This window comes from Burkholderia sp. A2 (assembly GCF_001729305.1).
Taxonomy (GTDB): Bacteria; Pseudomonadota; Gammaproteobacteria; order Burkholderiales; family Burkholderiaceae; genus Burkholderia; species Burkholderia sola.
In genome coordinates, this window is record NZ_LZXX01000138.1 from 179,677 (window position 1) to 268,683 (window position 89,007).

Consider the following 89,007-nt stretch of genomic DNA (forward strand, 5'->3'; position numbering starts at 1 on the left):
TACCAGTTGACCCATCCGTCGAATTTCGTCGCGGGGCGCGTGCAGGGGCATCGCGACGGCTACGGGTTCGTGATCCGCGACGACGGCCAGGACGATCTGTTCTTGCCGAACGGCGAAATGCAGAAGGTGATGCACAACGACCGCGTGCTCGCGCGGATCGTCGGCTACGATCGCCGCGGCCGGCCGGAAGGGCATGTCGTCGAAGTCACCGAGCGCGCGAACAAGCGCGTGATCGGCCGCCTGCTGAACGAGAACGGCGCGCTGATCGTCGCGCCGGAAGACAAGCGCATCGGCCACGACATCCTGATCACGCAGAACGTGAAGAAGGCGAAGGTCGGGCAGGTCGTCGTCGTCGAGTTGACCGATTTCCCGAGCCGTCATTCGCAGCCGCTCGGCCGTGTCGTCGAAGTGCTCGGCGATATCGACGATCCGGGCATGGAAATCGAAATCGCGGTGCGCAAGTACGGCGTGCCGCACGAATTCAGCCAGCCGGCGCTCGACGAAGCCGCCGCGCTGCCCGACAAGGTGCGGCCGGCCGACCTGCGTTTCCGCGTCGACCTGCGCGACGTGCCGCTCGTGACGATCGACGGCGAGGACGCCCGCGACTTCGACGATGCCGTCTACTGCGAGCCGGTCAAGGTCGGTCGCGGCGACGGCTACCGGCTCATCGTCGCGATCGCCGACGTATCGCACTACGTGCAGCCGGGTAGCGGGCTCGATACCGACGCGCTCGAGCGCAGTACGTCGGTCTACTTCCCGCGCCGCGTGATCCCGATGCTGCCGGAGAAATTGTCGAACGGCCTCTGTTCGCTGAATCCGCAGGTCGACCGCTGCGTGCTCGCATGCGACATGGTGATCACCGCGCGCGGCGAGATCAAGGCATACCAGTTCTATCCGGCGGTGATCCACTCGGCGGCGCGCCTGACGTACACCGAAGTCGCGGCCGTGCTGTCGAACACGAAGGGGCCGGAGGCCGCGCGCCGGGCCGATCTGTTGCCGCACCTGCAGGATCTGTACGGCGTCTACAAGTCGCTGTTCGCCGCCCGCCAAAAGCGCGGCGCGATCGACTTCGACACGACCGAGACCTACATCGTCTGCAATTCGCAGGGCAAGATCGAGCAGATCGTGCCGCGTCAGCGCAACGACGCGCACAAGCTGATCGAGGAATGCATGCTGGCCGCGAACGTCTGCGCGGCCGACTTCCTGAAGCGCAACAAGCATCCGGGCCTGTACCGCGTGCACGCGGGGCCGACGCCGGAGAAGCTCGAGAACCTGCGTGCGTTCCTGCGCGGGATGGGCCTGTCGCTCGGCGGCGGCGACAAGCCGCATGCGAGCGACTACGCGGCGCTGATGGCGCAGATCCGCGACCGGCCGGACGCGCAGATGCTGCAGCCGATGCTGCTGCGCTCGATGCAGCAGGCGGTCTACAGCCCGGACAACATCGGCCACTTCGGTCTCGCGTACGAGGCGTACGCGCACTTCACGAGCCCGATCCGCCGCTATCCGGACCTGCTCACGCACCGCGCGATCTACGCGATCCTGTCCGGCAAGAAGTACGCGCCGAAGGCGCCGGAAGGCTTCGAGCTGAATACCGCGCTGTCGCCGCGCGCCCGCGCGATGCAGCAGGCCGACGACGACGCGCGCGGCCGTTCGCGCTCGAACACGGCGATCTGGGAAGAGCTGGGCCTGCATTGCTCGGCGAACGAGCGCCGTGCGGACGAGGCGTCGCGCGACGTGGAAGCGTGGCTCAAGTGCTACTTCATGCGCGACAAGCTCGGCGAGGAGTACGGCGGGATGGTGAACGGCGTGACGTCGTTCGGCATTTTCGTGCAGCTCGACACGCTGTTCATCGAAGGGCTCGTGCACGTGACGGAGCTCGGCTCGGACTATTTCCAGTACGACGAGATCAAGAACGAGCTGCGCGGCGAACGCACGGGCATCCGCTATCGCCTGTCGGACCGCGTGCGCGTGCAGGTGAGCCGCGTCGATCTCGATGCGCGCAAGATCGATTTCCGCCTCGTGCGCGATACGCCGGTGAAGGCGCCGCGTCCGTCGCCCGTGCCGGCTGCCGGCGTCGATCGCAACGGCAGCGGCCCGCGCGTGCGTGCGCTGCCGCCGGTCGAGGAGGCCGTGCCGCGTCGCAAGACGGCCGCGAGCGCGCCGAGCGTCGCGGTGAAGGAAGCGCGCGCCGCGCGTGGCGCCGCGAAGAAGAAGGGCGGCGGCGGTGGCGGCGGCTCACCCGCGAAGCCGACCGCGAAGAAGGCCCGCGCCCGCAAGAAGTATTGAGCGTTCGGGGCGGCGTACGCGCACGCCCCGCAGTATCGAGAGACGCCGCGTCACCGGTCATCGGCCGGCCACGCGGCGCTTTCCTTTTCCATGGATCGCGGCTGCGCACGTCGCGCGGCCGCACGTTTGATCGAAGGTTGTTCCAGTCATGTCACGTCTGAAGGTTCTTTACGGTTTTCATGCGGTGACCGCACGTTTGCGGCACGATGCATCGACGGTGGCGGAGGTGCTGTACGACCAGACGCGCCGCGACCGCCGCATGCAGGACTTCCTGCACACCGCGAAGGAAGCGGGCGTGCGGCTGATCGCGGCCGACGAAACGCGCCTGTGGGGCCTCGCGCACACCGAGCGCCACCAGGGCGTCGTCGCGCGCGTCGAGGACATGCCGCTCGCGCAGAACCTGTCCGAGCTGCTCGACGGCATCAACGGGCCCGCGCTGCTGCTCGTGCTCGACGGCGTCACCGATCCGCACAACCTCGGCGCGTGCCTGCGGGTCGCCGATTCGGCCGGCGCGCACGCGGTGATCGCGCCGCGCGACCGGGCGGTCGGCCTCAACGCGACCGCTGCCAAGGTGGCGAGCGGCGCGGCGGATACGGTGCCGTACATCACGGTGACGAACCTCGCCCGCGCGCTGCGCGAGCTGAAGGAAGCCGGCGTGTGGATCATCGGCACGTCGGACGAAGCTTCGGCGACGCTCTACGATACAAAGCTCGACGGCCCCGTCGCGCTCGTGATGGGCGCGGAAGGCGAGGGCATGCGCCGGCTCACGCGCGACACCTGCGACGAAGTGATGAGCATCCCGATGGCCGGCAGCGTGGAAAGCCTGAACGTGTCGGTCGCCAGCGGCGTGTGCCTGTACGAAGCCGTGCGCCAGCGGCGCGTGAAGGGCTGAGCCCGCGGCTGCCCCCGGCGCCGACCCGATCCGTCCCGCGCGCGACGCGCGGGCGTCGAATGACCCGAACGACGCGTGCCGCGATGCAACGCGGCACGCGGCTCTCCGGAACTCGCGACCGATGACCCTGTTTCGTGTTGGCGTTTCCTGCGCCGTGCTCGGCCTGCTCGCGGCCTGCACGTCGCCGTCGCTCGTCGAGCGCGACGCCTACTATGCCGACACGAGCCTGCACGCGCGCGGCGCAGATTCGCGGATCCGCTTTCTCGTGATGCATTACACCGAAAGCGACGAGACGAAATCGCTGCGCACGCTGACCGGCGAGTCGGTCAGCGTGCATTACGTCATCCCGCCGCAGCCGCGCACCGAGCGCGGGATGCCCGTCGTCTACCAGCTCGTTCCGGAAGCGCGGCGCGCGTGGCACGCGGGCGTCAGCGAGTGGCAGGGCACGACCGAGCTGAACGCGGTGTCGATCGGCATCGAGAACGTGAACCGCGGCCCGCTCGACGCGCAGCGGCGCACCTGGCAGCCGTATCCGCCCGAACAGGTCGACGCGCTGATCCGTCTGTCGAAGGACATCGTCGCGCGCTACGGGATTGCGCCGACGCGTGTGGTCGGGCACAGCGACATCGCGCCGCAACGCAAGATCGATCCCGGGCCGCTGTTTCCGTGGCATACGCTCGCGCAAGCCGGCGTCGGCGCATGGCCGGACGACGCGACCGTCGCCGCGCGGCTCGGCGGGCGCGACCCGCACGCGCCGGTCGACGTGCGCGAACTGCAGCTCAAGCTCGCGCGCTACGGCTACGACGTGCCGACCGACGGCGTGCTCGACACGCGCACGCAACGCGTGTTCGCGGCGTTCCAGATGCATTTCAGGCCGTCCGATTACGCGGGCAATCCGGACGCGGAAAGCGACGCGATCGCGCAGGCGCTGCTCGACAAGTACTTCCCCGGCGCGCCAGCGGCGGACCCCGCACCGGCGGCCGACACGCGCTGAATACGCGGCGCGGCGCGTGCCGAAAAACGCGGGGGCGCCCACCGACTCCGGTAAACTGGCGGTTTTTCGCCATCCCGCAGCATTACCACGCCATGACTCAAGACGAACTCAAACGCCTCGTCGGCCAGGCCGCCGCCGATTACGTGATCCAGAACGTGCCGGAAGGCGCCGTGATCGGTGTCGGCACCGGCTCGACCGCCAACTGCTTCATCGACGCGCTCGCCGCCGTCAAATCGCGCTATCGCGGCGCCGTGTCGAGCTCGGTCGCCACGACCGAACGCCTGAAATCGCACGGCATCAAGGTGTTCGACCTGAACGAGATCGAGTCGCTTCAGGTGTACGTCGACGGCGCCGACGAGATCGACGCCGGCGGCGCGATGATCAAGGGTGGCGGCGGCGCGCTGACGCGCGAGAAGATCGTCGCGTCGGTGGCCGACACGTTCGTCTGCATCGCGGACGCCAGCAAGCGCGTGCCGGTGCTCGGCGCGTTCCCGCTGCCGATCGAGGTCGTGCCGATGGCGCGCACGGCGATCGGCCGGCGCGTGACCGCGCTCGGCGGCGTGCCCGTGCTGCGCGTGACGAAGGACGGCGCGCCGTATATCACCGACAACGGCAACGAGATCATCGACGTGAAGGGCCTGCAGATCGCCGATCCGCGTGGTTTCGAAGCACAGGTGAACGCATGGCCGGGCGTCGTGACCGTCGGCCTGTTCGCCGAACGCGGCGCGAATCTGTGCTTGCTCGGCACGGAAAACGGCGTCGAAACGATCGTTTATCCGGCTGGCTGAATCTGAATGAGAAGCAGTCCGTAACGGCGCGGTATCGGCCGTCATGGATTGGATGGTTAAATCTTGTGGAAACCGGGGTCCGGCAGGCGCGGCGCGCTTCCCGGGCCTTTTTTTTAGCCGTATAAATCACCTCGTTCAAAAGAGGGATAACCCTGTCAGGTGTTTACCAGATAGCGAAATATCGTCGAACTCATCAACTTATAGATCATAAGAACAGAGTAGTAACCAGGGCCGGCGGAACTGCGGAGCAGGTGTTCGCAAATCGACGCACGGGGAGGTGTCATGGAGCAGGGCAAAGACCGGTCACTGGTCGCCAAAGTGATGGATGGGCTTGTCGCGGGTATCGTCGAAGACAAGTACGGCGGCATCTTGCCGCCACAGGACGTGCTGTCGAAAGAGTTCGACGTGAGCCGCACGGTCATGCGAGAAGCGTTGTCGATGTTGCTTGCGCGCGACATGCTCGACGTGCGTCCGAAAGTCGGTACGCGCGTGCGGCCGATGCGCGACTGGCGGATGATCGACGAGGACGTCGTGAGCTGGCGATTTCGGGCAAAGCCCGATCCGCAGTTCATGCGCGACGTCATCGAATTCCGGATGCTGATCGAGCCGCGTGCGACCGCGCAGGCGGCGGTGCGTGCGACGGCGGCCGACATCGCGGGCATTCGCGAAGCGTTCGATGCGTTCAAGGTGCTGCAGCCGGGCGACGCCGGCTACGACACGGCGGACGAGCTGCTGCACACGCGGATCGTCCAGGCGAGCGGCAACCAGTTCTTCCAGCAGATGGCGGCGATCGTGCGCGGCGCAGTGCGTCTCGTGAATCCGCGCGTCGTGCAGAAGGAAGGCGCGCACGACATCGCGGTGAAGGCGCATGCGCGCGTCGTCGATGCGATCGAGCGGCGCGACCCGCGCGAAGCCGAAGCGGCGTCGCTCGCGCTGATCGATTTCAGCGCGGACGAGATTTCGCGCGATTTCTCGGTCGACGTGCCGGTACGCGCCTGACGTCATGCGCGTCGCTCATCCGTGTGCCGCCGGGCCGTTTATCATGACGGCCGGCCGGCAGCGTGCCGGCAACCGTCATACGACCGACACGGAAGATCAGGATGAACGACAACGACCATCGCCCGGTGCGCTTCGGCATCGTCGGTGCAGGCGGCATTGCGCGCCGCTTCGCGCAAAGCCTTGCACACGTGCCGGGCGCCACGCTCGCCGGCGTCTGGGCCCGCCGCGCCGATGCAGCGGCCGCCTTCTGCGAGACATACGGCGGCACGCCCGCCGCGCGCTTCGACGCGCTCCTCGCGAGCGAGATCGACGCGGTCTACATCGCGACGCTCCATGACAGTCATGCGCAGTACTCGCTGGCCGCGCTGGCTGCCGGCAAGGCCGTGCTGTGCGAGAAACCCGCGGCGCTGAACGCCGCGCAACTCGACACGGTGCTGCACGCGGCGCGCGATGCCGGGCGGCTCTTCATGGAGGCGATGAAGCCGCCATTCTTCCCGCTGTACCGTCAACTGCGTGCGCACTTGCGTGACGATCCGATCGGCGAGATCCGGCTCGTGCGGGCGGGCTGCGCCTCGTCGTCGGTGCCGGACGATCATTCCGTCTATCGGCTCGATCGCGCGGGCGGCGCGCTGCTCGATATCGGCATCTACGAGGCGTTTCTCGCCGTCGACTGGCTTGGCGCGGCGCGCGACGTGCAGACGCTCGGCCGCGTCGGTGCGACGGGTGTCGACCTGTTCGCGAGCCTGAACAGCGTGCATGCGAACGGCGGGATCGCGCAGCTCTTTTGCGGGCTCGACGTGATGGGGCGCGGCGACGCGCTGATCGCGGCCGCCGGCGGCCACGTGACGATTCACGAGAAGTGGTGGAACCCCGAGCGTGCGACGATCCGCTATGCGGACGGGCGCACCGTCGAACTCGACGCACCGGCCGCGGGCGGCGGGCTGAACTACGAAGCCGCGCATTTCTGCGACCTGCTGCGCGCGGGCGAGACCGAAAGCCCGATCATGACGCACGACCATTCGCGGCAGATGATCGCGATGACCGATGCGGCGCGCGCCGTGCTCGGCGTGCGCTATTCGGGCGAATAGGCGGAACAGGCGGGAAGGAGGGCGCCGGGCCCGCGATCGCGGCCCGGCGTAACGGCGTGGCTCAGTGCCGCGACGGCAGCGACAGGCGCTTTTCGTACCAGCGCTGCACCCATTCGAGAATCTGGCACAGGATCCAGTACACGGCCGCGGCGGCGAGATAGAGCGGCAGCGGCTGATAGGTCGCGGCGATCACTTCCTGCGCGCTGCGCAGCAGTTCGGTCACGGTGATCACCGACACGAGCGACGTGTCCTTGATCAGGCTGATCAGGCTGTTCGACAGGCTCGGCACCGCGATGCGCAGCGCCTGCGGGCCGATCACGTAGCGCAGCGTCTGGCCCCACGACAGCCCGAGGCTGTACGCGGCGAGCCACTGGCCGCGCGCGATCCCGTTGATCGCGCCGCGCATGCTTTCCGACATGTACGCCGCGACGTTCGCGGACAGCGCGATGACGCCGGCCGGCGTCGGGTCGAGCGAGATGCCGAGGCTCGGCAGCCCGTAATAGATGACGAAGATCTGCACGAGCAGCGGCGTGCCGCGCATCAGGCTCACGTACGCGCGCGCCAGCCACGCGAGCGCATTGACCCAGATGCGCTCGAAGCCGTCGAGCGCTTCGCTCTGCCGGATGCCCATCATCGCGAGCACGACCGCGCCAAGCAGGCCGAACACCATCGACAGCACGGCGAACTTGACGGTCAGTACGGCACCCTGGGCGAGCACCGGCAGCGATTGGACGAGCAGGGACGTTGTCGACATGGAATACGAAGCGAATGCGTGCGCGAAAGCGCAATCATAAACCGGACCGATAAAACAAAGGGCGGCATCGTTGCGGATGCCGCCCTTTCCGGCCCGCCGTCAGGCGGGAAATGCAGGCGTGCTTACTTGATCGGTTTCGTCACGTCGATGCCGAACCACTTGTCGGAGATCTTCGTGAACGTGCCGTCGGCTTCGAGTTGCGCCATCGCGTCGTCGATCGCCTTCTGAAACTTCGGGTTGCCCTTCTTGAACGGGATGCCCGACGGGTTCGCCGAGCCGACGTTCGCGCCCGGGCGCAGCGACAGCTGGGAATTCTTCGTCAGGTACGCGAGCATCAGGCGGTCGTTGAGCGCCGCGTCGAGGCGACCGGCCGCGAGATCGCGCAGGTACTCGGGCGCGCCCGGGTACGTCTTCACATCGATGCCGGGCACCGACTTCGCCATGTCCATGTAGTTGGTGCCGAGCGCGACGCCGAGCTTCTTGCCCTTCAGGTCTTCCAGCGACTTGAACTCGCGCGTGTCGTCCTTGCGCTGGATCAACTGCGCGGACGAGTACGTGTACGCGGGCGAGAAGTCGAGCGTTTCCTTGCGCTTGTCGGTGATGCCGACCTGGTTGACGATCACGTCGAACTTGCCGGCCTGCAGGCCCGCGATGATGCCGCTCCATTCGGTCGTCACGAACTCGGCCTTCACGCCGAGCTTCGCGGCGACGGCCTTCGCGATGTCGACGTCGAAGCCGACGAGTTCGCCTTGCGGGTTCTTCGAGTTGAACGGCGGGAACGTGCCTTCGAGGCCGACGCGCAGCGTGCCGCGTTGTTTGACCTGGTCGAGGAGGTCGGCCGCGTGGGCGGTTGCCGCAGCGAACGACGTGCCGATCACGCCGGCAACCAGCAGCTTCTTCAACAGCGAAAATTTCATCGTGTGTGTCCTTGCCCTGTCCGGGTCAATGATTCTGATATGGGTGCGATGATAGCAAAAACGCTATCGATGGCTAAATACAGTTTGTTTATGGCTATATTACGCGCTGCGTTCGCGGGCGATCGCCTTCACGCATTCCGACACGAGCGCCGGGCCGCGATAGATGAAGCCGGTATAGAGCTGGACGAGCGCCGCGCCGGCCGCCAGCTTCGCACGGGCGTCCTCGCCCGAGAAAATGCCGCCGACACCGATGATCGGCACGTCGTTGCCGACCTCGGCGTGCAGCTTGCGGATCACTTCGTTCGACGCGTCGAACACGGGGCGGCCCGACAGGCCGCCGGCTTCGTCCGCGTGCGGCAGGCCCTGGACGGCCGCGCGCGACAGCGTCGTATTGGTGGCGATCACCGCTTCGATCTTGTGGCGCAGCAGCGTGTCGCCGATTTCCTTGACCTGCTCGTCGTCGAGATCGGGCGCGATCTTCAGCGCGAGCGGCACGAGCTTGCCGTGCAGGTCGGCGAGGCGCCGCTGCTTGTCCTTCAGCGCGGCGAGCAGCGCGTCGAGCTCGCCTGCACCCTGCAACTGGCGCAGGTTCTTCGTGTTCGGCGACGAGATGTTGATCGTCACGTAGCTCGCGAACGGGTACACGCGCTCGAGGCAGTACAGGTAATCCTCGGCCGCGCGTTCGATCGGCGTGTCGGCGTTCTTGCCGATGTTCAGGCCCAGGATGCCGCGATAGCGGGCGGCCTGCACGTTCTTCACGAACTGGTCGACGCCGTGGTTGTTGAAGCCCATCCGGTTGATCAGCGCTTCGGCCTGCGGCAGCCGGAACATCCGCGGGCGCGGGTTGCCGGGCTGCGGGCGCGGCGTGACCGTGCCGACCTCGATGAAGCCGAAGCCGAGCGCCGCGAGGCCGTCGATGGCCGCGCCGTCCTTGTCGAGGCCGGCCGCGAGGCCGACCGGGTTGCGGAACGTGAGCCCCATCACGGTGCGCGGCGCGTCGGGCACGCGGGCCGACAGCGCGCAGGCGAGGCCGGTGCGGCCGGCCGCGCCGAGCGCGCGCAGCGTAAGGTGGTGAGCGTCTTCCGCATCCATTTTGAACAGGGATGCGCGGGCCAGCGGATAGAGGGAACTGAACACGGGAATGGGGCGGACGGCCGAAATGAATGACAACCCGCTATTTTACCGGGAGTTGCGCGGCACGGGCGTGCTTCGCTTCGTAGCCGCCGCGACGCGCGTCAGCCCGAGCCGGAATGTCCGCCCGGCAATGGCGCGCGCGCCAGCGCCGCGTCGACGGGCGGCAGGTCGACCCGCTCCGGATCGAGCGTCTTCCAGCGGCCGTCGATCAGCCCCTCGAGCGGATGGAAGTTCGCCTTGTAGGCCATCTTCGGGCTCTCGCGAATCCAGTAGCCGAGGTACACGTAGGGCAGCCCGAGGCTCTTCGCCTGCTCGATCTGCCACAGGATGTTGTAGGTGCCGTAGCTCGTGTGCCGGTCGTCCGGCTCGAAGAACGTGTAGACCGACGACAGCCCGTCGCCGAGGATGTCGATCATGCTGACCATCCGCAGCTTGCCGGGTTCGCCGCCCGGTGCGTCGAGGTCGCGGAATTCGACGAGGCGCGAGTTGATCCGGCTTTGCAGCAGGAACTGTTCATACTGGTCGCGGCTGTCGCGATCCATGCCGCCGCCCGCGTGGCGCGCGGACTGGTAGCGCATGTAGAGCGCGTAGTGCTCTTCGTCGTAGTGCAGCGGCGACACCGTTGCGACCAGCGTGCGGTGCCGCTTCCACATCCTGCGCTGCGTGCGCGTCGGCGCGAACTCGCCGACCGGCACGCGCACCGGCACGCAGGCGCGGCAGCCGTCGCAGTACGGGCGGTACGTGAAGACGCCGGAGCGACGGAAGCCGGCCTTCACGAGTTCGGTGTAGATGTCGGAATTGATCAGGTGGCTCGGCGTCGCGACTTGCGAGCGTGCGATGCGGCCGTCCAGATAGCTGCACGGATAGGGCGCCGTTGCATAGAATTGCAGCGCCGAAAGCGGTGAAAGCGGCAGCTCAGTCGGGTGAGTCATGGGCAGCTCTCGATGCAGGGAAGGAGTGCCGCGCTAGCGCTCGCTCCCGGTGGGCGCCGCCGTTTCGGCGGGGCTCGTCAGCGCGGCGAGCACGCGCTTGTCGAACTGCCACGGAATCGGCGGTTCGGCTACCGCGCTGCGCACGTGAGCGACAAAGGCCTTGCGTGCGATCTCGCGGCCGCCGAGCGACGCTAGATGCGACGTGTTCTGCTGGCAGTCTATCATTTCCAGCCCCTGGTCGCGAAGGTGCGCGATGAGCGCGGCCAGCGCGATTTTCGACGCATCGGTCACGTCCGCATACATCGACTCGCCGAAAAACATCCGGCCGAACGACACGCCATAGAGGCCGCCGACGCGGCGTCCGTCGCGCCACGTTTCGATGCTGTGCGCGTTGCCGGAGCGGTAGAGCGAGGTATAGGCGTCGATGATCTCGGCGGTGATCCAGGTGCCGCGCTGCCCGCGGCGCGGCGCCTGCGCGCACGCGCGCATCACGCCGGGAAAGTCGTGATCGACGCGCACTTCCCATTCCGGCGCGCGCAGCACGCGCTTCAGCGTCTTGCGCAGCGACGGCGATACCTTGAATTCGGCCGGCACCAGAATCATGCGCGGGTCGGGGCTCCACCACAGCACCGGCTGGCCGTCCGAGTACCACGGGAAGATGCCGCGCCGGTAGGCGTCGATGAGGCGCGACGGCAGCAGGTCGGCGCTCGCGGCGAGCAGCCCGGGCGCGCCGGTCGCGGGCCCGAGCGCGCGTTCGATGGACGGAAACGGATCGTCCGGGCCGAGCCAGGGAACCATGGGCAGGGGCTCAGCCGTTGCGCAGCGAGCGGAAGATATCGCCGGTGTGCACGCCGTAGTCGCCGGCGGCCCGATCGGCGAAGAAGAAGCGCAGCGTCTGGCTGACGGTCGGAAACGCGATCTCGTCCCACGGGATGTCGGCTTCGTCGAACAGTTTCACTTCGAGGCTTTCCTCGCCGGCTTCGAAACCCGGATCGGTGAGCCGCGCAAGGTAGAACAGGTGGACCTGATGTACGTGCGGTACGTTGAGCAGCGTGAACAGGTTCTGCACCTCGACGCGCGCGCCGGCTTCCTCGAGCGTTTCGCGCGCGGCGGCTTCCGCGGTCGTCTCGCCCATTTCCATGAAACCGGCCGGCAGCGTCCAGAATCCGTAGCGCGGTTCGATCGCACGGCGGCACAGCAGGATCTGGTCGCCCCAGACCGGCACCGTGCCGACGACGTTGCGCGGATTCTGATAGTGGATCGTGCCGCAGTGATCGCAGACGAAGCGTTCGCGGTTGTCGCCCGGAGGAATGCGCGCGAGGACTTCGTGGCCGCAGACGGAGCAGAATTTCATGTCGAGTGGAAGGGACGAGGTGATGCGAGTGTATCACCGGGCCGCGGCATTCTTGAACGCCTGCGCAGGCGGCGGCGTGTCGGGCGAAACGGCGCGCGCGTGCGCGAAGCGCGCGCGGCGTCCGGGCGCGCGAAAACAAAAAGCCCGGCGCGAGGCCGGGCTTTTTGCGACATTCTGGACGGTTGGTTGCGGGGGTAGGATTTGAACCTACGACCTTCGGGTTATGAGCCCGACGAGCTGCCAGACTGCTCCACCCCGCGTCCGTCGAAGGAATGAATTATATGGGCTAACCCGGATGCGCGCAACTGTTTTCTGACGATCGCGTCGCGAGCGTGGGTGGGGCCGGTACGGAGAGGCGCGTGCGCTAGAATCGAGCGGTTTGTGTCGCCATCCCGGCAGCGGCCCTGCGCGATCGCATCGGCGCCGCTGCGATTCTCATTACTGCATCGACGGATTCATGGACATCGCTCACGATCTGCAATCGATCGGCGCGCAGGAACAGGCGCTCGTGTTTCCCCATTTCGACCCGGCCCGCGCGTGGGCGCTCGGCAACCGGATGCATGCGCTCGCGACGTCCCGCGGTCATGCGATCGCGATCGATATCGTCACGTTCGGCCAGCCGCTGTTCTACGCCGCGCTCGCCGGCGCGACGCCGGACAACGCCGACTGGGTGCGCCGCAAGCGCAACGTCGTCGCGCATTTCCGCCGCAGCTCGTACGCAATCGGCCTGCGCATGCAGCAGGCCGGCGCGACGCTCGCGGACAAGCACGGGCTGCCGGCCGCCGACTATGCGTCGCACGGCGGTTCGTTTCCGTTGACCGTCGCCGGCGCCGGCGTGATCGGCTCGATTACCGCGTCCGGGCTGCCGCAGCGCGCGGACCACGAGTTCGTCGTCGAGGCGCTGTGCGCCGAGCTCGGTCACGACTACGCGGTACTGGCCCTCGCACGGAGCTGAGCGATGCAATTGCCCGGTTACGCATGGCTCGCGATCGCGATCGTCGCGGAAGTGATCGGCACGTCCGCGCTGCGCGCGGCGGACGGCTTCACGCGCTTGTGGCCGTCGGTGCTCGTCGTCGCCGGTTACGGCGTCGCGTTCTACTGCCTGTCCCTCACGTTACGCACGATGCCCGTCGGCATCATCTATGCAGTCTGGTCGGGCGCCGGCATCGTGCTGATCACGCTCGTCGCGATGCTGCTCTATCGCCAGGTGCCGGACGTGCCGGCGGTGATCGGCCTCGGGCTGATCATCGCCGGTGTCGTGGTGCTGAACCTGTTCTCGAAAATGCAGGCGCATTGAGCGTGCGACTGCCGTTTGCCGGACGACCTTCATGACCGATTCTTCTTCCGCCGCCGCTTCCGCCGAATCCGCCCAGCCCGATGTGCTCGCGTATGTCGCGAACCGCATCGGCTTTCTCGAACTGAACCGGCCGAAGGCGCTGAATGCGCTGTCGGTCGGCATGATCCGGCTGATGCAGCAGGCGCTCGACGCGTGGCGCGACGACCCCGACGTCATCGCGGTCGTCGTGCACAGCCCGCATCCGCGCGCATTCTGCGCGGGCGGCGACGTACGCTTCTTCCACGACGCGTGGCAGCGCGGCGACCGCGACGCGGTCGACACGTTCTTCATCGACGAATACACGCTGAACCATGCGATCTTCACGTATCCGAAGCCGTACATCGCGCTGATGCACGGCGTCGTGATGGGCGGCGGCATGGGGATTTCGCAGGCGGCGCGGCATACGGGCGGCCTGCGCGTCGTGACCGACTCGACGAAGATGGCGATGCCCGAAACGCGCATCGGCCTGTTCCCGGACGTCGGGATGAGCTGGTTTCTCGCGCGCACGCCCGGCGCGATCGGCCGCTATCTCGCGGTGACCGGCGCGACGCTCGACGCGGCCGGTGCGCTGTACGCGCAACTCGCCGACGTCTATCTGCCCGATGCCGCACTGCCGGCGCTGCTCGACACGCTGCGCACCGCGCGCATCGACAGCGGCGCGCAGGCCGTCGCGTGCGTGACCGACGCGGCTGCCGCACACAAGGTCGTGCCGACGCCCGGCACGTCGGCGCTCGCCGATGCGCGTGCCGGGATCGACCGGCATTTCGCGCAGCCGGACATCAACGCGATCCTCGCGTCGCTCGACGCCGAACAGGATTGCGCGGCGGTCGACGGGTGGGTCGAGAAGGCGACCCACGCGATGCGCGAGCAGTTGTCGCCGCTGTCGATGGCCGTGTCGCTCGAAGTCGTCGAACGCGCGCGCGGCGCGACGATGGCCGATTGCCTGCGGCGCGATCTCGATCTCACGCGCTCGACCTTCGCGCGCGGCGACGTGATCGAAGGCGTGCGCGCGCTGATCGTCGACAAGGATCACCAGCCCGTGTGGCGTTTCAAGTCGGCTGCCGACGTCCGGCGCGCCGACGTGCTCGCGATGTTCGACAGCCCGTGGACGCCCGACGCGCATCCGCTGCGCAAGCTGAAGGACTGACGTCGATCAGGCTGACGCGCGCGAGCCGATCGACGCGCAACATGGAAACGAAAAGGCCGCGTGCATCATGCACGCGGCCTTTTTCATGAACGACGTCGGGCGGGCGCGACCGAAGGGCGCGCAGCCCGCGCCGGCGTTACTCGTCGCCCGCGTCGTCGGACATGAACGCGCGCATGAACACGAGCGCGCCGAAACCCCACACCGCATTCGCCGCGAAGCCGGCCGCGAGCACGGGCATCATGTTGCCCGACGGCCAGATGCCGCGCAGCGGATCGATCGCGAACACGCGGGCGGCCGTCAGCACGATGCCGCCGAACACGAGCGCGCCGATCCACGATGCTTCGCGTTCCGGCGACACGCGCAGCAACCACGCCATCGGAATCGCGCAGCACGCGCTGATCAGCGCATTCGCGACGAATTCAGGAATGCCGAGCGGCGCGAACGGTTGTGTCGAGAAGCCGGTTGCGGCGATCAGGTCGGCCGTGTGAAGGAGGGCGAGCGTGGCCTCGCGGAAGAACAGTGCGGCCAGGAAGCCGGACAGGAAGGGCAGGATGACTTTCTGCATCGATGAGTGCACCGCAGGCGCGCACGGCGGGGGCCGGGCGCGCGGAGTTATTCGGATAGGTGCGCCATTATAGGGCCCGGCCGCGACGATATTCGCTCCAGCGTCGTGCTAATCACGAAAGCGGAAAACCTAAGCTCAAAAAAATCGTTCCAAAGCCCTGTACCGATCCCTAGACTGATTTCCCAGAAACAGCCGTGCAATCGCGTCCTCGTCCGCGGCACGGCCTGACCGGCGAGCCATCCCGATTCGAATGCACACCATGCATGCGTCGCTCATCCGCGACGCGAGCAGGGCGATGTTTTTTTCAAATTTCGGCAGTGACAGTCAAGCAGGAGCAGCAGATGAATGTGTTCTGGTTTATCCCCACGCATGGCGACAGCCGCTATCTCGGCACGGCCGAAGGCGCGCGCGCCGCGGACTACGATTACTTCAAGCAGGTCGCCGTGGCGGCGGACACGCTCGGCTACGACGGCGTGCTGCTGCCGACCGGCCGTTCCTGCGAGGATGCGTGGGTCGTCGCGTCGAGCCTGATTCCGGCGACACAGCGCCTGAAGTTCCTGGTCGCCGTGCGTCCCGGCATCGCTTCGCCGGGGCTGGCCGCGCGGATGGCCGCGACGTTCGACCGTCTGTCGGGCGGCCGCCTGCTGATCAACGTCGTCACGGGCGGCGATGCGGCCGAGCTCGAAGGCGACGGTCTGTTCGCCGATCACGACACGCGCTACGAGATCACCGACGATTTCCTGAACATCTGGCGCGGGCTGCTGACCGCGTCGCATGACAACGGCGGATTCGACTACATCGGCAAGCACCTGCAGTCGAAAGGCGGCAAGGCGCTTTATCCGCCCGTGCAACATCCGCATCCGCCGCTGTGGTTCGGCGGCTCGTCGCCGGCCGCTCACGCGATTGCCGCCGATCACATCGATACCTACCTGACGTGGGGCGAGCCGCCCGAGGCCGTCGCGAAGAAGATCGCCGACATCCGCGCCCGTGCCGACGCGCGCGGCCGCAAGATCAAGTTCGGCATCCGCCTGCACGTGATCGTGCGCGAGACCGAGGACGAGGCATGGCGTGACGCCGAGCGGTTGATCAGCCGGCTCGACGACGACACGATCGCGCGGGCGCAGAAGGCGTTCGCGAACATGGATTCGGAAGGCCAGCGCCGGATGGCCGCGCTGCACGGCGGCAAGCGCGGCGGCCGCGAGGCGCTCGAGGTCTATCCGAACCTGTGGGCCGGCGTGGGGCTCGTGCGCGGCGGCGCGGGCACGGCGCTCGTGGGCAATCCCGAGCAGGTCGCGGAACGCATGCGCGAATACGCGGATCTCGGCATCGAGACGTTCATCCTGTCCGGCTATCCGCACCTCGAGGAGTCGTATCGCTTCGCGGAACTCGTGTTCCCGCTGATCAAGGGCAAGGGTGTCGAGAAGGCGGCTGGTCCGCTGTCGGGGCCGTTCGGCGAGATCGTCGGCAACAACTATCTGCCGAAGACGAGCCAGAGCTGAGCGACGGAGGCTTGCGATGACAACGAAAACGTCGACGACGGGCGTCGCCGTGGCCGCCCGCGCGTGGCGCGGCGTTGCGCCGTGGCTCGTGCCGCTCGCATTGCTGGTGGTGTGGGAAGTCGGTGCGCGCACCGGCTGGCTGTCGACCCGCGTGCTGCCCGAGCCGGTGGCGGTCGTGCGCGCGGCCTGGTCGCTCGTGACGTCGGGCGAAATGTGGGCGAACGTGAAAGTGAGCACGTGGCGCGCGCTGTTCGGCTTCGCGATCGGCGGCGGCGTCGGTCTCGCGCTGGGGCTCGCGACCGGGCTGTCGAAGGCCGCCGAGGTCGCGCTCGACTCGACGATCCAGATGATCCGCAACATCCCGGCGCTCGCGATGATCCCGCTCGTGATCCTGTGGTTCGGCATCGACGAGAAGGCGAAGCTGTTCCTCGTCGCGCTCGGCGTGTTCTTCCCCGTCTACATCAATACGTATCACGGGATCCGCTCGGTCGACGCGAACCTGATCGAGATGGCGAAGAGCTACGGCGTGCGCGGCTTCGCGCTGTACCGCGACGTGATCCTGCCGGGCGCGTTGCCGTCGATTCTCGTCGGCGTGCGTTTCGCGCTCGGGCTGATGTGGGTGATGCTGATCGTCGCGGAAACGATCTCCGCCCAGTCGGGCATCGGCTACATGACGATGAACGCGCGTGAATTCCTGCAAACCGACGTGGTGGTGGTCGGCATCCTGCTGTACGCGGTGCTCGGCAAGCTGGCCGATGTGCTGGCGAAATCGATCGAGCGCGTGACGCTGCGCTGGCACCCCGCCTATCAATCAGGAGCAAAGGCATGAACGCGACGACTTCAGCGGCCGCCTATGGGCCGCTCGCCGGCGCAGACCTCGAGGCCGAACTGGCGCAGGCCCGCGTCGCGGACGGCGACGCGCGCGATGCGGCGATCCTCGAACGTGACGGCAGCGCATCGGTCGTGCCGCTCGCGCGGCGGCGCGGGGGCGGTCCGGCATCCGACGACGCGGTCACGCTGTCGGGCGTCAGCAAGCGCTTCGGCGCCCGCACGGTGCTCGACAACGTCGAGTTGAACATCGCGCGCGGCAGCTTCGTCGCGATCGTCGGCCGCAGCGGCTGCGGGAAATCGACGCTGCTGCGTCTCGTCGCGGGACTCGAGCAGCCGAGCAGCGGCGCGCTCGTGACGCACGGCGAGGGCGGCGGCGTGCTCGATACGCGGATCATGTACCAGGACGCGCGTCTGCTGCCGTGGAAGACCGTGCTGCAGAACGTGATGCTGGGCCTCGGCCGCGGCGCGCGCGACCAGGCCCGCGCGGTGCTCGACGAAGTCGGGCTGCTGGAACGCGCGAACGACTGGCCCGCGCAACTGTCGGGCGGGCAGCGGCAGCGCGTCGCACTGGCCCGTGCGCTCGTGCACCGGCCGCAACTGCTGCTGCTCGACGAGCCGCTCGGCGCACTCGATGCGCTGACCCGCATCGAAATGCACGCGCTGATCGAGCGCCTGTGGCGCGAGCATCGATTCACCGCGCTGCTCGTCACGCACGACGTGCAGGAAGCCGTGGCGCTCGGCGACCGCATCCTGCTGATCGAGCAGGGGCGGGTGGCGCTCGACCAGCCGGTGCCGCTCGACCGGCCGCGTGCCCGCGCGTCGGCTGCCTTCGCGGCGCTCGAGGATCGCGTGCTGAAACGCGTGCTCGCCGGCGGGCCCGGCGCGGCCGATCAAGACACGGAGCATGAAGCAGACAAGGTTCGACCGGTCGGGCAGATCCGCTGGGCCGTTTAATTCCGGGCGGCTCCGGCCGCCCGTTCTGAGACTTTTTTCTTCGGAGCGATCATCCCGATGAGCATCACCGCAATCAACGTACGTAACCAGTTCAAGGGCAAGGTCAAGGAGATCATTCGCGGGTCGGTGGTTTCCGAAGTCGACGTCGAGACGCCGTTCGGCATCGTCACGTCGGTGATCACCACCCGTTCGGTGGACGAACTCGAACTGAAGGTCGGCGCCGAAGTCGTCGCGCTCGTGAAGTCGACGGAAGTCTCGATCGCGCGTCTCTGAGCGCGGGTCGAGCCTCGGTGCGGCGCCGCCGGGCAGGCAACGTGCCCGGCGGCGCCGCATTGCATTCGCGCAGCGCGTTTGCCTCGGTATTCGACTGCCGGACGAAGTGCTAGGATGGAACGACACCGATGCCGGAGGCGAACGCATGACCCCCATCCTTTCCCCCGAAGCCATCGAGGCGCTGAAATGGATCGACCAGTTCGGCGACAGCCGGCCGGTTCCCGCCGCGTTCAATGACGTTATCTACGCGTTGCTGAACGACGGGCTGATCTATCAGGCGACGGCCGACCGGGTCGACCTGACGGCCGATGGCCGGTCCTTTTTGTCAGATGAATACGATTGAGCGCGCGGCGCCGGCCGCGCACGCGGCCCGGCGCGGCGTCGCCACGGAGGCGTGCGATGGAACCGAGAGGCAGCGACCTCGGCGATTTCAGCGAGCCGTACCGCGGCTTCGAGATCGAGGTGAAGACCGAGCAGGTCTGGGACGGCGAGCACGCGCACTACCGCGTGCTGCGGGGCGATGCCGTGCGGATCGACTGGCGGCTGGTCAAGATCGACGGGGTGCTGCTGACCGAGCGGCGCGTGATCGAGCGCGTGTTCGACGAGGCACGCCGGGCGGTCGATGCGGAGCTGGACGACCGGTAGCGCACGTGTCGGGTTGGTATGGCCGGTCTTGCGGTAAAATATGGGGTTGTTTCCGTGCCGCCTGGCCTGTACCCGAATTCCATGTCCGTTTCGCCTTCGCTTCCTCCCCGCCGCGTATCCGTCGCGCCGATGCTCGACTGGACCGACCGTCATTGCCGGTCGTTCCACCGCACGCTGACGCGCAATACGTGGCTGTATACGGAGATGATCACGACGGGCGCGCTGTTGTTCGGCGATGCCCAGCGGCATCTTGCGTTCACGCCGAGCGAATCGCCGGTCGCGCTGCAATTGGGCGGCAGCGAGCGGGGCGACCTCGCGCGCGCGGCGAAGCTCGGCGAGCAGTGGGGCTACGACGAAATCAACCTGAATTGCGGGTGCCCGTCCGAGCGCGTGCAACGCGGTGCGTTCGGTGCATGCCTGATGAACGAGCCGCAACTCGTCGCCGACTGCGTGAAGGCGATGTGCGATGCGGTGTCGGTGCCGGTGACGGTCAAGCACCGGATCGGCGTCGATGCGGTCGAGGACTACGCGTTCGTGCGCGATTTCGTCGGCACGGTGGCCGAGGCCGGTTGCGAAACGTTCGTCGTGCATGCCCGCAATGCGATCCTGAAGGGGCTGTCGCCGAAGGAGAATCGCGAGATCCCGCCGCTCAAGTACGACTATGCGTATCGGCTGAAGCGCGATTTTCCGTCGCTGGAGATCGTGATCAACGGCGGCATCACGACGCTCGATGAAGTCGCGCGGCATCTGGAGCACGTCGACGGCGTGATGCTCGGCCGCGAGGCGTATCACAACCCGTACGTGCTGGCGGAGGTCGATGCGCGCTTCTACGGATCGAGCGCAGCGGTGCCGACGCGCGAAGCGGCCGAAGCGCAACTGATCGCGTATTGCGCGGCCGAACTGAAGCGCGGCACCTACCTCGGCGCGATCGTGCGGCACGCACTCGGGCTGTATCGCGGCATGCCGGGTGCGCGTGGCTGGCGTCGTGTGCTGTCCGACAACAAGAAGCTCGCACGCGGCGATCTGGCCGTGTTCGACGAGGCACGCGCGCATCTGAACGCAGCCGAAGAAATTTTTGAAAAAAATGCTTTGCAAGATTCAAAAGTGTTCGTATAATCTTGTTCTTCGCTGCTGAAACACAACAGCGAAACGAAGCAAGCAGTATCAGTGGTGGCTGTAGCTCAGTTGGTAGAGTCCAGGATTGTGATTCCTGTCGTCGTGGGTTCGAGTCCCATCAGCCACCCCAACAAATTCAAGCAAAAAGCCCGGCTCAATGAGCCGGGCTTTTTGCTTTCTGGCGTTCTGACACAGCCAACGTGTGTCTTAGTCATGACGTCTTTAACGAAGCGAAGTAGCATCCTCGTATTCAACGAATCAACCACGATGCCATTTCGGCCTCGTGCGCGTCAAAAGAGCTCTCGCATAAATCGAGTCGCTCGGGCGATATGACGTCGATACCGAATATGAGACCTCGGACGATGCGACGAGGCCCCCGGGCCTGCTTCGTATCGCGTTTCCTTGTCGTTGTGCTGACAACGTTCGCACCTGTTCCCGCGACGTTTCTCTTCCCGCCTAAGGTTCCCGCTCGCCGTGCCGTTATCTTCTCTGGACAGCCCTCGTGCCTCGAATGCTGATCCGTTTTCTTGCCTGCTCGCGCCAAACGCGAGCAGGCTTTTTTCGTTTACGGCCGCCCGTAACCGGCTGATTGGCGGAATCGAACAGGGGCTTGGCGCAAACCGACAAAGCGCAACAGTCTTGCATGCGTGTAATGTAGGACCTTCCTCGTGCCCTCATGCTTTGCAGGGCCGTTCGATCCCGACGACCGGAGAAGGTGTCGGGATTTTTTTTGCCCGCTCGCCGCCGACCCGCCGACAAGCCCTGCGAAATATCATCCCGCAAAGCACGGTATATTTTGCGACGACACAGGCCGATCAAGAGAACCTACAGAAGGAGTGGCTACCGATGCCGGACACCCGGGTCACACTGCGCGCCGCGACGCCCCACGACGCGAACCACATCGCTCGCCTGCACACGCTGAGCTGGCAAACCGCCTATAGCCACATCCTTCCGGCCGCCTATCTGTCCGACGAGGTGCCGACTGAGCACGCGGTCCGGTGGCGCAACTATTTCGATCGCAACGAGAGTGAATGGGGCCTCGTACTGATCGCCGAGTCGAACGGCGAACCCGTCGGCTTCGTCAGCGCAGAGCGCCCCGTCGATCCGGCGCTGGGTGTGCTGCTCGACTGCCTGCACGTTCATCCTTCGCATCACGGCGGCGGCACGGGCAAGCGCATGATCGAAGCCGTTCGCGCATGGGCTCGCTCGATCGGCGTGGCCAAGGTCCATCTGCAGGTGCTGGAGGACAACGTGCGTGCGATCGGGTTCTACGAACACAACGGCTGGCAATTGGCCGGTGTCGAAACGTGTCGCATCGGCCAGACGGAAGTCACGGACCGGATTTACGCGATCCACGCTTGAATGCTTGTCGGCATCGGCGCTCGGCCGCACGCGAGTGCAGCCGCAGCCGGCCGCTATGGCATCGCGTCAGGGGAAAGCCGAACGGATTTTGCGATCACTCGCCGCAATACCGCACAAGCAAATCGGCTTCGGTCTCGTGAATTTCGACGGGCAAGATCGTCGCGCCAGCATAGGCGAGATAGCGCGCGCGATGCTGGCCGTTGCGGAACGATGCGACGCCGATTTTCGACAGGCCGGGAATGCCGAGCAACGTTCGCGTTCTCGTCTCGCGAAACGTGATGAACGGCATGTCCGGAATCCGGTCCCGGCTCGGATCGAGGAATTCGCGAATGCCCGCGGCTTTTCCAGGCGCCCAGTACTGGACGGACGGCAGCACATAGTCGGTGGTGTCGCGGTCCGCGCAGGCAAGCAGTTTCCTCAGGTCGATCGTCACGACCCGATGGCGAGAGTCGTCGGACGAGAATACCCGCTTGAGGTGTGTGTAGGCATAGGGAACGTGCCCCGGAAGCTGGACGATCCAGACATCTACGCCGCTTTGTCGTGCGTGAGCAAGCGTCATTATTTCCTCTGGTGGCGCAAGCGGTCTTCGTGATTCGAGTTTAGCAGCGCGGACGACTGCGCAGCAGGTCGAGACCAAAAATACGAAAACGGAGCGCCTTGCGGCTCGATCTGCAAAAAGGAATGGGGCGGTCATCCGTTGACGGTCCGCGTCGACAGGCCGCGACAATATCGCGATACGGCCAGCGAGAATGAAGCCCTGCGCGAAATTCACGCAAGATTCATACTGGGTGGCGAAGCACGCGTCAGGCAACGGGCATCATGAAAATTGAGAGGGCACATTGAACGGAGAGGCCAGGTCGTCGAAACTCGAGATCGACTATCTCGATTACTGCTTCACGGCAACGCTCGAAATCACGGAGTCCGGCCGTACCGCCGTTGTCGACAGGCAGCTCGAATCCGAAGTGCGCGGCAAGACGCTCGGATGGATCGTGTTCGATCGTTTTCTCGAGCGAAACGACTTCGCCGATGAGGAGGACGCGCGTGCCAATATCGTCGACTGGCTGGCGCGGCTTGCCGATCCGAGGCCCGTCCCTTCGACCGAGATTGCGAAGGCGCGCGCGGTGGCAACCGGCGTGGCGGCGGCAGATCTGTCGACCGCCGAAATCGTCGGCGACGCCGCTATTGAAATCGTCGGCAATCTGGACTGGATCGATATGGTTGCCGACTGGTTTTCCAGTGGCGCGTTGTAGCGACGAACTCGTGGTTTCGTGACGCAGATCATTGCGCGCGAGAAATTCCGTTCGAAAAATGAGGCGAGAATTGCATTGCGCAAAAAATAGAATAATCCTGCTTTGACAATATCCGCGGCTTACCGGAAACTGCGCCCGGGTCTGAAAGATCGACTTGAATTAAAACAAGATAAAACGCTGAAATGAAAAGGCGACGCTGTCGCCGGCTCCTCGTCAAAGCGGCCGGCAAACAAGGCGTCGCGCTTGAATCATGACGGTATTCGCCGGCACGCGAGCATGCCGGTTGCCGCCACATTGTCACTAAAGGGTGAGTTGCCGCACAGACCGTCGCGCGACCCGCGATCACAATTTGACCGGTTGGCCGTTCTTCCCCGGCCCGGTCAACCATTTCCCCGCTCGCTCGTGCAGGAGCGGGGGCTTTTTGCCCCCCGACGCCGGAAGGTTGCGTCGGCGGAACCGGACAGGCGTTCGGCGGGCTGCGCGACGGCACACGTTCGCACCCCGACATCCGTTCGCCCGATCCGTACGAATTGCTTTCCTCGTGCCTGAGCGAACCCTCAGGCCCATCGCCGGTCTTTGCCGGCGATGCCTTGTCCCGGCGGCGCGTCACCGCGCTGCCGGGATGTTTTTTGCGTCGCCTGCATGACGTCACATCGCGCGTCATGGGCATGGCGCTCCGCTCAGCCGGCCTGTTCGACGCTGGTTTCCCATCCGTCGTAGTCCCCGCCGAGCGCGCGCACCTCGCGATTGAGCGCGATCGTGTGGCGCGTGATGTCGGCGAGCGCCATTGTGCCCTCGTGCGAAAACCGTACCGCCGACTTGCCGTCCTCGGTCGGCGCCACCGACTCCACCGGATAGCCTTTTGCTTCGGCCCAGTCCGCGAACTGGTGCGCGTCGCTCGGGTCGGGAAAGTACGCCCAGTGCATCACGCGCCGGCTCACGTCGGGCGCGTCGCCTTGCTGCCGCAGCGCATCCAGCGTGCGCATGTCGCGCATGATCTGCCAGTCGTCGTCGGTCGGGTAGAGCGTCTGCCAGTATGTCGTCTTGTCCGGGTCGTCCTGATGCGCGTACTGAAGCGCATAGGTCGTCTGGTCGGCCAGCGAGTCGACGATCTCCGCGGCCGCCTCTTCGTCGAACGGTACGTAGAAGAGAAAATCCCGGTTGCTGTCGACGGTGATACGGCCGACCTGCACGCCGCCTTTCGCGACGATCGCGGCGTCGAGCAGATCCTCGATCTTCGCGAGATCGGCGAATTCGTCGCCAGCCGGCAGACCTTCGGGCGACGGACGCGCAAAGGGGACGCGCACGCTGAGCAGCGACGTGCGCGGATCGCCTTCGGCGATTTCCGCAAAGCCGTGGTTGAAGCTGATGAAAGCCTGATGGTCGCCCATTCTGGCAGGGAAGGTTCCCCAGGCGTCGCTCATGTGTTTCTCCCGTACACGATTGTCTGTTGACGGTTGCAAAGCGTCCCAATGTATCATCGAAAATCCCGTTGGCCGGACCCGCGCCCCTGATCGCGGGCCGTGCGCGCCGCGCACGCTGGATCCGGGCTGTTCGCAGCGCGCCGCATGCATGCGGCCGGCCGTAAAAAATTCAAAGGAGATGCCGATGTCGACGTTCGCGGTGAATGGTGTCCGAATCGATCCGCTCAGCGCGCGCGTGACGCACGTGCGCTGGGCGGCCGTGAACCCGGCCGATCGCTCGTGGGCGGCGACGCCCCGCGAGGCCCCGGTGGCGGACGTGGCGCGCGCGCTCGCATCCGGTAACGATGTCCGCGCGATCTTCTCGGCATCGGACACCACGGCGATCGGGCCCAGGCTGAAACGCGTGCTGTATCGCGATGCATCGGAAGGCATCGAGCTCGACATCGACGCAACGAGCGAGTCGCGCACGTTGCGCGATCTGCCGCAGATCTGACCGCAAGCCGTTACCCAAACCGAATCGCGCGAACGCGCCCACGACCATGTCCAGATTCGCCATCTTCCCGCCGGCATTCGCGTTTTGTCTGGCGCTTGCCGCCTGCCAGACCGCGTCCGGGCCGACGCCCGTGCAACCGTCGCCCGAGACTGCGTCGACGACCGTTCCCGCATCGTCGCCGCCGGCCGCGCCGATTCGCGGCATGGGCGTCGCGCCCCGTCTGGCCGGGCAGAGCCACTGGGCCGTCGGTCAATGCACGACCAACGGTACCGTCAACGTATGCCATTGACCGACGTCGGCGCAATGACGCCTGATGCGTGCAAACGGAATCGAAGTCCCGACATGCCGCCCGCGTCGATGGACCGGCGGCCGTCGACACGAGCCGGCGTGCAATGAACGACGAACGCGAAACGACGGATTCCGGCTGGCACGTCGATCCCGTTGCGGGAACGGTCATCGGCGCGTTGCCGGTGACGCTTGCGGTCGACAGCCGAAGCCTGAAAAGCAGGGCGGCAGGATGTGCGGGGCTGGCCGCGGCGAGCCTGTGCGGTTACGTGGCCGCCCCGACGCTCTGGCCGGTAGCGGCGATGGCCGCGTTGCTGGGGCTTGCCAGTGCCGCGTTGTTCGTCTCGTCGCGGCGCAAGCTGGCGCTGCAGGTCGACGAGACGGGCTTCCGGCTGATCGGTTCTGCCCGCGAAAAAACCGTCACGCCGTGGCGCGACGTCGCTGAATTCCGGATCGTCAGCGTCGCCGGTAATCGTTACATCGGCTACCAGTTCTCCGTACATTCTTCCCGTACGAAGGTGCCGGGCGGCGTGATGCTGCCGATCGCCCGGTTTGCCGATCTTCCGCTCGACGCGGTCGCCGCGTTGCTGGAGACTTGCCGTCGGCAGTTCGGCCCGCCGGACGAACCGGCCGACCGAACGGGCCGATGATGCCCGACGCGGCGTCCGGCGCGCCGCGTCACTTGAGCAAACAAAAAAATCCCGGGCACCGTGTCGATTTCCGCGGGAGTCGTCCGTCGTAGCATCGGAGGCGTGCGCATCGCGCGTCCGTCCCGATTTTCGATACGACAACCGACTCAAGGAGCGACACCATGCCCACGTCCGTCAAGCCGATCCCGGAAGGGATGCGTACGCTGACCCCGCATCTGATCTGTGCGGGCGCAACCGCAGCCATCGACTTCTACAAGCGTGCATTCAACGCGACTGAACAATTTCGCCTCGCGATGCCCGATGGCCGGCTCGCGCATGCGTGCCTCGCGATTGGCGATTCGACGCTGATGCTGGTCGATGAAATGCCCGAGCACGGTGCGCTGGGGCCGAAGGCGCTGAAAGGCACGCCCGTCTGCCTGCATCTGTACGTGCCGGACACCGATGCGGCGATCGAAAAGGCGGTCGCGGCCGGCGCGACGGTCACGATTCCGGCCGCCGACATGTTCTGGGGCGATCGTTACGGGCAGGTCGAGGATCCGTTCGGGCATCGCTGGTCGCTGGCGACGCATCAGCGCGATCTGACACCCGAGCAGATCGCGGACGCAATGGCCAGCGCGCCGCCCTGCGGCAGTTGAACCGACACACGAGCGCGGCCGGGCGGCGGCGCGGCGGCTTGATTGCGCCGCGTCGGCCTGGCTCGTCGACGGTCATGCGCCGGCCGTCCTGCCGCGCTGCTTGTGTTCGTACATCCTCCGATCGGCCGAGGCCAGCAGGTCCGCGACGGTGCGATGGCAGGCGGGATCATAGGCAACGTGCCCGACGCTGAAGCGGATCGCGTAGCCGCGTGCGTCGGCTGCGTTGCGCTGCGCGAGCGCCTGCGTCACGCGTTCGACGGGCTCGGCGACATCGGCCGCATCGGTGGCGCTCAACAGCACGACGAACTCGTCGCCGCCGAGTCGTGCGATGACGTCGCTGTCGCGCAGCGCGCTCGTCAACGTTTCGGCGAACGCCTTGAGTGCGCGATCGCCCTCGGCATGGCCGAAGCGGTCGTTGATCGTCTTGAAATCGTTCAGGTCGAAGAACAGCAGCACGGCGTGACGGCCGACGCGATCGCACAGGCTCAGCACATGCCGGGCCAGAATCTCGAAGCCGCGCCGGTTCGTCAGCTGCGTGAGTTCGTCGGTGGTCGCGAAATGCAGCGCGGCGATCTCGCGCTCGGTCATGTGGGCCAGATCGCCGAGCAGCGCGAGTTCGTCGGCGTCGAGCGAGCGGGGCCGCGTGTCGATCAGGCACAGCGTGCCGATGGGCGCGCCGTTCGGTGCGGCGAGCGGCCGGCCGGCATAGAAGCGGATGCCCGGCGTGCCGGTGACGAGCGGGTTATCGTGGAAGCGATCGTCGTTCCGCGCATCCTGGATCACCATCGTATCGCCCGCGAGCAGCGCGTGCGCGCAGAAGGACACGTCGCGCGGCGTCTGCGTGGCGTCGAGTCCCGCATGACTCTTGAACCACTGGCGATTCTCGTCAACGAGGCTGACGAGGGCGATCGGTACGTCGAACAGCCGTCGCGCGAGACGTGTCAGGCGATCGAAGCGCTCTTCGGGCGGCGTATCGAGGATCGAGAGCGAATGAAGCGTATCGAGCCGAGCCGCCTCGTCGGCCGGTTTCGGTGCGATTTGCATAGGCCTGGTCTCTTGTCCCGGCCATCGGGCCGGTCATCGGGCATATGTCTGACAGTATCGCGCATTCCCGGATGCATCGCCACGCTGCAAGTCCCGCCGTGGCGCTGATCGGGTTCGCGGGTGTTGGTGAAGTGCGGCAAGAGGCGGGAGGCCTCGGCGCGCGTTTCGTCCCGATGCGGAATCGGACACGCGATGCCTCAAGGGGGCGCGTCGGCCTGCCGTAAACACGACGAGTCCAATCGTTCATCCCATCTCATCCGATCGCACCATGGTTCGAATTCTGTACGCGGGCTATCTCGCGTTCGCGCTGTATCTCCTTTACCCGCTGGTTCAGAACACGCTGACGTTCAGCACCGATTGCGTGCGCACCGTGCTGCCGATGGGCGACCGCGGGCGCTCGGCGAATGCGGTCAGCGGCGCGGACGGGCGCGCGAGCCGCTGCGTGGCGAGCGCGCATGCGGGCGTCGCGACCGGGCGGGGCGCTGAAATCCATTGAACGCGGTGCGTCGGGCGTGAAGGGCGCTTCGCGACGCGGTGCGCTGGCCATTCGGCCGAATTGAACATCGCGCCATGCTCGCCGATCATCTGCAACACGGCGGCAAGAATGCGAGGGGGCGAGCGCCAGGAGGAAGCGCGTGTCGCGCGTCAATAGCTGGAGCGGTACGGCGTGCCCTGGTCGAAGCGGCTTTGCCAGTGCGTGAGGTAGCGTGACGCGAGTTGCGGATTGTTCCAGACCACGACGACGTTCTCGGAATTGCGGCTGGCCGCCGACGCACTGTAGTTGAACGAACCCGTTTCGACGTGCTCGGCGTCGATCACGAGGTACTTGTCGTGATGGATCGCATAGGCGTCGATCGTGCGCGTCGGGATGCCCGCGTTGACGAGCAGGTTCAATGCCTGCTTGCTGCTCTTCGCGCGGTTGCCCTTGTCGTCGACGACCACCGCGACGTTGACGCCGCGGCGCTTGGCGGCAAGCAGCGCGCGCGCGACGGGCGGCGACGTGAACGAGTACGCGGCGACCCGGATCGAGCTGCGCGCCGCCCCGATCGCTTTCAGCACGAGCGCCTCGGCGCCGCCGTCGGGCGAGAATGCCGATTCGACGACCTGGGTCGCGGGGGCTTCGTGAGTGGGGGCCGGTAGCCATCGCGACACGAGATCGATCGCTTGCTGGAGCAGCGATTCGCTTTGCGTCTTGCCGAACGCGGCGAAGGGTGTGGCGAGCAGGGAAGCGGCGAGACAGGCGGCGGCGAGGCGATTGCGCGACAACATCTTGGACAGCGAATAATTTCGAGACAGCGGGCCGTGAGTGTAACGCACGCGTGGCGGCCCGGTCACGCGCGGATGCGAAGCAAGGGCGCGCGCAGTGATCGGCAGGCGTGGAGAGCGTGACGCAAAGTTGCGTTGTACAGCGTGTGCGGGCGAGCGGGGCGATCAACGCATAGCGACAGCGCCGGCGATGGCATGCGATTGCGATTGCCGTTGCACCCGCGTGCGAGCAATGCGTGCGCCCGGGCGGGCTGGCTGCGACTCGACGCGTCCTGTCGCCCACGCGTATGTCCAGCGGGCGCATCGGAACGACATCCGCGCGCAACGCATCGTCAATCCGTGGATGCGGACGCCTCGGCCCCGTCGGGCGCGATCCATCCGGGCCCCGGCTCGGGCTGCACGTCGCGCGCGTCGAGCGGTTCGCCACAGGCCGAGCATACGGTCACCGCGTGCATCAGCTGGCCGCAGGCCCGGTGGCGTAATTGCACCGGCGGCCCCTGGCCGTCGTCCTTCCAGCGATCGCCCCACGCCATCAGCGCGAGCAGGGCCGGATAGAGATCGATGCCCTTTTCCGTCAGCCGGTATTCGAAGCGCGGCGGGCGCTCCTGATACGCGCGCTTGACGAGCACGCCTTCGTCGACGAGCCGCGCGAGCCGTTCGGCCAGCACGTGGCGAGTCAGGCCAAGCTGGGCCTGGAACGCGTCGAAGCGGCGGCAGCCGAGGAACGCGTTGCGCAGGATCAGCATGGTCCAGCGGTCGCCGAGCACGGCGAGCGTGCGCGCGACCGAACAGTTCAGCGTGCCGATGTCATCCCATTTCATCGTCGAGTCTCTTGCCTGTTGCGGCGGTCTTGCGGCGGTTCAGCGAAATAGCGGGTTCGATTATAGAACCCGCCTTCGGTCGCAACGGGCGCAGCCGCGTTGACAACGGCCGGCCTCGTTGACAATAATGAGTTCCAATTTAGAACTTACTCGCGCGGCGACGCGCTTTCAACCCGGAGACAACCCGATGAATCCGCTTTCCCTGTCTGGCCTCGATCTGCTGCGTGCCGCCGCGTCGGGAGACGCGCCCCTTGCGTCGATTTCCGAGACGATCCCGATGCGCCCGCTCGACGTCGAGCTCGGTTACGTGAAGTTTTCGGCGCGGGCGGACGACCGGCACCTGAACCCGTTGGGCGGCGTGCACGGCGGGTTCGCCGCGACGGTGCTCGATTCGGTCACCGGATGCGCGGTGCATTCGATGCTCGACGCGGGCGTCGGTTACGGCACCGTCGATCTGCACGTGAAGATGCTGCGGCCGGTGCCGCGCGACGTCGATCTCATCGCGGAAGGGCGCGTGATTCACCTGTCGCGTTCGCTGGGCGTGGCGGAGGGCACGCTGAAGACACCGGATGACAAGATCGTCGCGCATGCGTCGGCAACCTGCTTCATCCAGCGACCGCAGTGACGGAGCGCGGCCGCATCCGGGCGGGCGCGCGAACGCTCGGGGCAGCGCTGGAGGCCGCCTGTAAGCGTGCGCCGCGCCTGCGTGAAGCAGTTGCGTCAATGTGATAGCTTTCCTGCTTTCCACCGACGCGACAGGAACAGCATGGAATACCGCACACTCGGCGATTCGGGTATCGAGGTCAGCCTGATCGGTCTCGGCACGATGACGTGGGGCGAGCAGAATTCGGAGCGCGACGCGCACGAGCAGATCGACTACGCGCTCGGGCAGGGCGTGACGCTGATCGACGCCGCGGAGATGTATCCGGTGCCGCCGAAGCCCGACACGCAGGGCCGCACCGAGCAATACATCGGCACCTGGATCGCGCAGCATCGCGCGCAGCGCGACCGTATCGTGCTCGCGACGAAGATAGCGGGGCCGGCGCGGCAGCCGCACAATCCGCGCCATATTCGCGGCGAGGGCAACCAGTTCGACCGCAAGAACCTGACCGAAGCACTCGACGGCAGCCTCAAGCGCCTGCAGACCGACTACGTCGATCTGTACCAGCTGCACTGGCCCGATCGCAGCACGACCACGTTCGGCCGGCCCGCGTATCCATGGGTCGACGACGCGTACACGGTGCCGATCGACGAAACGCTCGGCGTGCTCGCGGAATTCGTGAAGGCCGGCAAGGTGCGTGCGATCGGCGTGTCGAACGAAACGCCATGGGGTGTCGCGCAGTTCCTGCGCGCGGCCGAGCGGCTTGGGCTGCCACGCATCGCGAGCATCCAGAACCCGTACAGCCTGCTGAACCGCACGTTCGAGAACGGGTTGTCGGAATTCACGCATCGCGATGGCGTCGGCCTGCTCGCCTATTCGCCGCTCGCGTTCGGCTGGCTGTCCGGCAAGTACGAGAACGGCGCGCGTCCGGCCGGTGCGCGCATCACGCTGTTCGAGCGCTTCCAGCGCTACAGCAAGCCGCACGCCGTCGAGGCGACGTCGCGTTACGTCGCGCTCGCGCGGCGTCACGGGCTGTCGCCCGCGCAACTGGCGCTCGCGTTCGTCAACAGCCGCCCGTTCGTGCGCAGCAACCTGATCGGCGCGACGTCGCTCGAGCAGTTGAAGGAGAACATCGGCAGCATCGACGTGACGCTGTCCGACGAGGTCCTCGCCGAGATCGACGCATTGCACGAACGGCAGCCGAATCCGGCGCCGTAAACGGCACGCGGCCCGCGCGACAGCAATGCCGCGACGGGCCAAGTCGAGCGGTTGCGGCAGCGCCGTGCCGCGCCGTCGTTTCTCGTGTCAGCGCATCTTCAGCCGCGTGCGCGCGACGAACAGCGCGGCGAGGCTCAGCAGCGCGCATCCCATCAGATAGAGCGCGGGCGACAGCCGGTTGCCGGTCGCGCTGATCAGCCAGGTGATGACGAACGGCGCGAAGCCGCCGAACAGCGTGACGCCGGTGTTGTAGCTGACCGCGAGCCCGGTGGCGCGCGTCTGCGACGGAAACAGTTCGGCCATCAGCGCCGGCAGCGCGCCGCAGTACATCGCCTTCAGCACCCCGATCCAGATCAGCGCGGCGAGCATCGTCGCGAACGACGCATGGCGCGTGAGCCACGCGAACGTCGGCCACACGGTCAGGAGCATCAGCACGGCCGCGACCGCCATCATGCGGATCCGGCCGGTGCGGTCGGACAGGTGGCCGACGACCGGCGTGACGAGCGTCAGCACGAAGCCGGTCGCGAGCGTCGCCGCGAAGCCCGTCGATGCAGGCAAGCCGAGCTGCTTGATCGCGTAGGTGGGCATGTACAGGATCATGTAGTTGATCGCGGTCGAGATCACGAGCGCGCCGATCGACAGCAGCAGCCGCAACTTCTGGTCCGCGAACAGCTCGCGCACCGGCGCCTCGGAGCGCGCCTGCGTCTTGAACTCGACGCCTTCGTCGACGTAGCGGCGGATATACAGCCCGACCGGGCCGATCGCGAGCCCGAACAGGAACGGCACGCGCCAGCCCCAGCTTTCGAGTTGCGCGGAGGTCAGCGTGGCCGTCAGCAGCGCGCCGAAGCCCGACGCGAGCAACGTCGCGAGGCCCTGGCTCGCGAACTGCCAGCTCGACATGAAACCGCGGCGCTGCGGCGCGTGTTCGACGAGAAATGCGGTCGAACTCGCGAATTCGCCGCCCGCGGAAAAGCCCTGCATCAGCCGCGACAGCATGATCCCGAGCGGCGCGAGAATGCCGATCGATGCGTAGGTCGGCATCAGCGCGATCAGCAGCGTGCCGGCCATCATCATCGCGATCGACAATAGCAGCGACGCCTTGCGGCCCGCGCGATCGGCGTACGCGCCGAGCACGAAGCCGCCGATCGGCCGGATCAGGTAGGACAGCCCGAACGTGCCGAGCGTCAGCATCAGCGACGTCGCTTCGCTCGTGGCGGGGAAGAACAGCTTGGCGATCGTGACCGCGAAGAAGCCGTAGACGATCAGGTCGAACCATTCGAGCGCGTTGCCGATCGACGCCGCGAAGATGATGCGCCGGATTTTCGCGGCGCTCGGGCGCGCGGCGTCCTGCGCGGTGAGGGTGGTCGTATTCATCATGTATGCAGGTCCCGTGAAAGGGGCGAAGCGCGTTACAGGGCGGCGCCGGCCGCGGCGGATGCCGCGCGGCGAACGGACGGCGCGTCGTCGCCGAGATCCCAGAAGAGGCCGGCCATCATCTGCAGCCCTTCGCTGACGACGCTCGCGAGCAGGTGCTCGTCGGGCGCGTGCTGCGAGCACGCCGGGTACGAGTGCGGCACCCACAGCGTCGGCAGCCCGAGCGTGTCGGCGAACACCTCGTTCGGCAGCGTGCCGCCGAGATTCGGCAGGATCGCGGGCTTCTTGCCGGTGGTGCGCGCGAGCGACGCGACGGCCCAGCGAACCCACGGATCGTCCGGGGGCACGCGCGTTGCCGGCGCGCCGCGCTCGACGTCGATCTCGATGTCGGCGAAGCCGTGCGTGTCGAGGTGCGCACGCAGGTGCGCCTTCAGCGCTTCCCAGTCGGTGCCGACGACGAAGCGCAGCTGGCAGTGCGCATACGCGGCGGGCGGGATCGCGTTGACGGGGTGCTCAGGATTGCCGGCCTTGAACGCGAGGATCTCTAACGTGTTCCAGCCGAACACGCGCTCGGCCGCGGACAGCCCGGGCTCGCCCCAGTCGGCGTCGAGCGCCGGGTCGCCGGGGCCGCCGCCGACGGAAAGATCGGCGAGCGCGTCGCGCACCGCGGCCGGGATCGGCGGCGGGCGCAGCCCCGCGACGCGAATCGCGCCGCGCGCGTCGACGAGGCTCGCGAGCGCATGCGCGAGCACGATCGCCGGATTGCGCAGCAGTCCGCCCCAGTTGCCGGAATGATGCGCGCCATCACGGGCGCGCAGGCTCAGCCTGAAGTTGACCGCGCCGCGCGAGCCGAGGAAGACCGTCGGGCGTGCGGCGGCGATGCGCGGGCCGTCGGACGCGATCAGCACGTCGGCCGCGAGCGCGTCGCGCTCCTGGCGGCACAGCGCGTCGAGGCCCGGCGAGCCGGTTTCCTCGCCCATCTCGATCAGCAGCTTCGCGTTGAAGCCGAGCCGGCCGCCGCGCGCCTCGAGCACGCTCGCCAGCGCGGCCAGGTTGATCGTGTGCTGGCCCTTGTTGTCGGCGCTGCCGCGGCCGTACCAGCGGTCGCCGTCGGCCGTCAGCGTCCACGGCGACAGCGGCGCGCGCCACTGCGCGTCGTAGCCGCGCACGACGTCGCCGTGGCCGTAGATCAGCACGGTCGGCAGCGCGTCGTGTTCGTGGCGCGATGCGAGCAGGAACGGGCCGCCGCCGTCTACGGGGTTGTCGACGATCCGCGACGTGAAACCGAGGCGGGCGGCCTCGGGCGCGATCTCGTCTGTCAGATAGGCGCGCAGCGCGGCTTCGCTGCCGCTTTCCTGGCTTTCGGTGCGCAGGCCGACGCGGCGGCTCAGGGTCGTGAAGAACGCACCGGATTCGAACTGGTTCAGCGCGTGCTGGATGGCGGCGGTACGGCTCAAATCGTGTCTCCTCGGTCGGGTTCGCCGCGCGCGGGCCGCGCAGGCAACGTGAAGTGCGATCGATTCTAGAAAGCCGGTTTTTTTGTCACAATGATCGAATTTCGAACCTTTCTTTGCCAAAAAGGCAAAGCAGCGCACCCGGATGCGGTGCGGAGACAGAGCGATGGCGGCTTTCCTGCATGGCCTGGCGTTGCGGTATTTCGTCGAGGTGGCGCGTACCGGCTCGATCAGCGACGCGTCCGCGCGGCTGCACGTGGCCGTGTCGGCGATCAGCCGCCAGATCGCGAAGCTGGAGAGCGAGCTCGGCGCGCCGCTGTTCGAGCGGCGCCCGCGCGGGATGGCGCTGTCGGAGGCGGGGGAGCGGTTGCTGGCGTTCGCGCAGCGCAGCCTGCTGGAGGCCGAGCACGTGATGAAGGACATCGGCGGGCTCGACGCGCTGCACGGCAGCCTGCTGAAGATCGCGTGCTCGGAAGGGTTCGCGATCGATTTTCTGCCCGGCGTGCTCGCGAGCTTCAAGGCGCGCCACCCGGGCGTCGATTTCACCGTATGGGTCGTATCGCCGGCGGACGCAACCCGGCGCGTGCGCGACGGCGATGCGGACATCGCATTGACGTTCAGCCTCGCGCCGGAGAAGGGCGTGCGCGTCGACCACACCGAGCGCGCGCCGGTCTTTGCGCTGGTCCGGCACGATCATCCGCTCGCGGCGCGCGACGCGGTGTCGCTTGCCGATGTCGCGCGGCACGCGCACGTGCTGCCCGAGGCCGGCACGACGGTGCGCCAGTTGATCGACATCGCGTGCGCGCTCGACGGGCTGCTGCTCGAGCCCGAACTGACGAGCAACAACACCGCGGCGATGTACGGCTACGTGCGCCGCACGGGCGCGGTGATGTTCACGGGGTTGTTGTCGGTGCGCGATCGCGCCGATGCGGACGGCTTCGTCGTCGTGCCCGTGACGAACCCGCAACTGCGCGAACGCAGCATCCAGGTGCAGACGATGGCGGGCCGCGATCTGCCTGCGTCGGTGCGCGCGTTCCGCGACCATCTGATCGACGCGATGCAGGCCGCGTCGTCGTCGCCGACTGCCGCGCGAGCCCCGGGACGCCGGCCCGTGAGATAATCGTCAATCCGCCTTCCGTGCCCATGCGGCTCCCCGAGCCGCATCGCCCCCTGTTCGACGCCAAATTGAAGAACCTGATTGTCACCCTCGATCGCGCCGGCGAGTTCGACGAGATCATCGACGTGCGTACGCCGCTCGAGTTCGCCGAGGACCATATCCCCGGCGCGCTGAACGCGCCCGTGCTCAGCAACGAAGAGCGCGTGCTCGTCGGCACGATGTACCGGCAGGTGTCGCCGTACGAGGCGACGCGCGTCGGGGCGGCCATGGTGGCGCGCAACATCGCGCGCCATCTCGACACGACGTTCGCCGACCGGCCGCGCAACTGGCGGCCGCTGATCTACTGCTGGCGCGGCGGCAAGCGTTCGGGCTCGATGACCACCTGGTTCAACCTGATCGGCTGGAAGGCGCGCCAGCTCGACGGCGGCTACAAGGCGTACCGTCGCGCGGTGTGCGCGACCCTCGATTCGCTGCCGACGCGTTTTCGCTACATCGCGCTCGTCGGCCATACGGGCTGCGGCAAGACACGCCTGCTGAACGCGCTGCGCGACGTGGGCGCGCAGACGCTCGACCTGGAAGCGCTCGCGTGCCATCGCGGCTCGCTGCTGGGCGCGCTGCCGGGCACGCCGCAGCCGGCTCAGAAGGGGTTCGATTCGGGGCTCGTCGAGACGCTTGGACGTTTCGACCCCCAATGGCCGGTGTTCGTCGAGTCGGAAAGCCGCAGGATCGGGCTCGTGCAGTTGCCGATCGCGCTGATCGAGGCATTTCACGCGGGGCCGTGGGTGCAGGTCGAGGCGGCGCACGACGAGCGGATCGCGTTCCTGCTCGACGATTACGCGCACCTGTTCGACGAACCGGACGCATTCAAGGCGCAGCTTCATCGGCTGATCGGCCTGCACAGCCGCGAAGAGGTGATGCGCTGGAAGGCACTGATCGATGCCGGCGCGCGGGTCGATCTGTTCACCGAACTGATCGACAGACATTACGATCCCGCCTACGCGCGCACGTATCGCGCGACATACGACAAGCCGAACCGCGCGCTGACGTTCACGTTCCGGCCCAACGCGGCCGACGTGCGCGATCAGGCGCGCACGCTGCTGGCCGAACTCGCGCGGGCCGGATTGCCCGCATCGGCCGCGCTTGCCGCCGGAACGACATCCGAAACCGACAAAAACCAATCGACGATCACTACACGATGACGACCACACGCACCCAACCCAATCCGGCCCTCGGCTGGATGACCTTCCTGCTGATCGCGGTCGCGGGACTGTTCTACGTAAAATGGTTCCCGTACTACAACAAGGCATTCGTTGCCGCCGAGCACCATTCGATCGGCCAGTCGATCCTGATGGGCACGTCGGCGGCCGCACCCGAGCCGTCGCTGAAGGCGGCGCTCGACTACGCATGGGCATACGGCAAGGCGATCTGGCAGGCGATGGTGCTCGGCCTGCTGCTCGGCTCGGCCGTGCAGGCGCTGCTGCCCGCGCACTGGGTGGCCCGCGTGCTCGGCCGCACGGGATTCGGCAGCGTCGCCGCGGGCGGGCTGCTGTCGCTGCCCGGGATGATGTGCACGTGCTGCGCGGCGCCGGTCGTCGCGGGCTTGCGTGCGCGCCATGCGTCGCCGGGCGGCGCGGTCGCGTTCTGGCTCGGCAATACGGTGCTGAACCCGGCCGCGCTGGTATTCATGGGCTTCGTGCTCGGCTGGCACTGGAGCGCGCTGCGCCTCGTGCTGGGCATCGCGATGGTGTTCGGGATCGGCTATCTGCTGAACCGCATCGCACGTCCCGAAGACCGCAGCATCGACGATGCGCAGCTCGCCGCGCTGGCGGCCGAACAGGCCGCGGCCGGCAATCCGTTCGTCCGCTGGATGAAGCTGCTTGCGCGCATGGCCGTGCGGCTCGTGCCCGAATACATCGTGCTCGTGCTGCTGCTCGGCGCCGCGCGCGCGTGGCTGTTTCCGCACATCGGCCCGGACATCGGCAATCACCTCGGCTGGATCGTCGCGTTCGCGGTCGCGGGCATGCTGTTCGTGATCCCGACGGCCGGCGAGGTGCCGATCATCCAGGCGATGCTGTCGCTCGGCATGGGCGTCGGTCCGGCCGCCGCGCTGCTGATGACGCTGCCGCCGATCAGCGTGCCGTCGCTCGCGATGCTCGCGCGTTCGTTCAAGCCTTACATGCTGGCGATCGTCGCGACCCTCGTCGTGGTATTCGGGATCGTGAGCGGCTTGCTCGCGATCGCGTTCGGATTCTGACAACGCGGGCAACACGCCGGCTTCGCGCAACCGTCGCATTCGTATTCATCCGGCGCCGCCGCTTCATGCGTGCGGCGCCCTTTACAAGAAGCAAACAGGAAAACGCATGACCCAACCGAAGATTCATCCTCGACTCGAAAAGGCGCTGACGCGCGGCGATCTCGCGATCCGCCAGGCCAATTCCGCGCGGGCGACTGCCGTGTTGCACGCACTCGGCACGATGATCATCGAGGCATCCGCAACGATCGGCGTCGAGGCCAGCATCGACATTCCGCAAGGCGATCGCATTTACGATCCGGTCAACGGCCTGTGGCCGCAGAAGATGCTGGTGTCGTTCGACGGCCCGGTGGACGAAGCCGACAAGGAAGAACTGCGCACGGTCTATCTGGTGGCCGACGATCCGGGCACGCAGTTCCGCGTCGAATGGCATCGCGCGGACGGCAAGCTCGGCCGCCAGGAAGGCGGCCCGCTCGCGACCGTCGCGTTCCTGACCGACGTCGAAATTCCGTGGAGCGACGACGACGAGTAACGTCGTCGCATGAAGCCGGTGCCCGGCGCGCCGGCCGTCAGCGCATCATCCGCCGCCGGAACAGCCACGCGGACAGCAGGAACCCGCCGACCGCGTAGCCGGCGAGCACCATGACGTGCAACGCGATGTCGGTCGCCGGCCGGCCGAGCATCGCGGGCCGGATCAGCTCGACCGCATTCGCGAGCGGCAGCGCCTGCGCCGCATGCCGCGCGAGCGGCGGCAGCTGCGTGATCGGGAAGAACACGCCCGACAGCAGCAGCATCGGCGTCAGCACGAGCGTCTGGTAGAACATGAAGAAATCGTAGGATGGCGCGAGCGCCGTGACGATCATCGCGAGGCTGGCGAACGCGAGGCCGGCCAGCGCGATCACGGGCAGCACCGCGAGCATCGACGGAAACGCCGCGTAGCCGAGCACGCCCGCGACGAGCATGATCGCGCTCCCCGACAGCATCGCCTTGCTGGCCGCCCAGACGATCTCGCCGAGCACGATGTCGCCGAGCGCGAGCGGCGTATGCATGATCGCTTCCCACGTGCGCTGCACGTGCATCCGCGAGAAACCCGAATACATCGACTCGAAGCTCGCGGACATCATCACGCTCGAGCCGACCGTGCCGGCCGCGAGGAACGCGATGTACGACACGCCGTCGACATGGCCGAGCATCAGGCCGAGCCCGAAACCCAGCCCGAACAGATAGATCATCGGATCGGCGAGATTGCCGAACATCGACGCGAGCGCGAGCTTGCGCCACACGAGATAGTTGCGCCGCCAGACGGCGACCCAGTTGCTTGCGTTCGCCGGCATCGCGATCGCGAAGCGCGATGCGCGCGGCGTGGCCGATGGCGTGGTGGCGGAATAGTTGCGGACGTCCATGGTCGATCAGTCCTGCATCTCGCGGCCCGTGAGCCGCAGGAACACATCCTCCAGATTGGCCGGGCGATGCAGATAGCGCAACCCCGTGCGGCCCTTGAGTCGTGCGCTGACCGGTTCGGGGTCGGTTACATAGCAGAACAGCGTTTCGCCGCTGATCTCGGTGTGCTTCGCGAATGCCGACAACTCGCCGCGCAGCGCGGCCGGATCAGGCCCGTAGATCTCGATCACGTCGCAGCCGATCTCCGATTCGATCAGGGCATGCGGCGCGCCTTCGGCGATCTTGCGGCCGTCCTCGATCACGCACAGCCGATCGCACAGGCGCTCGGCTTCTTCCATGAAATGCGTGGTGATCAGGATCGTCTTGCCGCGCGCGAGCAGCGAGCGCAGCCGCTCCCACATCAGGTGCCGCGCTTGCGGATCGAGGCCCGTCGTCGGCTCGTCGAGCACCAGCACGTCGGGATCGTTGACGAGCGCGCGGGCGAGCGTGAAGCGGCGCTTCATGCCGCCCGACAGCTCGCCGACCTTCGCGTCGGCCTTGTTCTCCAGCTTGGCGAATTCGAGCAGCGGCGGCACGAGCGCACGTGCCGCGTGCGCCGACATCCCGAAATAGCGGCTGAACACGAGCAGGTTTTCCCGGACCGTGAAGTCGGGGTCGAGGTTGTCGAACTGCGGGACGACGCCGACTCGCCGGCGTGCATGTCGCGCGCGTGATGGAACCGGTTCGCCGCACAGCGCAATCGTGCCTGCGTCGGGATGCGCGAGGCCCAGCAGCATCTTCAGCGTCGTGGTCTTGCCGGCGCCGTTCGGCCCGAGCAGACCATAGCATTCGCCGGCCTTCACGTTGAAGGACAGGCCATCGACGACGAGCTTGTCGCCATAGCGCTTTTCGACGTTGCGGAAATCGATCGGTGCGACGGACATGGGCGTGTTGTCGTTGTAAGCGGGTGCGTTCCGCTGCCCGGTGTGTGGCCGGTGTGCGAACGGATCGCGCGCAGGCAGGTCACACGGGCACGGCCGAAGCATACGATGCCGGCGCGAGGTGGCCCGCTAGATGTGGAACGGGGCCATTCTAGTGCATCGGCTGCCTCGCTTGAGGGCATGCGTGCACGGTGCGGGGCAAGCGCGCGACGATCGTGCACTGCATCATCGCGCACGCGCCGCGCGGGGCGAATCAGCGTTTTCCATCCCTTGCGTCCTGAATTGCGGCGCACCATGATGAATGCGTAGGCTCGTTGTCGCGATAGGGAGGCTTCATGGCTAGCTACAACAAGATTTTGCTGTGTTACGACGGCACGCTCGAAGGGCGCAAGGCGCTGCGTTACGGCGCCAATCTCGCAATGGACCTGAAGGCCGAAACGCATTTGCTGTCGGTCGTGGACATGCGTTCGAGCATTGCGCAAAGCGCGGGTTTGCTGACCGACGTCGCATGCGGCCGCTTCGAGGAAACCGCGCGCGAAATCCTGCAGGAAGGCGTGAACTGGCTGCGCGAGCGGGGCGTCCAGGCCGAAGGCCATTTCGCATTCGGTTATCCGATCGACGAAATCGCGAATCTCGCGTCGGAGCTGAAGGTCGACCTCGTCGTCGTCGGCCACCGGTGCCGCAGCGGACTGTCGAGATGGTGGATGGGGTCGGGCAATACGCAACTGCTCGATCGCGTGAACTGCAGCATTCTGGTCGCGTGCTCGTCGGCGGAAGAGCAGAAGGCCGAAATCGCGCGCGAACGTGAAGCGGCCACGGCGAGCGGCCAATGATCTAAAGGCCGGATGACCCGCCTGACAGCCCGACCGGCGATGCGGGCCGGTCAGGCGTCGCGCTGCAGCGGCGGTGCGCATCGAGCGCGGCCTGCTATGCGTGCAGGTCGATCCCCGACAATTTCCACGAGAACAGCCCGAAGCGGTGGAAGATCGCCGCATAGCGCGTGCCATCGGCGCTGCGCTGATACGTGACGACGAATTCATCGATATTCCGGTAGCCCGCGCTGGTTTGCTGCTGGCGCGGCGCTTGCGTTGTTTCGCTCGGGCTGGCCGGCGGCGCGGGCACGGGTGCCGGCGACGATGCCGCCGAAGCGGCCGCGTTGCCGCCCGGTAGCGCAGCACTTGCCGGCGCTGGATTGATGGGCGGTGCGGCAGGCGGGTTGCCGGACGCATTGTCTGCTGGCGGCTGATTCGCCCATTCGGGCGGGCGCTCGCCGGGATTGCCGCGCGGCGGCAATCCGCTCATCAACGCGGCGACGCCCTCCGGGGTCGCGTACGCATCGACCAGCGGGCCGATCAGTGCTGACCCGATCAGCGCGCCAATCACCGCGAACGGACTGTTTTTCTTCATTGCGTCGATCCGGCGCATCAACTCTTCCGTGACCTGCTGCTTCAGGCTGATGCGCAGCGCCGGAAAGTCGACATACTCGCTGATCGCCTGCGCATCGCGTGCATCGATCGCCGATTTCAGGCGACCGAGCGCGACATAGGGCGACGCGTACGCATAGCCGAGCGCCGCAATGAGGGCGACGACCAGCGCGACGATCAGCAGGGGCTTGATTCGCCAAGCGCGGCGCGACGATTCAGTCACGTTGCCTCCGGGTGCGGGAAGGTTCCCCAATCAGAGACCGCCCGGCGTGGCCGATCGTTCCTCCGCGATGCAGCGATCGATCATCCGGCACACGGCATCGATCGTGCCGACCATGATCAGGCGCGACCGACCGTGATAGACGCGCACCGGCGCACGGCGCGCGGGCTCCGCATGATTCAGACCGGCGTTCAGCGATACCCGGGCGAACGCGGGGAGCGCTGACGGCAGCAGGGACGCCTGCCGTTCGACTGCGATTTCTTCTTGCACAGGCGCCGCCGCGGACAGCGGTGCGCAGGGCGTGCGGCCGCGCAGATGACGCAGGCGACCGAATTGACGGAAAGGCAGCAGGCGGGAAAGGCGTTCCATGATGTTCTCCTAGCGAGACGGAATGTCAGAGTTCGCCCGAGCGGATCAGCCCGACGGCGATGCCTTCCAGCGCGAAATCTGCGCTGCCGGCCTTGACGAAGATGTTTTCGTAATCCGGGTTCTCCGCGATCAGCTCGAGGCCGCCGGGCCGACGCATCAGGCGCTTGACCGTGACGTCGTCACCGAGACGCGCGACGATGATCTGGCCGTCCTTCGCTTCCGTGCGCTTCTGCACGGCGAGGAGGTCGCCGTCGAGAATGCCGGCGTCGCGCATCGACAGGCCGCGCACCTTCAGCAGGTAGTCGGGCTTGCTGGTGAACAGCGCGGGATCGCACGCGTAGTGCTGCGAAATGTGCTCCTGCGCGAGGATCGGACTACCGGCCGCGACGCGGCCGACGAGCGGCAGCGACAGTTGCATCAGGCCGGCGTGCGGCAGCGTGAACTGGTGCGGGGCGTCGTCGATGCCGAGCAGCCGGATGCCGCGCGACGCGCCGGCCGCCAGCTCGATCACGCCCTTGCGCGCCAGCGCGCGCAGGTGCTCCTCGGCGGCATTCGGCGAGCTGAAGCCCAGCTCGGCCGCGATCTCGGCACGGGTGGGCGGGAATCCGGAGCGCTCGATCGCGCGACGGATCAAGTCGAACACTTGCTGCTGGCGGGCGGTGAGTTTGGTCATGGCTCAACTGTATGGATAGACAGTGAGCTGTATTTTTATACAGTACTTGGGGAATTTCAAGTGTTACTTGAGGTTCGACGCGATCGCGTCGGTTCCGGCGTGATTTCGCGACGTCTTGACGCCGGTTTGTCCGCCGCAACCGTCCATCCGGTATGCGTTAGCACTTTTGAGTATTAAAAAATAAGGAACGATTATTTTTAATCATGTAACCCGTTCGATAGACTGGCCCGACATCGCAACACCGACAACACTGGAGAACCAAGGATGGCGAAGCGCAATACGGGGCTGGTGGGCGGAGTGGGCCGCCTGATCGCAACACTCGCGCTGGGCGCGGCGGCGGCGCTGGGCGTCGCGACGCATGCGCAGGCCGACACGACCTTCCTGAACGTGTCGTATGACCCGACGCGCGAGCTGTATCAGGATTTCAACCAGGCGTTCGGCAAGGAGTGGAAGGCGAAGACGGGCGAAACCGTCAACTTCAAGCAGTCGCACGGCGGTTCGGGCGCGCAGGCGCGCTCGGTGCTCGACGGGCTGCAGGCCGACGTCGTCACGCTGGCGCTGGCGTACGACATCGACGCGCTCGCGAACAAGGGGCTGGTGAACAAGGATTGGCAGAAGCGCCTGCCCGACAATGCGTCGCCGTACACGTCGACGATCGTGTTCCTCGTGCGCAAGGGCAATCCGAAGGGGATCAAGGACTGGGACGACCTGACCAAGCCGGGCATCTCGATCGTCACGCCGAACCCGAAGACCTCGGGCGGCGCGCGCTGGAACTACCTGGCCGCGTGGGCGTACGCGCTGCACAAGCCGGGCGGCAACGAGCAGACGGCGAAGGAATTCGTCACGAAGCTCTACAAGAACGCGGGCGTGCTCGATTCGGGCGCGCGGGGCGCGACGACGAGCTTCGTTCAGCGCGGGATCGGCGACGTGCTGATCGCATGGGAAAACGAGGCATTCCTGTCGGTCAAGGAATTCGGCACCGACAAGTTCGAGATCGTTGTGCCGTCGGTGAGCATTCTGGCCGAGCCGCCCGTCGCGGTGGTCGACAAGGTGGTCGACAAGAAGGGCACGCGCAAGCTGGCCGAGGCGTACCTGAACTACCTGTACAGCCCGCAGGGCCAGGAAATCGCGGCGCGCAACTACTACCGGCCGCGTTCGAAGAACGTGCCGGCGGAGCTGACCAAGCAGTTCCCGAAGCTGAAGCTGTACACGGTCGACGACACGTTCGGCGGCTGGACGAATGCGCAGAAGACGCATTTCGCGGACGGCGGCGTGTTCGATTCGATCTACAAGCCGCAGTAACGCCATAACGACAAGCGGCGCGCCACGACAGCGCGCCGCGTCCCCGACGGCCCGCCGGCGCGATTCACTGCGCCGGCGTTTGCGTCGGACCCGTGAGCAGCATCGACCCAGCAAGAGCATCCGATGACGACGTACACCTTTCGCAAGCCGAGCGCGCTACCCGGCTTCGGCGTGACACTCGGCATCACGGTGGCCTATTTGAGCCTCGTGGTGCTGATTCCGCTCGCCGCTACATTCCTGAAGACCGCGACGCTGTCGTGGGACCAGTTCGTCACCGCCGTCACGTCGCCGCGCGTGCTCGCGTCGTACCGGCTGACGTTCTCGGCCGCGCTCGGCGGCGCGCTGATCAACGCCGTGTTCGGCTTCCTCGTCGCATGGGTGCTGGTGCGCTACACGTTTCCGTTCAAGCGCCTCGTCGACGCGGTCGTCGACCTGCCGTTCGCGCTGCCGACGTCGGTGGCCGGCATCTCGCTCGCGGCCGTCTACGCGACCAACGGCTGGGTCGGCCAGTATCTGGCGCCGCTCGGCATCAAGATCGCGTTCACGCCGGCCGGCGTGCTGGTCGCGCTGACCTTCATCGGGCTGCCGTTCGTCGTGCGCACCGTGCAGCCGGTGCTCGAGGATTTCGAGCGCGAGCAGGAAGAAGCCGCCGCGTGCCTCGGTGCGTCGCGCTGGCTGACGTTCCGCCGCGTCGTGCTGCCGTCGGTGCTGCCGGCGCTGCTCACCGGCTTCGCGCTCGCGTTCGCGCGCGCGCTGGGCGAATACGGATCGGTGATCTTCATCGCCGGCAACGTGCCGATGAAATCCGAGATCACGTCGCTGCTGATCATCACGAAGCTCGAGCAGTACGACTACGCGGGCGCGACGGCGCTGGCGGTCGTGATGCTGGTCGTGTCGTTCCTGATGCTGCTGCTGATCAACACGCTGCAGTGGTATCTGCAGCGCAGGACGAGCAAGGGCGCGAGCGGCCCGGCGCCCGCCACCGTCACCGCCGTCGCGGCAGGAGGCCAGCAATGAGCCAGGAGGCCACCGTCGTGTTGAAAACCCCGTCGCCGGCCGCGCGCGCCTCGAAGCGGCTCGACCCCGTCAGCGAGTCGCGCGTCGTGCGCTGGCTGCTCACCGGCATCGCGCTGGCGTTCCTCGCGTTCTTCCTCGTCGTGCCGCTCGCCGCGGTGTTCGTCGAGGCGTTGCGCAAGGGCATCGGCTTCTATCTCGAATCGTTGGCCGATCCCGATGCGTGGTCGGCGATCAAGCTGACGCTGACCGTCGCCGTGATCGCGGTGCCGCTGAACCTCGTGTTCGGCGTGTGCGCGTCGTGGGCGATCGCGAAGTTCGAATTCCGCGGCAAGGCATTGCTGACGACGCTGATCGATCTGCCGTTCTCGGTGTCGCCGGTGATCTCGGGCCTCGTCTACGTGCTGCTGTTCGGCGCGCAGGGCTGGTTCGGGCCGTGGCTGCAGGATCACGACGTGCAGATCATCTTCGCGGTGCCGGGTATCGTGCTCGCGACGATCTTCGTCACGTTCCCGTTCGTCGCGCGCGAGCTGATTCCGCTGATGCAGGCGCAAGGCACCGACGAGGAAGAAGCCGCGCGCGTGCTCGGCGCGTCGGGCTGGCAGATCTTCCGCCGCGTGACGCTGCCGAACGTGAGATGGGGCCTGCTGTACGGCGTGATCCTGTGCAATGCGCGCGCGATGGGCGAGTTCGGCGCGGTGTCGGTCGTGTCCGGCCACATCCGCGGCGTGACGGACACGATGCCGCTGCACGTGGAGATCCTTTACAACGAATACAACTTCGCGGCGGCGTTCGCGGTGGCGTCGGTGCTGGCGCTGCTCGCGCTCGTCACGCTCGCGCTGAAGCTGATCGCCGAGCGTCATCTCGCGGCCGAACTGGCCGACGCGCACGACGCCGTTCCCGCACACGCCGGCCCTGTCGGCGCCGTTTCGTCGAAATCGTAAAGAGGCAACCAGAATGGGTATCACCGTCCGTAACCTTCAGAAGCGCTTCGGCGATTTCACGGCGCTCGACAACGTATCGCTCGACTTCCCGCCCGGCGAACTGGTCGCGCTGCTCGGGCCGTCCGGCTGCGGCAAGACCACGCTGCTGCGCGTGATCGCGGGCCTCGAGCACGCGGACGCCGGCCAGGTCGTGCTGCAGGGGCTCGACGTCGCGTCGGTCGGCGCGCGCGAGCGCCAGGTCGGCTTCGTGTTCCAGCACTACGCGCTGTTCCGCCACATGACGGTGTTCGAGAACGTCGCGTTCGGGCTGCGCGTGAAGCCGCGCCGCGAGCGGCCGTCGGAAGCCGCGATTCGCGAGAAGGTGCACGAGCTGCTCAAGCTCGTGCAGCTCGACTGGCTCGCGCAGCGCTATCCGTCCGAGCTGTCGGGCGGTCAGCGCCAGCGCATCGCGCTCGCCCGCGCGCTCGCGGTCGAGCCGAAGGTGCTGCTGCTCGACGAACCGTTCGGCGCGCTCGACGCGAAGGTCCGCAAGGAGCTGCGCGGCTGGCTGCGTCGCCTGCACGACGACCTGCACATCTCGACGATCTTCGTCACGCATGATCAGGAAGAGGCGCTCGAAGTGGCCGATCGCATCGTCGTGCTGAATCGCGGTCACGTCGAGCAGGTCGGCAGCCCGCAGGACGTCTACGATCATCCGCAAAGCGCGTTCGTGTACGAGTTTCTCGGCGCGGCGAACCGGCTGCCGGGCACGGTCGCCGGCCGCGGCTTCGTCGCCGAGGGCGCGGCTGCGCCGATCGAGGTCGACGCCGATTTCGCGGGCCCCGCGAACGCGTACGTGCGGCCGCACGATCTGCAGCTGTGGCCGGTGGGCGAAGGGCACCGCGACGGTATCGCGGTGGACGTGCGGCGCGTGATTCCGCTCGGCGGTTCGGTGCGCGTGGAGCTCGAGGCGCGTGCGGGCGGCGCGCTCGAGGCGGAACTCGACCGCGACGCATGGCGCGCGCTTTCGCTGCAGGTCGGCGACGGCGCGACCGCCGTGCCGCGCGCCGTGCGGGTATTTCCCGCGCGTTGACGAGACAACGCGGGGCAGAGGGCGGGATTCGCTCCGATTCGACAATCAAACAACGACAGCCTAAGAGGCATACCCATGAATTTTCAGCAATTGCGGTTCGTGCGCGAAGCGGTGCGCCAGAACATGAACCTGACGGAAGTCGCGAACGTGCTGTACACGTCGCAGTCGGGCGTGTCGAAACAGATCAAGGATCTGGAAGATGAGCTGGGCGTCGACATCTTCATTCGGCGCGGCAAGCGGCTGACGGGGCTCACCGAGCCCGGCAAGGCGGTGCATCAGCTGATCGAGCGGATGCTGCTCGACGCCGAGAACCTGCGCCGCGTCGCGCGCCAGTTCGCCGATCAGGACAGCGGCCACCTCGTCGTCGCGACGACGCACACGCAGGCGCGCTACGCGTTGCCGAAGGTGATCCGGCAGTTCACCGAGGTGTTCCCGAAGGTGCATCTCGCGCTGCGCCAGGGCAGCCCGCAGCAGATCGCGCAGATGATCCTGAACGGCGAGGCCGATCTCGGCATCTCGACCGAGGCGCTCGACCGCTATCCGGACATCGTCACGTTCCCGTGCTATTCGTGGCACCACACGGTCGTCGTGCCGAAGGGCCACCCGCTCGTCGGCCGCGAGAACCTGACGCTCGAGGAAATCGCCGAATACCCGATCATCACGTACGACCAGGACTTCACGGGCCGCTCGCACATTGATCAGGCGTTCACGCAGGCGGGCGCCGTGCCCGACGTCGTGCTGACCGCGATCGACGCGGACGTGATCAAGACCTACGTCGAGCTCGGGATGGGGATCGGCGTGGTCGCGGCGATGGCCTACGACCCGCAGCGCGACACGGGGCTCGTCGCGCTCGACACACAGCACCTGTTCGAGGCGAGCACGACGCGGGTCGGGCTGCGCAAGGGCGCATTCCTGCGTGCATACGCGTACCGGCTGATCGAAATGTTCGCGCCGCACCTGAACGAGGCGGAAATCGCGGGGCTGTTGCGCGAAGCCGTTTGATTCGCGCGTGTCGCGCGCCGTCCGGGCAGATGCCGCGGGCGGCGCGCGGCATGCATTACGCGCACCTTGCCGTACGCCGCACCGGGCGGCGGCGGATTGTCGCCGTCATCCCGGTCGGGTGCGTCGCGTCAGCCGGCGATCGACCTGCCTTCCGGTGCCGACAGAAAAACGAGAACATCCGGCAACGCCGAACCTGCACAGCGCTTCGGCGAACTGCCGTCGGCATCGCGAGTGTCGTATTTGCGCGTCGTGAAGCGCGCTCGCGCGCTCCGAATAAACCCTTAAATATTGGTTAGACAGGTTGCGCGCCGAAGCGAATCGGTACAGCATAGCCTTCACTCCGCCGGCGTCCCGCCGGCGGTGGCGCGTCAACGCCAGCACGCGCCAGGCAGTCGGCCGTCTGCCTCGCTTCCATTCCGTGGTACCGACAGCAACATCGATGGCCATTGCCCGGGTAGTGTGGCGCAAACGTTTGCTCACATTAAAACAACAACCAAACAACAATCCGGCCTTCGGGCCAGTCGCCAGGAGATGTGTATGAATGTCCGCTTTCGCCGTCGCTTCCTGACCGCCGCGCTCGCCGCCGTCGCGGTGGCCGCCGCACCGGCTGTCCACGCGCAGTCCGCGGCCAAGCCGAAGGTCGCGCTCGTGATGAAGTCGCTCGCCAACGAGTTCTTCCTGACCATGGAAACGGGCGCGAAGGAATACCAGAAGCACAACGCGAACCAGTTCGACCTGATCACCAACGGCATCAAGGACGAGACCGACACCGCGAACCAGATCCGCATCGTCGAGCAGATGATCGTGTCGAAGGTCGACGCGATCGTGCTCGCGCCGGCCGATTCGAAGGCGCTCGTGCCGGTCGTGAAGAAGGCCGTCGACGCCGGCATCGTCGTCGTGAACATCGACAACCGGCTCGATCCCGACGTACTGAAGTCGAAGAACCTGAACGTGCCGTTCGTCGGCCCGGACAACCGCAAGGGCGCGCGCAAGATCGGCGACTACCTCGCGAAGCGGCTGAAGGCGGGCGACCAGGTCGGCATCGTCGAAGGCGTGTCGACGACGACCAACGCGCAGCAGCGCACGGCCGGCTTCCAGGACGCGATGAAGGCGGGCGGGATGAAGGTCGTGTCGGTGCAGTCGGGCGAATGGGAGATCGACAAGGGCAATGCGGTGGCTGCCGCGATGCTCAACGAGTACCCGAACCTGAAGGCGCTGCTGTGCGGCAACGACAACATGGCGATCGGCGCCGTGTCGGCCGTGCGCGCGGCCGGCAAGCAGGGCAAGGTGCTCGTGGTCGGCTACGACAACATCAACGCGATCAAGCCGATGCTGAAGGACGGCCGCGTGCTCGCGACCGCCGACCAGTACGCGGCGAAGCAGGCCGTGTTCGGCATCGACACGGCGCTCAAGGCGATCGCCGAGCATCGCAAGCAGGCCGACATGTCCGGCGTGGTCGAGACGCCGGTGGATCTCGTGACGAAGTAACGCCGCACCGGTCCGGCCGCCGCGCTCAAGAATCCGGCGCGGCGGCCGTTATCCGGTGTGAGCGCGATCACGGCCACTGCATGCACATGCACTTGTGAGCGTCATACCCGCGCGCCTCGTGCGCGCGGCCGCAACCAGGATCGCGATGGAACCGACCTTCCAACCCTCCCGTTCAGCCCACCCCGTGCTGTCCGTCTCCGGCATCGGCAAGACCTATGCCGAACCCGTGCTCGCCGACGTCACGCTGACGCTCGACGCGGGCCAGGCGCTCGCGCTGACCGGCGAGAACGGCGCCGGCAAGAGCACGCTGTCGAAGATCATCGGCGGGCTCGTCGACCCGACCACCGGCACGATGCAGCTCGGCGGCGAGGCCTATGCGCCGGCGAGCCGCACGCAGGCCGAGGCGCTCGGCGTGCGCATGGTGATGCAGGAGCTGAACCTGCTGCCCACGCTGAGCGTCGCCGAAAACCTGTTCCTGAACCGCCTGCCGCGGCGTTTCGGCATCATCGATCGCGCGCGGCTGCGCGACGACGCGCGCGCGGCGATGGCGCAGGTCGGGCTCGACGCGGTCGACCCCGATACGCCGGTCGGCGCGCTCGGCATCGGCCACCAGCAGATGGTCGAGATCGCGCGCAACCTGATCGGCGACTGCCGCGTGCTGATTCTCGACGAACCGACCGCGATGCTGACCGCGCGCGAAGTCGAGCTGCTGTTCGAGCAGATCGACCGGCTGAAGGCGCGCGGCGTCGCGATCGTCTACATCTCGCACCGGCTCGAAGAGCTCGCGCGCGTCGCCGAGCGCGTCGCGGTGCTGCGCGACGGCCGGCTCGTGCATGCGGGCGACATGGCGGCGACGACGTCCGACGGGCTCGTCACGCTGATGGTCGGACGCGAGGTCGGCGAGCACATCGATCTCGGCGAGCGCCGCTTCGGCGCGCCGCGGCTCGCCGTATCGGGCCTCACGCGCGGGACGGCGGTGCGCGACGTGTCGCTCGAGGTGCGCGCGGGCGAGATCTTCGGCATCTCGGGGCTGATCGGCGCGGGGCGCACCGAGCTGCTGCGGCTGATCTACGGCGCCGATACGCCGGATGCCGGGACGATCGCCGTCGGCCAGCCGCTGAAGCCGGCGCGGATCGCATCGCCGGTCGATGCGGTGAAGCTGGGCATCGCGCTGATCACCGAGGATCGCAAGGGCGAAGGGCTGCTGCTGTCGCAGTCGATCACCGCGAACGTGTCGCTCGGCCAGCTCGACCGGCTCGCGCGCGGCGGCATCGTCGATGCGTCACGCGAAACGGCGCTCGCCGAGCAGCAGATCGATGCGCTGCGGATTCGCACGCACGGGGCGGCGCAGCCGGTCGGCGAGCTGTCGGGCGGCAACCAGCAGAAGGTCGTGATCGGCCGCTGGCTCGCGCGCGACATGGGCGTGCTGCTGTTCGACGAGCCGACCCGCGGGATCGACGTCGGCGCCAAATTCGAGATCTACACTTTGATGGGCGCGCTCGCGCGCGAAGGCCGCGCGCTGGTGGTCGTATCGAGCGACCTGCGCGAGCTGATGCTGATTTGCGACCGGATCGGCGTGATGTCGGCCGGGCGCATGACCGCCGTGTTCGAGCGCGGCAACTGGACCCAGGACGCGCTGCTGGCCGCGGCCTTCGCCGGCTTCGGCCGCGAGACGCCGGCGGCCGCCATGCAGCATCCGGACACGGAGCGCGCGCGCGGCGCCGCTCCGGGCACTTCGACGACAGGACGACAGCAATGACCCAGCCTCCCGTATCCCCGACCGACGCAGGCGCGCAGCAGGACGTGACGGGCCGCCGCGCGCGCACGCTGTCCGGCACACGGCTCGGCCTGTCGAACTATCTCGGGCTCGCCGGCGCGCTGGCTGCAATGATCGCGCTGTTCTCGGTGCTGAGTTCGCATTTCCTGACCTACGACACGTTCAGCACGATCGCGAACCAGATTCCCGATCTCGTCGTGATGTCGGTCGGGATGACCTTCGTGCTGATCATCGCCGGGATCGACCTGTCGGTCGGCTCGGTACTCGCGCTCGCCGCGTCGATGGTCAGCGTCGCCGCGCTGAAATGGCAGTGGGGGCCGCTGCCGGCCGCGCTGATCGGGATCGCGGTCGCGACCGCGACGGGCGCGCTGACCGGCGCGGTCACGGTCGGCTGGCGGATTCCGTCGTTCATCGTGTCGCTCGGCGTGCTGGAGGCCGCGCGCGGCCTCGCGTACCAGCTGACGAATTCGCGCACCGCATATATCGGCGACGCGTTCGATTTCCTGTCGAACCCGATCTCGCTCGGCATCTCGCCGGCGTTCCTGATCGCGGTCGCGGTGATGATCGCGGCCCAGTTCGTGCTGACGCGCACGGTGTTCGGGCGCTATCTGGTGGGCATCGGCACGAACGAGGAAGCGGTGCGACTTGCAGGGGTTAACCCGCGGCCGTATAAAATCCTCGTATTCGCACTGATGGGCGCGCTCGCGGGGCTCGCGTCGCTGTTCCAGATTTCGCGGCTCGAGGCGGCCGATCCGAACGCGGGCGCGGGCCTCGAACTGCAGGTCATCGCCGCCGTCGTGATCGGCGGCACGAGCCTGATGGGCGGGCGCGGCTCGGTGATCAGCACGTTCTTCGGCGTATTGATCATCTCCGTGCTGGCCGCGGGGCTGGCGCAGATCGGCGCGAACGAGCCGACGAAACGGATCATCACGGGTGCGGTGATCGTGGTGGCGGTCGTGCTCGATACGTATCGCAGCCGGCGTACGCGTGTGCGGTAAAAAGACAGACAGAACAGACCAGAGAGAAACGGGAAATGGCGACGATCAAGGATGTGGCGGCCATGGCGGGCGTGTCGTTTACGACCGTCTCGCACGTGGTGAACAATTCGCGGCCGGTGTCCGCCGACGTGCGTGCGAAGGTCGAGGGCGCGATCCGCGAGCTGAATTACGTGCCATCGGCCGTGGCGCGCTCGCTGAAGGCGCGGGCGACGGCGACCATCGGCCTCGTTGTGCCGAACAGCACGAATCCGTACTTCGCCGAGCTGGCGCGCGGCATCGAGGATCAGTGCGCGGCCAACGGCTATTGCGTGTTCTTCTGCAATTCGGACGACGATCCCGTGAAACAGCGCAACTACCTGCGCGTGCTGCAGGAAAAGCGCATCGACGGGCTGATCGTCGCGTCGGCGGGCGAGGACGCGGTGCTCGCGCAGACGCTCGCGGATATCCATGCGCCGCTCGTCGTCGTCGACCGCAACATCGAAGGGCTCGCGGCCGATCTCGTGCAGATCGACCACGAGCGCGGCGCGTATCTCGCGACGCGCCACCTGCTCGAACTCGGGCACGCGAAGATCGGCTGCATCACCGGGCCGACCGACACCGCGGTCAGCGCGATGCGCGTGCACGGCTTCATCCGCGCGATGGCCGAGCGCGGCGTCGACATCGTGCCGGGCGCGATCGCCGAAAGCGATTTCTCGTGCCTCGGCGGCTATCACGCGGCGTCGCGGCTGTTCGAATCGGTGCGGCCGAGCGCGATCTTCGCGGGCAACGACCTGATGGGCGTCGGCGCGCTGCGCGCGGCGGCCGAGCGCGGGCTGCGCGTGCCCGACGATTGTTCGATCATCGGCTTCGACGACATCGAATTTTCCCGCTACACGTATCCGGCGCTGTCGACGGTCGGCCAGTCGGTGCGCGCGCTCGGCGAAATGGCCGCGCAGACGCTGATCGAACGGATCGGCGGCGGCTCGACCGCCGTGCCGAGCCGCCGCCGCGTCGTGTCGCCGCGCCTCGTGCTGCGCGAATCGACGGCGGTCTACCGCGAGCCGGCCGCGCCGGGTGCGCGCACATGACGGCGAGCGCAACGGGCGCCGGCCGCGTGACGGTGGTCGGCAGCCTCAACATGGATCTCGTCGTGCGCGCGCCGCGGCTGCCGCTGCCGGGCGAAACGCTCGCCGGGCACGCGTTCGCGCAGGCGGCGGGCGGCAAGGGCGGCAACCAGGCCGTCGCCGCCGCCCGGCTCGGCGCGCGGGTCGCGATGATCGGCTGCGTCGGCGCGGATGCGCATGGCGCGGCGCTGCGAGCGGGCCTCGAGGCCGAGGGAATCGACTGCACGGGGCTTGCGACGAGCGCATCGGCGTCGACCGGCGTCGCGCTGATCGTCGTCGACGATGCGAGCCAGAACGCGATCGTGATCGTCGCGGGCGGCAACGGCGAGGTCACGACCGACACGATCGCGCGGCACGAGGCCGCGCTGGCCGCCGCCGACGTGCTGATCTGCCAGCTCGAGACGCCGCCGGACGCGGTGTTCGCGGCGCTGTCGGCCGGGCGCCGGCTCGGCCGCACGGTGGTGCTCAATCCGGCCCCGGCCGTCGCGCCGCTGCCGGACGGCTGGCTGCCGCTCGTCGATTACCTGATTCCGAACGAGGTCGAGGCGGCCGCGCTGACCGGGCGGCCGGTGCGCGACCCCGCGGACGCCGAAGCCGCCGCACGGGCGCTCCAGGCCGGCGGCGCGCGCAACGTGCTGGTCACGCTCGGCGCGCGCGGCGTGCTCGCGCTGACGGCCGACGGCACCGCGCGGCACTATCCGGCGCCGGTCGTGCAGGCCGTCGACACGACGGCGGCCGGCGATACCTTCATCGGCGGTTTTTCCGCACGGCTCGCGGCCGGCGCGGACGTCGATACCGCCATCCGCTTCGCGCAACGCGCGGCGGCGCTGTCGGTCACGCGAGCGGGCGCGCAGCCGTCTATCCCCACGCGCGCCGAACTGGCCGACTAGGGCCGGATCTCAGGTTTCCCGCTTTCGGCGCCTCCGCGCGCCCGGCCCGTCGCACGAGACGGCCGGGTGCGCTGCCGGCGCTGCATTGGCGTGCCCACCGGCGTTTGCCCGTTCTCGCTTCCGACCCGAATTGCGTCGATTATTCAGTCTTATTCAATAAACAGACGAATAATGCGAAATAAACACGACAAAACCATCAAGTTATGCGCCGCGCGGTCGTAAATGCACCGAGTGAAGCAATGCTTCGAGCCAACGGGCCGGGCCCGTTCATGACGACGCAACACAGGGTGGATGATGGTGTTCAGGAACCTGACGATTCGTGCGCGCATCGGTTTGACGATGGCGTTTCTGGCGGTACTGCTGGGTGTCACCGGCGTGCTCGGTCTGCACGGGATGACGCGTTCGAACGATTCGACGCGCGAGATTTTCACGAACCAGATGCCGAGCGCGGTCGATGTGGCGATGGCGGAAATGTTCGCCGCGCGCGAGCGCCTCGCGCTCGACCGTGCGGCGCTGCTGGCCGGCACGCCCGACTCGGCGGCGGCCATCGAGCGCAGCCGTGCGATGCGCACGCAATCGGACGCGTGGTGGCAGAAATACCTTGCGCTGCCGCGCGACGCCGACGAGGACCGGCTCGCCCAGGACGTCGCCGCCCGGCGCAAGGTGCTGCAAAGCAGTTGCGACGCGTTCGCGAGTGCGGTCGCGGCCGGCGATCACGACCGGATCGGCGACGGCGCGAAGCAGCTTCAGGCGCGCTATACCGAGCTGGCCACGGCCGGCGAAGCGCTGCGCAGCGCCCAGTTCACCAATGCGCAGGCGCGCTTCGATCAGGCGGAATCGGTGTTCGAGACGATGCGCGCGCTGTCGGTCGTCGTGCTGCTGGCCGGCATCGGCGCGGCGGTGCTGTCGTGGCTGACGCTGAGCCGCGCGATCGGCCGTCCGATCGCCGACGCGCTGTCGCATTTCGACGCAATCGCCGCGGGCGACCTGCGCCGGCCGATCGTCGTGAACCGGCGCGACGAGATGGGCCAGATGCTGGAAGGCCTCGCGAGGATGCAGCGCGGGCTCGTCGACACGGTGCGCACCGTGCGCGGCGGCAGCGAGTCGATCGCGACCGCGGCCCGCCAGATCGCGGCCGGCAACATCGACCTGTCGTCGCGTACCGAGGAACAGGCCGCCGCGCTGCAGGAAACCGCGTCGAGCATGGAGCAACTGACCGGCACCGTGAAACAGAATGCGGACAATGCGCGTCAGGCAAGCTCGCTGGCCGCGAATGCGTCCGAGATTGCAAACAAGGGCAATACGGTGGTCGGCCAGGTGGTCGGCACGATGGGCGAAATCAACGACAGCTCGGCGAAAATCGCGGACATCATCGCGATCATCGAGGGAATCGCGTTCCAGACCAACATTCTTGCGCTGAATGCGGCCGTCGAAGCCGCGCGGGCGGGCGAGGAGGGCCGCGGCTTCGCGGTCGTCGCCGGCGAAGTGCGCAGCCTCGCGCAGCGTTCGTCGAGCGCGGCGAAGGAAATCAAGGCGCTGATCGACGCGTCGGTGGAGCGTATCCGGACCGGCTCGACGCTGGTCGACGAAGCAGGGCGCACGATGAGCGACGTGATCAGCGCGGTCCAGCGCGTGACGGACATCATGGGCGAGATCGCGGCGGCGTCCGAGGAGCAGAGCGGCGGGATCGACCAGGTGGCGCGCGCGGTCACGCAGATGGACGAGGTCACGCAGCAGAATGCCGCACTCGTCGAGGAAGCCGCGGCTGCCGCGCAGTCGCTCGAGGAACAGGCGGCCCGCCTGCGCGAAACGGCGGCGGTATTCCAGCTCGACGACGGAGCGGCACGCGCGGGCGCCGCCGTCGTGGTGGCGGCGCGTCATGCGCCGCGCGCGCCTTCCGCCCCGGCGGCCCCCGCACCGGCTGCCGCACGTGTCGAACGCGACGCCGCGCCGAAACGCGCGGCCGCTGCAACGACGGCGCCGGCGCGCAAGCCTGCCGCCGTATCGGCTGTGCCCGCGCCGGCGCCGGCCGCCGCGACCGCCGGCGGCGACGACTGGGAGACGTTCTGATCCGCGCGCGCCGCGTATCTATCCCCATTTGGTGACGAACGACGCCCGCGATTGCGGGCGTCGTCGTTTCCGCGACAGGCCGAATGTGACAGCGCGGACGATCGATCGTGCAACGGCACGTGCGTCGCGCGTCATGCACCGATGAATCCTCCGGAATCCGATGCGTGCGCGTCATGTTCCCGCGTTCGTCGTACGGGTATGTCCGTAAGGGGCTGCGAAAAAAATTTGTAACGGTGCGCGCGGCGTGTCATCGCACGCGGCCGCTCGAACGTATAGGGATGAAGGGGAGAGGCGGCGACGTCGGAGGTGTCCAACGCACGAGACGTTTCGATGCTCGACGAGACGCGGCGGATGCAGTTTCTGCGGCTCGGGAGGTCGATTGTAAAACGACGAAATGCGTTGTCCAAGCGGTGTTGTCGAGAATGACGAACTTCATACGAAGAGTTCGTGAAAAAAAATAAGAAAGGGTTTAGGATGAATTCGAACGCGCTTGCTTCTGCGCAGTCATACGAAGGCAGGCACGTCTTCAGACTCAGGCGAGGGAGGTAGCATGGATATTTACAGCAGCTTCGCGAACCGCTTCGAAAAAACGCGAGAGGAAGAGCTCTCGCTGGAGGAGTATCTCGCGCTCTGCAAGAACGATCCATCCGCGTACGCGACGGCTGGTGAACGCATGCTGGAAGCAATCGGGGAACCTGAACAGATCGATACCCGCAACGACCCGCGCCTGTCGCGGATCTTCGCGAACAAGGTCATCAAGGTGTATCCGGCATTCCGTGAGTTCTACGGAATGGAGGAGGTGATCGAGCAGGTGGTCGCATACTTCCGCCACGCTGCGCAAGGTCTTGAAGAGAAGAAGCAGATTCTCTATCTGCTGGGCCCGGTGGGCGGCGGCAAGTCGTCGATCGCCGAGCGCCTGAAGCAACTGATGGAGCGCGTGCCGTTCTATGCGCTGAAGGGCTCGCCCGTCAACGAATCGCCGCTCGGGCTGTTCGACTACGACGAGGATGGTCCGATCCTCGAGGAACAGTACGGCATTCCGCGCCGCTACCTGAAAAGCATCCTGAGTCCGTGGGCCGTCAAGCGCCTGCACGAATACAACGGCGACATCCGCCAGTTCCGCGTGGTGCGCCGCTTTCCGTCGATCCTGCGGCAGGTCGGCATCGCGAAGACCGAGCCGGGCGACGAGAACAACCAGGACATCTCGTCGCTGGTCGGCAAGGTCGATATCCGCAAGCTCGAACAGTACGCGCAGGACGATGCCGACGCGTACAGCTACTCGGGCGGCCTGTGCCTCGCGAACCAGGGCCTGCTCGAATTCGTCGAAATGTTCAAGGCGCCGATCAAGGTGCTGCACCCGCTGCTGACCGCCACGCAGGAAGGCAACTTCAAGGGCACCGAAGGTTTCGGCGCGATTCCATTCGACGGCGTGATTCTTGCGCACTCGAACGAGTCGGAGTGGAAGGCCTTCCGCAACAACCGCAACAACGAGGCGCTGCTCGACCGGATCTTCGTCGTGAAGGTGCCGTACTGCCTGCGCGTGTCGGAAGAGATCAAGATCTACGAGAAGCTGATCCGCAACTCGTCGCTGGCCGAGGCCGTGTGCGCGCCGGGCACGCTGAAGATGATGTCGCAGTTCTCGGTGCTGTCGCGCCTGCACGAGCCGGAGAATTCGAGCCTGTTCTCGAAGATGCAGGTGTACGACGGCGAAAACCTCAAGGACACCGATCCGAAGGCGAAGTCGTACCAGGAGTATCGCGACTACGCGGGCGTGGACGAAGGGATGACCGGCGTGTCGACCCGGTTCGCGTTCAAGATCCTGTCGCGCGTGTTCAACTTCGATACGAGCGAGGTCGCGGCGAACCCCGTGCATCTGATGTACGTGCTCGAACAGCAGATCGAACGCGAGCAGTTCCCGCCGGAAACCGAGCAGAAGTATCTGTCCTTCGTGAAGGACGTGCTCGCGTCGCGCTACGCGGAGTTCATCGGCAAGGAGATCCAGACGGCGTATCTCGAGTCGTATTCGGAATACGGCCAGAACATCTTCGATCGCTACGTCACGTATGCGGACTTCTGGATCCAGGATCAGGAATTCCGCGATCACGACACGGGCGAGAGCTTCGACCGCGCCGCGCTGAACGCGGAACTGGAGAAGATCGAGAAGCCGGCCGGGATCAGCAACCCGAAGGATTTCCGCAACGAGATCGTGAACTTCGTGTTGCGTGCACGGGCGGCGAACGCCGGCAAGAACCCCGTGTGGACGAGCTACGAGAAGTTGCGCGTCGTGATCGAGAAGAAGATGTTCTCGAACACCGAGGAACTGTTGCCGGTCATTTCATTCAACGCCAAGGGTTCGGCGGAGGAGCAGCGCAAGCATGAGGACTTTGTGAACCGGATGGTCGCGAAGGGCTATACGCCGAAGCAGGTGAGGCTGCTTTGCGACTGGTACCTGCGCGTGCGCAAGTCGTCATGACGCGCGCGGTATCGCGCCCGTCCGGCGAGTCCGTACGGGCGCTTTCAGAGGCGCCGCCCGCATGACGGCAGACGGCATGCGCGGCGAGTGCCCCGGCAGATCGATTTTCGAGCGGGAGACCGGGAGTGCTTCATCAAATCATCGACCGCAGGCTGGCCGGCAAGAACAAGAGCATCGCCAATCGCGAACGCTTTCTGCGTCGCGTCAAGAACTACATTCGTCGTGCCGTGTCCGACGCGGTGCGCGACCGTAGCATCAAGGATATCCAGAGCACGCAGAGCATCACGATCCCCCGCAAGGACATCGCGGAGCCGAATTTCCGGCACGCGCCGGGCGGGCGTCGCGAATACGTGCATCCCGGCAACGAGGACTACGTGCGCGGCGACAAGATTCCGCGTCCGCAGGGCGGCTCGGGCGGTGGTGGCAGTCAGGCGAGCAACGAGGGCGAAGGGCAGGACGACTTCGTGTTCGAACTGTCGCGCGACGAGTTCATGCAGTACTTCTTCGATGATCTCGAACTGCCGCGCCTCGTGAAGACGCACCTGCTGACGGTGCCGAGCTGGAAGAACGTGCGCGCGGGCTGGTCGGCGGAAGGCACGCCGAACAACATCGACGTCGTGCGTTCGCTGCGCAGCGCGCTCGGCCGGCGCATCGCGCTCGGCTCGCCGCTCGTCAACGAGCTGCGCGAGCTCGAGGCGCAGCTGGAAGCGCTGAAGAGCGACCCCGAAGACCGCCGCGCGGAAATCGCGACGCTCGAGGCCGAGATCCATCACCTGAAAGGGCGCATCTGGCGGATTCCGTTCATCGATCCGTTCGACCTGCGCTACATCAACCGTGTGAAGCAGCCGCAACCGTCGAGCCAGGCCGTGATGTTCTGCCTGATGGACGTGTCGGGGTCGATGGACGAGCAGCGCAAGGATCTCGCGAAGCGCTTCTTCATCCTGCTTTACCTGTTCCTCAAGCGCAACTACGAGCGCATCGAAGTCGTGTTCATCCGTCACCACACGCGCGCCGAGGAAGTCGACGAGGACACCTTCTTCCATTCGACCGAAAGCGGCGGCACGGTGGTGTCGAGCGCGCTCGAGCTGATGCGCAAGGTGATGGACGAGCGCTACTCGCCGACCGAGTGGAACATCTACGGCGCGCAGGCGTCCGACGGCGACAACTGGACTGACGATTCGCCCAAGTGTCGCAAAATCCTGGAAGAGGATATCCTCACCAAGACGCGTTACTTCGCGTATATCCAGGTCGCGCCGGAAGAGCAGAATCTGTGGCTGGAATACGCACAACTGGCCCTGTCGCAACCGCATCTCGCGATGAAAAAAGTGGAATCGGCTGCGGACATTTACCCGGTGTTTCGCGAATTGTTCGAAAAGCAGGTGGAAATGTCATGACGACCCGCCATCTGCACAACGAGTCGCGCGGCTACGAGCCGCGCCCTTCCGGCGACGACACGGCCGGCCCTGCCGCACCGCAGCAACGCGTGCAGGCCGAACCGCCGCCGCCGGCCGCCGACTTGCCCGGCTCCGGGCAAAAGGAAGCGCGTATGAACGTTGCCGAACGCAAGCCGTTGCCGTGCCCGTCCGACTGGACGTTCGAATTGCTCGAGGAATACGACACGCACATCTCGCAGGTCGCCGAACAGTACGAGCTCGACATCTACCCGATCCAGCTCGAACTGATCAGCGCCGAGCAGATGATGGATGCGTACGCGTCGGTCGGGATGCCCGTCAACTACCGTCACTGGTCGTTCGGCAAGCACTTCCTCGCGACCGAGAAGAGCTACCGTCGCGGCCAGATGGGCCTGGCCTACGAAATCGTCATCAATTCGAATCCGTGCATCGCGTATCTGATGGAAGAGAACACGATGACGATGCAGGCGCTCGTCATCGCGCACGCGGCGTACGGGCACAATTCGTTCTTCAAGGGCAACTACCTGTTCCGGCTGTGGACCGACGCGCACGCGATCATCGACTATCTCGTGTACGCGAAGAACTATGTCGCCGAATGCGAGGAGCGCTACGGCCTCGATCGCGTCGAGGAACTGCTCGACTCGTGCCATGCGCTGATGAACTACGGCGTCGACCGCTACAAGCGGCCGCAAAAGCCGTCGCTGTCGAAGGAGGCGGCGCTGCGGCGCGAGCGCGAGGCGTACCTGCAGTCGCAGGTCAACGAGCTGTGGCGCACGCTGCCGGGCAAGAAGCCCGAGCTGACGGAGGAGCAGGACGACCGCTATCCGTCCGAGCCGCAGGAGAACCTGCTGTATTTCGCGGAGAAGAATGCGCCGCTGCTCGAACCGTGGGAGCGGGAAGTGATCCGCATCGTCCGCAAGATCGGCCAGTATTTCTATCCGCAGCGGCAGACGCAGGTGATGAACGAAGGCTGGGCGACGTTCTGGCACTACACGCTGCTCAATACGCTGTACAACCAGGGGAAGCTGGAAGACGGCTTCATGATGGAGTTCCTGCATTCGCACAGCAACGTGGTCTACCAGCCGCCCGTCACGAAGCCGTACTACAGCGGGATCAACCCGTATGCGCTCGGTTTCTCGATGATGAGCGACATCCGACGGATCTGCGAAGCGCCGACGGAGGAAGACTACAAGTGGTTTCCCGAGATCGCAGGCACGCCGTGGCTGCCGGCGATGCACTACGCGATGCGCAACTTCAAGGACGAGAGCTTCATCGCGCAGTACCTGTCGCCGAACCTGATCCGCGAGATGCGGCTCTTCTCGGTGCTCGACGACGACATGCGCGATTCGCTCGAGGTATCGGCGATCCACGACGATTCCGGCTACCAGTACGTGCGGCAGGCGTTGTCGCGGCAGTACGACATCCATCACCGCGAGCCGAACATCCAGGTGTGGGCCGTCAACACGCGCGGCGACCGTAGCCTCACGCTGCGCCATTTCATGACCGACAACCGCCACCTGTCGAACGACAGCGACGAAGTGCTCAAGCACATGGCGCGGCTCTGGCAGTTCGACGTGTACCTGGAGAGCGTCGACGAGGCCGGCACCGTGCGCAAGCGCTACGAGTGCCGCTACGTGCCCCCGGAAGTGCGCGTGTGATCGTCGCCGCATTCGGAAATGTTTGCATCGAACGCCAGCCTTCGGGCTGGCGTTTTCATATGACGAACGCGTGCTGGGAGAAAAATTTTCTACATCCGGACGAACCCGGAGCGCTTGTTACTTTACATTTCGCTAAAATCTCGTAGCGCCGTGCGCCGGAACCGGTGCCACGAGCGACCGCACGCGGCGGCCCCGGCCGTCTCGCCCAGAAAGCACTAAAAGGAACAGACCAACCCATGGACGTCCAGACCGACCAAGCTGCGCTGTCCGCGCATGACACCCGGCGGCGCGTGTTCGCCATCGTCGGCGCCTCATCGGGCAACCTCGTCGAGTGGTTCGACTTCTACATCTACTCGTTCTGCGCGCTGTACTTCGCGCCGGCGTTCTTCCCGAGCGGCAACACGACGACGCAGCTCCTGAACACGGCCGGCGTGTTCGCGGCCGGCTTTCTGATGCGTCCGATCGGCGGCTGGCTGTTCGGCCGCATCGCCGACCGTCACGGCCGTCGCGCGGCGATGATGATCTCGGTGCTGATGATGTGCGGCGGATCGCTCGTGATCGCCGTGCTGCCGACCTATGCGCAGATCGGCGCGCTCGCGCCGGCGCTGCTGCTGGTCGCGCGCCTGTTCCAGGGGCTGTCGGTGGGCGGCGAGTACGGGACGAGCGCGACCTACATGAGTGAAGTCGCGCTGAAGGGGCGTCGCGGCTTCTTCGCGTCGTTCCAGTACGTGACGCTGATCGGCGGCCAGCTGTGCGCGCTGCTGGTGCTCGTGATCCTGCAGCAGACGCTGTCGGCCGGCGAACTGAAAGCATGGGGCTGGCGCATTCCGTTCGTGGTCGGCGCGGCGGCCGCGCTGATTTCGCTGTACCTGCGCAAGTCGCTCGACGAGACGTCGACGAGCGCGTCGCGCGACAAGAAGGACGCCGGCACGATCCGCGGCGTATGGCAGCACAAGGGCGCGTTCTTCACCGTGGTCGGCTTCACGGCCGGCGGCTCGCTGATCTTCTACACGTTCACGACGTACATGCAGAAGTACCTCGTGAACACGGCCGGCATGCACGCGAAGACGGCCAGCAACGTGATGACCGTCGCGCTGCTCGTCTACATGCTGATGCAGCCGGTGTTCGGCGCGCTGTCGGACAAGATCGGCCGCCGCACGTCGATGATCCTGTTCGGTTCGTTCGCGGTGATCGGCACGGTGCCGCTGATGCATGCGCTGAAGGACGTGACGAGCCCGGTGGCCGCGTTCGTGCTGGTCACGGTCGCGCTGGCGATCGTCAGCTTCTACACGTCGATCAGCGGCCTCATCAAGGCCGAGATGTTCCCGCCGGAAGTGCGCGCAATGGGCGTCGGCCTGTCGTATGCGGTCGCGAACGCGATCTTCGGCGGTTCGGCCGAGTACGTCGCGCTGTGGTTCAAGTCGATCGGCAGCGAGGAAACCTTCTACTGGTACGTGACCGTGCTGTGCGCGATCTCGCTGATCGTGTCGTGGCGGATGCGCGATCCGAGCAAGGAAGGGTACCTGCGCCACGAGCCGTGATCGGCCGCGCGTGGCGCGTACTCGCATCATGACGAACGTCCCGCCGGTTGGCGGGACGTTTTTTTTGCGGCGTGCGGTTACGCGGGCGCTGCCGGGTCGATTGCGCCCGATTCCCGGCCTTGCTCGACCAGCCAGTCGAACATCCGCTCGACGATCGGCGAGCGCGACGGACCTTCCATGCGCGACAGCCACCACGTGGTGCCGGGCAGGCGCGGGTAGTCGGCGAGAACGGTCAGCGCATGCTGGTCGAGGCCCGCCTGCGCGACGAGGCGCGGCAGGCATGCGATGCCGCGACCGCGCAGCACGGCGTCCAGCACGAGCCGCTGGTCGTCGTAGATTGCGTGCATCCGGAATGCCGACAACTGCTCGCGAAACACCGTCGCCATGCGCTCATCGGTCAGGCTCGCCTCGAGGCAGATGAGCCCCGCGTGCCGCGCGTGTTCGCCGCGCGGCACGCGGGCGAGCTGCTCCGCCAGCGGCGTCGCGCACACCGTTACCCACTCGTCGCACATGAACGGGAGATCGAGCAGGCCCGGCTGCAGCAGCGGTCGCGTGCCGATCGTGAGGTCGACGTCGATCTCGTCGACGTAGCGCGCGGTTTCGTCGGTCGACAGCAGCGGGCAGAGGTCCGGCAGCGCCTGTTGCAACTGCTCGAGGCGCGGTTGCAGCCAACCGTGCAGCAACGGGGCCGGACACACCAGCACGACGAGCCCCGGGTTCAGGTAGGTCGCGATGCGATCGAGCCCGCCGCGCAACGTGTCCATCGCGCGCTGCACGCTGCGCTGCAGGACCTCGCCGGCGATCGTCAGCTCGACGCCGCGGCCGCGCCGGCGGAACAGCGGCTGCCCGAGTTGCGCCTCGAGTTGCTGGATCTGATGGCTGACCGCCGATTGCGACAGGTGCAGCTCGTCGGCCGCGCGCGAGAAATTGCCCAGCCGGGCCGCGGCTTCGAAGCCGGTCAGTAGTTTCAGGGACGGAACGCGTTGCATCGAGGTATGAAGTAGATTGATTGATTCGGCCAAGAAATATCAATATTCATCAAGTTTAACCTGACGCACAATCGGCCATCCAATCACAACGGAGTCGGATCGATGGGTCGCTTTGATGCTCGCCAGCGCGGTTACCGGATGCCCGCCGAATGGGAATCCATGCACGCCACGTGGCTCGGATGGCCGGTGCTCGACAATCGCGAGGACCTGTGGGGCGCGCATTACGCGCAGGTCTGCCGCGAGTTCGCGCTGGTCGCACGGACGATCGCGCGTTACCAGCGCTGCGTGGTGGCGGTGCATCACGGCCAGGCCGACGCGGCGCGCGAGCTGCTGGGCGCGAGCGTCGACGTGCTGCCGGTCGCGGCCGAGGACAACTGGCTGCGCGATTGCGGGCCGATCTTCCTGGTCAGCGAGCGACACGGGCTCGGTGCGGCCGTGTTCCGCTTCAATTGCTGGGGCGAGAAGTATCAGCCGTACGACGGTTGCCAGCAGGCCGGGCAGGACATCGCGCGCGCGGCCGGTGCGGAGATCTTCAATTCGCACATGGTGCTGGAGGGCGGCGCGTTCTACGTCGACGGACAGGGCACGCTGGTCACGACCGAGAGCTGCCTGCTGCATCCGAACCGCAACCCGCACCTGAGCCGCGCCGAGATCGAGGCGGAGCTGCGCCGCATGCTGGGCGTCGAGAAGATCGTGTGGCTGCCGGGCAACCCCGACGAAGTGGAGACGAACGGGCATGTGGACGGCATCGCGTCGTTCATCGCGCCGGGCCGGATGCTGTGCCAGACCGCCCTGCCGGAGCAGGGCGACTATTTCCGCGTGATGCGCGAAAACCGCCGCGCGCTGGAGCTCGCGACCGATGCGGCGGGGCGCCGTTTCGAGCTGCTCGACCTGCCGTCGCCGATCGTCAGCGAACGCTTCGGCTCCGAGCGCTACTGCGATTGCTACGCGAACTACATTCTGGTGAACGGCGCGGTGATCGCGACCGCGTTCGGCGTCGAGCAGGACGCGGCCGCGCGCGACGCATTCGGTCGCGCGTTTCCGGCGCGCCAGATCGAGATGCTGCCGATTCCGACGCTGTCGATCGGCGGCGGCAGCATCCACTGTTCGACGCAGCAGCAGCCTTCCGTCGCGCATTGAGCGGCGTTCGATCAGCGGTTTCCCGTCTCGTCTCACCGAGGAGCAAGCGCAATGCCGTCCAAACACATCACCGTCGCCGCCGTGCAGATGGCGTCGGGCAGCTGGAATCTCGAAGACAACATGGCGAGCGCGGAGCGTTTGATCCGCGCGGCCGCCGCCCAGGGTGCGAATCTCGTGCTGTGCCCGGAATTGTTCGCGATGCCGTACTTCTGTCTCGACCAGAACGTGCGTCATCTCGAACTCGCGCAGCCGTTCGAAGGCAACGCGCAGATCGCCCGCTTTGCGGCGCTGGCCGGCGAACTCGGCATCGTGCTGCCGATCGGCTTCTTCGAGCGCGCGGGCAATGCCGCGTACAACTCGATCGCGGTGGCGGATGCCGACGGGCGCGTGCTCGGCGTCTATCGCAAGACGCACATCCCGGACGGCCCCGGCTATACGGAGAAGTTCTATTTCACGCCGGGCGACACCGGCTTCAAGGTGTGGGACACGCGCTTCGGGCGAATCGGTATCGGCATCTGCTGGGACCAGTGGTATCCGGAGACGGCGCGCAGTCTCGCGTTGATGGGTGCCGAGATCCTGTGCTTTCCTACGATCATCGGCTCGGAGCCGTTCAGCAGTGCGTTCGATTCGGCCGGCCACTGGCAGCGCACGATGCAGGGTCATGCGGCGGCCAACATGGTGCCGGTGGTGGCGGCGAACCGGATCGGCCGCGAAGTCGGCTTCGGCAACGGCAATCCGCGGCAGCAGGGGCTGACCGGGGTGTTCTACGGGTCGAGCTTCATCGCGGATCACACCGGCGAGAAGCAGGCCGAGGCGAATCGTACCGATGAAGCCGTGCTCGTGCATGCGTTCGATCTCGATGCGATCCGCGCCGACCGGCAGTCGTGGGGTTTCTTCCGCGATCGTCGCCCGGAGATGTATCGCACGTTGCTGACCAGCGACGGCGTGTCGTCCTGTCATCAATAAGGAATCCGCGATGAAACGGAAAGGATGGCTGCGTTGCGCGGCGCCGGGACTTGCGTTGTGCGTGCTGGCCGGTACCGCCCGCGCCGGCGAAGAGAAGGTGCTGAACCTGTACAACTGGAGCAACTACTTCGCGCCGGATACGGTGTCCGCGTTTGAGAAGGAAACCGGCATCAAGGTGCGCTACGACGCATACGACAGCGACGAGACGCTGCAGTCGAAATTGCTGACCGGCAACAGCGGCTACGATCTCGTGTGGCCGACCAACGATTTCATGGCCAGGCAGATCCAGGCCGGCGTGTACCGCAAGCTCGACAAGGGCCGGCTGCCGAACCTGAAGTATCTCGATCCGTCGCTGCTCGAGCAGATGGCGCAATCCGATCCCGGCAACCAGTACGGCGTGCCGTACATGTGGGGCACCGTGGGCGTGGGCTACGATCGGGCGAAGGTGAGCGCGATCCTCGGCAAGGACATGCCGGCCGACAGCCTCGATCTGCTGTTCAATCCGGCGATCGCGGCGCGCATCGCAGCGAAATGCGGGCTGGGCCTGCAGGACGCCGCGAGTACGGTGCTGCCGCTGGCGCTGCGCTACATCGGCCGCGATCCGATGCATCCGTCCGCGCAGGATTACGCGGCCGCGCAGGCGATGCTGGTGAAGATCCGGCCGTTCATCCGCCAGTTCGTCGGCTCGTCCGACGCCAACGAGCTGATCGACGGCGAGCTGTGCGTGACGGTCGGCTTCTCCGGCGCGATCAACCTGGCCGCGCAGAAGGCGAAGGCGCGCGATCCGAAGCGCGATATCGCGTACGACATCCCGCGCATCGGCAGCCTGATGTGGTTCGATGCGATGGCGATTCCGGCTTCCGCGAAGCACCCGGACAACGCGCACGCGTTCATCGACTACATCCTGCGCCCGGACGTGATCGCGAAGATCTCGAATGCAACGCGCTACGCGAACGCGAACCAGGCCGCGCTCAAGCTGATGGCCCCGGCGCTGGTGCGCGATCCCGGCGTCTATCCGGACGCGGCGACCCGACGCACACTGTTCACGCCGATCGCCGAATCGCCGGCCGTGATGCGGCTCGAAGGCCGTACGTGGCTCGCCTTCAAGGCGGCGCGACCGTGACGACGCACCCCGAAACCATTGAAGTAACCGGCAAGCGAAAGAGGAATCCCATGACCACACGACGTCAACTGTTGAAACGCGGCCTGTCCGTCTCCGGCGCGGCACTGGCCGCCAGCGCGCTGGGCGGCTTGTTCGGCCGCGCCGCGCACGCACAGCAGGGCGCAACCTGGCACATGCCGGACGAAGGCGCGCCGCACACGGCGACGTGGATGGCGTTCGGCCCGAGCGAGGACATCTGGGGCGCGCGGCTGCTGCCGGTCGTGCGCGAGAACCTCGCGGCTGTCGCGAAGGCGATCGCCGCGCACGAACCGCTCAAGATGCTGGTGCGGGAGGAGGACTATGCGATCGCATCTCGGTTGTGCGGTTCGTCGGTCGAGCTGGTCCAGCATCCGGTCGATGATCTCTGGATGCGCGACACCGGGCCGGTGTTCGTGAAGCACGCGTCCGGCCAGCTTGGCGGCGTGAGCTTCAATTTCAACGGCTGGGGCAACAAGCAGGAACATGACCGGGATGCCGAAGTCGCGCCGTTCGTTGCCGAGCGCGCGGGCGCCCGGCTGGTCGACACACAGCTGGTGCTCGAAGGCGGCGGCATCGAGGTGGACGGCGAGGGCACGGCGATCATCACCCGCAGTTGCGTGCTCAACTCGAACCGCAATCCGGGCGTCGGCCAGGCGCAGTGCGAGGCCGAGCTGAGCCGCCTGCTCGGGTTGAAGAAGATCATCTGGCTGCCCGGCATCGCGGGCAAGGACATCACCGACGGGCATACCGATTTCTACGCGCGCTTCACGAGTCCGGGCGTCGTGGTGGCCGGGCTCGACACGGACCCGTCATCGTACGATCACGCGGTGACGCGGCAGCATCTGGAGATCCTGCGCAAAGCCACCGATGCGAAAGGGCGCCCGTTGAAGGTCGTCGTGCTGCCGGGGCCGAAGACGGTGCGGCATACGTACGAGAACGCGGAGTTCGCGGCTGGCTACATCAACTTCTACGTGTGCAATCGTGCGGTGATCGCGCCGCAGTTCGGCGACAGCCGCGCCGACCGCAATACGCGCGACACGCTCGTCGACCTGTTTCCCGGCCGAGAAGTCATTCAGCTGAACATCGACGGCATTGCCGCGGGCGGCGGCGGGATCCACTGCACCACGCAACAACAGCCTGCCTGAGCACGGCCACGGACTGGCCTGCGTGACCGGTCCGTCGGGCCGTGGTCGTTCTCATTCTATTCGAACTACTGATAAACGGCGCGGAATCCGTCTGGAAGGACGGACCCCGGTGCGTACGCATGCGCGCCGATTGCGCAATGGAGTGGCATACATGACGAAAAAAGAAACCCTTGCAAGCACGGGCCAGCCCGCGCCGCACATGCCGGAACCCGGCCGACGCGGATTCATCCGGTTGTCGGCCGCATGGCTCGGCATGCCGCTGCTGGGCAGCCTGGCCGCATGCGGCGGCGGTGATGACGCATCGGCCGCGGCTTCCGCGCTGCCGCGGCCGACGCCGTCGGCGCGACAGGCCGTGTACCGGCTGCCGGCCGAAGACGCGCGGCACGCGTCGACCTACATGGCGTTCGCGTCCGGTGCGGACGGCATCTGGTCGCCCGTCACGCCGCAGAACACGGACGCCGGCATCGATCGCGTGCGGGCCGACCTGATGGACGTCGCGAAGGCGATCGGCGCAACCGAGCCGGTGAACATGCTGGTGTTGCCGGCCGATCTGGACGCAGCCCGCGCGCTGCTCGCGACGGCAAGCGTCGCGAATCCCGACCTGCATGCGCGTTATGCGGCGCGCGCCGCTGGCACGGGGGGCGTCACCCTCGTGCCGCTCGCCGACGGTTTCAACGATTTCTGGGTCCGCGACACGGGCTGCCTGTTCGTCCGGGACACGGCGAACGGCAACGCGCTGAACGCGGTCAGCTTCAATTTCAACGGATGGGGCAACGCGAATACCGACGGCGTCGGCCTGGGTGCAGGGGCGACGATCCCGCCCGCGAGCAACCGGTCGAAGGCCGGCAAGTTCTTCCAGCCGTTCAGCCAGGACAGCACGGTGGCCGGCTGGATGGCGCAGACGAAAGGTGCGAACCTGGTCCGCAGCACGTTGACGCTCGAAGGCGGCGCGATCGAATTCGATGGCGAAGCGACGGCGATTCTCACCGAGTCGGCCGTGCTGCACGTGAACCGGAACCCGCAACTGTTCGAGATCCCGAACGGCGCAGTCGCCAACGCGACGCTGCTGCCGACGGCGCGCGACACCGTGCTCGCGGAGCTGCAGCGCACGCTCGGTGTGCGGAAGATCATCTGGCTGCCCGGCACGGCGACCTATCCGCGCGGCAGCGGCGCAGGTGGCGCGGGCGGTGCGTCGACGCCGGCCGGCGAGAGCGACATCACCAACGGTCACGTCGACTTCTATGCGCGCTTTCTTGCACCCGGCGTGGTCGCGTGCTGTTACGACGCGTCGAATTCGACCGGCGAACGCGCGTTGACGGACGTCCACCGGCAGCGCTTGGCTGGCCAGACCGATGCGAACGGCCGGCCGCTGCGGATCGTCGAGCTCGTGCCGCCGGTCAACTTCGGCACGTCGGCGGGCACGACGCTGAACGACCGGCAGATGTCGCATTTCGCGGCCGGCTACATCAACTTCTATACGTGCAACGGCGCGATCGTCATGCCGAAGTTCAACGACGCGGCGGCCGACGCGGCCGCGGTCGCCGCGATCCGGCCATATGCGGCGGACCGTGCGATCGTGCAGGTCGACATCCTCGGCATCGCGTCGGGCGGCGGCGGCATCCATTGTTCGACCCGCGAAGTGCCGGCATGAGCGTGCCGCGTCATATCGATATGGAAATCGATTCGTTGTCCGTGGCGGGCGATTTCCTTAATCTGACTGCGTAGTTCGTGTGACACCTCCTTGACTGGGATTCGCGCCCGCTGCTTGCAGCGGGCGTCTTTTTTTTTGCACGGCGACAATGCGTGCCCGCAGCCCGCCTGCCTCATCACGAAACCCGCAGAGCAAAGCACCATTTGTTGGTTCGGATTCGCCGCACGCGCTGATACGTTAGCGGCTTCGCGACGACACACTCCGTCGCGATGTTCTTCGAACCGTGCCGCCGCGCGATCCGCGGCGGCCTCCATAACAAATCAGGTCGTGCTCATGAAAATCAACACGCTCGCTACGTGGCTCGTCGGGGTCGCGCTCGTTACCGCAGGCACCGTCGCCCATGCGGACCGTCTCGACGACATCAAGAAGGCCGGGGTGCTGCGCGTCGCGACGTTCGACAGCAATCCGCCGTTCGGTTATGTCGACGCGAAAAGCAATCACATCGTCGGTCTCGACGTCGATTACGCGAAAGCGCTCGCCGACAAGCTCGGCGTGAAGCTGCAGCTGCAACCGACCAACCCCGCGAACCGTATCCCGTTCCTGACGTCCGGCAAGGTCGACCTCGTGCTCGCGAACTTCACGATCACCGACGAGCGCGCGAAACAGGTCGACTTCAGCATCCCGTATTTCTCGTCGGGCCAGCAATTTCTCGCGAAGAAGGGCGTGCTGAAATCGGCCGACCAGCTGAACGGCCTGCGCGTCGGTGCGGACAAGGGCACGACCAACGAGATCACGCTGCGCGAGAAATTCCCGAAGGCGACGATCGTCGCGTACGACGACACGCCGTTCGCGTTCGCCGCGCTGCGCGCCGGCAACGTGCAGGCGATCACGCAGGACGGCCCGAAGCTGATCGGCCTGCTCGCGAACGTGCCCGACAAGCAGAACTACGAGATCCCGGCGTTCACGATCTCGAACGACTACATGGGCGTCGGCGTGCCGAAGGGCGAAACGCGCCTGCTCGGCTTCGTCAACGACACGTTGAAGGGGCTCGAGGCGAACGGCCGCGCGACGCAGATCTACGACGCATGGTTCGGGCCGACGACGAAAACGCCGCTCACGCGTATTTTCCGCATCGGCGACAAGACCTGACCTTCGCCGCACGCGCGCCGCGATCGGCCGGAACACCGGCCGCGCGGCGCTTTTCGTTTTCATCCGACCGCGCGCGCCGTGCGCGCTCTACAGCATGCTCGGGTTGGCTCCCAAATATCTGTCCTGGCTCTGGCAGGGATTCCTGCTGACACTCGGCCTCGCGGCCGCGTCGGCGATTGCCGCGACCGTCGGCGGGCTGCTGCTCGCCGTGATGCGGCATGCGCGCGGCAAGACGCTGCGTGCGGCCGCTGCCGCGTACGTCGTCGCTTTTCGCAACACGCCGCTGCTCGTGCAACTGCTGTTCTGGTATTTCGGCGTCGCGTCGTTGCTGCCCGACACGTGGATCGCGTGGCTCAATGCGCGTCATGCGGTGAGCGCGGGCGCGTTCACGCTCGCGTGGCCGTCGTTCGAATTCGTTGCGGGCTGGGTCGGGTTGAGCGCCTATACGGCCGCGTTCGTCGCCGAGGAATGCGAAGCCGGCCTGCGCGGTGTGCGGCGGGCGCAACACGATGCGGCGGCCGCGCTCGGCCTCACGCCGATGCAGTCGCTGCGCTACGTGGTGCTGCCGCAGGCCGTGCGCATCGCGTTGCCGCCGCTGTTCGGCCAGTACATGAATCTCGTGAAGAACTCGTCGCTCGCGATGGCGATCGGCGTGGCCGAGCTGTCGTATGCGTCGCGGCAGGTCGAGACCGAGACGTTCAAGACGTTCGCCGCGTTCGGCGTCGCGACGCTGCTGTACGTCGCGGCGGTGGCCGCGATCGAGGCCGGTGCGTATGCGGCCACGCAATGGCGCGACCGGCTCGGAGCGGGGCGCTGACGATGGACCTTTCGCTGCTTCTGTCGAATCTGCCGTACCTGTTGGTCGGTGCGTTTCCGGACGGCCCGCTCGGCGGCGCCGCGCTGTCGCTGGTGCTGGCGCTTGCATCCGCGATCGCGTCGGCCGTGCTCGGCGTGGCGCTCGGCGTCGCGATGGCGCTGGCGCGCGGCCCGGCGCGCGTGCTGCTGCTCGCGTTCATCGGCTTCTTTCGCGCGATTCCGGTGCTGATGCTGATCTTCTGGACGTATTTCCTGATGCCCGTGCTGTTGCACATGGATGTACCGGGGCTCGCGACGGTCGTGTGCGCGCTGGCGCTGATCGGCGGCGCGTATCTCGCGCATGCGGTGCATGCGGGGATCGTCGCGGCGGGCGACGGGCAATGGCAGGCCGGGCTGTCGCTTGGGCTCACGCGCTGGCAGACGGTGCGCTACGTGCTGCTGCCGCAGGCGATCCGGATCATGACGCCGTCGTTCGTCAACCAGTGGGTCGCGCTCGTGAAGGACACGTCGCTCGCGTATATCGTCGGCGTGCCGGAACTGTCGTTCGTCGCGACGCAGGTGAACAACCGGCTGATGGTGTATCCGGCGCCGATCTTCCTGTTTGTCGCGGTGATCTATCTGGTGCTGTGTACGTCGCTCGACGGTGCGGCGCGGTGGTTGCTGTCGCGGGGGCCGCGGGCGCGGCGTGTCGAGAGCACGGCGGTCGAACGAATCAAATCCTTGCGATGACGGAATCCCTATAAGCGGTTACAAGCGATCTGATTACCGATCGCATACCGATTCGACCTCGCAATTCTGTCAGGGATTTTTTTGAACTGATGGGTGAGGTAAGATTCGCCCGAATTGCCGATAACAATACCGTCGATATTTGCAGCCGACGGAGTATGTCGTTATCCAAGACATCAAGATCGGCGGATCGGAGTGGCAGTAATCGAGCGACGTATCGAGTCGTCTCATCCTTCGCATGTCGGGAACGATGACCCCTCATTGAGGCTGCCTTTCCACGGTTTCAATTAGATTACATGCGATGTTCGAGGCCGTGAGAGCGGATCGAACGAGAAGCGCGAGTAGACCAAGAAGATGAACAAAAACCATTATCGGCTGGTATTCAGCCGCGTACGGGGTATGCTGGTCGCCGTCGAAGAAACGGCCGGCAGGACGGGGAAAACAAATACGGGCGAGACTCGCCGTGTCGCCAAGCGCGGCGGCGAGCATCCGGCAGCGATGTTCGCGTTACGGGTCACTGCATTCGGCGCGCTGGTCGCCGCTGGCGTGAATCCGATATGGGCGAATGCGCAGATCGTCGGCGGAGGGGCTCACGCGCCCGCGGTAGTGCAGACGCCCAACGGGCTGCCGCAAGTCAATATCAACACGCCGAGCGCTGCCGGCGTGTCGCTGAACACCTATAACCAGTTCGACGTTCAGAAGAACGGCGCGATCCTGAACAACGCGTCGACGATCGTCAACACGCAGCAGGCCGGCTATATCAACGGCAACCCGAACCTGAGCGCGGGGCAGGCGGCACGCATCATCGTCAACCAGGTCAACAGCACCGCGGCTAGTCAGATCAAGGGGTATGTGGAGATCGCGGGCAGCCGTGCGGAGGTCGTGCTGGCCAACCCTGCCGGTATCGTCGTCGACGGTGGCGGGTTCATCAATACCTCGCGCGCGGTCCTGACAACTGGCGTGCCGCAGTTTGGCGCGGACGGGTCGTTGACGGGCTTCAATGTCAGTCGCGGCCTTGTAACCGTGCAAGGCGCGGGCCTCGATACCTCGAATGTTGATCAGACCGACATCATCGCCCGTGCTGTACAGGCCAATGCCGCAATCTATGCGAAGAATCTCAATGTGATCGCCGGTACGAACCAGGTTAATCACGACACGCTTGCCGCGACGCAGATCGCCGGTGACGGTCCTGCTCCTGCCGTCGCGATTGACGTGGCTCAGTTAGGCGGCATGTATGCCAATAGGGTGTTTCTGGTTGGCAACTCCGCAGGCGTGGGTGTCGCAAACGCAGGGACGATCGCGGCGCAGGCAGGCGATTTGATGTTGCAATCGGACGGCCGGCTCGTGCTCGCGGGCAAGACCACGGCAAGCGGCAACCTCGCGATGTCGGCCTCGGGCGGCATCCAGAATAGCGGCACCACGTATGCGCAGCAATCGTTGTCGGCGAACACTGCGGCCGACCTGACGAACACAGGGACGCTCGCGGCGCAGCAGAATGCGACGGTCAACGCCGGCAGTGTCAACTCGACTGGCACGCTCGGCGCGGGTGTGAACAACGACGGTTCCGTCGCGCACAGCGGAGACCTGAACCTGAGTGTGTCGGGCCAACTGACCGCGACCGGCCAGAATGTGGCGGGCGGTAACGCATCGCTGACGGGCGGCAGTGTGAATCTCGCCGGCAGCCAGACCGCCGCGAACGGCAATCTGTCGCTGAACGCGACGGCCGGCGACGTGAATCTGTCGAACGCGACGACGAGCGCGCAAGGCGCCATTCAGGCGAACGCATCGGGCACCGTGATCAACGATCACGGCAGCCTGTCGAGCGGCAACAGCACGACGCTGACCGGCGGCAACCTGTCGAACCAGGGCGGCAAGGTGTCGTCGCAGGGGCCGCTGGCGGTCAACGTCGCAGGCCAGATCGCCAACCAGTCGGGCGAACTGGTATCCGAAAGCACGGCGAACGTGCGTGGCGGCGCCATTGCGAACAACCAGGGCACCGTTCAAAGCGCGACTGGCATGACGGTGGCGGGCGTGTCGCTGGACAACACGGCAGGTCGGATTACGTCGCTCAACAGCGACGGCCTCTCCGTGACGACCAGCGGCCAGTTGACCAACGCAGCGGGCACGACTGCAAACGGCGCGCAGGGCGGCGTGATCGGTGGCAACGGAGACGTCACCGTGCACGGCGGCAACGTTGTCAACCACGGGACGATGACGTCCAGTACGAATCTGCAGGTCTCGGGACAATCGATCGACAATAGCGGTGGCGCTTTGCAGGCTACGCAAAAGGTGGCGGTCGATGCGGGTGCGCGCCTGATCAACAGCGGCGGCTCGATTGTCGCTCAGACGGCGGCGCTGACCGGCACGACCCTCGACAATAGCGCGGGCGCCGTGAAGGCCGACAAGATGTCGTTGAAGGCGACCGAGCTCGTGAATCACGGCGGCACGATCACGCAGATCGGCACCGGCGCGATGAGTGTGAACGTGTCGGGCACGCTGGACAACTCCGGCGGCGGCACGCTGCAAACCAACAGTACCGACCTGACGCTCGCTCCCGCATCGCTGGTCAATGACGGCGGCAAGATCACGCATGCGGGCACCGGCACGCTTACGCTCGGCAACGGCACGGGATCAGTGTCGAACGTCGGCGGTACGATCGCGAGCAACGGGCGCGTGGTGGCGCAATCGGCCATGCTGAACAACACGTCCGGCACGATCGGCGGCCAAACTGGCCTGTCGGCCACGGTCGGTAGCGTGCTGAACAATACGAACGGCAAGCTGCTGTCCAATACGGACCTTGGCATCGCTAGCGGCACGCTCGCGAACGACGGCGGCCAGATTGGCGCGACGACGAATGCGATGATCCACACGGGCTCGATGACGAACCAGGGTGGGGCGGCCAGCGCGTCCAACGTGTCGGTGACGGCCGATTCGACGCTTAACAATAGCGGCGGCAAGCTCGAAGCCAACCAGCTCGCGTTGACCACACCGAATCTGACGAACCATGGCGGCACGATCACGCAATATGGCTCGTCGACCATGGCTGTCAACGTCAGCGGCACGCTCGATAACTCGGCAGCCGGCGTGATTCAGACGAATGGCACCGACCTTACGCTGACTCCGGCTTCGCTCGTGAACGATGGCGGCACGATTACGCATGCGGGTACCGGCACGCTGACGATTGGCAACGGCACGGGGTCGATGTCGAACGTCGGCGGCTCGATCGCGAGCAACGGGCGAGTCGTCGCGCAAAGCGGTTCGCTGAACAACACGTCGGGGGCGATCAATGGCCAAGCCGGGGTGGCAGCGACGATCGCCGGCGCATTGAACAACACGCGGGGCAAGCTATTGTCCAGTACGGACCTTGCTGTTTCCAGCGGCACACTGACGAACGACGGTGGTCAAATTGGCGCAAGCGCGAACGCGATGATCCACACGGGCGCGATGTCGAACCTGGGTGGTTCGATCGTTGCGCCCAACCTGTCGGTGACGGCCGACTCGACGCTTGACAACAATGACGGTTCGCTCGAAGCGAATCAGCTCGCGTTGAGCGCGTCGAATCTCACGAACCGCGGCGGCACGATTACGCAACTTGGTTCGTCGGCCATGGCTGTCAACGTCAGCGGCACGCTCGACAATTCGAATGGCGGCACGCTACAAACCAACAGTACGGACCTGACGCTTTCCCTTGCATCACTCGTGAACGATGGCGGCACGATTACGCATGCCGGCAGCGGCACGCTGACGCTTGGAAACGCAGCGGGATCGGTATCGAACGTCGGTGGGTCGATTGCAAGCAACGGTAGCGTCGTGGAGCACTCGGCCACGCTGAACAATACGTCGGGATTGATCAACGGCAAATCCGGGTTGACGGCGACGGTCGGCGGCGTGTTGAACAATACGAACGGCAAATTGCAATCCCGTGCCAACCTCGGCATTTTCAGCAGCACGCTGGCGAATGACAGCGGTCAGATTGGCGCGAGCACGAATGCGTCGATCCACACGGGCTCGATGACGAACCAGAGCGGAACGGTCAGTGCGTCTAACCTGTCCGTGACGGCCGATTCGACGATCGACAACAGCAGGGGCAAGCTCGAAGCCAACCAGCTTGCGTTGACCGCGCCGAACTTGACGAACCACGGCGGGACGATCACGCAATATGGCTCGTCGGTCATGGCCGTCAACGTCAGCGGCTCGCTCGACAACTCCGCAGCGGGCGTGATTCAAACGAACAGTACTGACCTGACGCTGGCCGCTAGCCAATTGAACAATGCAGGCGGCACGATCACGCATGCCGGTACCGGGACGCTGACAATCGCGCCGGGTAACGGCGCGAGTGCGCTGAACAATGCAGGCGGAACCATTGTCACCAAAGGGCAGGCGGTTGTCGACGCGAGCAGTTGGAACAACTCGAACGGCATTCTCGCGGCACAGGGCGGCGTCACGGCGACGGTGGCGGGCGACGTGAACAACGCACAAGGGCTGGTGCGTGCGGGCGCGTCTCTGTCGTTGACGAACGGCGGCACGCTGGTGAACCAGGCCGGGCACGTTCAGGCAGGTCAGACGACGGCCGGCGACACGAGCACGATCGCGGTTCATTCCGGGTCGATCAACAATGCCGACGGGGCCATTACCGACCTCGGCACAGGTGCGATGACCGTGCGAGGCGGCAGCCGGATCACGAACAGCCGCGCGGGCAACGTATCGGGCATGGGCGCGATCACTGGTAACGGCGACGTTACGATCAGCGCGACATCGATTTTGAACACGCAAGGCGGGCAGTTGAGCGGCGCGAGCCTCCATGTTCAAGGGGCGACCTTGGACAACAGCGGCGGGCAAATCGGCAGCGTGGCGAATTCGAGCGGCAACGTAGACGTGACGGCGAGCGCCGCAATCACGAACACGAGCGGGCAAATCAGCTCCACGCACGACCTGACGATCACGGCTCCGACACTGCAAGGCGGCGGCGCGTATAGCGCGGCGCACGATGTACGCGTGAACCTGCAAGGCGATTACACGACAACGCCGGATACGCAGTTCAACGTCGGCAACGATCTTACCTTTGCGCTACCCGGCACATTCACCAACAACGCGGGTTTCCAAACCATCAATGGCCTGAACATCAATGCGGCCAATATCGTCAATTCGGGTGCGTTGTCGGCCGGTGGACTGCTGCATACGCAATCGAGCAATCTGTCCAATACCGGATCGTTGGTGGGAGGGAGCGTCTCGCTCAACGCAACCGGCACGGTGTCGAACGTTGGGCCGACGGCGTTGATTGGCGCATCGGATAGCAATGGCAAGCTTGAAATTCTCGCGCGCGACATCGAAAACCGTGACGACGCGACGGCAACCGATTCGATGCCAACGACGGCGATTTTCGGGATGGGTAAGGTCGTGCTAGCGGGCGGCAAGGACGCGAGCGGCAATTATACGAATGCGGCACTGGTCAACAACGTATCCGCTCTGATTCAGTCTGGCGGAGATATGGAGTTGCACGCGGACAAGGTGACGAGCACGCGTCGTGTGATGAGCACCTCGGGAAGCACGAGTAACGTCGATCCGGCGGCCCTCGCGCAATACGGCATTAGCTTGTCAGGTTGCGCATCGTACTTCGCGGTGAATTGCATGAACGGGGGGCAGATGATCGCCGGTCTCCGGTCCGACAACATCACACCGGCCATAACAGCCGCCATCATCGCCCAGCCGGGCGGCATGTACATTGAGCCGCCTCACGGCGGCCAGTGGAACAGCGGGTACTTCTACACGACCTACACTGGAACGGCTGTGGGGAACACGGTCACGGCATTGAGCCCGACTGCGCAAATCGTGTCGGGCGGCAAGATCGATGCCTCATCGACCGGCACCCTGCAAAACTACTGGAGTAGCATCACAGCGGTTGGCAATGTCGATATGCCGCATGCCTACGATGCCAATGGTTGGGCGGCTACCGGCCAGCAGGCGCCGACCGTAACGGTGACGTACTCGGGCCAGTACCACTACAACAACTACGACAGCAGCGAATACAACTGGCAATTGCCGTTTGGCGATGCCACGTTCGTGACGGGCCATCCGGGCGGCTATACCCAGGTCGCGCCAGCAGACGTCAAGACCTACAAGCTGCCGGGCTACGATTCGACGTTGGGTTCGAACGGCACGATTTCCGGCACGGGCGTGAGCATCAACAATACCGCAGGCAACGCATCGCTTCCGTCGCTTGGGTTGCTGCCCGGTCAATCGGTCACGGGTTTGACGCCGGTCTCGCTCAATGGCGCAGCGACGGGTCCGGGGGCGACCGTGACGCCTGCCACGCTCAATGGTAATGCAACGGCTTCGGCAACGACTGGTGGCGCCGTTCGAGGAACGATCGCGGGCGCGGGCGCCCAGTCGGCGGCGCCGGTGCATGGCGGCGCCTCAACACCGGTCGATCGGATCATTGCAAGTGCGACCGCGTTGAACGTGCTGAACAACCTGACGATTCCGCAGGGTGGCTTGTACCGACCGAATCCGTCGCCGAATGCGAGCTACGTGATCGAGACGAATCCGGCGTTCACGAACCAGAAGAACTTTATTTCGAGCGACTACTTTTTCGGTCAGATCGGGGTTGACCTCACCCACATTCCGAAGCGCCTGGGTGACGGCTTCTATGAACAGCAGCTTGTACGCAATCAGGTGACGGCGCTGACGGGGCGCGCGGTTTTGGGTCCGTACACGGATCTTCAGACGATGTATCAGCAGTTGATGGCGGCGGGTGCAGCGCTGGAGAAGTCGCTTAATCTGCCGCTGGGCGCGAGCTTGTCTTCCGAGCAGGTATCGAAGCTGAGCGGTAACGTGATCATGATGGAAACGCGCGTGGTCGACGGTCAGTCGGTGCTCGTGCCGGTCGTGTATCTGGCACAGGCGAACCAGCAGAACATCAATGGTCCGCTGATCACCGCCACCGACATCGATCTGAAGGATACGCAGAATTTCACGAACAGCGGCACGGTGAAGGCCGACAACACGCTGGCGATCCAGGGCAAGCAGATCGACAACGCGTTCGGCGCGCTGCAAAGCGGCGGGCTGATGTCGCTGAAGACGGACGGCGACGTCAATCTCACATCGGCGAAGGTCAAAGCGGGTAGCTTGAACCTAAACGCAGGCGGTGATCTCATTCTCAATAGCGCGGTGAATACCGACACCCAGATAAGCCGCGACGGTGCGACGAGCGTCAAGACGACGCTTGGGCCGATTGCTCAACTCGACGTCAAGGGCGACGCGGCGATCATCACCGGGGGCAACCTTGAACAGCATGCGGGTGCGCTGACAGTTGGCGGGAATCTCGCCCTGCTTGTTGGTGGGAACTACGACCTCGGTACGCAGCAAGTCGGCGAACACAAGATCGTGCAGCGGGCGAACGGCGTGTCGAATACCGACATCAACAAGGTCACCGGTAGCTCGGTGACGGTCGGTGGGCAGTCGAACGTCGTCGTGGGTGGTGATCTGACGGCCAAGGGCGCACAAATCGACCTCGGCAAGGGCGGCACGCTTGCGGCCAAGGGCAACGTAACGCTCGGCGCGGCGAGCACGACATCGACGGTGAACAGCAACAGCTCGGGCAGCGACAGTCACGGCAGTTATGCGGAGACGCTGCATACGTCCGATCAGGTGTTGACCGGCACGACGCTCAAGGGCGGCGACACGGTGAACATCGTGTCGGGCAAGGACATTACTCTTTCCGGCAGCGCGATCAGCCTCGACAAGGGCAACGCGAACCTGCTGGCGTCTGGCGATGTGAATGTCGGCGCGGCAACCGAGACGCACGAGTTGAACTCGCACGAGACCCACAGCCACAGCAATGTTGTCAGCGGAGCAAAGATCGCGAGCGGAATCGATCAGACGGCGACTTATAGCCAGGGCAGCACGATTTCGGCGGATGGCGTGACGATCACGAGCGGCCGGGACGTCAACGTGACGGGCAGTAATATCGTCGGTACAAACGATGTGTCGCTGTCTGCCGCGCGGGACGTGAACATCAAGACCTCGCAGGACACGATCCAATCGTCGACCTATTTCGACAAGAAGGAAACCGGCTTCATGTCGAACGGCGGCTTATCAGTATCCGTCGGCTCGCGTTCGAACTCCGACAAGCAGCAGTCTTCATCCGTCACGAACAATGGAAGTGCGATTGGTGCGCTGAACGGCAACCTGACCGTGAGTGCGGGTAACGATCTGCACGCGACTGGAAGTATCCTGCATGCGGGCAATGACGTGAATTTGGCCGGCAAGACGGTCAAGATCGACGCCGCGACGGATACATCCAGCTTCGCAGAGCAACAGCAGTTCCGTCAGGCCGGCGTGACGGTGGGCGTGACGAATCCGGTGGTCGCGGCGGTACAGATTGGCAGGCAGATGACGAACGCTGCGCAAAACGTGGGTGGTGATCCACGCCTGATCGCGCTGGCAGCGGCTACGACGGGTCTTGCGGCGAAGAACACCTATGACTCGCTGAAGCAGATGGGCGGGGATCCGGTGAAAGCCGCGACAAGCGTCGGGATCAACGTATCGGTTGGCGCGAGCAAGAGCGACAGTCAGATGCACGCACAGTCGAGCACGGCGGTGGGGAGTACTGTGTCGGCAGGCCGCGACGTGACGATCGCAGCCGCTGGTGCCGGCAAGGACAGCAATATCGACGTGATCGGCAGCACGATTTCGGCGGGTAACAACGCGAAGTTGGCCGCCGAAGGCAATGTGAACCTGCAGGCGGCGGAAAATACCAGTAGCCAGCACAGCACGAACAGCGGGTCGAGCGCCTCGGTGGGCGTGTCGTTCACCGTTGGCGACAAGTCGGGGATAGCCTTCACGGCGGGCGTTGCCGGCAATCGAGGCAACGCGGATGGAGATTCGTCGACGTGGACGAATACGCACGTGACCGCGGGCAACCAGCTTGCAATTCAGTCGGGCGGCGATACGAATCTGAAGGGCGCGGTCGTGTCAGGCAAACAGGTGGTTACCGATGTCGGCGGTAACCTGAACATCGAGAGCCTGCAGGACAAGGATCACTACGATTCGAAGCAGCAAAGCGCCGGTATTTCGGCGAGCGTGTGTGCGCCACCGCTTTGCGCCGGGAAGTCGAGCGTGGCGGGCAGCGTCGGCCAGACCAAGATGAACAGCGATTACGCAAGCGTGATCGAGCAATCGGGGATCAAGGCGGGTGATGGCGGCTTCCAGGTCGACGTGAAGGGCAATACTGATCTCAAGGGCGGTGTGATCGCGAGCAGCGACAAGGCCGTGCAGGACAACCTGAACAAACTGACGACCGGCACCCTTACCCATAGCGACATCGAGAACCACGCATCGTACGACGCATCGTCGGTCGGGCTCTCGGGTGGCTATGGTGGCACCATCGGCAAGGATCAGAAAGGTACAGCGGATAACGTGAATCCGGTGCCTGGGACCAGTGTGCCGAGTAAGGGCGGGGTATCAGTTGCGCCACCGGTGGTGATGGGCGCATCGGGTGATGCGAGCTCGACCACAAAGAGCGGTGTGAGCGGTGGTACGGTCACGATTACTGATGGCGCGAAGCAGCAGCAACTGACGGGCGAAACTGCCGCCGAAGCGGTAGCGAACATCAATCGCGACACGTCGAACACGAGCAGCGCGCTCGCGCCGATCTTCGACAAGGACAAGATTCAGGCCGGGTTCGACATCACGAGTCAGTTTATCAATCAGGTCGGAACCTTCGTCGACAATCGATTGAAGGAAGCGGACGCGGCACAGGCTGCCGCTAAGAATCCGAATTTGACGCCCGAGCAACGATTGCAGGCGCAGCAGCAGGCCGACCAGTTGACGGCGGAATGGGGCCCAGGCGGTACGTACCGGCAAGTGCTGTCCGCACTGACCGCAGCTGCGGGCGGCAACGTGACCGGTGGCGCCGGCCAGTTTGCGCAGGCCGGTGTGGTGAATTACCTGCAGCAGCAAGGCGCGTCGTACATCGGCAAGCTGGTCGAAAATGGCACGGTGACGGAAGGTAGCCCGCTGCATGCTGCGCTGCACGCGATTGTTGGATGTGCAGGTGCGGCCGCTAGCAGCCAAAGCTGCGGCGCCGGCGCGATGGGCGCGGCGGCATCCAGTCTGCTGACGAATCTGTTTGCGCCCCCGACTCCTGACATGACCGAGCAGGAGAAGGAAGCGAAACAAAATCTGATTTCGTCCATCGTGGCCGGCGTGGCGGCAGAGTCCGGCGTGGGCGGCGCCTCGGGAGCGGCCACGACGACAACCAGCGCGACCGCAGCCGCGCAGAACAATTGGCTTGCGACCGAACAGCGCGTTCAGATGCAAAAGGATCTGGTTGCCTGTAACGGCAACCTCGGATGCCAGTTGCAGACCAATGCGAAGTGGTTCGCAGTCAGCGGAAAGCAAGATTTGCTTACGGCTGGGGGCGTGTGGAAAGGCTTGAACGAGGCCGCCGTCATTGACGCTGCCGGGCTCGTGCGTTTCGCATCTGATCCCGTCGCTGCATTGAAGGGGCTGCAGGCGCTGGTCGACGATCCCCAGGTGCGCGCTGCACTTGGTGATCAGATCGTCTCTTCATTGAAGACGCGGATCGCCAGCATGGACAACGCGCTGACGGTCGGTGGCGGCGCGAATGCCGAGCAGCTCGGGCGCGATTTAGGCAATCTCTTGTGGCAAGCTACCAGCGTCGTCACCGCTGCTAAGGGCGCGGTCGACGCGAGTGCAGCTCTTGGTCGAGTAGGACTGGATGTGACCGCCGGTGCGCTTGAAACACTCGCACGTCGGGCACCGCCACTTGTGACCGGCACGATGGCCGATATGGCGGGTAGCTATCGCTTCACGGCGGATCAGCTGCCAACGTTGACGAATATTTGGCGCAACGATGGGCGCCTTGGGGAGCAGTTATCGTCTCAACTGATGAAGGAGGCGTCCGGTCAGGACTTCGTACCCATCCAGAACGCGTCCGGACACGGTATTGATCTGGTCTATATCGATCAGCAAACCAGGACGATTTATCATGTCGAGGTGAAAACTGTGACCGGTGATCGGATTCCGATAACGCCAGAGGATAATCTTACCAATCGATTCAATGACTGGGTTGCTCAAGCATCGACTGGGGTCCTGAATAAGCAGCAACTCCCAGGCGACATGCAGGCCCTTGCGAACCGGATTGGTCAAGCGCAAGACGAAGGGTACGCGGTTAGCCACAATGTCATGCAGGTCCGAATTCCTCGCCCAGGGTCAACAGGTTCAGTGACCGCCGGCCTTTTGCCTTGGCCGCCCGCACCGTGAGAAAAGTGAATGAAACGCCTTGGTATCTATCCGCGTTGGGAGACCGAAGATCAACTTCTGTCCGGAATTGAGAAGAGCTGGGAGCAGTTGCGACAGAACATATGGGAACCGCGCCGGCGGGACCTGGAAGCATATGCACGTGGTGAAAATCCATTTACGGATGTATCCGGGACTTCTCCCGCAAAATACCTTTCTCACGGGGTTAGCACGTCACTGGTCTGCGCTCAGAAGGAAAAATCCGAAGCCGTAAGGCTCATGTTTTCTTCCGATGAAGAGCCGGAATGGAAAGGATTGCTGGCAGAAAGTTTCGGCTACCAGTACTGGCGCACAAGAATTGAACAGTATAAGCAGATCGATTCCACTCGAACCGATTTTCGAGCATCGTTCAATCAAGCGATTGAGACCTTGTCTACCTGCCTGTGTATGGGCTGGATCGATGAGGCGAAAATGCTAACCGACGAAATCAAGATTCTTTATGAGAGACAGCGGTACTTTGACACGGGGCATTACCCGCTTTATCACTGGTTGCTGCGAATCTGCTTTGACCACTGGGATATTCCGTTCGATGCCTGGAGCGATCCTGATGAAGACACGCCTCATTCTTTGAACCAGCCGGTACTAAACGAACTGTTCGTTCACTGGCGCGGAGCCGATCTCTTGCCGATGCAAGAGCACATCCAGTGGTTGTGTGACTTCTACACGCACCGAACTAGAGGCAAGCAATGGTACGAATTCAGCAACAGCCATCTTCTGACACGTTTCCCGGCGCTGATATTGGCTTGGCAGCGACTGCGCGAGATTCGAGGGCTTGAGAATCCCCTCATCGATCATCCGCTGATGCAACCGACTTACGCACGCCTCCAGGCCGTGATTCCGTTCTATACAGATCCGGTGCTGGAGGCTGCGCTCGCGCGGCTCCGCCGTGAGGAAATGCCGGATCTAGGGGGCGTGCGGCAACCGCCTCCGTCAGCCAATGTCGAGAAGCGTGGCTTGTTCGCTCGGTTGTTTGGGCGAACCTGAATTCCAATAGAAGGTATAGAAATGAACCAAGTGATGACGTCGTTCGCGAGTTGGGGGCCATTGGCTCTCATGGTGTTGCCTATTTTTTATGGCCTGTTTCTTTATCCGTATGCTCGAATTTTGCGTCGAACCGGGCATTCCGGCTGGTGGGTGCTTGCGCTGTTGATTCCCGGTGTGAATCTTGCTGCGATTTGGATTTTCGCGTTTGCGGGATGGCCGGCAATTGACCGAAAGTGACGCTTCGATAGCACTCGCGATCCAGCCGTAGTCCACGATCACATACCTAGAAAACAAATGAGAACTATTCGCCGGGGGAATTCTGCTGCTGCAGCGCTGATGCTTATCGCGACCAGTGTGTCCGCGCAGGAAGCGCCGCGCCTGACCGTTCCGGGCAATGACCAGCAAATCCGACAGCAAGAAGAGGCACGTGAGCGCGAGCGAACCGTCACCGCGCCTGGGGTACGGTCGAACGTGGCGGCAAGCGCTGGGTATCCGACGCTGCCGTCGGAGATGCCCTGCTTTCGGATCGAGCGTTTCGCACTCGACGTACCCGATGCGCTGCCTGCTTCCCTGAAATCGCAAGGCGCGTCGGCGTTGCCGATGGATCGATTCGCCTTCGCGCGCGAATGGCTTGAGCACTACACTGGGCAGTGTGTCGGCAAACAGGGACTCGACGTGCAAGTCAAGGGCCTGTCGCAAGCCATCCTAGCGCGCGGGTATGTGACGACGCGCGTGCTGTTGCCCGAACAGGATCTCTCCACCGGCACGCTGAAGCTCTCGCTGATCCCCGGTGTCATCCGCCATGTGCGCTTCGCCGATGAAAAGCTCCGCGGTACCTGGAAAACCGCTTTCCCGACTGGCGACGGCGAACTGCTGAACCTGCGCGACCTTGAGCAAGGTCTGGAGCAGACGAAGCGCGTGTCGAGCCAGGACGTGTCGATGCAGATCGTGCCGGCCGACGTGCCGGGCGAGAGCGACGTCGTGCTCGACGTGAAGCGCGGCAAGCCGTGGACCGTCGTCGCCTCGATCGACAACTCGGGCACGCGGGCGACCGGTCGGCTGCAGGGCAACCTGTCGCTCGGCATCGACAATCCTCTCGGCCTGAACGACATCTTCAACATCGGCGTGAGCCAGGATCTCGAGTTCGGCGACAAGCGGCTCGGCTCGCACGGCTGGAACGGCTTCTACTCAATCCCGTGGGGCTACTGGACCGCCACGCTGTCCGCATACACGAACACGTACTACCAGCAAATTGCCGGCGTGAACCAGACATTCGTCGCGAGCGGCAACTCGAAGACGGTCGATTTCAGGCTGGCCCGCGTGCTGTCGCGTAGTCAGAACGATGTATTCGGCGCATACGTTCGCCTGTCGCGTCGCTTCGGCCAAAGCTTTATCGAAGACACCGAGATATCACAGCAGCGCCGCAATAACACGATGATCGAACTCGGCCTGACCGATCGCCACTATTTCGGCGGCGCACAGCTCGACGGCTCGCTTGCATATCGTCAAGGCGTCGGTGGGTTGGGGGCTCAGCACGATACGTTGGCGGAGGGCGGCGGACCGACCTATCGGTTCAAGATGGCGGTGCTCGACGCGAACCTGTCGGTCCCGTTCGCCGTCGGCAAGCAGCCATTCCGCTATGTCGGCACATTCCACGGCCAGTACACCGGAAACACGCTTTACTACATCGACGACCTGACGATTGGCAGTCGCTATACAGTGCGCGGTTTCGATGGGGAAACGATGCTCGCGGCGGCACGCGGCTTCTACTGGCGCAACGAACTGCAGGCGCCGATCGGGCAGACGGGGCAGGCAGTTTATGCGGGACTTGACTATGGTCGCGTATGGGGCCCGCAGCCTGTCGCCCTCGTCGGGACACAATTGGCCGGCGCCGTGATCGGCATAAAGGGCAGCGTGGGTACGCGATTCGGAGCCTATGCGTACGATCTCTTCGCGGGTACGCCCGTCTACAAGCCGTCGGGTTTTCCGACTGCGCGAGTGACGCTCGGTTTTCAGGTGACCGCTCAGTTCTGAATAAACACGGTCTTGTTTGTCATGAGGGAACCCATCTCGGTTCGACTACGAGGGGTAAGCGCACACCGCCGGCGGTATCGGGCGCAGGTCTGCTTTTACCTCGCGCCAAAACATTGGCTCAAGTCCGTGACCAGCTGACGGTGTAGAGAAGAGCGCGGGAGCATTCTGACAACGGTACGCTCTTCTCCAACCACCAAGATCGTGTGCGTCGGAGTCAGCTTCGTTCCGCCGAGTAGTGCGTATTGAAAACCGCCCGCAACGTCGACGGACCGGTCGCAAAATCCCCCCACAGCGGTCCGTCGTTCTGCGCGAACGCGAATGGCGTCTTATTGATCGACGCGAGGCGGAAGCGCCATTGCGCGGCTTCCTGGCGGAATGCGGTGAGCTGCATGTCGGACAGCCCCGTCTGCGCGTTCGCGAGCGTGACGAGCGGATCGACCGGATCGTTCGCGACCCGCACCTCGAAATGCAGGTGCGGGCCGGTGGCCGCGCCCGTCATCCCGACGGAGCCGATGCGCTGACCCTGCTTCACGGTTTCGCCGACCTTCAGCCCGCGAGCGTACGCGGACAGGTGCGCGTAGTAGGTCGAATAGCCATCCGCATGATCGACGATCACGTAGCGGCCGTAGCCGCCCGGATCGGTGCCGACGAACGACACGACGCCGTCGGCCGCCGCATCGACCGGCGTGCCGCTCGGCGCGGCGAGATCGACGCCCGTATGGAACGCCATCGCCTGCGACAACGGATGGACGCGCTCGCCGAAAAACGAGCTGATGCGCGTCCACTTGACCGGCATCGTGAACGCGGCGGCTTCGAGCGGCGAACCGTCGAGCGTGTAGTACGCACCGTGTTCGGCGCCCGGCGCGCGGAACCAGATCGCGCCGAACGTGCGGCCGGCGACGCGCAGCTCGAGCGCGGTGAGGCGCGGCGTGCCGTCGTTCGCGTCGAACGCGATGCGGTAATAGTCGCCGCGCTGCGCACTCGCGCGCATCGCGACCTTGCCGGTGACGAGGTCGCCGAGCTGAATGCGTACTTCGGGCGGCACGTCGAGGCGGTTCAGCGTATCGGACAGCGTGAGCTCGATGTCGCCCGCGCGCATCCCTTGCCGGTGATCGGGCGACGCGAACTGGAACAGGCTCGTGTAGCCGAGCATGTCGTTGCGATGCGCGCTGAGCGGTGCGAACAGGCCCGGCTGCAGGCTGCGATCGTTGCGATCGACGTGTTCGTTGCGCTCGCCGATCGTGCGGGCGAGTTCGCTCGTCACGAAATGCTGCGCGGTGGGAAACGGCGTATCGGACAGCACGCGCTGCGGCAGCGCGGCCGTGCCCGAATCGACGGCGCCCGGCAGTTGCGACACGGCCGGCAGCGCGGCCGCGAGGCCGAAGGCGGCGAGGGCGCCGAGCACGGCGGCCGGCACGAGCGCGCGCACGGCGCGCTGCGCGCG

General features: G+C 65.8%; 78 protein-coding genes and 2 tRNA genes (1 of these 80 only partly in view). 58 read left to right on the top strand and 22 right to left on the bottom strand.

Translation table 11 applies throughout. The features are described from left to right. The 6 genes from rnr to A9Z05_RS31035 form a co-directional block, all read left to right on the top strand. Positions 1 to 2,286, top strand: partial view of a ribonuclease R gene (gene rnr, locus A9Z05_RS31010; protein WP_069621407.1) — the 3' portion only. It extends 192 nt beyond the left edge of the window; 2,286 of the gene's 2,478 nt are visible here — the last part of the coding sequence; its start codon lies beyond the left edge, outside the window; its stop codon occupies positions 2,284 to 2,286. 148 nt (positions 2,287 to 2,434) lie between these two features. Then, the gene (gene rlmB, locus A9Z05_RS31015; protein WP_050012544.1) at positions 2,435 to 3,178 is read left to right on the top strand and encodes a 23S rRNA (guanosine(2251)-2'-O)-methyltransferase RlmB; all 744 of its coding nucleotides are present in this window, start codon (positions 2,435 to 2,437) and stop codon (positions 3,176 to 3,178) included. A 121-nt stretch (positions 3,179 to 3,299) separates the two neighbouring features. Further along, the gene (locus A9Z05_RS31020) at positions 3,300 to 4,172 is read left to right on the top strand and encodes an N-acetylmuramoyl-L-alanine amidase (protein WP_069621408.1); all 873 of its coding nucleotides are present in this window, start codon (positions 3,300 to 3,302) and stop codon (positions 4,170 to 4,172) included. A gap of 92 nt (positions 4,173 to 4,264) precedes the next feature. After that, positions 4,265 to 4,960: a ribose-5-phosphate isomerase RpiA gene (gene rpiA, locus A9Z05_RS31025; RefSeq protein WP_069621409.1), complete on the top strand. Its 696-nt coding sequence runs from the start codon at positions 4,265 to 4,267 to the stop codon at positions 4,958 to 4,960. A 282-nt stretch (positions 4,961 to 5,242) separates the two neighbouring features. Beyond that, the gene (locus A9Z05_RS31030) at positions 5,243 to 5,959 is read left to right on the top strand and encodes a FadR/GntR family transcriptional regulator (protein ID WP_069621410.1); all 717 of its coding nucleotides are present in this window, start codon (positions 5,243 to 5,245) and stop codon (positions 5,957 to 5,959) included. A 101-nt stretch (positions 5,960 to 6,060) separates the two neighbouring features. Beyond that, on the top strand, positions 6,061 to 7,047 hold the full coding sequence (locus A9Z05_RS31035; protein ID WP_069621411.1) for a Gfo/Idh/MocA family protein: 987 nt from the start codon (positions 6,061 to 6,063) through the stop codon (positions 7,045 to 7,047). Positions 7,048 to 7,108: 61 nt separating this feature from the next. Here the strand turns inward: A9Z05_RS31035 and A9Z05_RS31040 are convergent, their stop codons facing one another. From A9Z05_RS31040 to A9Z05_RS31070, 7 genes are all read right to left on the bottom strand, one after another. Further along, entirely contained in the window at positions 7,109 to 7,801 is a 693-nt protein-coding gene (locus A9Z05_RS31040) for an amino acid ABC transporter permease (protein ID WP_006484207.1), read from the bottom strand. Between the two features lie 122 nt (positions 7,802 to 7,923). Beyond that, positions 7,924 to 8,718 (bottom strand): cystine ABC transporter substrate-binding protein, encoded by a 795-nt coding sequence (locus A9Z05_RS31045; RefSeq protein WP_069621412.1) that lies wholly within the window; start codon positions 8,716 to 8,718, stop codon positions 7,924 to 7,926. Positions 8,719 to 8,817: 99 nt separating this feature from the next. Beyond that, the gene (locus A9Z05_RS31050; protein WP_069621471.1) at positions 8,818 to 9,855 is read right to left on the bottom strand and encodes a quinone-dependent dihydroorotate dehydrogenase; all 1,038 of its coding nucleotides are present in this window, start codon (positions 9,853 to 9,855) and stop codon (positions 8,818 to 8,820) included. Positions 9,856 to 9,953: 98 nt separating this feature from the next. Then, entirely contained in the window at positions 9,954 to 10,784 is an 831-nt protein-coding gene (locus tag A9Z05_RS31055) for an arginyltransferase (RefSeq protein WP_069621413.1), read from the bottom strand. Between the two features lie 33 nt (positions 10,785 to 10,817). Further along, on the bottom strand, positions 10,818 to 11,582 hold the full coding sequence (gene aat / locus A9Z05_RS31060; protein WP_069621414.1) for a leucyl/phenylalanyl-tRNA--protein transferase: 765 nt from the start codon (positions 11,580 to 11,582) through the stop codon (positions 10,818 to 10,820). Positions 11,583 to 11,592: 10 nt separating this feature from the next. Beyond that, the gene (locus A9Z05_RS31065; protein ID WP_006476111.1) at positions 11,593 to 12,138 is read right to left on the bottom strand and encodes an NUDIX hydrolase; all 546 of its coding nucleotides are present in this window, start codon (positions 12,136 to 12,138) and stop codon (positions 11,593 to 11,595) included. 183 nt (positions 12,139 to 12,321) lie between these two features. Further along, positions 12,322 to 12,398 (bottom strand) — tRNA-Met (locus tag A9Z05_RS31070). 197 nt (positions 12,399 to 12,595) lie between these two features. Between A9Z05_RS31070 and A9Z05_RS31075 the strand changes: the two genes are divergently transcribed. Genes A9Z05_RS31075 through A9Z05_RS31085 form a run of 3 tightly spaced genes read left to right on the top strand, consistent with a single transcriptional unit; the run spans position 12,596 to position 14,621 of the window. Beyond that, on the top strand, positions 12,596 to 13,093 hold the full coding sequence (locus A9Z05_RS31075) for a heme-degrading domain-containing protein (RefSeq protein WP_069621415.1): 498 nt from the start codon (positions 12,596 to 12,598) through the stop codon (positions 13,091 to 13,093). A gap of 9 nt (positions 13,094 to 13,102) precedes the next feature. Further along, positions 13,103 to 13,435, top strand: a complete 333-nt coding sequence (locus A9Z05_RS31080; RefSeq protein WP_371090929.1) for a multidrug efflux SMR transporter — start codon at positions 13,103 to 13,105, stop codon at positions 13,433 to 13,435. Positions 13,436 to 13,466: 31 nt separating this feature from the next. Next, on the top strand, positions 13,467 to 14,621 hold the full coding sequence (locus A9Z05_RS31085; RefSeq protein WP_069621416.1) for an enoyl-CoA hydratase/isomerase family protein: 1,155 nt from the start codon (positions 13,467 to 13,469) through the stop codon (positions 14,619 to 14,621). A 136-nt stretch (positions 14,622 to 14,757) separates the two neighbouring features. Here the strand turns inward: A9Z05_RS31085 and A9Z05_RS31090 are convergent, their stop codons facing one another. After that, entirely contained in the window at positions 14,758 to 15,186 is a 429-nt protein-coding gene (locus A9Z05_RS31090) for a hypothetical protein (protein ID WP_006484223.1), read from the bottom strand. Between the two features lie 341 nt (positions 15,187 to 15,527). Between A9Z05_RS31090 and ssuD the strand changes: the two genes are divergently transcribed. The 9 genes from ssuD (at position 15,528) to A9Z05_RS31135 (ending at position 21,866) form a co-directional block, all read left to right on the top strand. Then, complete coding sequence (gene ssuD, locus A9Z05_RS31095; protein ID WP_069621417.1) at positions 15,528 to 16,685, top strand: FMNH2-dependent alkanesulfonate monooxygenase; 1,158 nt, start codon at positions 15,528 to 15,530, stop codon at positions 16,683 to 16,685. Between the two features lie 16 nt (positions 16,686 to 16,701). Beyond that, entirely contained in the window at positions 16,702 to 17,514 is an 813-nt protein-coding gene (gene ssuC, locus A9Z05_RS31100; RefSeq protein WP_059584307.1) for an aliphatic sulfonate ABC transporter permease SsuC, read from the top strand. Next, positions 17,511 to 18,470, top strand: a complete 960-nt coding sequence (locus A9Z05_RS31105; RefSeq protein WP_069621418.1) for an ATP-binding cassette domain-containing protein — start codon at positions 17,511 to 17,513, stop codon at positions 18,468 to 18,470. The genes ssuC and A9Z05_RS31105 overlap by 4 nt, the downstream gene beginning before the upstream one ends. Before the next feature lie 57 nt (positions 18,471 to 18,527). Further along, a complete protein-coding gene (locus A9Z05_RS31110; RefSeq protein ID WP_006476104.1) occupies positions 18,528 to 18,743 on the top strand; it encodes a molybdopterin-binding protein in 216 nt (71 codons plus the stop codon). Between the two features lie 145 nt (positions 18,744 to 18,888). Next, the gene (locus A9Z05_RS31115; protein ID WP_050012556.1) at positions 18,889 to 19,086 is read left to right on the top strand and encodes a hypothetical protein; all 198 of its coding nucleotides are present in this window, start codon (positions 18,889 to 18,891) and stop codon (positions 19,084 to 19,086) included. A 56-nt stretch (positions 19,087 to 19,142) separates the two neighbouring features. Beyond that, on the top strand, positions 19,143 to 19,388 hold the full coding sequence (locus A9Z05_RS31120; protein WP_069621419.1) for a hypothetical protein: 246 nt from the start codon (positions 19,143 to 19,145) through the stop codon (positions 19,386 to 19,388). 129 nt (positions 19,389 to 19,517) lie between these two features. Further along, a complete protein-coding gene (gene dusA / locus A9Z05_RS31125) occupies positions 19,518 to 20,504 on the top strand; it encodes a tRNA dihydrouridine(20/20a) synthase DusA (protein ID WP_069621420.1) in 987 nt (328 codons plus the stop codon). 54 nt (positions 20,505 to 20,558) lie between these two features. Continuing rightward, positions 20,559 to 20,634 (top strand) — tRNA-His (locus A9Z05_RS31130). A gap of 716 nt (positions 20,635 to 21,350) precedes the next feature. Beyond that, entirely contained in the window at positions 21,351 to 21,866 is a 516-nt protein-coding gene (locus tag A9Z05_RS31135) for a GNAT family N-acetyltransferase (protein WP_069621421.1), read from the top strand. A 94-nt stretch (positions 21,867 to 21,960) separates the two neighbouring features. On the opposite strand, the gene A9Z05_RS31140 is transcribed toward A9Z05_RS31135, so the two are convergent. After that, complete coding sequence (locus A9Z05_RS31140) at positions 21,961 to 22,425, bottom strand: hypothetical protein (RefSeq protein ID WP_069621422.1); 465 nt, start codon at positions 22,423 to 22,425, stop codon at positions 21,961 to 21,963. Positions 22,426 to 22,705: 280 nt separating this feature from the next. On the opposite strand from A9Z05_RS31140, the gene A9Z05_RS31145 reads away from it, so the two are divergent. Continuing rightward, positions 22,706 to 23,116: a hypothetical protein gene (locus A9Z05_RS31145; RefSeq protein WP_069621423.1), complete on the top strand. Its 411-nt coding sequence runs from the start codon at positions 22,706 to 22,708 to the stop codon at positions 23,114 to 23,116. 680 nt (positions 23,117 to 23,796) lie between these two features. On the opposite strand, the gene A9Z05_RS31150 is transcribed toward A9Z05_RS31145, so the two are convergent. Continuing rightward, positions 23,797 to 24,540 (bottom strand): DUF695 domain-containing protein, encoded by a 744-nt coding sequence (locus tag A9Z05_RS31150; RefSeq protein ID WP_069621424.1) that lies wholly within the window; start codon positions 24,538 to 24,540, stop codon positions 23,797 to 23,799. Between the two features lie 184 nt (positions 24,541 to 24,724). Here A9Z05_RS31150 and A9Z05_RS31155 point away from each other — a divergent pair, with 184 nt between their 5' ends. The 4 genes from A9Z05_RS31155 (at position 24,725) to A9Z05_RS31170 (ending at position 26,603) form a co-directional block, all read left to right on the top strand. Then, complete coding sequence (locus A9Z05_RS31155) at positions 24,725 to 25,033, top strand: hypothetical protein (protein WP_011545327.1); 309 nt, start codon at positions 24,725 to 24,727, stop codon at positions 25,031 to 25,033. Between the two features lie 46 nt (positions 25,034 to 25,079). Next, positions 25,080 to 25,322, top strand: coding sequence for a hypothetical protein (locus tag A9Z05_RS31160; RefSeq protein WP_069621425.1), 243 nt, complete (start codon positions 25,080 to 25,082; stop codon positions 25,320 to 25,322). 103 nt (positions 25,323 to 25,425) lie between these two features. After that, positions 25,426 to 25,968: an aspartyl-tRNA synthetase gene (locus A9Z05_RS31165; RefSeq protein WP_069621426.1), complete on the top strand. Its 543-nt coding sequence runs from the start codon at positions 25,426 to 25,428 to the stop codon at positions 25,966 to 25,968. A gap of 161 nt (positions 25,969 to 26,129) precedes the next feature. After that, on the top strand, positions 26,130 to 26,603 hold the full coding sequence (locus A9Z05_RS31170) for a VOC family protein (protein ID WP_069621427.1): 474 nt from the start codon (positions 26,130 to 26,132) through the stop codon (positions 26,601 to 26,603). Positions 26,604 to 26,675: 72 nt separating this feature from the next. Here the strand turns inward: A9Z05_RS31170 and A9Z05_RS31175 are convergent, their stop codons facing one another. Further along, positions 26,676 to 27,647 (bottom strand): diguanylate cyclase, encoded by a 972-nt coding sequence (locus A9Z05_RS31175; protein WP_069621428.1) that lies wholly within the window; start codon positions 27,645 to 27,647, stop codon positions 26,676 to 26,678. Positions 27,648 to 27,915: 268 nt separating this feature from the next. Between A9Z05_RS31175 and A9Z05_RS31180 the strand changes: the two genes are divergently transcribed. Further along, positions 27,916 to 28,143, top strand: a complete 228-nt coding sequence (locus tag A9Z05_RS31180) for a hypothetical protein (RefSeq protein WP_069621429.1) — start codon at positions 27,916 to 27,918, stop codon at positions 28,141 to 28,143. A 149-nt stretch (positions 28,144 to 28,292) separates the two neighbouring features. Here the strand turns inward: A9Z05_RS31180 and A9Z05_RS31185 are convergent, their stop codons facing one another. Together A9Z05_RS31185 and A9Z05_RS31190 are read right to left on the bottom strand one after the other, a co-directional pair. Next, entirely contained in the window at positions 28,293 to 28,916 is a 624-nt protein-coding gene (locus A9Z05_RS31185; RefSeq protein ID WP_027784365.1) for a phospholipase D family protein, read from the bottom strand. A 329-nt stretch (positions 28,917 to 29,245) separates the two neighbouring features. Further along, the gene (locus A9Z05_RS31190; RefSeq protein ID WP_069621430.1) at positions 29,246 to 29,734 is read right to left on the bottom strand and encodes a helix-turn-helix domain-containing protein; all 489 of its coding nucleotides are present in this window, start codon (positions 29,732 to 29,734) and stop codon (positions 29,246 to 29,248) included. A 187-nt stretch (positions 29,735 to 29,921) separates the two neighbouring features. Here A9Z05_RS31190 and A9Z05_RS31195 point away from each other — a divergent pair, with 187 nt between their 5' ends. Together A9Z05_RS31195 and A9Z05_RS31200 are read left to right on the top strand one after the other, a co-directional pair. Continuing rightward, positions 29,922 to 30,359: a PaaI family thioesterase gene (locus A9Z05_RS31195; protein WP_069621431.1), complete on the top strand. Its 438-nt coding sequence runs from the start codon at positions 29,922 to 29,924 to the stop codon at positions 30,357 to 30,359. Between the two features lie 141 nt (positions 30,360 to 30,500). Beyond that, complete coding sequence (locus A9Z05_RS31200; RefSeq protein WP_069621432.1) at positions 30,501 to 31,553, top strand: NADP(H)-dependent aldo-keto reductase; 1,053 nt, start codon at positions 30,501 to 30,503, stop codon at positions 31,551 to 31,553. Positions 31,554 to 31,640: 87 nt separating this feature from the next. On the opposite strand, the gene A9Z05_RS31205 is transcribed toward A9Z05_RS31200, so the two are convergent. After that, positions 31,641 to 32,927: an MFS transporter gene (locus A9Z05_RS31205; RefSeq protein WP_069621472.1), complete on the bottom strand. Its 1,287-nt coding sequence runs from the start codon at positions 32,925 to 32,927 to the stop codon at positions 31,641 to 31,643. A 35-nt stretch (positions 32,928 to 32,962) separates the two neighbouring features. Beyond that, complete coding sequence (locus A9Z05_RS31210; RefSeq protein WP_069621433.1) at positions 32,963 to 34,384, bottom strand: M20 family metallopeptidase; 1,422 nt, start codon at positions 34,382 to 34,384, stop codon at positions 32,963 to 32,965. Between the two features lie 163 nt (positions 34,385 to 34,547). On the opposite strand from A9Z05_RS31210, the gene A9Z05_RS31215 reads away from it, so the two are divergent. The 4 genes from A9Z05_RS31215 to A9Z05_RS31230 all read left to right on the top strand — a co-directional run bounded on the left by A9Z05_RS31215 (position 34,548) and on the right by A9Z05_RS31230 (position 38,281). Further along, a complete protein-coding gene (locus tag A9Z05_RS31215) occupies positions 34,548 to 35,501 on the top strand; it encodes a LysR substrate-binding domain-containing protein (protein ID WP_069621434.1) in 954 nt (317 codons plus the stop codon). A 65-nt stretch (positions 35,502 to 35,566) separates the two neighbouring features. After that, a complete protein-coding gene (gene mnmH, locus A9Z05_RS31220) occupies positions 35,567 to 36,697 on the top strand; it encodes a tRNA 2-selenouridine(34) synthase MnmH (protein WP_069621473.1) in 1,131 nt (376 codons plus the stop codon). Next, a complete protein-coding gene (locus A9Z05_RS31225; RefSeq protein ID WP_027809855.1) occupies positions 36,694 to 37,752 on the top strand; it encodes a permease in 1,059 nt (352 codons plus the stop codon). The genes mnmH and A9Z05_RS31225 overlap by 4 nt, the downstream gene beginning before the upstream one ends. 106 nt (positions 37,753 to 37,858) lie before the next feature. Then, entirely contained in the window at positions 37,859 to 38,281 is a 423-nt protein-coding gene (locus A9Z05_RS31230) for a hypothetical protein (RefSeq protein WP_069621435.1), read from the top strand. A 37-nt stretch (positions 38,282 to 38,318) separates the two neighbouring features. Here the strand turns inward: A9Z05_RS31230 and A9Z05_RS31235 are convergent, their stop codons facing one another. Both A9Z05_RS31235 and nodI read right to left on the bottom strand, forming a co-directional pair. After that, entirely contained in the window at positions 38,319 to 39,152 is an 834-nt protein-coding gene (locus A9Z05_RS31235) for an ABC transporter permease (protein ID WP_069621436.1), read from the bottom strand. 6 nt (positions 39,153 to 39,158) lie between these two features. After that, a complete protein-coding gene (nodI, locus tag A9Z05_RS31240; protein WP_069621437.1) occupies positions 39,159 to 40,073 on the bottom strand; it encodes a nodulation factor ABC transporter ATP-binding protein NodI in 915 nt (304 codons plus the stop codon). Positions 40,074 to 40,405: 332 nt separating this feature from the next. On the opposite strand from nodI, the gene A9Z05_RS31245 reads away from it, so the two are divergent. Beyond that, entirely contained in the window at positions 40,406 to 40,903 is a 498-nt protein-coding gene (locus tag A9Z05_RS31245) for a universal stress protein (RefSeq protein WP_069621438.1), read from the top strand. 94 nt (positions 40,904 to 40,997) lie between these two features. Here the strand turns inward: A9Z05_RS31245 and A9Z05_RS31250 are convergent, their stop codons facing one another. From A9Z05_RS31250 to lexA, 3 genes are read right to left on the bottom strand one after another with little or no spacing between them, the layout of a single operon-like run. Continuing rightward, positions 40,998 to 41,717 carry a DUF2939 domain-containing protein gene (locus A9Z05_RS31250; RefSeq protein ID WP_069621439.1) on the bottom strand — a complete coding sequence of 240 codons (720 nt, stop codon included), beginning with the start codon at positions 41,715 to 41,717 and terminating at the stop codon, positions 40,998 to 41,000. Between the two features lie 30 nt (positions 41,718 to 41,747). Continuing rightward, positions 41,748 to 42,083: a hypothetical protein gene (locus A9Z05_RS31255; protein WP_069621440.1), complete on the bottom strand. Its 336-nt coding sequence runs from the start codon at positions 42,081 to 42,083 to the stop codon at positions 41,748 to 41,750. 25 nt (positions 42,084 to 42,108) lie between these two features. Then, positions 42,109 to 42,756, bottom strand: a complete 648-nt coding sequence (gene lexA / locus A9Z05_RS31260) for a transcriptional repressor LexA (RefSeq protein WP_006476077.1) — start codon at positions 42,754 to 42,756, stop codon at positions 42,109 to 42,111. Between the two features lie 264 nt (positions 42,757 to 43,020). Between lexA and A9Z05_RS31265 the strand changes: the two genes are divergently transcribed. From A9Z05_RS31265 to A9Z05_RS31335, 15 genes are all read left to right on the top strand, one after another. After that, positions 43,021 to 44,058 carry a sulfate ABC transporter substrate-binding protein gene (locus A9Z05_RS31265; RefSeq protein ID WP_069621441.1) on the top strand — a complete coding sequence of 346 codons (1,038 nt, stop codon included), beginning with the start codon at positions 43,021 to 43,023 and terminating at the stop codon, positions 44,056 to 44,058. A gap of 123 nt (positions 44,059 to 44,181) precedes the next feature. Then, entirely contained in the window at positions 44,182 to 45,075 is an 894-nt protein-coding gene (cysT, locus tag A9Z05_RS31270) for a sulfate ABC transporter permease subunit CysT (RefSeq protein ID WP_069621442.1), read from the top strand. Continuing rightward, positions 45,072 to 46,016, top strand: a complete 945-nt coding sequence (gene cysW, locus A9Z05_RS31275; RefSeq protein ID WP_069621443.1) for a sulfate ABC transporter permease subunit CysW — start codon at positions 45,072 to 45,074, stop codon at positions 46,014 to 46,016. The genes cysT and cysW overlap by 4 nt, the downstream gene beginning before the upstream one ends. 13 nt (positions 46,017 to 46,029) lie before the next feature. Beyond that, positions 46,030 to 47,088: a sulfate/molybdate ABC transporter ATP-binding protein gene (locus tag A9Z05_RS31280; RefSeq protein ID WP_069621444.1), complete on the top strand. Its 1,059-nt coding sequence runs from the start codon at positions 46,030 to 46,032 to the stop codon at positions 47,086 to 47,088. A 75-nt stretch (positions 47,089 to 47,163) separates the two neighbouring features. Next, the gene (locus A9Z05_RS31285) at positions 47,164 to 48,090 is read left to right on the top strand and encodes a CysB family HTH-type transcriptional regulator (protein ID WP_034186954.1); all 927 of its coding nucleotides are present in this window, start codon (positions 47,164 to 47,166) and stop codon (positions 48,088 to 48,090) included. Between the two features lie 537 nt (positions 48,091 to 48,627). Beyond that, positions 48,628 to 49,578 carry a sugar ABC transporter substrate-binding protein gene (locus tag A9Z05_RS31290; RefSeq protein ID WP_011545349.1) on the top strand — a complete coding sequence of 317 codons (951 nt, stop codon included), beginning with the start codon at positions 48,628 to 48,630 and terminating at the stop codon, positions 49,576 to 49,578. Between the two features lie 145 nt (positions 49,579 to 49,723). Further along, positions 49,724 to 51,337: a sugar ABC transporter ATP-binding protein gene (locus tag A9Z05_RS31295; protein WP_069621445.1), complete on the top strand. Its 1,614-nt coding sequence runs from the start codon at positions 49,724 to 49,726 to the stop codon at positions 51,335 to 51,337. Further along, the gene (locus A9Z05_RS31300) at positions 51,334 to 52,353 is read left to right on the top strand and encodes an ABC transporter permease (RefSeq protein ID WP_069621446.1); all 1,020 of its coding nucleotides are present in this window, start codon (positions 51,334 to 51,336) and stop codon (positions 52,351 to 52,353) included. Before A9Z05_RS31295 ends, A9Z05_RS31300 begins: the two co-directional genes overlap by 4 nt. Positions 52,354 to 52,388: 35 nt before the next feature. Continuing rightward, positions 52,389 to 53,420 carry a LacI family DNA-binding transcriptional regulator gene (locus A9Z05_RS31305; RefSeq protein ID WP_069621447.1) on the top strand — a complete coding sequence of 344 codons (1,032 nt, stop codon included), beginning with the start codon at positions 52,389 to 52,391 and terminating at the stop codon, positions 53,418 to 53,420. Beyond that, positions 53,417 to 54,346 (top strand): ribokinase, encoded by a 930-nt coding sequence (rbsK, locus tag A9Z05_RS31310; protein ID WP_069621448.1) that lies wholly within the window; start codon positions 53,417 to 53,419, stop codon positions 54,344 to 54,346. The genes A9Z05_RS31305 and rbsK overlap by 4 nt, the downstream gene beginning before the upstream one ends. Before the next feature lie 294 nt (positions 54,347 to 54,640). Further along, the gene (locus A9Z05_RS31315) at positions 54,641 to 56,416 is read left to right on the top strand and encodes a methyl-accepting chemotaxis protein (RefSeq protein ID WP_069621449.1); all 1,776 of its coding nucleotides are present in this window, start codon (positions 54,641 to 54,643) and stop codon (positions 56,414 to 56,416) included. 550 nt (positions 56,417 to 56,966) lie between these two features. Beyond that, complete coding sequence (locus A9Z05_RS31320) at positions 56,967 to 58,889, top strand: PrkA family serine protein kinase (protein WP_069621450.1); 1,923 nt, start codon at positions 56,967 to 56,969, stop codon at positions 58,887 to 58,889. Between the two features lie 125 nt (positions 58,890 to 59,014). Next, positions 59,015 to 60,283 (top strand): YeaH/YhbH family protein, encoded by a 1,269-nt coding sequence (locus A9Z05_RS31325; RefSeq protein ID WP_006476064.1) that lies wholly within the window; start codon positions 59,015 to 59,017, stop codon positions 60,281 to 60,283. Then, a complete protein-coding gene (locus tag A9Z05_RS31330) occupies positions 60,280 to 61,959 on the top strand; it encodes a SpoVR family protein (protein WP_069621451.1) in 1,680 nt (559 codons plus the stop codon). The genes A9Z05_RS31325 and A9Z05_RS31330 overlap by 4 nt, the downstream gene beginning before the upstream one ends. A gap of 236 nt (positions 61,960 to 62,195) precedes the next feature. Continuing rightward, a complete protein-coding gene (locus A9Z05_RS31335; protein ID WP_059584128.1) occupies positions 62,196 to 63,500 on the top strand; it encodes an MFS family transporter in 1,305 nt (434 codons plus the stop codon). A gap of 77 nt (positions 63,501 to 63,577) precedes the next feature. Here the strand turns inward: A9Z05_RS31335 and A9Z05_RS31340 are convergent, their stop codons facing one another. Continuing rightward, positions 63,578 to 64,489, bottom strand: a complete 912-nt coding sequence (locus A9Z05_RS31340) for a LysR family transcriptional regulator (protein ID WP_069621452.1) — start codon at positions 64,487 to 64,489, stop codon at positions 63,578 to 63,580. 102 nt (positions 64,490 to 64,591) lie between these two features. On the opposite strand from A9Z05_RS31340, the gene A9Z05_RS31345 reads away from it, so the two are divergent. The 12 genes from A9Z05_RS31345 (at position 64,592) to A9Z05_RS31400 (ending at position 87,563) form a co-directional block, all read left to right on the top strand. After that, positions 64,592 to 65,629: an agmatine/peptidylarginine deiminase gene (locus A9Z05_RS31345; RefSeq protein ID WP_069621453.1), complete on the top strand. Its 1,038-nt coding sequence runs from the start codon at positions 64,592 to 64,594 to the stop codon at positions 65,627 to 65,629. A gap of 51 nt (positions 65,630 to 65,680) precedes the next feature. Further along, positions 65,681 to 66,595, top strand: a complete 915-nt coding sequence (gene aguB, locus A9Z05_RS31350) for an N-carbamoylputrescine amidase (RefSeq protein WP_062910660.1) — start codon at positions 65,681 to 65,683, stop codon at positions 66,593 to 66,595. 10 nt (positions 66,596 to 66,605) lie between these two features. Continuing rightward, a complete protein-coding gene (locus A9Z05_RS31355; RefSeq protein ID WP_084044517.1) occupies positions 66,606 to 67,718 on the top strand; it encodes a polyamine ABC transporter substrate-binding protein in 1,113 nt (370 codons plus the stop codon). Positions 67,719 to 67,768: 50 nt separating this feature from the next. Beyond that, on the top strand, positions 67,769 to 68,881 hold the full coding sequence (locus A9Z05_RS31360) for an agmatine/peptidylarginine deiminase (protein ID WP_069621454.1): 1,113 nt from the start codon (positions 67,769 to 67,771) through the stop codon (positions 68,879 to 68,881). A 151-nt stretch (positions 68,882 to 69,032) separates the two neighbouring features. Continuing rightward, entirely contained in the window at positions 69,033 to 70,532 is a 1,500-nt protein-coding gene (locus A9Z05_RS31365; protein ID WP_069621455.1) for an agmatine/peptidylarginine deiminase, read from the top strand. Between the two features lie 333 nt (positions 70,533 to 70,865). Beyond that, complete coding sequence (locus A9Z05_RS31370) at positions 70,866 to 71,681, top strand: ABC transporter substrate-binding protein (protein WP_006476062.1); 816 nt, start codon at positions 70,866 to 70,868, stop codon at positions 71,679 to 71,681. A gap of 94 nt (positions 71,682 to 71,775) precedes the next feature. Next, positions 71,776 to 72,498, top strand: a complete 723-nt coding sequence (locus A9Z05_RS31375; RefSeq protein WP_069621456.1) for an amino acid ABC transporter permease — start codon at positions 71,776 to 71,778, stop codon at positions 72,496 to 72,498. 2 nt (positions 72,499 to 72,500) lie between these two features. Then, a complete protein-coding gene (locus A9Z05_RS31380; protein ID WP_069621457.1) occupies positions 72,501 to 73,226 on the top strand; it encodes an amino acid ABC transporter permease in 726 nt (241 codons plus the stop codon). Between the two features lie 351 nt (positions 73,227 to 73,577). Next, a complete protein-coding gene (locus A9Z05_RS31385; RefSeq protein WP_084044518.1) occupies positions 73,578 to 84,509 on the top strand; it encodes a hemagglutinin repeat-containing protein in 10,932 nt (3,643 codons plus the stop codon). A gap of 9 nt (positions 84,510 to 84,518) precedes the next feature. After that, complete coding sequence (locus A9Z05_RS31395) at positions 84,519 to 85,529, top strand: hypothetical protein (RefSeq protein WP_141723518.1); 1,011 nt, start codon at positions 84,519 to 84,521, stop codon at positions 85,527 to 85,529. A 21-nt stretch (positions 85,530 to 85,550) separates the two neighbouring features. Beyond that, the gene (locus tag A9Z05_RS35600) at positions 85,551 to 85,766 is read left to right on the top strand and encodes a hypothetical protein (protein ID WP_371090928.1); all 216 of its coding nucleotides are present in this window, start codon (positions 85,551 to 85,553) and stop codon (positions 85,764 to 85,766) included. 57 nt (positions 85,767 to 85,823) lie between these two features. Further along, complete coding sequence (locus A9Z05_RS31400; RefSeq protein ID WP_069621460.1) at positions 85,824 to 87,563, top strand: ShlB/FhaC/HecB family hemolysin secretion/activation protein; 1,740 nt, start codon at positions 85,824 to 85,826, stop codon at positions 87,561 to 87,563. A 214-nt stretch (positions 87,564 to 87,777) separates the two neighbouring features. Here A9Z05_RS31400 and A9Z05_RS31405 read toward each other — a convergent pair. Next, positions 87,778 to 89,007 (bottom strand): M23 family metallopeptidase (locus tag A9Z05_RS31405; RefSeq protein ID WP_256122133.1); only part of this gene is annotated, 1,230 nt, incomplete at its 5' end.

What these genes read in the sequence shown, in the direction of transcription:
- rlmB (WP_050012544.1), top strand. Translation starts at nt 2,435, where the DNA reads ATGTCACGTCTGAAGGTTCTTTACGGTTTTCATGCGGTGACCGCACGT.
- A9Z05_RS31020 (WP_069621408.1), top strand. Translation starts at nt 3,300, where the DNA reads ATGACCCTGTTTCGTGTTGGCGTTTCCTGCGCCGTGCTCGGCCTGCTC.
- rpiA (WP_069621409.1), top strand. Translation starts at nt 4,265, where the DNA reads ATGACTCAAGACGAACTCAAACGCCTCGTCGGCCAGGCCGCCGCCGAT.
- A9Z05_RS31030 (WP_069621410.1), top strand. Translation starts at nt 5,243, where the DNA reads ATGGAGCAGGGCAAAGACCGGTCACTGGTCGCCAAAGTGATGGATGGG.
- A9Z05_RS31035 (WP_069621411.1), top strand. Translation starts at nt 6,061, where the DNA reads ATGAACGACAACGACCATCGCCCGGTGCGCTTCGGCATCGTCGGTGCA.
- A9Z05_RS31040 (WP_006484207.1), bottom strand. Translation starts at nt 7,801, where the DNA reads ATGTCGACAACGTCCCTGCTCGTCCAATCGCTGCCGGTGCTCGCCCAG.
- A9Z05_RS31045 (WP_069621412.1), bottom strand. Translation starts at nt 8,718, where the DNA reads ATGAAATTTTCGCTGTTGAAGAAGCTGCTGGTTGCCGGCGTGATCGGC.
- A9Z05_RS31055 (WP_069621413.1), bottom strand. Translation starts at nt 10,784, where the DNA reads ATGACTCACCCGACTGAGCTGCCGCTTTCACCGCTTTCGGCGCTGCAA.
- aat (WP_069621414.1), bottom strand. Translation starts at nt 11,582, where the DNA reads ATGGTTCCCTGGCTCGGCCCGGACGATCCGTTTCCGTCCATCGAACGC.
- A9Z05_RS31065 (WP_006476111.1), bottom strand. Translation starts at nt 12,138, where the DNA reads ATGAAATTCTGCTCCGTCTGCGGCCACGAAGTCCTCGCGCGCATTCCT.
- A9Z05_RS31075 (WP_069621415.1), top strand. Translation starts at nt 12,596, where the DNA reads ATGGACATCGCTCACGATCTGCAATCGATCGGCGCGCAGGAACAGGCG.
- A9Z05_RS31085 (WP_069621416.1), top strand. Translation starts at nt 13,467, where the DNA reads ATGACCGATTCTTCTTCCGCCGCCGCTTCCGCCGAATCCGCCCAGCCC.
- A9Z05_RS31090 (WP_006484223.1), bottom strand. Translation starts at nt 15,186, where the DNA reads ATGCAGAAAGTCATCCTGCCCTTCCTGTCCGGCTTCCTGGCCGCACTG.
- ssuD (WP_069621417.1), top strand. Translation starts at nt 15,528, where the DNA reads ATGAATGTGTTCTGGTTTATCCCCACGCATGGCGACAGCCGCTATCTC.
- ssuC (WP_059584307.1), top strand. Translation starts at nt 16,702, where the DNA reads ATGACAACGAAAACGTCGACGACGGGCGTCGCCGTGGCCGCCCGCGCG.
- A9Z05_RS31105 (WP_069621418.1), top strand. Translation starts at nt 17,511, where the DNA reads ATGAACGCGACGACTTCAGCGGCCGCCTATGGGCCGCTCGCCGGCGCA.
- A9Z05_RS31110 (WP_006476104.1), top strand. Translation starts at nt 18,528, where the DNA reads ATGAGCATCACCGCAATCAACGTACGTAACCAGTTCAAGGGCAAGGTC.
- A9Z05_RS31115 (WP_050012556.1), top strand. Translation starts at nt 18,889, where the DNA reads ATGACCCCCATCCTTTCCCCCGAAGCCATCGAGGCGCTGAAATGGATC.
- A9Z05_RS31120 (WP_069621419.1), top strand. Translation starts at nt 19,143, where the DNA reads ATGGAACCGAGAGGCAGCGACCTCGGCGATTTCAGCGAGCCGTACCGC.
- dusA (WP_069621420.1), top strand. Translation starts at nt 19,518, where the DNA reads ATGCTCGACTGGACCGACCGTCATTGCCGGTCGTTCCACCGCACGCTG.
- A9Z05_RS31135 (WP_069621421.1), top strand. Translation starts at nt 21,351, where the DNA reads ATGCCGGACACCCGGGTCACACTGCGCGCCGCGACGCCCCACGACGCG.
- A9Z05_RS31140 (WP_069621422.1), bottom strand. Translation starts at nt 22,425, where the DNA reads ATGACGCTTGCTCACGCACGACAAAGCGGCGTAGATGTCTGGATCGTC.
- A9Z05_RS31150 (WP_069621424.1), bottom strand. Translation starts at nt 24,540, where the DNA reads ATGAGCGACGCCTGGGGAACCTTCCCTGCCAGAATGGGCGACCATCAG.
- A9Z05_RS31155 (WP_011545327.1), top strand. Translation starts at nt 24,725, where the DNA reads ATGTCGACGTTCGCGGTGAATGGTGTCCGAATCGATCCGCTCAGCGCG.
- A9Z05_RS31160 (WP_069621425.1), top strand. Translation starts at nt 25,080, where the DNA reads ATGTCCAGATTCGCCATCTTCCCGCCGGCATTCGCGTTTTGTCTGGCG.
- A9Z05_RS31165 (WP_069621426.1), top strand. Translation starts at nt 25,426, where the DNA reads ATGAACGACGAACGCGAAACGACGGATTCCGGCTGGCACGTCGATCCC.
- A9Z05_RS31170 (WP_069621427.1), top strand. Translation starts at nt 26,130, where the DNA reads ATGCCCACGTCCGTCAAGCCGATCCCGGAAGGGATGCGTACGCTGACC.
- A9Z05_RS31175 (WP_069621428.1), bottom strand. Translation starts at nt 27,647, where the DNA reads ATGCAAATCGCACCGAAACCGGCCGACGAGGCGGCTCGGCTCGATACG.
- A9Z05_RS31180 (WP_069621429.1), top strand. Translation starts at nt 27,916, where the DNA reads ATGGTTCGAATTCTGTACGCGGGCTATCTCGCGTTCGCGCTGTATCTC.
- A9Z05_RS31185 (WP_027784365.1), bottom strand. Translation starts at nt 28,916, where the DNA reads ATGTTGTCGCGCAATCGCCTCGCCGCCGCCTGTCTCGCCGCTTCCCTG.
- A9Z05_RS31190 (WP_069621430.1), bottom strand. Translation starts at nt 29,734, where the DNA reads ATGAAATGGGATGACATCGGCACGCTGAACTGTTCGGTCGCGCGCACG.
- A9Z05_RS31195 (WP_069621431.1), top strand. Translation starts at nt 29,922, where the DNA reads ATGAATCCGCTTTCCCTGTCTGGCCTCGATCTGCTGCGTGCCGCCGCG.
- A9Z05_RS31200 (WP_069621432.1), top strand. Translation starts at nt 30,501, where the DNA reads ATGGAATACCGCACACTCGGCGATTCGGGTATCGAGGTCAGCCTGATC.
- A9Z05_RS31205 (WP_069621472.1), bottom strand. Translation starts at nt 32,927, where the DNA reads ATGAATACGACCACCCTCACCGCGCAGGACGCCGCGCGCCCGAGCGCC.
- A9Z05_RS31215 (WP_069621434.1), top strand. Translation starts at nt 34,548, where the DNA reads ATGGCGGCTTTCCTGCATGGCCTGGCGTTGCGGTATTTCGTCGAGGTG.
- A9Z05_RS31225 (WP_027809855.1), top strand. Translation starts at nt 36,694, where the DNA reads ATGACGACCACACGCACCCAACCCAATCCGGCCCTCGGCTGGATGACC.
- A9Z05_RS31230 (WP_069621435.1), top strand. Translation starts at nt 37,859, where the DNA reads ATGACCCAACCGAAGATTCATCCTCGACTCGAAAAGGCGCTGACGCGC.
- A9Z05_RS31235 (WP_069621436.1), bottom strand. Translation starts at nt 39,152, where the DNA reads ATGGACGTCCGCAACTATTCCGCCACCACGCCATCGGCCACGCCGCGC.
- nodI (WP_069621437.1), bottom strand. Translation starts at nt 40,073, where the DNA reads ATGTCCGTCGCACCGATCGATTTCCGCAACGTCGAAAAGCGCTATGGC.
- A9Z05_RS31245 (WP_069621438.1), top strand. Translation starts at nt 40,406, where the DNA reads ATGGCTAGCTACAACAAGATTTTGCTGTGTTACGACGGCACGCTCGAA.
- A9Z05_RS31255 (WP_069621440.1), bottom strand. Translation starts at nt 42,083, where the DNA reads ATGGAACGCCTTTCCCGCCTGCTGCCTTTCCGTCAATTCGGTCGCCTG.
- lexA (WP_006476077.1), bottom strand. Translation starts at nt 42,756, where the DNA reads ATGACCAAACTCACCGCCCGCCAGCAGCAAGTGTTCGACTTGATCCGT.
- A9Z05_RS31265 (WP_069621441.1), top strand. Translation starts at nt 43,021, where the DNA reads ATGGCGAAGCGCAATACGGGGCTGGTGGGCGGAGTGGGCCGCCTGATC.
- cysT (WP_069621442.1), top strand. Translation starts at nt 44,182, where the DNA reads ATGACGACGTACACCTTTCGCAAGCCGAGCGCGCTACCCGGCTTCGGC.
- cysW (WP_069621443.1), top strand. Translation starts at nt 45,072, where the DNA reads ATGAGCCAGGAGGCCACCGTCGTGTTGAAAACCCCGTCGCCGGCCGCG.
- A9Z05_RS31280 (WP_069621444.1), top strand. Translation starts at nt 46,030, where the DNA reads ATGGGTATCACCGTCCGTAACCTTCAGAAGCGCTTCGGCGATTTCACG.
- A9Z05_RS31285 (WP_034186954.1), top strand. Translation starts at nt 47,164, where the DNA reads ATGAATTTTCAGCAATTGCGGTTCGTGCGCGAAGCGGTGCGCCAGAAC.
- A9Z05_RS31290 (WP_011545349.1), top strand. Translation starts at nt 48,628, where the DNA reads ATGAATGTCCGCTTTCGCCGTCGCTTCCTGACCGCCGCGCTCGCCGCC.
- A9Z05_RS31295 (WP_069621445.1), top strand. Translation starts at nt 49,724, where the DNA reads ATGGAACCGACCTTCCAACCCTCCCGTTCAGCCCACCCCGTGCTGTCC.
- A9Z05_RS31300 (WP_069621446.1), top strand. Translation starts at nt 51,334, where the DNA reads ATGACCCAGCCTCCCGTATCCCCGACCGACGCAGGCGCGCAGCAGGAC.
- A9Z05_RS31305 (WP_069621447.1), top strand. Translation starts at nt 52,389, where the DNA reads ATGGCGACGATCAAGGATGTGGCGGCCATGGCGGGCGTGTCGTTTACG.
- rbsK (WP_069621448.1), top strand. Translation starts at nt 53,417, where the DNA reads ATGACGGCGAGCGCAACGGGCGCCGGCCGCGTGACGGTGGTCGGCAGC.
- A9Z05_RS31315 (WP_069621449.1), top strand. Translation starts at nt 54,641, where the DNA reads ATGGTGTTCAGGAACCTGACGATTCGTGCGCGCATCGGTTTGACGATG.
- A9Z05_RS31320 (WP_069621450.1), top strand. Translation starts at nt 56,967, where the DNA reads ATGGATATTTACAGCAGCTTCGCGAACCGCTTCGAAAAAACGCGAGAG.
- A9Z05_RS31330 (WP_069621451.1), top strand. Translation starts at nt 60,280, where the DNA reads ATGACGACCCGCCATCTGCACAACGAGTCGCGCGGCTACGAGCCGCGC.
- A9Z05_RS31335 (WP_059584128.1), top strand. Translation starts at nt 62,196, where the DNA reads ATGGACGTCCAGACCGACCAAGCTGCGCTGTCCGCGCATGACACCCGG.
- A9Z05_RS31340 (WP_069621452.1), bottom strand. Translation starts at nt 64,489, where the DNA reads ATGCAACGCGTTCCGTCCCTGAAACTACTGACCGGCTTCGAAGCCGCG.
- A9Z05_RS31345 (WP_069621453.1), top strand. Translation starts at nt 64,592, where the DNA reads ATGGGTCGCTTTGATGCTCGCCAGCGCGGTTACCGGATGCCCGCCGAA.
- aguB (WP_062910660.1), top strand. Translation starts at nt 65,681, where the DNA reads ATGCCGTCCAAACACATCACCGTCGCCGCCGTGCAGATGGCGTCGGGC.
- A9Z05_RS31355 (WP_084044517.1), top strand. Translation starts at nt 66,606, where the DNA reads ATGAAACGGAAAGGATGGCTGCGTTGCGCGGCGCCGGGACTTGCGTTG.
- A9Z05_RS31360 (WP_069621454.1), top strand. Translation starts at nt 67,769, where the DNA reads ATGACCACACGACGTCAACTGTTGAAACGCGGCCTGTCCGTCTCCGGC.
- A9Z05_RS31365 (WP_069621455.1), top strand. Translation starts at nt 69,033, where the DNA reads ATGACGAAAAAAGAAACCCTTGCAAGCACGGGCCAGCCCGCGCCGCAC.
- A9Z05_RS31370 (WP_006476062.1), top strand. Translation starts at nt 70,866, where the DNA reads ATGAAAATCAACACGCTCGCTACGTGGCTCGTCGGGGTCGCGCTCGTT.
- A9Z05_RS31375 (WP_069621456.1), top strand. Translation starts at nt 71,776, where the DNA reads ATGCTCGGGTTGGCTCCCAAATATCTGTCCTGGCTCTGGCAGGGATTC.
- A9Z05_RS31380 (WP_069621457.1), top strand. Translation starts at nt 72,501, where the DNA reads ATGGACCTTTCGCTGCTTCTGTCGAATCTGCCGTACCTGTTGGTCGGT.
- A9Z05_RS31385 (WP_084044518.1), top strand. Translation starts at nt 73,578, where the DNA reads ATGAACAAAAACCATTATCGGCTGGTATTCAGCCGCGTACGGGGTATG.
- A9Z05_RS31395 (WP_141723518.1), top strand. Translation starts at nt 84,519, where the DNA reads ATGAAACGCCTTGGTATCTATCCGCGTTGGGAGACCGAAGATCAACTT.
- A9Z05_RS35600 (WP_371090928.1), top strand. Translation starts at nt 85,551, where the DNA reads ATGAACCAAGTGATGACGTCGTTCGCGAGTTGGGGGCCATTGGCTCTC.
- A9Z05_RS31400 (WP_069621460.1), top strand. Translation starts at nt 85,824, where the DNA reads ATGAGAACTATTCGCCGGGGGAATTCTGCTGCTGCAGCGCTGATGCTT.